The sequence below is a fragment of the Pseudomonas cremoris genome (genome assembly GCF_014230465.1).
Map to the genome: position 1 here is coordinate 228867 of NZ_JAAXCY010000011.1, position 94303 is coordinate 323169.

Annotated in this window: 86 protein-coding genes, 2 tRNA genes, 1 rRNA gene and 2 pseudogenes (1 of these 91 running past the window's edge); 51 read left to right on the forward strand and 40 right to left on the reverse strand. The window is 60.0% G+C overall.

Annotated features, from left to right (window positions below; genetic code table 11):
• From ispH to murJ, 6 genes are all read right to left on the reverse strand, one after another.
• Positions 1-864, reverse strand: partial view of a 4-hydroxy-3-methylbut-2-enyl diphosphate reductase gene (ispH, locus tag HF257_RS25720; protein ID WP_185708289.1) — the 5' portion only. Its footprint begins 84 nt before the window's first position; only the first 864 of its 948 coding nucleotides appear in the window; its start codon is at positions 862-864; the stop codon falls past the left edge of the window.
• Positions 865-1043: 179 nt separating this feature from the next.
• On the reverse strand, positions 1044-1481 hold the full coding sequence (locus HF257_RS25725) for an FKBP-type peptidyl-prolyl cis-trans isomerase (RefSeq protein ID WP_185708448.1): 438 nt from the start codon (positions 1479-1481) through the stop codon (positions 1044-1046).
• A 7-nt stretch (positions 1482-1488) separates the two neighbouring features.
• Positions 1489-1998, reverse strand: a complete 510-nt coding sequence (gene lspA / locus HF257_RS25730; RefSeq protein WP_185708288.1) for a signal peptidase II — start codon at positions 1996-1998, stop codon at positions 1489-1491.
• A complete protein-coding gene (gene ileS, locus HF257_RS25735; RefSeq protein WP_185708287.1) occupies positions 1991-4822 on the reverse strand; it encodes an isoleucine--tRNA ligase in 2832 nt (943 codons plus the stop codon). Before ileS ends, lspA begins: the two co-directional genes overlap by 8 nt.
• Before the next feature lie 14 nt (positions 4823-4836).
• Positions 4837-5775: a bifunctional riboflavin kinase/FAD synthetase gene (ribF, locus tag HF257_RS25740; protein WP_185708286.1), complete on the reverse strand. Its 939-nt coding sequence runs from the start codon at positions 5773-5775 to the stop codon at positions 4837-4839.
• A 119-nt stretch (positions 5776-5894) separates the two neighbouring features.
• Complete coding sequence (gene murJ / locus HF257_RS25745) at positions 5895-7433, reverse strand: murein biosynthesis integral membrane protein MurJ (RefSeq protein ID WP_185708285.1); 1539 nt, start codon at positions 7431-7433, stop codon at positions 5895-5897.
• Between the two features lie 254 nt (positions 7434-7687).
• On the opposite strand from murJ, the gene rpsT reads away from it, so the two are divergent.
• Positions 7688-7966, forward strand: a complete 279-nt coding sequence (gene rpsT, locus HF257_RS25750) for a 30S ribosomal protein S20 (protein WP_016976313.1) — start codon at positions 7688-7690, stop codon at positions 7964-7966.
• A gap of 255 nt (positions 7967-8221) precedes the next feature.
• On the opposite strand, the gene HF257_RS25755 is transcribed toward rpsT, so the two are convergent.
• The gene (locus HF257_RS25755) at positions 8222-8707 is read right to left on the reverse strand and encodes an FKBP-type peptidyl-prolyl cis-trans isomerase (protein WP_003188398.1); all 486 of its coding nucleotides are present in this window, start codon (positions 8705-8707) and stop codon (positions 8222-8224) included.
• On the opposite strand from HF257_RS25755, the gene HF257_RS25760 reads away from it, so the two are divergent.
• The 3 genes from HF257_RS25760 to HF257_RS25770 all read left to right on the forward strand — a co-directional run bounded on the left by HF257_RS25760 (position 8706) and on the right by HF257_RS25770 (position 12075).
• Positions 8706-8996, forward strand: a complete 291-nt coding sequence (locus HF257_RS25760) for a DUF3565 domain-containing protein (protein ID WP_185708447.1) — start codon at positions 8706-8708, stop codon at positions 8994-8996. The genes HF257_RS25755 and HF257_RS25760 overlap by 2 nt on opposite strands.
• Positions 8997-9075: 79 nt before the next feature.
• Positions 9076-11175 (forward strand): phosphate acetyltransferase, encoded by a 2100-nt coding sequence (pta, locus tag HF257_RS25765; protein WP_185708284.1) that lies wholly within the window; start codon positions 9076-9078, stop codon positions 11173-11175.
• The gene (locus HF257_RS25770) at positions 11176-12075 is read left to right on the forward strand and encodes an acyltransferase (protein ID WP_185708283.1); all 900 of its coding nucleotides are present in this window, start codon (positions 11176-11178) and stop codon (positions 12073-12075) included.
• Positions 12076-12253: 178 nt separating this feature from the next.
• Here the strand turns inward: HF257_RS25770 and cysN are convergent, their stop codons facing one another.
• The 3 genes from cysN to HF257_RS25785 all read right to left on the reverse strand — a co-directional run bounded on the left by cysN (position 12254) and on the right by HF257_RS25785 (position 16109).
• A complete protein-coding gene (gene cysN, locus HF257_RS25775) occupies positions 12254-14152 on the reverse strand; it encodes a sulfate adenylyltransferase subunit CysN (RefSeq protein WP_185708282.1) in 1899 nt (632 codons plus the stop codon).
• Positions 14153-14161: 9 nt separating this feature from the next.
• Complete coding sequence (gene cysD, locus HF257_RS25780) at positions 14162-15079, reverse strand: sulfate adenylyltransferase subunit CysD (RefSeq protein ID WP_124529841.1); 918 nt, start codon at positions 15077-15079, stop codon at positions 14162-14164.
• A gap of 271 nt (positions 15080-15350) precedes the next feature.
• Positions 15351-16109 (reverse strand): Nif3-like dinuclear metal center hexameric protein, encoded by a 759-nt coding sequence (locus tag HF257_RS25785; RefSeq protein WP_185708281.1) that lies wholly within the window; start codon positions 16107-16109, stop codon positions 15351-15353.
• Between the two features lie 102 nt (positions 16110-16211).
• Here HF257_RS25785 and algW point away from each other — a divergent pair, with 102 nt between their 5' ends.
• Both algW and HF257_RS25795 read left to right on the forward strand, forming a co-directional pair.
• Positions 16212-17366 carry a Do family serine endopeptidase AlgW gene (gene algW / locus HF257_RS25790; protein WP_185708280.1) on the forward strand — a complete coding sequence of 385 codons (1155 nt, stop codon included), beginning with the start codon at positions 16212-16214 and terminating at the stop codon, positions 17364-17366.
• 111 nt (positions 17367-17477) lie between these two features.
• Positions 17478-19571, forward strand: a complete 2094-nt coding sequence (locus HF257_RS25795) for a TonB-dependent siderophore receptor (protein WP_185708279.1) — start codon at positions 17478-17480, stop codon at positions 19569-19571.
• Between the two features lie 122 nt (positions 19572-19693).
• On the opposite strand, the gene hemH is transcribed toward HF257_RS25795, so the two are convergent.
• Together hemH and HF257_RS25805 are read right to left on the reverse strand one after the other, a co-directional pair.
• The gene (hemH, locus tag HF257_RS25800; protein ID WP_185708278.1) at positions 19694-20716 is read right to left on the reverse strand and encodes a ferrochelatase; all 1023 of its coding nucleotides are present in this window, start codon (positions 20714-20716) and stop codon (positions 19694-19696) included.
• 14 nt (positions 20717-20730) lie between these two features.
• Entirely contained in the window at positions 20731-21630 is a 900-nt protein-coding gene (locus HF257_RS25805; RefSeq protein ID WP_185708277.1) for a TIGR01777 family oxidoreductase, read from the reverse strand.
• Between the two features lie 224 nt (positions 21631-21854).
• Here HF257_RS25805 and HF257_RS25810 point away from each other — a divergent pair, with 224 nt between their 5' ends.
• The 12 genes from HF257_RS25810 (at position 21855) to HF257_RS25865 (ending at position 31837) form a co-directional block, all read left to right on the forward strand.
• Entirely contained in the window at positions 21855-22841 is a 987-nt protein-coding gene (locus HF257_RS25810) for an NAD(P)/FAD-dependent oxidoreductase (protein WP_185708276.1), read from the forward strand.
• The gene (locus HF257_RS25815) at positions 22838-23053 is read left to right on the forward strand and encodes a TIGR02450 family Trp-rich protein (RefSeq protein WP_185708275.1); all 216 of its coding nucleotides are present in this window, start codon (positions 22838-22840) and stop codon (positions 23051-23053) included. The genes HF257_RS25810 and HF257_RS25815 overlap by 4 nt, the downstream gene beginning before the upstream one ends.
• A 111-nt stretch (positions 23054-23164) precedes the next feature.
• Complete coding sequence (locus tag HF257_RS25820; protein WP_185708274.1) at positions 23165-24124, forward strand: YbgA family protein; 960 nt, start codon at positions 23165-23167, stop codon at positions 24122-24124.
• A gap of 3 nt (positions 24125-24127) precedes the next feature.
• Entirely contained in the window at positions 24128-25045 is a 918-nt protein-coding gene (locus tag HF257_RS25825) for a MerR family transcriptional regulator (protein WP_185708273.1), read from the forward strand.
• Complete coding sequence (gene phrB, locus HF257_RS25830; RefSeq protein ID WP_185708272.1) at positions 25046-26491, forward strand: deoxyribodipyrimidine photo-lyase; 1446 nt, start codon at positions 25046-25048, stop codon at positions 26489-26491.
• Positions 26484-26906: a nuclear transport factor 2 family protein gene (locus HF257_RS25835; RefSeq protein ID WP_185708271.1), complete on the forward strand. Its 423-nt coding sequence runs from the start codon at positions 26484-26486 to the stop codon at positions 26904-26906. Before phrB ends, HF257_RS25835 begins: the two co-directional genes overlap by 8 nt.
• The gene (locus HF257_RS25840) at positions 26903-27685 is read left to right on the forward strand and encodes an SDR family NAD(P)-dependent oxidoreductase (protein WP_185708270.1); all 783 of its coding nucleotides are present in this window, start codon (positions 26903-26905) and stop codon (positions 27683-27685) included. Before HF257_RS25835 ends, HF257_RS25840 begins: the two co-directional genes overlap by 4 nt.
• A complete protein-coding gene (locus tag HF257_RS25845; protein WP_185708269.1) occupies positions 27682-28929 on the forward strand; it encodes an NAD(P)/FAD-dependent oxidoreductase in 1248 nt (415 codons plus the stop codon). The genes HF257_RS25840 and HF257_RS25845 overlap by 4 nt, the downstream gene beginning before the upstream one ends.
• A complete protein-coding gene (locus HF257_RS25850) occupies positions 28926-29735 on the forward strand; it encodes a DUF1365 domain-containing protein (protein WP_185708268.1) in 810 nt (269 codons plus the stop codon). Before HF257_RS25845 ends, HF257_RS25850 begins: the two co-directional genes overlap by 4 nt.
• A complete protein-coding gene (locus HF257_RS25855) occupies positions 29722-30993 on the forward strand; it encodes an SAM-dependent methyltransferase (protein WP_185708267.1) in 1272 nt (423 codons plus the stop codon). The genes HF257_RS25850 and HF257_RS25855 overlap by 14 nt, the downstream gene beginning before the upstream one ends.
• Positions 30986-31477 (forward strand): DUF2878 domain-containing protein, encoded by a 492-nt coding sequence (locus tag HF257_RS25860; protein WP_185708266.1) that lies wholly within the window; start codon positions 30986-30988, stop codon positions 31475-31477. Before HF257_RS25855 ends, HF257_RS25860 begins: the two co-directional genes overlap by 8 nt.
• A 54-nt stretch (positions 31478-31531) precedes the next feature.
• Entirely contained in the window at positions 31532-31837 is a 306-nt protein-coding gene (locus HF257_RS25865) for a YkgJ family cysteine cluster protein (protein ID WP_056859129.1), read from the forward strand.
• A 153-nt stretch (positions 31838-31990) separates the two neighbouring features.
• Here HF257_RS25865 and HF257_RS25870 read toward each other — a convergent pair whose 3' ends face one another.
• From HF257_RS25870 to hemA, 6 genes are all read right to left on the reverse strand, one after another.
• Positions 31991-32509: an acyloxyacyl hydrolase gene (locus HF257_RS25870; protein WP_185712121.1), complete on the reverse strand. Its 519-nt coding sequence runs from the start codon at positions 32507-32509 to the stop codon at positions 31991-31993.
• Between the two features lie 112 nt (positions 32510-32621).
• Positions 32622-33416 (reverse strand): glutamate racemase, encoded by a 795-nt coding sequence (gene murI / locus HF257_RS25875; protein WP_185708264.1) that lies wholly within the window; start codon positions 33414-33416, stop codon positions 32622-32624.
• Complete coding sequence (locus HF257_RS25880; RefSeq protein ID WP_185708263.1) at positions 33409-34164, reverse strand: molybdopterin-synthase adenylyltransferase MoeB; 756 nt, start codon at positions 34162-34164, stop codon at positions 33409-33411. Before HF257_RS25880 ends, murI begins: the two co-directional genes overlap by 8 nt.
• Positions 34158-34988: a peptide chain release factor N(5)-glutamine methyltransferase gene (prmC, locus tag HF257_RS25885; protein ID WP_185708262.1), complete on the reverse strand. Its 831-nt coding sequence runs from the start codon at positions 34986-34988 to the stop codon at positions 34158-34160. Before prmC ends, HF257_RS25880 begins: the two co-directional genes overlap by 7 nt.
• Positions 34989-36071, reverse strand: coding sequence for a peptide chain release factor 1 (gene prfA, locus HF257_RS25890; RefSeq protein WP_185708261.1), 1083 nt, complete (start codon positions 36069-36071; stop codon positions 34989-34991).
• On the reverse strand, positions 36068-37357 hold the full coding sequence (gene hemA / locus HF257_RS25895) for a glutamyl-tRNA reductase (protein ID WP_185708260.1): 1290 nt from the start codon (positions 37355-37357) through the stop codon (positions 36068-36070). Before hemA ends, prfA begins: the two co-directional genes overlap by 4 nt.
• Before the next feature lie 182 nt (positions 37358-37539).
• Between hemA and HF257_RS25900 the strand changes: the two genes are divergently transcribed.
• The 12 genes and pseudogenes from HF257_RS25900 to HF257_RS25955 all read left to right on the forward strand — a co-directional run.
• Positions 37540-39264 carry a tetratricopeptide repeat protein gene (locus tag HF257_RS25900; RefSeq protein WP_185708259.1) on the forward strand — a complete coding sequence of 575 codons (1725 nt, stop codon included), beginning with the start codon at positions 37540-37542 and terminating at the stop codon, positions 39262-39264.
• Between the two features lie 4 nt (positions 39265-39268).
• The gene (lolB, locus tag HF257_RS25905) at positions 39269-39886 is read left to right on the forward strand and encodes a lipoprotein insertase outer membrane protein LolB (protein ID WP_185708258.1); all 618 of its coding nucleotides are present in this window, start codon (positions 39269-39271) and stop codon (positions 39884-39886) included.
• A 49-nt stretch (positions 39887-39935) separates the two neighbouring features.
• Positions 39936-40739 (forward strand): 4-(cytidine 5'-diphospho)-2-C-methyl-D-erythritol kinase, encoded by an 804-nt coding sequence (gene ispE / locus HF257_RS25910; protein WP_198913632.1) that lies wholly within the window; start codon positions 39936-39938, stop codon positions 40737-40739.
• A 37-nt stretch (positions 40740-40776) separates the two neighbouring features.
• Positions 40777-40851, forward strand: a tRNA-Gln gene (locus tag HF257_RS25915).
• Between the two features lie 46 nt (positions 40852-40897).
• A complete protein-coding gene (locus HF257_RS25920) occupies positions 40898-41839 on the forward strand; it encodes a ribose-phosphate pyrophosphokinase (protein WP_003208392.1) in 942 nt (313 codons plus the stop codon).
• 137 nt (positions 41840-41976) lie between these two features.
• A complete protein-coding gene (locus HF257_RS25925; RefSeq protein WP_185708256.1) occupies positions 41977-42573 on the forward strand; it encodes a 50S ribosomal protein L25/general stress protein Ctc in 597 nt (198 codons plus the stop codon).
• A 167-nt stretch (positions 42574-42740) separates the two neighbouring features.
• Positions 42741-43325 carry an aminoacyl-tRNA hydrolase gene (pth, locus tag HF257_RS25930; protein ID WP_010213318.1) on the forward strand — a complete coding sequence of 195 codons (585 nt, stop codon included), beginning with the start codon at positions 42741-42743 and terminating at the stop codon, positions 43323-43325.
• Between the two features lie 21 nt (positions 43326-43346).
• Positions 43347-44447 (forward strand): redox-regulated ATPase YchF, encoded by a 1101-nt coding sequence (gene ychF, locus HF257_RS25935; protein ID WP_185708255.1) that lies wholly within the window; start codon positions 43347-43349, stop codon positions 44445-44447.
• Positions 44448-44794: 347 nt separating this feature from the next.
• On the forward strand, positions 44795-45736 hold the full coding sequence (locus HF257_RS25940; RefSeq protein WP_185708254.1) for a sigma 54-interacting transcriptional regulator: 942 nt from the start codon (positions 44795-44797) through the stop codon (positions 45734-45736).
• A 189-nt stretch (positions 45737-45925) separates the two neighbouring features.
• On the forward strand, positions 45926-46099 hold the full coding sequence (locus tag HF257_RS25945) for a hypothetical protein (RefSeq protein WP_185708253.1): 174 nt from the start codon (positions 45926-45928) through the stop codon (positions 46097-46099).
• 86 nt (positions 46100-46185) lie between these two features.
• Positions 46186-46551: a hypothetical protein gene (locus HF257_RS25950; protein ID WP_185712122.1), complete on the forward strand. Its 366-nt coding sequence runs from the start codon at positions 46186-46188 to the stop codon at positions 46549-46551.
• A gap of 4 nt (positions 46552-46555) precedes the next feature.
• A pseudogene (locus HF257_RS25955) lies at positions 46556-46798 on the forward strand (type III secretion system inner membrane ring lipoprotein SctJ); the annotation flags it as partial.
• Here the strand turns inward: HF257_RS25955 and sctV are convergent.
• Both sctV and sctW read right to left on the reverse strand, forming a co-directional pair.
• Entirely contained in the window at positions 46716-48788 is a 2073-nt protein-coding gene (sctV, locus tag HF257_RS25960; RefSeq protein WP_185708251.1) for a type III secretion system export apparatus subunit SctV, read from the reverse strand. The pseudogene HF257_RS25955 and the gene sctV sit on opposite strands and share 83 nt — an antisense overlap.
• On the reverse strand, positions 48785-49858 hold the full coding sequence (gene sctW, locus HF257_RS25965; protein WP_185708250.1) for a type III secretion system gatekeeper subunit SctW: 1074 nt from the start codon (positions 49856-49858) through the stop codon (positions 48785-48787). Before sctW ends, sctV begins: the two co-directional genes overlap by 4 nt.
• A 261-nt stretch (positions 49859-50119) precedes the next feature.
• Between sctW and HF257_RS25970 the strand changes: the two genes are divergently transcribed.
• The 6 genes from HF257_RS25970 to HF257_RS25995 all read left to right on the forward strand — a co-directional run bounded on the left by HF257_RS25970 (position 50120) and on the right by HF257_RS25995 (position 55462).
• Complete coding sequence (locus tag HF257_RS25970) at positions 50120-50671, forward strand: RNA polymerase sigma factor (RefSeq protein WP_185708249.1); 552 nt, start codon at positions 50120-50122, stop codon at positions 50669-50671.
• A 190-nt stretch (positions 50672-50861) separates the two neighbouring features.
• Positions 50862-50938: transfer RNA gene (locus tag HF257_RS25975), tRNA-Met, on the forward strand.
• A 341-nt stretch (positions 50939-51279) separates the two neighbouring features.
• Positions 51280-52059: a PhzF family phenazine biosynthesis protein gene (locus HF257_RS25980; RefSeq protein ID WP_185708248.1), complete on the forward strand. Its 780-nt coding sequence runs from the start codon at positions 51280-51282 to the stop codon at positions 52057-52059.
• Positions 52060-52094: 35 nt separating this feature from the next.
• Positions 52095-53924 (forward strand): gamma-glutamyltransferase, encoded by a 1830-nt coding sequence (gene ggt / locus HF257_RS25985; protein WP_185708247.1) that lies wholly within the window; start codon positions 52095-52097, stop codon positions 53922-53924.
• Between the two features lie 25 nt (positions 53925-53949).
• On the forward strand, positions 53950-54675 hold the full coding sequence (pgeF, locus tag HF257_RS25990; protein WP_185708246.1) for a peptidoglycan editing factor PgeF: 726 nt from the start codon (positions 53950-53952) through the stop codon (positions 54673-54675).
• Between the two features lie 472 nt (positions 54676-55147).
• Positions 55148-55462: a helix-turn-helix domain-containing protein gene (locus HF257_RS25995; protein WP_185708245.1), complete on the forward strand. Its 315-nt coding sequence runs from the start codon at positions 55148-55150 to the stop codon at positions 55460-55462.
• A gap of 27 nt (positions 55463-55489) precedes the next feature.
• On the opposite strand, the gene ddlA is transcribed toward HF257_RS25995, so the two are convergent.
• Together ddlA and HF257_RS26005 are read right to left on the reverse strand one after the other, a co-directional pair.
• Positions 55490-56584: a D-alanine--D-alanine ligase gene (ddlA, locus tag HF257_RS26000; protein ID WP_185708244.1), complete on the reverse strand. Its 1095-nt coding sequence runs from the start codon at positions 56582-56584 to the stop codon at positions 55490-55492.
• A gap of 44 nt (positions 56585-56628) precedes the next feature.
• Positions 56629-57267 carry a LysE family transporter gene (locus HF257_RS26005; RefSeq protein WP_185708243.1) on the reverse strand — a complete coding sequence of 213 codons (639 nt, stop codon included), beginning with the start codon at positions 57265-57267 and terminating at the stop codon, positions 56629-56631.
• Between the two features lie 139 nt (positions 57268-57406).
• Here HF257_RS26005 and HF257_RS26010 point away from each other — a divergent pair, with 139 nt between their 5' ends.
• On the forward strand, positions 57407-58216 hold the full coding sequence (locus HF257_RS26010) for an AraC family transcriptional regulator (RefSeq protein ID WP_185708242.1): 810 nt from the start codon (positions 57407-57409) through the stop codon (positions 58214-58216).
• Positions 58217-58251: 35 nt separating this feature from the next.
• Here HF257_RS26010 and HF257_RS26015 read toward each other — a convergent pair whose 3' ends face one another.
• Positions 58252-59595 (reverse strand): MFS transporter, encoded by a 1344-nt coding sequence (locus HF257_RS26015; protein ID WP_185708446.1) that lies wholly within the window; start codon positions 59593-59595, stop codon positions 58252-58254.
• Between the two features lie 121 nt (positions 59596-59716).
• Between HF257_RS26015 and HF257_RS26020 the strand changes: the two genes are divergently transcribed.
• Entirely contained in the window at positions 59717-60601 is an 885-nt protein-coding gene (locus HF257_RS26020) for a LysR family transcriptional regulator (RefSeq protein ID WP_185708241.1), read from the forward strand.
• 3 nt (positions 60602-60604) lie between these two features.
• Here HF257_RS26020 and HF257_RS26025 read toward each other — a convergent pair whose 3' ends face one another.
• The 4 genes and pseudogenes from HF257_RS26025 to HF257_RS26035 form a co-directional block, all read right to left on the reverse strand.
• On the reverse strand, positions 60605-61180 hold the full coding sequence (locus tag HF257_RS26025) for a flavin reductase family protein (RefSeq protein WP_185708240.1): 576 nt from the start codon (positions 61178-61180) through the stop codon (positions 60605-60607).
• A gap of 52 nt (positions 61181-61232) precedes the next feature.
• The gene (locus HF257_RS33695; RefSeq protein WP_371920712.1) at positions 61233-61664 is read right to left on the reverse strand and encodes a methyl-accepting chemotaxis protein; all 432 of its coding nucleotides are present in this window, start codon (positions 61662-61664) and stop codon (positions 61233-61235) included.
• Positions 61665-61772: 108 nt separating this feature from the next.
• Positions 61773-62591 (reverse strand): annotated as a pseudogene (locus tag HF257_RS33700) (PAS domain-containing protein); the annotation flags it as partial.
• Positions 62592-62654: 63 nt separating this feature from the next.
• The gene (locus HF257_RS26035) at positions 62655-62987 is read right to left on the reverse strand and encodes a DUF2790 domain-containing protein (RefSeq protein WP_185708238.1); all 333 of its coding nucleotides are present in this window, start codon (positions 62985-62987) and stop codon (positions 62655-62657) included.
• 224 nt (positions 62988-63211) lie between these two features.
• Here HF257_RS26035 and HF257_RS26040 point away from each other — a divergent pair, with 224 nt between their 5' ends.
• The 3 genes from HF257_RS26040 (at position 63212) to HF257_RS26050 (ending at position 66987) form a co-directional block, all read left to right on the forward strand.
• Positions 63212-64531 (forward strand): OprD family porin, encoded by a 1320-nt coding sequence (locus HF257_RS26040; RefSeq protein WP_185708237.1) that lies wholly within the window; start codon positions 63212-63214, stop codon positions 64529-64531.
• 339 nt (positions 64532-64870) lie between these two features.
• Positions 64871-65545 (forward strand): heavy metal response regulator transcription factor, encoded by a 675-nt coding sequence (locus HF257_RS26045; RefSeq protein WP_185708236.1) that lies wholly within the window; start codon positions 64871-64873, stop codon positions 65543-65545.
• Positions 65542-66987 carry a heavy metal sensor histidine kinase gene (locus HF257_RS26050; protein ID WP_185708235.1) on the forward strand — a complete coding sequence of 482 codons (1446 nt, stop codon included), beginning with the start codon at positions 65542-65544 and terminating at the stop codon, positions 66985-66987. The genes HF257_RS26045 and HF257_RS26050 overlap by 4 nt, the downstream gene beginning before the upstream one ends.
• On the opposite strand, the gene HF257_RS26055 is transcribed toward HF257_RS26050, so the two are convergent.
• Genes HF257_RS26055 through HF257_RS26065 form a run of 3 tightly spaced genes read right to left on the reverse strand, consistent with a single transcriptional unit; the run spans position 66893 to position 72400 of the window.
• Entirely contained in the window at positions 66893-70039 is a 3147-nt protein-coding gene (locus HF257_RS26055; protein ID WP_185708234.1) for a CusA/CzcA family heavy metal efflux RND transporter, read from the reverse strand. The genes HF257_RS26050 and HF257_RS26055 overlap by 95 nt on opposite strands.
• Positions 70040-70057: 18 nt before the next feature.
• A complete protein-coding gene (locus HF257_RS26060; RefSeq protein ID WP_185708233.1) occupies positions 70058-71161 on the reverse strand; it encodes an efflux RND transporter periplasmic adaptor subunit in 1104 nt (367 codons plus the stop codon).
• Positions 71162-71179: 18 nt separating this feature from the next.
• A complete protein-coding gene (locus tag HF257_RS26065) occupies positions 71180-72400 on the reverse strand; it encodes a TolC family protein (protein ID WP_185708232.1) in 1221 nt (406 codons plus the stop codon).
• 242 nt (positions 72401-72642) lie between these two features.
• On the opposite strand from HF257_RS26065, the gene HF257_RS26070 reads away from it, so the two are divergent.
• Positions 72643-74013, forward strand: coding sequence for a GntT/GntP/DsdX family permease (locus HF257_RS26070; RefSeq protein ID WP_185708231.1), 1371 nt, complete (start codon positions 72643-72645; stop codon positions 74011-74013).
• Positions 74014-74053: 40 nt separating this feature from the next.
• Here the strand turns inward: HF257_RS26070 and HF257_RS26075 are convergent, their stop codons facing one another.
• The 3 genes from HF257_RS26075 to HF257_RS26085 form a co-directional block, all read right to left on the reverse strand.
• On the reverse strand, positions 74054-74551 hold the full coding sequence (locus HF257_RS26075; protein WP_185708230.1) for a DUF4411 family protein: 498 nt from the start codon (positions 74549-74551) through the stop codon (positions 74054-74056).
• Positions 74548-75684: an XRE family transcriptional regulator gene (locus HF257_RS26080; protein WP_185708229.1), complete on the reverse strand. Its 1137-nt coding sequence runs from the start codon at positions 75682-75684 to the stop codon at positions 74548-74550. The genes HF257_RS26075 and HF257_RS26080 overlap by 4 nt, the downstream gene beginning before the upstream one ends.
• A gap of 71 nt (positions 75685-75755) precedes the next feature.
• A complete protein-coding gene (locus HF257_RS26085) occupies positions 75756-77060 on the reverse strand; it encodes an MFS transporter (RefSeq protein ID WP_185708228.1) in 1305 nt (434 codons plus the stop codon).
• Between the two features lie 185 nt (positions 77061-77245).
• Between HF257_RS26085 and HF257_RS26090 the strand changes: the two genes are divergently transcribed.
• From HF257_RS26090 to HF257_RS26110, 5 genes are all read left to right on the forward strand, one after another.
• Positions 77246-78664: a short-chain fatty acid transporter gene (locus HF257_RS26090; protein ID WP_122514145.1), complete on the forward strand. Its 1419-nt coding sequence runs from the start codon at positions 77246-77248 to the stop codon at positions 78662-78664.
• A gap of 123 nt (positions 78665-78787) precedes the next feature.
• Positions 78788-79108, forward strand: a complete 321-nt coding sequence (locus tag HF257_RS26095; protein WP_185708227.1) for a hypothetical protein — start codon at positions 78788-78790, stop codon at positions 79106-79108.
• An 85-nt stretch (positions 79109-79193) separates the two neighbouring features.
• Entirely contained in the window at positions 79194-80894 is a 1701-nt protein-coding gene (gene acpA, locus HF257_RS26100; RefSeq protein ID WP_185708226.1) for an acid phosphatase, read from the forward strand.
• Positions 80895-81016: 122 nt separating this feature from the next.
• Positions 81017-82186, forward strand: coding sequence for a hypothetical protein (locus HF257_RS26105; protein ID WP_185708225.1), 1170 nt, complete (start codon positions 81017-81019; stop codon positions 82184-82186).
• A gap of 147 nt (positions 82187-82333) precedes the next feature.
• Positions 82334-82858, forward strand: coding sequence for an SET domain-containing protein (locus HF257_RS26110; protein WP_185708224.1), 525 nt, complete (start codon positions 82334-82336; stop codon positions 82856-82858).
• Here HF257_RS26110 and can read toward each other — a convergent pair.
• Positions 82855-83499 (reverse strand): carbonate dehydratase, encoded by a 645-nt coding sequence (gene can / locus HF257_RS26115; RefSeq protein WP_025856499.1) that lies wholly within the window; start codon positions 83497-83499, stop codon positions 82855-82857. The two genes, HF257_RS26110 and can, sit on opposite strands and share 4 nt — an antisense overlap.
• A 155-nt stretch (positions 83500-83654) precedes the next feature.
• Between can and HF257_RS26120 the strand changes: the two genes are divergently transcribed.
• Positions 83655-84059, forward strand: a complete 405-nt coding sequence (locus HF257_RS26120; RefSeq protein ID WP_185708223.1) for a serine kinase/phosphatase — start codon at positions 83655-83657, stop codon at positions 84057-84059.
• Between the two features lie 119 nt (positions 84060-84178).
• Here HF257_RS26120 and rimI read toward each other — a convergent pair whose 3' ends face one another.
• Both rimI and HF257_RS26130 read right to left on the reverse strand, forming a co-directional pair.
• The gene (gene rimI, locus HF257_RS26125; protein ID WP_005784514.1) at positions 84179-84631 is read right to left on the reverse strand and encodes a ribosomal protein S18-alanine N-acetyltransferase; all 453 of its coding nucleotides are present in this window, start codon (positions 84629-84631) and stop codon (positions 84179-84181) included.
• On the reverse strand, positions 84624-85370 hold the full coding sequence (locus HF257_RS26130; protein WP_185708445.1) for an energy transducer TonB: 747 nt from the start codon (positions 85368-85370) through the stop codon (positions 84624-84626). The genes rimI and HF257_RS26130 overlap by 8 nt, the downstream gene beginning before the upstream one ends.
• Positions 85371-85557: 187 nt before the next feature.
• On the opposite strand from HF257_RS26130, the gene mksB reads away from it, so the two are divergent.
• Genes mksB through mksF form a run of 3 tightly spaced genes read left to right on the forward strand, consistent with a single transcriptional unit; the run spans position 85558 to position 90360 of the window.
• Positions 85558-86826: an Mks condensin complex protein MksB gene (gene mksB, locus HF257_RS26135; protein ID WP_185708222.1), complete on the forward strand. Its 1269-nt coding sequence runs from the start codon at positions 85558-85560 to the stop codon at positions 86824-86826.
• Positions 86816-87523 carry an Mks condensin complex protein MksE gene (gene mksE / locus HF257_RS26140; protein ID WP_185708221.1) on the forward strand — a complete coding sequence of 236 codons (708 nt, stop codon included), beginning with the start codon at positions 86816-86818 and terminating at the stop codon, positions 87521-87523. Before mksB ends, mksE begins: the two co-directional genes overlap by 11 nt.
• On the forward strand, positions 87520-90360 hold the full coding sequence (gene mksF / locus HF257_RS26145; protein ID WP_185708220.1) for an Mks condensin complex protein MksF: 2841 nt from the start codon (positions 87520-87522) through the stop codon (positions 90358-90360). The genes mksE and mksF overlap by 4 nt, the downstream gene beginning before the upstream one ends.
• Before the next feature lie 145 nt (positions 90361-90505).
• On the opposite strand, the gene HF257_RS26150 is transcribed toward mksF, so the two are convergent.
• From HF257_RS26150 to rrf, 4 genes are all read right to left on the reverse strand, one after another.
• On the reverse strand, positions 90506-92809 hold the full coding sequence (locus HF257_RS26150) for a PqiB family protein (RefSeq protein WP_185708219.1): 2304 nt from the start codon (positions 92807-92809) through the stop codon (positions 90506-90508).
• Positions 92802-93425, reverse strand: a complete 624-nt coding sequence (locus HF257_RS26155) for a paraquat-inducible protein A (RefSeq protein ID WP_185708218.1) — start codon at positions 93423-93425, stop codon at positions 92802-92804. The genes HF257_RS26150 and HF257_RS26155 overlap by 8 nt, the downstream gene beginning before the upstream one ends.
• Positions 93412-94071, reverse strand: coding sequence for a paraquat-inducible protein A (locus tag HF257_RS26160; RefSeq protein WP_185708217.1), 660 nt, complete (start codon positions 94069-94071; stop codon positions 93412-93414). Before HF257_RS26160 ends, HF257_RS26155 begins: the two co-directional genes overlap by 14 nt.
• A gap of 152 nt (positions 94072-94223) precedes the next feature.
• Positions 94224-94303: ribosomal RNA gene (gene rrf, locus HF257_RS33805) — 5S ribosomal RNA — on the reverse strand; the annotation flags it as partial.

Below are 94303 nucleotides of genomic sequence, written 5' to 3' on the forward strand. Positions count from 1 at the left end.
TGCGCCCCAGGCGTGCAACTGCTGGATCACGCCGCGCACCAAGACTTCCGGGGCCGAAGCACCGGCCGTGATGCCGATACGTTCGACACCGTCGAACCAGCTGCGCTGCAGGTCCTCAGCGCCATCGATCAGGTACGCCGGTGTCGCCATGCGCTCGGCCAACTCACGCAGGCGGTTGGAGTTGGAGCTGTTGGGACTGCCGACCACCAGGACCACATCGCATTCATCAGCCAATTGCTTGACCGCATCCTGGCGGTTTTGCGTGGCATAGCAGATGTCATCCTTGCGCGGGCCGCCAATAGCAGGGAAGCGACTACGCAGCGCGTCGATAACGCGGCTGGTGTCGTCCATGGACAAGGTGGTCTGGGTCACGAATGCCAGGCGCTCAGGGTTGTGCACCTGTAGGTTGGCGACGTCTTTTTCGTCTTCCACCAAGTAGATGGCGCCGCCATTGCTGGCGTCGTACTGACCCATGGTGCCTTCGACTTCCGGGTGGCCGGCGTGCCCGATCAGGATGCACTCACGGCCATCGCGACTGTAGCGCGCGACTTCGATATGTACTTTGGTTACCAAGGGGCAGGTGGCATCGAAGACTTTCAGACCACGACCTGCCGCTTCCGTACGCACTGCCTGGGAAACACCGTGGGCACTGAAGATGACGATAACGTCGTCCGGCACCTGGTCCAGTTCTTCAACGAAGATGGCGCCGCGTGCGCGCAGGTCCTCGACCACGAATTTGTTGTGGACGACTTCATGGCGCACATAAATCGGCGGCCCGAAGACTTCCAGGGCGCGGTTGACGATTTCGATCGCCCGGTCCACGCCGGCGCAGAAGCCACGGGGGTTGGCGAGTTTGATTTGCATGCTGTGCCTCGTGTCTTGCAGCCACTTGGGTTCAAGCTAGACGCTAACCCACCTGACAATAGAGATCAAAGGTGGGAGCGGGCTTGCTCGCGAATGCGGTGAGTCAGTAAATAAATCTATCGACTGACACTCAGCATTCGCGAGCAAGCCCGCTCCCACATTTTTAACCGCGTTGTTAATCAGAGCGCTTTAACGTCGATGATTTCAACGTCAAAGGTCAAGGTTTTACCGGCCAACGGGTGATTGAAGTCGATGGTCACTTGCGCGTCATCGAAGGTTTTCACCACGCCAGGCAATTCGGTGTTCGCCGCATCATTGAAGATCACCAGCAAGCCTTCCGACAGGTCCATACCTTCGAACTGCGAACGCGGGATGATCTGCACGTTTTGCGGGTTAGGCTGGCCAAAAGCGTTTTCCGGCAGGATTTGCAGGGTGCGCTTGTCGCCGGCCTTGAAACCGAACAGGGCCGCTTCGAAACCCGGCAGCAAGTTACCGTCGCCGACCTTGAAGGTGGCCGGGGCTTTGTCGAACGTGCTGTCGACCGTGTCGCCGTTTTCCAGGCGCAGTGCGAAATGCAAAGTGACTTCCGTGTTCTGGCCGATGCGTTGCTCAGCCAATACCTGATCAGTCATTGACGGTCTCTCCAGTTTTCTTGCTTTTGAACATATCCAACGCCAGCATGATTGCACCGACGGTGATAGCGCTGTCGGCAAAGTTGAACGCCGGGAAGTACCAGCGGTTCTGCCAATGCACCAGAATAAAGTCGATCACATGGCCCAATGCAATGCGGTCGTAGAGGTTGCCCAGCGCGCCACCCAACACCAAGGCCAAGGCAATCGCCAGCCAGGTGTCATCGCGGTCCAGGCGTTTAAGCCACACCACCAATACCGCACTGACCACTACGGCGATCAGGGCGAACAACCAACGCTGCCAGCCGGAGCTGTCAGCCAGGAAGCTGAACGCAGCGCCGGTGTTGTAGGCCAGGGTCCAGCTGAAGTAGTCGGGAATGACCACAATCTGCTGGTACATCTGCAAGGCGCCCTCGAAATGAACCTTGCTGACCTGGTCGATGACCAGGACCAGCACGCTCAGTACGAGCCAGCCCAGACGTCCGAAACGACTGGCTTTAGGCATAGTGGCGAACCTCACCAGCACCGCTGATGTTGTCGACACAACGACCGCAGATTTCTGGATGCTCAGGGTTCACGCCGACATCTTCACGGCAGTGCCAGCAACGGGCGCACTTGGCAAAGGCCGACTTGACCACTTTGAGCTTGAGGCCCGGTACTTCGGTGGCCACGGCGTCTGCCGGTGCCTGGGCAAAAGGAGCCAGGCTGGCGGTTGACGTGATCAACACAAAGCGCAGTTCGTTGCTCAGCTTGGCCAGGTCGGCGGTCAGGCCTTCCTCGGCAAACAGGGTGACTTCGGCTTGCAGGTTGCCACCGACGGCCTTGGCCGCACGCTGAACTTCCAGCTCCTTGTTCACCGCAACCTTGACGGCCATCACGCCTTCCCAGTACTCGCGACCCAGTTCGAAGTCGGCCGGCAGTTCGGTCAAGCCTTCGTACCAGGTGTTGAGCATCACGGACTCGTTACGCTCGCCCGGCAGGTATTCCCACAGCTCGTCGGCAGTGAAGGCCAGGATCGGCGCGATCCAGCGCACCAGTGCTTCGGAGATGTGGAACAGCGCGGTCTGCGCCGAGCGGCGTGCCTTGCTGTTGGCGCCGGTGGTGTACTGGCGGTCCTTGATGATGTCGAGGTAGAAGCCGCCCAGCTCCTGCACGCAGAAGTTGTGGATCTTCGAGTAGACGTTCCAGAAGCGGTATTCGCCGTAGTTTTCCTGCAACTCGCGTTGCAGCAACAGGGTACGGTCCACGGCCCAACGGTCCAGGGCGAGCATGTCCTCGGCCGGCAGGATGTCGGTGGCCGGGTTGAAACCGGTCAGGTTCGACAGCAGGAAGCGTGCGGTATTGCGGATGCGACGGTAGGCATCGGCGCTGCGGGCCAGGATCTGGTCCGACACAGCGATCTCGCCCGAGTAGTCGGTCGACGCAACCCACAGACGCATGATGTCGGCGCCCAAGGTGTCGTTGATCTTTTTCGGCTCGATCACGTTTTTCAGCGACTTGGACATCTTGCGGCCCGTCTCGTCGACGGTGAAGCCGTGGGTCAGCAGTTCGCGGTACGGCGCGTGGTTGTCGATAGCGCAACCGGTCAGCAAGGACGAGTGGAACCAGCCACGGTGCTGGTCCGAACCTTCCAGGTACAGGTCGGCACGCGGGCCGGTCTCGTGGCCCATCGGGTGCGAGCCACGCAGGACGTGCCAGTGGGTGGTACCCGAGTCGAACCATACGTCAAGGGTGTCGCTGATCTTGTCGTACTGCGGTGCTTCATCGCCCAGCAGTTCGGCAGCGTCCAGCTTGAACCAGGCTTCGATGCCTTCCTGCTCGACGCGTTGGGCCACTTCTTCCATCAGTTCGACGGTACGTGGGTGCAGCTCGCCGCTTTCCTTGTTCAGGAAGAACGGGATCGGCACGCCCCAGTTACGCTGACGGGAGATGCACCAGTCTGGACGGTTGGCGATCATCGAGTGCAGGCGCGCCTGGCCCCAGGCCGGGACGAACTTGGTGTCTTCGATGGCTTTGAGCGAACGCACGCGCAGCGTGTCGCCGCTGGTTGGCTCTTTGTCCATGCCGATGAACCACTGCGCAGTGGCGCGGTAGATCAGCGGGGTCTTGTGGCGCCAGCAGTGCATGTAGCTGTGCTGGATGGTGGCGGTTTGCATCAGCGCACCGACTTCACGCAGCTTTTCGATGATCGGCTGGTCGGCCTTGAAGACGAACTGGCCGCCGAAAAACTCCAGCGAAGAGGCATAAACGCCGTTGCTTTGCACCGGGTTGATGATGTCGTCGTTGACCAGGCCGTACTTCTTGCAGATCACAAAGTCGTCTACGCCGTAGGCAGGCGAGCAGTGAACGATACCGGTACCTGAACCCAGCTCAACGTAGTCAGCCAGATACACCGGCGACAGGCGGTCATAGAACGGGTGACGGAAGTTGATCAGTTCCAGCGCGGTACCGGTGGTGGTAGCGATGACCGAACCTTGCAGCTCGTAACGCGCCAGGCAAGCCTCGACCATTTCCTCGGCCAGCACCAGCAGGCGATCACCGACGTCCACCAGGGCGTAGGTGAACTCCGGGTGCACGTTCAGCGCCTGGTTGGCGGGGATGGTCCACGGGGTGGTGGTCCAGATCACGATGGCAGCGGGTTTGGCCAGCGACGCCAGGCCAAAAGCCTCGGCCAGCTTGGCGTCGTCGGCAATCGGGAAAGCCACGTCGATGGTCGACGATTCTTTGTTTTCGTACTCGACTTCCGCTTCGGCCAGGGCCGAACCGCAGTTGAAGCACCAGTTCACGGGCTTGAGGCCCTTGAACACAAAACCGCCCTTGACGATTTCGGCCAAGGCACGGATTTCACCGGCCTCGTTCGTGAAGTTCATGGTCTTGTACGGGTTGTCCCATTCGCCCAACACGCCTAGGCGGATGAATTCGGACTTCTGGCCTTCGATCTGCTCGGTGGCGTAGGCACGGCACAGTTCGCGGGTTTTATCCGCGTCCAGGTTTTTGCCGTAAGTCACTTCGACTTTGTGTTCGATCGGCAGGCCGTGGCAGTCCCAACCCGGGACATACGGCGCGTCGAAACCCGACAGGGTTTTCGAGCGCAGAATCATGTCCTTGAGAATCTTGTTCAGCGCATGACCGATGTGAATCGTGCCGTTGGCATAAGGAGGGCCGTCGTGCAGGACGAATTTCGGACGATCCTTGCCAATTTCGCGCAACTTTCCGTACAGGCCAATACTGTCCCAGCGCTGCAGGATCTGCGGTTCGCGCTGTGGCAGGCCGGCCTTCATTGGGAAGGCGGTGTCCGGAAGGTTTAGCGTGGCTTTATAGTCGGTCATTTAAGGCTCTTCGGTTAGCGATGGGCGCTAGGTGCGGCTAGTGCACGGGCGGCGGCGACATCCGCATTGATCGCCGTTTTCAACGCCTCAAGGGAGGCGAAACGCTGCTCTTCACGCAGCTTTTGGTGGAAAACCACCGTCAAACGCCGGTCATACAGATCACCGGCAAAATCCAAAAGGTGAACTTCCAGGTGGGCCTTGCCATCACCTGCAACCGTGGGCCTGACGCCTATGTTGGCGACTCCCGGCCACGATTGGCCGTCGATATCGACGCTGACCAGGTAAACCCCGGTCAGCGGCACACGACGGCGCTTGAGTTGCACGTTGGCGGTTGGCGTGCCCAATTGGCGCGCCAGCTTCTGGCCGTGCAGTACCCGACCGGCGATGCGGAACGGGCGACCGAGCAAACGCTCGGCCAAGGCGAAGTCGGCAGCGGCCAGGGCGTTACGCACCTGGGTGCTGCTCACACGCAGGCCGTCCAGTTCGACGGTTTGCGCGGCTTCGACGGTAAAACCCTGGCTGACGCCGGCGTGTTGCAGGAAATCGAAATCCCCAACGCGGTCGCAACCAAAACGGAAGTCGTCGCCGACTTCCAAATGCTGCACGCCCAGGCCATCCACCAGGATACGGTCGACGAACTCGGCGGCACTGAGGCTTTGCAGGCGCTGGTTGAAGGCCAGGCAGAGGACGCGGTCCACACCTTCTTCGGCCAACAGTTGCAGTTTGTCCCGCAGGCGGGCCAGGCGCGCCGGCGCCGTCTCGGGAGTAAAGTATTCCCGCGGCTGTGGCTCAAAAATCACCACGCAGCTGGGCACGCCCAACTCGACCGCGCGCTCGCGCAGCCGGGCCAGGATAGCCTGGTGGCCACGGTGAACACCGTCAAAGTTGCCAATAGTGGCGACGCAGCCCCGATGCTGGGGGCGCAGGTTGTGGAGACCTCGAACCAGCTGCATAACGCGCTTCTTGCTCATAAAGTGGTCGATTATAACCACACCCGGCCCCGGACGACAGGCAACAGGACGGGCCAAATGGATCGAATCGATAAAACAACCGTTTTATCGCGGCAAACGCTCTAACTGATCGACTTGCGATTGAAATCCCGCAGGCGGAAACCCTGCAACAGCAACATCCCGAAGTACACCACCACGCCCGCCACGACCAATACCCCCAAACGCATGAAGCGCTCCAGCATATGGCCTTGGTCCCAGGCCGGCATAAAGTGCATCAGCCCCAGCAATACCGCCGACATTGCCGCCACCGCCACCAGCAACTTGAGCGCAAACATGCCCCAGCCCGGTTGCGGTTGGAACATCTGCTGCTTGCGTAGTTGATAAAACAGCAGGCCCGCGTTGATGCACGCCCCCGCACTGATCGCCAGCGCCAGGCCGGCATGGGCCAACGGGCCGATAAACACCAGGTTGAGCAGTTGCGTGACCACCAGCGTGAAGACCGCAATCTTCACCGGCGTACGAATGTTCTGCTGCGCATAGAAGCCCGGGGCCAGCACCTTGATCACGATGATACCGAGCAGGCCAACCGAGTAGGCGACCAACGCATGCTGGGTCATCAGCGCGTCATGCGCGTCAAACTGGCCGTATTGGAACAGTGAAACCGTTAGCGGCTCGGCCAGAATCCCCAGAGCCAGAGAGCACGGCAGCACCAGCACAAAGCACAGGCGCAGGCCCCAATCGAGAATTCGCGAGTATTCCTGGCGGTCCTTGCTGGCGTAGGTACGCGCCAGAGTAGGGAGCAAGATCGTCCCCAACGCCACGCCCAGCACGCCGGACGGCAACTCCATCAGGCGGTCGGCGTAGTACATCCACGACACGGAGCCCGAGACCAGGAGCGAAGCAAACGCCGTGTTGATGATCAGGGAGATCTGACTGACCGACACGCCGAGGATCGCCGGCAACATATTGCGCATCACGCGCCATACGCCGGTGTCCTTGAGGTTAAGACGCGGCAACACGAGCATGCCGATTTTTTTCAGGTGCGGCAGCTGGTAGAGCAATTGCGCCAAGCCACCGGCCAGCACGGCCCAGCCAAGCGCCATGACCGGCGGATCGAAATAAGGTGTCAGGAACAGCGCGAAAATAATCATGCTGACGTTAAGCAGGGTCGGCACGAAGGCAGGCACCGAGAAACGGTTCCACGTATTGAGGATCGCCCCGGCCAAGGATGACAGCGAGATCAGCAATATATAAGGAAAGGTCACGCGCAGCAGGTCGGTGGTCAGCGCGAACTTTTCCGGGGTGTTGGCAAAACCGGGGGCCGTGGCCCAGATCACCCAGGGGGCGGCGAGCATGCCAAGAATGGTCACCAGCATCAGCACCAGGGTCAGCAGGCCCGAGACATAGGCAATAAAGGTGCGCGTCGCCTCCTCGCCCTGCTGGGTCTTGTATTCGGCCAGAATCGGCACGAAGGCCTGGGAAAAGGCGCCCTCGGCGAAGATCCGCCGCAGCAGATTGGGCAATTTAAAGGCAATAAAGAACGCATCCGTGGCCATGCTAGCGCCAAAAATACGCGCCAGCAGGGTGTCACGCACAAACCCCAAAACCCGGGAGATCATCGTGATAGAGCTGACGGCGGCCAACGATTTGAGGAGGTTCATTGAAAGAGTTTGCGCCTATTAGATAAACAGCAGGCGAACAACGCGCCTACTTATGCGATACTGCGCGCCTGCAACAGCACAGAGCCAAAGCTCGCGAGTTTACAGGTCAAGCGCCGGAAATAAATCACCCGCCTCTTCAGATCGACCACTCAGCAGTTCGCATCAGCCGCTCTTGACAACCCGTCAAGTCATCGGCATGATTCGCGGCCTATTTTGTTTGCTATTTCCTAAAAAGTCTTTCGAGGAGCTCGACGGTGGCCAACACACCTTCCGCCAAAAAACGTGCAAAACAGGCTGAGAAGCGTCGCAGCCACAACGCCAGCCTGCGTTCCATGGTTCGTACCTACATCAAGAATGTAGTTAAAGCCATCGACACCAAAGACGCTGAAAAAGCTCAAGCTGCTTACGTTCTGGCTGTGCCTGTTATCGACCGTATGGCCGATAAAGGCATCATCCACAAGAACAAGGCTGCTCGTCATAAGAGCCGTCTGAATGGCCACATCAAGGCTCTGAGCGTCGCTGCTGCAGCCTAAGTGGTAACAACTGAATCGCAACCCAGGTTGCGTAACAGTTAAAAAATGCCCCGTACCGAAAGGTCCGGGGCATTTTTGTTTGTGTGGGAGCGGGCTTGCTCGCGAATGCGTTGGGTCAGTAAAAGATCTAGCGACTGACACTCCGCTTTCGCGAGCAAGCCCGCTCCCACATTTGCACCGCGTACATTCCTTGGGCACAAAAAAACGCCCCGAACCAGTCGGGGCGTTTTTGCTACCAGCTGATCAACGCATCAATCAGTGGTGGTGACCGCCTTCACCGTGGACGTGGCCGTGAGCCACTTCTTCCTGGGAAGCATCGCGGATCGCAACGATCTTCACTTGGAAGTTCAGGCGCTGGCCTGCCAGAGGGTGGTTGCCGTCGACGGTAACGTCGTCGCCGTCCAGATCACGGATGGTCACGATCTGCATTTGGCCGTCCGGTGCGGAAGCGTGGAACTGCATGCCCACTTCCAGCTCGTCAACGCCTTCGAACATGCTGCGGCTCAGGGTGCTGACCAGCTCAGCCGAGTATTCGCCGTAGGCATCTTCAGGTTCTACGGCAACAGTCAGTTCATCACCGACGTTCTTGCCTTCCAGAGCCTTCTCCAGGCCTGGGATGATGTTACCTGCGCCTTGCAGGTAGACCAGCGGCGCGCCGCCGGCGGAGCTGTCGATGACCTCACCAGCGTCGTTGGTCAGGGTATAGTCGATGGAGACAGCCTTGTTAGCGGCGATCGTCATGGGGCGAGACCTTTTGCATAAGAATGAAGAACGGACAAGTCTAAACAAGGATTTGCCCGAAAGCGAACAGAACCCGGACGGACGGGACCGATCAACGGCATCCTTCATCATTGGGTTCCACCAGGACGACGACCAGCACTGGGTTGCCGAGCTTTCCTGCGGCCACACCCAGCACCTGCGCCACCAGCCTCCATGGCAATCCCGCGCCTGGGTGCTCGACCCCGCGCAGCGCCTGGAAAAAATAGGCCAGCCCTTTGCCTGCGGCTGGTGTGCGCAAGCACTCGAATAACGATAACCTTGGCGCCTGATTCCCGGTAGACGCTCAGTCATAGAGCGCCACCGAAGCCATGCACCTCCAGAGAATTCGCATGCAGACTTTTTTTATCGCACCCACCGATTTTGGTGTGGGTCTGACCTCCATCAGCCTTGGGCTGGTGCGCACCCTTGAACGCGCCGGGCTGAAAGTCGGCTTCTTCAAACCGATTGCCCAACCGCACCCCGGCGACACCGGCCCCGAGCGCTCCACCGAACTGGTGGCGCGCACTCACGGACTCAAGCCGCCACAGCCGCTAGGCCTGGCCCACGTAGAGCGCATGCTCGGCGACGGCCAGCTCGATGAGTTGCTGGAAGAAATCATCACGCTGTATCAACAGGCAGCTGTAGGCAAGGACGTGCTGATCGTTGAAGGCATGGTGCCGACGCGCAATGCCAGCTATGCCGCACGGGTCAACCTGCACCTGGCCAAGAGCCTGGATGCGGAAGTGATCCTGGTCTCGGCCCCGGAAAACGAAGTGCTCACTGAGCTTTCCGGTCGCGTGGAATTGCAGGCCCAGCTGTTTGGCGGTCCGAAAGACCCAAAAGTGCTGGGCGTAATCCTCAACAAGGTGCGCACCGAAGAAAGCATGGAAGCCTTTTCCGCGCGCCTGAAAGAACATTCGCCATTGCTGCGCAGTGGCGACTTCCGCCTGCTCGGCTGCATTCCCTACCAGCCAGAACTCAACGCCCCGCGCACCCGTGACGTCGCCGACCTGATGGGCGCGCAGATCCTCAACGCCGGCGACTACGAAACCCGGCGCATGACCAAGATCATCATCTGCGCCCGTACCATGCGTAACACCGTGGAGCTGCTAAAGCCCGGCGTGCTGGTGGTAACCCCAGGCGATCGTGACGACATTATCCTCGCCGTCAGCCTGGCCGCGATCAACGGCGTGCCACTGGCCGGCCTGTTGCTGACCAGCGACACCCTGCCCGACCCACGCATCATGGATTTGTGCCGAGGCGCGTTCCAAGCGGGGCTGCCTGTGTTGTCGGTGAGCACTGGCTCCTACGACACGGCCAACCAACTCAACAGCCTGAACAAAGAAATCCCCATCGATGACCGCGAGCGCGCGGAGATCATCACCGATTTCGTCGCCAGCCACCTCGACGCACGCTGGCTGCACCAACGCTGCGGCACGCCACGGGAGATGCGCCTGTCGCCGGCGGTGTTCCGCTACCAGTTGATCCAGCGCGCCCAGGCCGCCAACAAACGCATCGTATTGCCAGAAGGCAGTGAGCCGCTGACCGTGCAAGCGGCCGCCATCTGCCAGGCCCGTGGGATTGCCCGCTGCGTATTACTGGCCAAGCCGGCGGATGTGGAAGCCGTCGCACGTGCTCAGGGCATCGAATTGCCCGACGGCCTGGAGATTCTCGACCCAGACCTGATTCGCCAGCGCTATGTCGAACCGATGGTCGCCCTGCGCAAGAGCAAGAGCCTCAACGCGCCAATGGCCGAACAACAACTGGAAGACACCGTGGTGATCGCCACCATGATGCTCGCCCTGGATGAAGTGGACGGGCTGGTGTCCGGTGTCATCCACTCCACTGCCAACACCATCCGCCCCGCCCTGCAGCTTATTAAAACGGCGCCGGGCTGCACCCTGGTGTCGTCGGTGTTCTTCATGTTGTTCCCCGAGCAGGTGCTGGTGTACGGCGACTGCGTGATGAACCCGCACCCAAGTGCGGCAGAACTGGCGGAGATTGCCCTGCAAAGCGCCGACTCGGCGGCAGCGTTCGGCATTACGCCGCGCGTGGCGATGATCAGCTATTCCAGCGGCGACTCGGCCAGCGGTGAGGAAGTGGAGAAAGTCCGCGAAGCCACCCTGCTTGCCCACGAACAGCAAAGCTCACTGCTGATTGACGGCCCGCTGCAATACGACGCCGCCGCCAACGAAACCGTGGCCCGGCAACTGGCGCCCAACAGTCAAGTCGCCGGCAAGGCTACCGTGTTCGTGTTCCCCGACCTGAATACTGGCAATACCACGCACAAGGCCGTGCAACGCAGCGCCGACTGCGTGAGCCTGGGACCAATGCTCCAGGGCCTACGCAAGCCGGTCAACGACCTGCCGCGCGGCGCCCAGGTAGACGACATCGTGTACACCATCGCGCTCACCGCGATCCAAGCCGCCAACCGACCTATGGATATCTAAATGCTGGATTTTCTACCTGCCGCCGTGCGCGGGGTGATCGCGTCGTTGCTGTTGGCGTTGAACACGATCCTGCTGTGCTCGTTCCTGTTTATCGTGGCGCTGTTCAAGGCGCTGCCGTTTGCCAAGCGCTTCAGCGAGTGGCTGATGAACCACACGCATGAGGCGTGGGTCACCAACAACAAGGGCTGGATGAACCTGGTGCGTCGCACGCGCTGGCACATCACCGGCCTGGAGGGGCTGGATTATCAGCACTCGTACCTAGTGACCAGTAACCACCAGAGTTGGGTCGACATCATGGTGCTGCAATACGTGCTCAACCGCCGGATTCGCCCGCTCAAGTTCTTCCTCAAGCAGGAGCTGATCTGGGTACCGGTGATCGGCCTGGCGTGGTGGGCTTTGGGTTTTCCGTTCATGAAGCGCTACACCAAGGCCTATCTGGAAAAACACCCGGAGAAGAAAGGCAAAGACCTGGAAACCACTCGCAAGACCTGTGCGAAGTTCCGCGACAACCCGGTGGGCATTTTCAACTTTGCCGAGGGCACGCGGTTTACCCCAGGCAAACATGCGCAGCAGAAGTCGCCATTTCGCTACCTGCTTAAACCTAAGGCGGGCGGGATTGCGTTTGTGCTGGATGCCATGGGTGAGCAGTTGAAGTCATTGGTCAATGTGACCATTCACTACCCTGCAGGACGCCCGGGTTACTGGGATTTGCTGTGCGGGAATGTGAAGGACGTTGTCGTGCAGTTTGAAGAGGTGCAAATCCCGGCCGAGTTCATTGGCAAGAATTATGAGCAGGATGGGGAGTATCGGACGGCGTTCCAGGGTTGGATCAATAAGCTGTGGGAAGATAAAGACCAGTTGCTGGATAGGCTGCACACCGAATTCCCAGGCAAACAGTGATCAAAATGTGGGAGCGGGCTTGCTCGCGAAAGCGGTGGTTCAGCCAACACATTCGGCGACTGACACGCCGCCTTCGCGAGCAAGCCCGCTCCCACATTTGACCGAGTTGTCTTCAACACACTGCACAAAAAAGCCCGCCACCGAGTGATCGATGGCGGGCTTTTTATGATCGCGAGGTTTAGATCGCGCCGCGCTGACGCAACAGCTCCAGCACGTGCTTGACGCTCTCTTCCAGTGACAATGCCTGGGTGTCGATCACCAGATCGGCATTCAACGGCACGTCGTACGGGAAGGACTCGCCAGGGATGTTATCCCCACCCGCCGCGTACAGGCCTTGCGGGTCACGCTCGGCGCACACCAACGGCGACGCTTGCACGTAGACGGTCAACAGGCGGTCGCCACCGATCAGCGCCTTGGCCTGTTCACGGCCTTCGGCATCTGGAGCAACAAACGCCGCCAGGGTCAGCAGGCCCGCTTCGTTGAATTGGCGCGCCACGTGAGCGGCACGGCGCCAGTTCTCGGTGCGGCCGGCCCGGTCCTGCGGCAACCCTTTGTTCAGGTCGTGACGCAGGTTCTGGCCATCCAGTACAAACACCGCACGGCCCATGTCGAACAGCTTGCGCTCAACCGCGTAGGCCAAGGTGCTCTTGCCCGCGCCCGACAGGCCGCTGAACAACACGGTGGCCGGCTGCTGGCCGAAGCGCTGGGCACGTTCTTCGGTGGCCACGTGGGCCAACTTGCCGTGCTGCGCCGAGCTGCCGTGGGTAACCGGCGGCGCAATGATCATGCCCGCTGCCACGGTGCCGTTGGTCAACCGGTCGATGACAATGAACGCGCCAGTGGTGCGGTTGCTGTCGTAACCATCCAAGGCGATAGCGGCATCAAGGCTGACCTTGACCCGGCCAATCTCGTTCAACTGCAAGGAGCTCGCCGGGCCTTCGGCCAGGGTGTTCACGTCCACACGGTGCACGATGCTGGTGATGGAACCCGGCACGTAGCTGGTGGCGCGCTTGATGTCGTATTTCTTGCCCGGCAGCATGGGTTCTTCAGCCATCCACACCAGCATGGCGTCGAAGGCGTCAGTCACTTGCGGCACGTTGTCGGCATGTACCAGCAGGTCGCCACGGGAGATGTCGATCTCGTCTTCCATGGTCAAGGTCACGGCCTGGCCTGGGCCTGCGTGCTCCAGTTCACCTTCGAAGGTGACGATGGATTTGACGCGGCTGCTCTTGCCCGACGGCAGCACCACGACTTCGTCGCCCTTGTGCACGATGCCGCTGGCCAGGGTGCCGGCGAAACCACGGAAGTTCAGGTTTGGACGGTTGACGTACTGCACCGGGAAACGCAGGTCGGTGTAGTTGCGGTCGTTGGCGATCTCGACGGTTTCGAGGATCTCCATCAGCGACTGGCCGGTGTACCAAGGCGAACGCTCGCTCTTGTTCACCACGTTGTCGCCCTTGAGCGCCGACATCGGCACAAAGGCCATGGTGCTCGGCTTGAACGCGATGCCTTCGGCAAACTTCAGGTAATCGGCCTTGATCGACTCGAAGACGCTTTGGTCAAAGCCATTGATGTCCATCTTGTTGACGGCAATCACGATGTGCTTGATGCCCAGCAACGAGGCGATGTAGCTGTGGCGACGGGTCTGGGTCTGCACGCCGTAGCGGGCGTCGATCAGGATGATCGCCAGGTCACAGGTGGACGCACCGGTGGCCATGTTGCGGGTGTACTGCTCATGGCCGGGGGTGTCGGCGATGATGAATTTGCGCTTGGCGGTGGAGAAGTAGCGGTAGGCAACATCGATGGTGATGCCCTGCTCACGCTCTGCCTGCAGGCCGTCGACCAGCAAGGCCAAGTCGATGTCGTCACCGGTGGTGCCGACTTTCTTCGAATCGCGGGTGATGGCTTCCAGGTGATCTTCGTAGATCATCTTGGAGTCGTGCAGCAGGCGCCCGATCAGGGTGCTCTTGCCGTCGTCGACGTTGCCGCAGGTCAGGAAGCGCAACATTTCTTTGCGCTCATGCTGGCCCAGGTAGGCGAGGATGTCCTCGCTGATCAAATCAGATACGTGCGACATGACAACCCCTTAGAAATAACCCTGACGTTTTTTGTCTTCCATCGAGCCTGCACCATCGTGGTCGATGACACGGCCCTGGCGCTCGGAAGTTCGCGTGAGGAGCATTTCTTGAATGATGTCCGTGAGCGTCTCGGCTTCGGACTCCACCGCGCCCGTCAACGGGTAGCAGCCAAGGGTACGGAAACGTACTTTCTTTTTGACGATTCGAGCTTTGTCTTCGTCGGACAAGTGCTCAAGAATGCGGTCGTCGTCGATCATGATCAACGTGCCGTTCTTCTCGATCACTTCACGTTCGGCGGCGAAGTACAGCGGAACGATCGGGATGCCTTCCAGGTAGATGTACTGCCAGATGTCCAGCTCGGTCCAGTTGGACAGCGGGAACACGCGGATCGACTCACCCTTGTTGACGTTGCCGTTGTAGACGTTCCACAGCTCCGGGCGCTGATTCTTTGGGTCCCAGCGGTGCTTGCTGTCGCGGAACGAGTACACGCGCTCTTTGGCGCGGGACTTCTCTTCATCGCGACGGGCACCGCCGAACGCTGCGTCGAAACCATGTTTGTCCAGGGCCTGCTTGAGGCCTTCGGTCTTCATGATGTCGGTGTGCTTGGCGCTACCGTGGGTGAACGGGTTGATACCCTGCGCCACGCCGTCCGGGTTGACGTGGGTAATCAGGTCCAGGCCAAGCTCTTCGACCATCTTGTCGCGGAACTTGTACATTTCCTGGAATTTCCACTGGGTGTCGACATGCATCACCGGGAACGGCAGCTTGCCCGGGAAGAAGGCCTTGCGTGCCAGGTGCAACATCACGGCGGAGTCTTTACCGATCGAGTAGAGCATCACCGGGTTGTCGAACTCGGCGGCGACCTCGCGGATGATGTGGATGCTTTCCGCCTCCAGCTGTTTCAGATGCGTCAGTTTGTCGACCATGGTTACTCACGGAAAAACGATCTTATGGACGGCCTGCGGGCCGTGTTCGAGCGGGGCATGCTAGCACAGCACCTTCTTCTATTCAGGGAGCGGGCTAGATCGAAACGGTATATGAATATGCCCTGATGTTTGGGCCGAACTCGGTCAACTGTGGGAGCGGGCTTGCTCGCGAATGCGGTGGTTCAGTCAAAACATCTGTGACTGATACTCCGCCTTCGCGAGCAAGCCCGCTCCCACACAAGCCCTTCCCACATGAGTTTTGTGGTGGGGCTTAGATCGGGTTCGGACAGTCGATGAACAGGTGTTCCAGGGCAAAGCGCCGCGCCAGGTAGTCCCCCAGCGCCTGCACGCCATAACGCTCGGTCGCGTGATGGCCGGCGGCAATAAAGCTGATGTCGTTTTCGCGGGCGCTGTGGAAGGTCTGCTCGGACGCTTCGCCGCTCAGGAATAGGTCGACGCCGGCCGCGATCCCGTGGTCGATGTAGCCTTGGCCACCCCCGGTGCACCAGCCGACGCGACGGATCATCTCGCTGCCTTCGATCAGCAGCGGCTCGCGGCCCATGACCTCCTGAACGCGGCGGGCAAAGTCACGCGGCGACAACGGTTCGGCGAGTGAGCCGATCAGGCCGACGATCTTGGGGTTGCTCGGATCCAACGGGCCTTCGACGGTAATGTCCAACTGACGTGCGAGCTGCACGTTGTTGCCAACCTCGGGGTGCAGGTCCAACGGCAGGTGGTAAGCCAGCAGACTGATGTCGTGCTTGAGCAGCGTCTTGAGGCGACGCTGCTTCATGCCGGTGATGCAAGGGTTTTCGCCTTTCCAGAAATAGCCGTGGTGCACCAGCACCAGATCGGCCTGGGCTTCGACCGCCGCATCCAACAGGGCTTGGCTGGCGGTCACGCCGCTGACGATGCGCATCACCTGCGGACGCCCCTCCACTTGCAGGCCATTGGGGCAGTAATCGGCTATTTTGGCACTGCCGAGGTAGCGGTCCGCTTCCTCGACGAGGGTGGTAAGGGCAACGGCCATAAAAGACTCCTAAATATCCCGTTCGAAGGCGCTCGCAGCCTCGTATAATGCGCGACATTATGGGCGCTCTCCCGCCCCCTGCAACCTGTCAGGACTTACTTGATGCTCAAGGCGCTGCGTTTTTTTGGATGGCCATTGTTGGCTGGCGTGCTGATCGCGATGTTGATCATTCAGCGATACCCTGAGCTGGTGGGTCTACCCAGCCTGGATGTGAACCTGCAACAGGCCCCGCAAACCAACTCGGTGGTGCAAGGTCCAGTCACCTATGCCGACGCGGTAGTCATCGCCGCCCCTGCCGTGGTCAACCTGTACACCACCAAGGTCATCAACAAACCGGCGCATCCGCTGTTTGAAGACCCGCAGTTCCGCCGCTATTTCGGAGACAATGGGCCCAAGCAGCGCCGCATGGAATCCAGCCTGGGTTCCGGGGTGATCATGAGCCCCGAGGGTTATATCCTCACCAACAACCACGTAACCACCGGTGCCGACCAGATTGTGGTGGCCCTGCGTGACGGTCGCGAAACCCTGGCGCGCGTAGTCGGCAGCGACCCGGAAACCGACCTCGCGGTGCTCAAGATCGATTTGAAAAGCCTGCCGTCGATCACCATCGGCCGCTCCGAAGGGCTGCGCGTGGGTGATGTGGCACTGGCCATCGGCAACCCGTTCGGCGTTGGCCAAACTGTCACCATGGGCATCATCAGTGCCACCGGGCGTAACCAGCTCGGCCTGAACAGCTACGAAGACTTCATCCAGACTGACGCAGCGATCAACCCGGGCAACTCCGGCGGGGCGTTGGTGGATGCCAATGGCAACCTGACCGGGATCAACACCGCCATTTTCTCCAAGTCCGGCGGCTCCCAGGGCATCGGCTTTGCGATCCCGGTGAAGCTGGCGATGGAAGTGATGAAGTCCATCATCGAGCACGGCCAGGTCATTCGTGGCTGGCTGGGGATTGAAGTGCAGCCGCTGACCAAGGATCTGGCGGAATCATTCGGCCTGACCGGACGCCCAGGCATCGTGGTGGCCGGGATCTTCCGTGATGGCCCGGCGCAGAAAGCCGGCCTGCAACTGGGCGACGTAATCCTGAGCATCGACGGTGAGCCGGCCGGCGATGGCCGCAAGTCGATGAACCAGGTGGCGCGGATCAAGCCCACCGACAAGGTGGCGATCCAGGTAATGCGCAATGGTAAAGAGATCAAGCTGATGGCGGAGATAGGCCTGCGTCCACCGCCTGCCCCGGTAAAAGAAGAGGAATAAGCGCCTCGTTCAGGTACCCGTTCGCGGGTACCTGTAAGGCCATGTTTCAAAGCAATTCATTCTCATTGGTCATGTTATATTGTTTCAATATCGCTATTGGAACGCTCTATCATGCCGTCTCGAAAAATCGCCCCCTTGGCTGGCCTGGCCTTGGGCTTGTTGCTCGACCCCGCCTTCGCCGAAGAAAACACCGTAGAGCTGGACGCTATCAGCGTCACCACCGACGCTTACGAATCCGCCACAGGACCGGTCAAGGGCTACCGCGCCACCCGTTCCGCCAGCGCGACCAAGACTGACACCGCCCTGCGCGACATCCCACAATCCATCAGCGTAATTCCCGCCACTGTCCTCACGGACCTGGGCAGCACCAACGTGGAACGCGCCCTGGAATTTGCCGGCGGCGTGTCCAAGCAAAACAATTTCGGCGGCCTCACCTTATACGAATACAGCGTGCGGGGCTTCACAACGTCGGAGTTCTATCAGGACGGCTTTAGCGCCAATCGCGGTTACCCGAGCACTCCGGACGCCGCCAATATCGAGCGCATCGAAGTGCTCAAGGGCCCCGCCGCGAGCCTGTATGGCCGTGGTGACCCTGGCGGCACCGTAAACATCGTCACCAAAAAGCCCCAGCCGGAGGCTTTCACCACCTTGCAAACCAGCGCCGGCAGTTGGGATCGTTACCGCACCGCGCTGGATATCAACACCCCGCTGGACAGTGAGGGTACCGTGCTCTCGCGGGTCAACCTGGCGGTGGAAGACAACCACAGCTTCCGCGACCACGTGCAGAGCAAGCGGGTGTTTGTCGCGCCTTCGTTCAGTTGGCAATTGGACCCGGACACCAGTCTGCTGGTGGAGAGCGAATTCGTGCGCCACCGCTCAACCTTTGACCGTGGCATCGTCGACGCCCCCGGCGTTTCGCGCTCAACCTTCCTCGGAGAGCCCAACGATGGCGACATCAGCAACCACAACAATCGCATCCAGGCCGCGCTTGAGCACCACCTTGATGACGCCTGGAAACTGCGCCTTGCCAGCCATTACAAACAAGGCAGCCTGTGGGGCGACGCCTCGGAAAACCGTGCGTTGAATGCCGATGGGCATACCCTCAACCGACGCTATCGCGAACGCTCCACCGGTTGGCATGACAGCATTACCCAGCTTGAGCTGCGGGGAATGTTCGACATCGGCAGCTGGCAGCATGAACTGCTGATCGGCACCGAATACGAGGACTACCGCAAGAAGGAACGTGTGACCGCTATCGCTGGCAGCCCCTACGCTATCGATATCTACAACCCGGTCTACGGTCAGCCCAAACCCAACGGCACGCGCTCCGGCACCGATTTCTTCGAACAGACCAAAAGCCACGCCCTGAACCTGCAAGACCAGATCATCTTCACCGACCGCCTGCGCGGCATGCTCGGCGCACGCTTTGAGCATTTCGACCAACGCATCGAAGACTTCAACGGCGCGCCCAAGAGCCATCAGACCCACGACGCCCTCACCCATCGCGCCGGCCTGCTGTATCAACTGACGCCGCAAGTGGGGGTATTCGCTAACGCGTCCACCTCGTTCAAGCCCAATAGCGGCCTGGATGCCAACAGCAAATCCTTCAAGCCGGAAGAAGGCGTGGGTTATGAAGTGGGGCTCAAGACCGAGCTGTTCGACGACCGCCTCAGCGCCACCGTCGCCGCGTTCCATATCGAAAAGGAAAATGTGCTCACCCTGGACCCGGCCACCAACCTCAACCGCGCCATGGGCAAGGCGCGTAGCCAGGGTGTTGACCTGCAACTGACCGGGCAAGTAACCGATGCCGTACGGGTGATCGGCGCCTTTGCCTACATCGACGCCGAGGTCACCAAAGGCGACAAAGCCATTCCCGCCGGCAGCCGGATTCTCGGCGTGGCCAAGCGCAGCGGCAGTCTGTTGGGGGTGTATGAGTTCCAGGATGGCGCGTTGCGAGGGTCAGACCTGGGGGCGGCGTTTACGTATGTGGGGGATCGCTCGGGGGAAGCGGGCACGCGCTTCGAGTTGCCGGCCTATCACACGGTGGATTTGCTGGCGCATTACAAGGCGACAGACAACGTTACCGTAGGACTGAACCTCAATAACCTGTTCGATGAAAAGTATTACGAGCGGTCCTACAGCAGCTATTGGGTCAACCCTGGTGAACCTCGCAATCTCACCGTCAGCCTGACCCTCAACCTGTAACACGGTAAAAAAATGTGGGAGCGGGCTTGCTCGCGAATGCGATGGATCAGTCAGACATTCAGTGACTGACACTGCGCATTCGCGAGCAAGCCCGCTTCCACATTGGTCCGCGCCAGACTTGGCTACAGCTTCGTGTCTGCCCGCTCACACAAAGTATTCAGCGCCGCTGCCCACTGCGGATCATCATTCAGGCACGGCACCAGCACCAACTCCTCGCCTCCCGCCTCGCGGAACTGTTCCAGCCCACGATCCCCGATCTCTTCCAGTGTCTCGATGCAATCGGCCACAAACGCCGGGCACATCACCAGCAGCTTTTTCACACCTTGCTGGGCCAGGGTTTCCAAGCGCGCTTCAGTATACGGTTCGATCCACTTTGCCCGGCCCAAGCGTGATTGGAACGCCACCGACCACTTGTCCTCCGGCAGGCCCATGCGCGCCGCAAAGTCCCGCGCCACGCTGAAGCATTGCCCGCGATAACAGGTGGCGCGCACCTCAGGCGATGCGTTCACGCAGCAATCAGTCGCACCGTCGAAGGTATGCCCCGGGTTGAGCTTTTGCAGGTGCCGTTCCGGCAACCCGTGGAAGCTGAACAGCAGGTGATCATAGTCCTGCTGCAGGTGCGGCTTGGCACTGGCTACCAGAGCGTCGAGGTATTCGGGCTGGTCGTAGAACGGTTGCAGAATGGCAAATTGCAGATCGAGTTTTTTGTCGCGCACCACACGTCGTGCTTCTTCGACCACGGTGGTCACGGTGCTGTCGGCAAACTGCGGATACAACGGCGCCAGGGTGACCTTGCGAATGCCTTGGGTGGCGAGACGGGTCAGCACGTTTTCAATGGACGGCTCGCCGTAGCGCATCGCCAATTCCACTGGGCCGTGGGTCCACTGCGCGGTCATCTGCTGTTGCAGGCGACGGCTGAGCACCACCAGCGGCGAACCTTCGTCCCACCAGATCGACGCGTAGGCGTGGGCCGACTGCTCGGGACGCTTGATCAGGATCAGCGACACCAACAAGCGTCGCACCGGCCAAGGCAGGTCGATCACATAAGGGTCCATCAGAAACTGATTGAGGTAGCTGCGCACATCCGCCACCGAAGTGGACTTGGGCGAGCCCAGGTTGACCAGTAACAACGCGTGATCCGTCATGCAACATCCTATCTCTAGAGGCGGCTGGACAAGTCGTCCAGAGCCGCACGCAACTCAGTGAACTGGAAAGTGAAACCCGCCGCCAACAACCGCTCGGGCAGCGCCTTCTGCCCGCCCAGCAACAAACCGGACAACTCACCCAGGCCCACCTTCAACGCAAAGGCCGGCATCGGCATGAACGCCGGGCGGTGCAGCACTTGGCCCAAGGTCTTGGCGAACTCGCGATTACGTACCGGGTGTGGCGCGCAGGCATTATAAGGACCGTTGGCATCAGGCTTGTGCAGAAGAAAATCAATCAGGGCGATTTGATCCTTGATATGCACCCAAGGCATCCATTGCCGACCATCGCCGATCGGCCCGCCCAGCGCCAGCTTGAACGGCAATAGCAGCCGCGACAAAAAGCCACCCTCGGCTGCCAGTACCAACCCCGTGCGCACCAGCACCACACGAATGCCCAAGGCTTCGGCGCGCTGGGCGGTTTCTTCCCAGGCAACACACAGTTGGCTCGGGAAGTCGTCCCGTACGGGGCCACTGGCTTCGGTCAACTCACGCTCGCCACCGTCGCCGTACCAGCCCACGGCCGAACCGGAAATCAATACCGCCGGTTTTTGCTCAAGCCCTTCAAGCCACGCCAACAGGGTTTCGGTGAGGCTGATGCGGCTGCTCCACAACAACGCCTTGCGCTTGTGGGTCCAAGGCCGATCCGCGATGGGCGCACCGGCGAGGTTAATGACCGCGTCTACCGGGCCGATAACCTGTTGTAAGCGGTCAACTCCCGACACCTGAGCGCCGCATACCTTGGCGACGTGTTCCGGGTGGCGGCTCCATACGGTCAGGCGATGGCCCTGCGCAAGCCAGTGTTGGCAAAGTTGGCGGCCGATCAGGCCAGTACCGCCGGTCAGCAAAATATGCATGGGACGCTCCTCATGTAACGTTCGCCGCCGATCACTGGTCTATTTTATATGCAGGGATCATTTGTAACCGGGCGTGGCATTTGTTTACGCATCTGGCTTAAGCCTCAGCTTTAACCATAGGTCACGCCGTAAGAACTGGTACGCCAAAACTTATACCAAAAAACAATATTGTACAGCTATTGGTGTCGGCGTAGTCTGTGCACAACGGTAAAACGAGGCCTCCCATGACTGTTCCCATCGCGATCATTGGCACCGGCATCGCCGGTCTCTCCGCCGCCCGAGCGTTACGAGACGCGGGGCACGTTGTACAACTCTTCGATAAAAGCCGTGGCAGTGGCGGCCGCATGTCCAGCAAGCGCAGCGATGCCGGCTCACTGGACATGGGCGCGCAATACTTCACCGCCCGCGACCGGCGCTTCGTCAACGAAGTGCAGCGCTGGCAAAGCAACGGCTGGGCCGAGCAGTGGAAACCCCAGCTGTACAACTTCAAGTCCGGCCAGCTCACGCCCTCCCCCGATGAACAGATCCGCTGGGTCGGCACGCCGCGCATGAGTGCAATCACCCGCGCACTGCTCGATGACCTTCCAGTGGAGTTCGGTTGCCGTATCACCGAAGTGTTCCAGGGCACCCAGCACTGGAACCTGCTGGACGCCGACGGCGGCAACCACGGCCCATTCAGCCACGTGATCATTGCCACCCCAGCGCCCCAAGCCACTGCCCTGCTGGCCGCCGCGCCGAAGCTGGCGAGTGCCGCCGCCGGCGTGAAGATGGATCCTACCTGGGCCATCGCCCTGGCCTTCGACACCCCGCTGGACACCCCCATGGAAGGCTGCTTCGTGCAGGACAGCCCCCTCGACTGGCTGGCGCGCAACCGCAGCAAACCGGGGCGCGACACGGCCCTCGACACCTGGGTGCTGCACGCCACCAGCGCCTGGAGCAGGGCCCACCTGGACCTGCCCAAGGAAGCGGTGATCGAACACCTGCACGGCGCATTTGCCGAACTGCTGCACAGCGCCATGCCTGCGCCGTCGTTCAGCCTGGCGCACCGCTGGCTCTACGCGCGCCCCTCCAGCAGCCATGAATTCGGCGTGCTGGCCGACGCCGACCTGGGCCTGTACGTGTGTGGCGACTGGTGCCTGTCAGGCCGAGTCGAGGGTGCGTGGCTCAGCGGCCAGGAAGCCGCGCGACGCTTGATTGAACACCTGCAATGAACCGCATCAATCCCGCCAAATTGCTGCTGTCGAAGTGGACAGCAGCACGCCCCCAGAACAAGGAAAAACACTTCCTGGTCACCGAACTGTTCCGCGACGAAGAAGGCACCGTGCTGGAAATCGAACTGCAGGCCGTCATGACCCGACGCGTCGAACGCCTCGCCTGGCAAACCCTGCAAAATGCCGAAGACTGGAAAATCGGTTGGCAGTAGCCCCGCCGCAAAACCTGTACAAATAATTTGACTTGTACAGCATCAAACCTATGATGAGATTTAGTTGTACAAGCTTTCGATCTTGTACAGGAATCTTGCAGAGGTTCGACCATGTCCAGCACCCACAAACCGAAGATCGCGATCAGCGCCTGCCTGCTGGGCGAGAACGTGCGCTTCAACGGCGGACATAAACAATCCCTGCTGTGCAGCCAGACCCTCGCCGACTACTTCGACTTTGTGCCGTTGTGCCCAGAGGTCGCCATTGGCCTGGGCATTCCCCGTGAGCCGATACGCCTGGTGGGCGACCCGGCGCATCCGCAAGCCGTGGGCACCGTGCACCGCGAACTGAATGTGACCCAGCCACTGGATGATTACGGCCAGCAGATGGCCACGGAACACACCGACCTGTGCGGCTACATCTTCATGCAGAAATCGCCGTCCTGTGGCCTGGAACGGGTCAAGGTCTACCGCGACAACGGCACCCCGGTGGACGGCGGCGGGCGCGGCATCTACGCCCAGGCCTTTTGCACACGCCACCCCAACCTACCCGTCGAAGAGGACGGCCGGCTGAATGACCCGGTGCTGCGCGAAAATTTCCTGACCCGCGTTTTTGTCTACGCCAGCTGGCAACAGCTGCTCGCCGAAGGCCTGACCCGCCACCGCCTGCTGGCCTTTCACTCGCGCTACAAATACTTGCTGATGGCCCACAGCCCGGCGCATTACAAAAGCCTCGGCCACTTGCTGGGCAGCATGGGCAAGGATGCCAACCTCGATGAGCTGGCCGCCTGTTATTTCAGCGAGCTGATGACCGGCCTCAGCAAGTGCGCCACCCGTGGCACCCACACCAACGTGCTGCAACACATCAGTGGCTACCTCAAGCAGGTCATCAGCGCCGACGACAAACAGGAAATGCAGACCGTCATCGGCCAGTACCGCCACGGCATCGTGCCGCTGGTGGTGCCGTTGACCTTGCTTAAACACCACTTTCGCCAACACCCGGACCGCTACATCGCGCAGCAGGCCTACCTGCAACCGCACCCGGAAAATCTCAGCCTGCGTAACGCGATCTAACCCATGAAAGCAGCCCTGCAAGAAGACCTCACCCAAGCCATCGAAGACGGCTGGCTGCCGATCCGCGAAGTGGCGCGCCAGACCGGCGTCAACGCCGTGACCCTGCGCGCGTGGGAGCGCCGCTATGGCCTGATCGTGCCCCAGCGCACGCCCAAGGGCCATCGACTGTTCAGCGATGAACATGTGCAACGCATCCACACCATCCTCACCTGGCTCAATCGCGGCGTGCCGGTCAGCCAGGTCAAAGGCTTGATCGATTCCGCCCAGCCGATTCCCGATGCGGTAGAGAACGAATGGCACACCTTGCGCCAAAACCTGGTGCAAGCCATCAGCGAACTGGCCGAACGCCGGGTCGACGATGCCTTCAACCAAGCCATGGCGCTCTATCCGCCACGCACCCTGTGCGAGCAACTACTGCTGCCGCTGCTGCATGAACTGGAACAACGCTGGCAGGGCCAGTTTGGCGCGCAGATGGAACGGGTATTTTTCCTGTCCTGGCTGCGCAGCAAGTTTGGGGCGCGCATCTATCACAACAACCGCCAATTGCAGGGGCCGGCGTTGCTGCTGGTCAACCAGTCCGACCTCCCTCTGGAACCGCATTTGTGGCTGAGCGCCTGGCTGGCCAGCAGCGACAACTGCCCGGTGGAAGTGTTCGACTGGCCGCTGCCCGCCGGCGAGCTGGGCCTGGCGGTGGAACACCTGCAACCGCGCGCCGTGCTGATGTATTCAAGCAAGGCGCTCCACCTGTCGGCATTCGCAAAACTTCTGGGCGGCGTCAGTTGCCCAAAGTTGATAGTCGGACCAACGGTATGCATCCACCAGGCCGAGTTGGCCGTATTAACCCGTGACACCCCTGAATTGTTCGTGGCCGAAGACCCACTGTCGGCCCACCAGATACTGATCCAGCGTGGACTTCTTTAAATGCATTTGATCTGGCTGCGCACCGACCTGCGCCTACACGACAACACCGCCCTGGCCGCCGCGAGCCAGCGGGGCCCGATCGCGGCCGTTTACCTGATCACGCCTGAGCAGTGGCGGGCCCACGACGATGCGCCGTGCAAAGTGGATTTCTGGCTGCGTAATGTGCAGCACCTGAGCCAAGCGCTGGCTGATCTGAATATCCCGCTGCTGATCCGCACCACACCGACTTGGGACCAGGCGCCAGCCGTGTTGAGCCAGTTGTGCCGCGAGCTGTCGGTGGAGTCGGTGCACGTCAACGAGGAGTACGGCATCCACGAGAGCCGTCGCGATGCGGCCGTGTCCAAGGCATTGGAAGCCGACGGTGTGAGCTTCCACAGCTACCTGGACCAACTGTTTTTCCAACCCGGCAGCGTGCTGACCAAGACCGGCACGTATTTCCAGGTGTTCAGCCAGTTCCGCAAGGTTTGCTACACCCGCCTGCACAGCAGCTTGCCGCGCCTGGTGGCTACGCCGAAGGCCCAGGCAAAACTCGCGATAAAGGGCGACACCGTGCCGCAAACCGTCGAGGGCTTCGAACCGCCCAGCGACACGCTGCGCGTCCTCTGGCCAGCCGGTGAAGATGAAGCCCGCCGCCGTCTCGAGGCCTTCGCCGACCAGCAGATCAGCTATTACAAGGACGAACGCGACTTCCCCGCCAAGCCCGGCACCAGCCAGCTCTCGGCGTACCTTGCCGCCGGCGTGGTTTCGCCGCGCCAGTGCCTGCATGCCGCCCTGCAAACCAATCAGGGTGAATTCGAAAGCGGTGACACGGGCGCCATCACCTGGATCAACGAGCTGCTGTGGCGCGAGTTCTACAAACATATCCTGGTGGGCTACCCACGGGTGTCTCGCCACCGCGCATTCCGCCCCGAAACCGAAGCGGTCGCCTGGCGCGATGCCCCTAAGGATCTCGCCGCCTGGCAGGAGGCCCGCACCGGCTTGCCGATCATTGACGCGGCCATGCGCCAATTGCTCGAAACCGGCTGGATGCACAACCGCCTGCGCATGGTGGTGGCGATGTTCCTCACCAAGAATTTGCTGATCGACTGGCGCGAAGGCGAGCGCTTCTTCATGCGCCACCTGATCGACGGCGACTTGGCCGCCAACAACGGCGGGTGGCAGTGGAGCTCATCCACCGGCACCGACTCAGCGCCGTATTTCCGGATTTTCAGCCCGCTGAGCCAATCGGAAAAATTCGACAGCGAAGGCGTCTTCATCAAGCACTGGCTGCCGGAGCTGGCCGCGCTGAATAAAAAAGACGTGCACAACCCCGAAGCAGTCGGCGGATTGTTTGGCGTGGCCGACTACCCGCGAGCCATCGTCGACCTGAAAAAATCCCGCGAACGCGCCTTGGCCGCCTTCCGCAGCCTGCCGTCGCGCGAAGCCGCCGGAGGCATTCATGAGTGACTTCCTGCGCCGGTTCGCCCAAGCCTTCGCCACGCTGGACAAGCACAACCTGCACCTGCTCGACAGCTTGTACAGTCAGGACATCGCCTTTGCCGACCCGTTGCATGAAGTGCATGGCCTGCCTGCCATGCACCGCTACTTCGCCGAGCTGTACAGCAATGTCAGCCAGCTACGCTTCGACTTTTACGGTTTCGACCAGGTGGCCGAAGGCGAAGGTTACCTACGTTGGAAGATGAGTTTTTGCCACCCGCGCCTGGCCAACGGCAAGGTGATCCGGGTTGAAGGTTGTTCTCACTTGATGTGGCGCGACAAGGTCTACCGCCACCGCGACTATTTCGATGCCGGCGCCATGTTGTATGAACACTTGCCCGTGCTGGGCAATGTCGTCGGCTGGCTGAAAAGGAGAATGGCATGAACGCACCGACGCCCCGTCGTTATTGGCTGACCGGCGCCAGCAGTGGTATCGGTGCCGCGCTGGCCATCGAGCTGCTCAACAGCGGCGCTCATGTTGCCGTGAGTTCCCGCTCCAAAGGCCCTTTGGACACGCTGGCCGCACACTATCCGGGCCAGGTGCTGGTGGTGGCCGGCGACCTGACCAACAGCCAGACCGTGCGTGAAATCGGCGAACAGATCCAGGCGGCCTGGGGCGCGCTGGACACCGTGATCCTGAACGCCGGCACCTGTGAATATGTCGACGCCAAGCAATTTGATTCATCGATCATCGAGCACGTGGTGCGCACCAACCTGCTGGCCAGCAGTTACTGCATCGAGGCCGCCTTGCCGTTGCTGCGCGCGGGTCGCACGCCTCATCTGGTAGGCGTCGCGAGTGCGGTGACCTACCTGCCGATGCCGCGCGCCGAAGCCTACGGCGCGTCGAAGGCAGGCCTGCGCTACCTATTCGAATCCCTGCGTATCAGCCTGTCACCGGAAAACATCGACGTGACGGTGGTCAGCCCGGGGTTTGTCGACACGCCATTGACCGAACGCAACGACTTCCCGATGCCCTTGAGCTGGCCGGCGGACAAGGCTGCGCGACATATCTTCGCCAAGCTGGAAAAGCGTCCGCTGGAAATCGCCTTTCCCGCGCTGTTCATCGCCACCCTGTGGCCGCTGTCGAAGTTGCCCAACCGCGCCCAGCTGATCATCGGCAAACGCATGCTGCGTAGCCCGCCACCGAAAAAGGACGACCTGTGAAGATCGCCATTATCGGCAGCGGCATCGCCGGACTGACCAGCGCCTACCTGCTCAGCCGCCAGCATGAGATCACGCTGTTCGAAGCGGGCGACCGTATCGGCGGGCACACCCACACGGTCAATGTCACCGTCGAGGGTAAACGCTATGCGGTGGACACCGGTTTTATCGTGTTCAACGACTGGACCTACCCCAACTTCATCCGTCTGCTGGGGCAGATCGGGGTCAAGTTCAAACCCACCGAGATGAGCTTTTCGGTGTGCGACGAACAGACCGGGCTCGAGTACAACGGCAACAACCTCAACAGCCTGTTTGCCCAGCGTCGCAATATCCTGTCGCCGGGGTTTTGGGGCATGTTGCGCGACATCCTGCGCTTCAACCGCCAGGCGCCGCTGGACCTGCAAGAGCAGCGCATCAGCGCCGAGATGACCCTGGGCGACTACCTCAACGCGGGCGGCTACGGCGAACGATTTGTCAGGCATTACATCGTGCCGATGGGCGCGGCGATCTGGTCGATGTCCCTGGCGGACATGCTCGGCTTTCCATTGCAATTTTTTGTGCGTTTCTTCAAGAACCACGGGTTGCTCTCGGTGAGCAATCGCCCGCAATGGTGCGTGATCGAGGGCGGCTCCAGCAGCTATATCGAGCCGCTGACCCGCCGCTTTCGCGAACAGATCCGCCTCAACTGCCCTGTGGATAAAGTCGAGCGTACCGGCGACGGCGTGGTTATCCACAGCCCAGCTGGCAGCGAGGCCTTTGACCGCGTGGTGTTTGCCTGTCACAGCGACCAGGCCCTGGCGTTGCTCGCCGACCCCAGCCAGGCCGAGCAAGAGATCCTTGGCGCCCTCCCCTATGCCGACAACGACGTGGTGCTGCACACCGACACCCGCCTGCTGCCCGACCGCAAACTGGCCTGGGCCAGCTGGAATTACCGGCTGAGCGGAAACGCCCAGACCCAGGCGGCGGTCACCTATGACATGAACATCCTGCAAGGTATCGACAGCGACACCACCTTTTGCGTCAGCCTCAACCAGACGTCGGCGATCAACCCGCTGAAAGTGCTGGCTCGCTACACCTACGCCCACCCGCAATACAGCCTCGCGGCGGTGGCGGCCCAAGCACGTTGGGAAGAATTGTTCGGCACCCGCAACACCTTTTACTGCGGCGCTTACTGGGCTAACGGCTTTCACGAAGACGGCGTGGTCAGCGCCCTGCGCGTGGCCCAAGCGTTCGGGGAAAGCCTGTGAACAGCGCCCTGTACAGCGGCTGGATTGCCCATCGCCGGTTTGCGCCCAAGGCTCATGCCTTTCGCTACCGCATCGGCTTGCTGTATTTGGATTTGAGCGAGGAACATGAGGTACTTGGGCTATCGCCCCTGGCCGGACCCAGTCGCTTTGCGCCGTTCGGGTTTCGCCAGCAGGACTACCTGCGTGAATTGACGCGTACCGGCATGAGCTTGAGCGATGCCGTGCGCCAAGAAGTCGGCAAGGCGCTGGGGCGTACGCCCCAGGGCGTTATCTGCCTACTGACCCAGGCCCGCAGTTGGGGCCTGGCCTTTAACCCCGTGAGTTTCTTCTACTGCTTCGAGGCCGACGGGCAACTGGCCGCGATCCTGTGTGAAGTGACCAACACCCCATGGCGCGAGCGCTATCACTACGTGCTGCCGGCCCTGGCACTGGGCGCCGATGAGCACCAGCATTTCGCCGTGGCCAAGGCCTTTCATGTGTCACCGTTCCTGCCGCGTGACCTGGAATACCGCATGAGCTTCAGCCCGCCCGCCGCCAGGCTTGGCGTGCATATGGCCGACTGGCAGGGTACGCAAAAAGTCTTCGATGCCACCTTGAGCCTGCAAAAGGAAGCCCTCAACCGCGCCAGCTTGCATCGCTACCTGTGGCGCTTTCCGTGGATGACCGCCAAGACCTGCCTCGCTATCTACTGGCAGGCCCTGCGCCTGTTGCTCAAACGCACACCGATTTTCCCCCACCGGGCCGCCGATGGCGACGCTCGTATTGCAGTCGGGTATCCCAAGGATCGCCGCCATGAAAACCCCTAGCTTATCGGTCAAGGCCAACCGCCTGAACGTCAACGGCATGACCAGCACACTGCTGCGCAAGGCCGTACTACGTCAACTCAGCCAACTGCGCCATGGCCAGTTGGTGGTGATTGAGGAGGGTGAACGCCAAGTGTTCGGCGCACGCGAGGCGCACCTGCTGGGGGAAATCCAGATCCTCGATCCGGCGGCGTGGGGCCTGGTGGCGGCCAACGGTTCCATCGGCGCCGGCGAGGCGTATATCCATGGTTACTGGAGCAGCCCGGACCTGACCGCGGTGGTGCGCGTGATGGTCAGCAACCTAGACGTGCTCGACGCGATGGAAGGCGGCCTGGCACGCCTGGCTCGGCCACTCACCCAGGGTTTGCACTGGCTCAACCGCAATACGCGCAAAGGCTCGCAAAAAAACATCGCCGCCCACTACGACCTGGGGAACGACCTGTTCGAGGAATTCCTCGACCCGACCATGATGTACTCGGCGGCGCAGTTCCTGACACCCGACGACACCCTGGAACAGGCGCAACTGAACAAACTGGAACGTATCTGCCAGAAGCTCGCGCTCAAGGCCGACGACCATCTGCTGGAAATCGGCACCGGCTGGGGCAGCATGGCGTTGTATGCCGCGCAGTACTACGGCTGCAAGGTCACCACCACGACCTTGTCCAAGGAACAGTTCGCCTACACCGAAAAACGTATCGAGGCCCTGGGGCTGCAAGGCCAGGTCACCCTGCTGTTGCAGGACTACCGCGACCTCACTGGCCAGTACGACAAATTGGTGTCCATCGAAATGATCGAAGCGGTGGGCCATCGCTTCCTGCCGACCTACTTCAAACAGTGCGCGCACCTGCTCAAGGACAATGGCCTGATGTTGCTGCAAGCCATCACCATCCGCGACCAACGCTACGAGCAAGCCAAGAGCAATGTCGACTTTATCCAGCGTTACATCTTCCCCGGCGGCGCCCTGCCCTGTGTGCAAAAGATGCTGGAGATCGTCAGCCGCGACACCGATATGAACCTGATGCACATGGAGGATTTCGGCCTGCACTACGCGCGAACCCTGCGCCTGTGGCATGAGAACTTTCGCCGCGCCCATGGCCGTCTTGCAGAGTTGGGCTACGATGAGTACTTCCTGCGCTTGTGGGAGTTCTACTTGTGCTACTGCGAGGGTGGGTTTATGGAACGCACGATTGGTACCGCACAATTACTGTTGGCCAAGCCGGCCGCGCTTAACCCGCCATTGCTCGGGCGTTTCAGTGCTTAAACCGCTGGCGAATGCCGTACTGTTCCAGTGTGGCTGGTTTGCCTGTGTACTTGGCGGGGATAGTCGATGGTTGCTGGTGGGGTTGGCGGTTCTGGCCATCCACCTGCTGTGGATCAGCGCCTGGTCCAAGGACGGCCAAGTGATCCTCGCCGTGACCTTGTTGGGAACAGTGATCGACACCTCGCTGCGCACCTTCGGCGTGTTTCATTTCAGCCTGCCGGGGCCGTTGATTCCGTTTTGGTTGATCCTGTTGTGGGCATTGTTGGCGACCACGTTGCGTCATTGCTTGGCCTGGAGTGCACAGCCCTGGTGGCGATCCAGCCTGTTGGGTGCGGTGGGTGGACCGCTGTCGTATTACGCGGGCAGCCAATTGGCCGGGGTCAGTTTCGGCTATGGCACCGCCACCACGCTGATGGGCCTGGCCCTGCTCTGGGCGCTGCTGTTTCCCGTACTGCACTGGGTTGCGGATCAACTCGGACACTGACGCCCGTCAGAGCATTCATACGCGCGACACCGGCTTGCCTTACACTGCGCGCCTATGACCAACATCCCCCACACCCAAATCACCGAACCCGCCGTCACCTGCTCGACTTGCGCAGCCTGCTGCTGCCAATTGGAAGTGATGCTGATCACCGACACGGGCGTGCCGGAGCGCTATATCGATACCGACGATTGGGGCGGCGAAGTGATGCTGCGCCTGGACGACGGCTGGTGCGCCGCGCTGGACCGGGACACCATGATGTGCACGATCTATGAACGACGGCCGTTGATTTGCCGGGAGTTCGAGATGGGTGCGCCGGAGTGCCTTGAAGAGCGGCAGGGGATTGCGACGGCGTATCGCTGACTTTCAGATAAGAGCAGATCCAAATGTGGGAGCGGGCTTGCTCGCGAAGGCGGGGTATCAGTCAACATTTTCAGCGACTGACACACAGCCTTCGCGAGCAAGCCCGCTCCCACACAAGCTCTTCCCACATTGGTCATGCGGTGTTTTGAAGGGTTACAGCGGCAAGGTGTAGTGCAGCGAGTAGCTTTCTACCCCATCGTTGTTGCTGCTGATGCCCGCGTTGGAATAGTGCGTGGCACGAATCCCCACTTCATGCCCACCGGCAAAGCGCAGGCCGAAACCCAAACGGTCTTCGAACTGAAAGGCCTGGCCGATATTGTTGTCCTCGACCCGCGTGCGCGAGAACACCGCTACACCGATTCCCGCCTCGATGTAGGGCTTGACCTTTTCCCCGGCAAATTCGTACACAAACACCGGCGAGAACGACAGGCTGCTCACGCTCGCGCGCTTGTCACCGTCCCAATAGGTGTAGGCGCCACTCCAATAGCCGGTCAGACGACCTGTTTCGCTCTGCCACCAGCTTTTATCCCAGTCCGACGTCAGCCCCAGCCGATAGGTCATGGTCGAATCACTGGTACTCCCCACCCCCAATTCCAGGCCCGCGGCCTGGGCTGAAACAGAGTGTCCTACAACAACGGCCGCAATCGCAGCCAAACAGAACAAGCGCTTCATAAGAAACATCCCTTCCGAACAAAGTTTATGGTTTTTGTACAGACTAACTGGCTATAGAAGCTGGCGCGTAGACAGAAGTTCCAGCTTATTCCCCCGGTATTTCACGAATTTTTCACGCACCGAAGCTTCGCACAACGCCCGGATATTTCCATAGTGTTGGTAGGATATTTCTTAGGTGATACACGTCGCCGCTGGTCCAGAACTGTGCCGGTTCAGGATTGCCGTCGGCCAACACGTCACGCTCGCCCAGCAAACGCTTGAGCTGGCGCGCCACGGCAGCGCCGGTGTCGATGAGGATGATGCTGGGTGGCAGCATCTGCGCCAAAAGCGGCTTGAGGAAAGGATAGTGGGTGCAGCCGAGGATGATGGTGTCGCAGCCGGCGCTGAGCAACGGCGCTAGATAGCCCAGCAGCATGTGGCGCAAAGCCGGGCTGTTCAGGTCGCCGGTTTCGATCAGTTCCACCAGGCCAGGGCAGGGTTGGGTGATGACCCGGACATCAGTGGCAAACCGGTCGAGCAAGGCGGCAAATTTTGCGCTTTGCAGCGTGCCGGTGGTAGCGAGTACGCCGACCACGCCACTGCGGGTGGCGGCAGCCGCCGGTTTGACGGCAGGCTCCATGCCCACCAGTGGCCAGTCCGGGTAGTCCTGCCTCAGGTCCGCAACCGCCGCGACCGTCGCGGTGTTACAGGCAATTACAAACGCCTTTACGCCTTTTTCACGAAAGAATTCAGCAACCCTTCGCGAGCGCTCAAGAATGAATGCAGGGCTTTTTTCGCCGTACGGGATATGCCCGCAATCGGCCATGTACAGCAGCGATTCGTGGGGCAGCAGTTGCTGAATTTCATCCAGCACCGACAACCCGCCGACGCCGGAATCGAACACACCGATGGGCGCGTCCTTAACCATGTTGCGTCCCGCACACGCTGCAACCGGGATCACGCTTGACGCGCAGCTCGCGAAAACGTGTGGTCAAGGCATCGATCAGCAGCAAGCGCCCCACCAACGGCTCGCCGAAACCGGCCAGCAACTTCAAGGCTTCCAAGGCTTGCAGGCTACCGACCAGGCCCACCAGCGGCCCCACCACGCCGGCTTCGCTGCAGGTGAGTTCGGTGTCGCTGCCGTGCCCGTAGATACAGTGGTAGCAGGGGCTTTCGGGGCGGCGCGGATCAAACACCGACAACTGCCCTTCCAGCCGAATCGCGGCGCCGCTGATCAAGGGCTTGGTGGCGGCCACACAGGCGGCGTTGACCGCTTCGCGGGTAGAAAAGTTGTCACTGCAATCAAGCACCACGTCTACCGCATCGACCGCCGCCGCCAACGAATCGGCATCCAGCGCGCTGCGATGGGTAATCAGCTTGATCTCGGGGTTGATCGCAGTCAGCCGGCGCAGGGCCGAATCGACTTTGGTCTGCCCGACGCTGTCGGTGTCGTGGATGATCTGGCGTTGCAGGTTGGTCAGGTCGACGGTATCGAAATCGGCCAGATGCAGTTCACCCACCCCCGCCGCTGCCAGATACAGCGCTACCGGTGCCCCCAGCCCGCCGAGGCCGATGATCAGGGCGCGGCCGTTTTTCAGGCGCAATTGCCCCTCGATGTCGACCTGCTGCAACAGGATCTGCCGGCTATAGCGCAACAGCTCCTGGTCGGTCAGCACGGGCGGCGTCCCAACGTGATGCGTTCGTGACCGCCGAGGTCGATACGGCTGTGCACGTCTTCAAAACCCTGGCTTTGCAACAGGTCGCGCACGGCGGGGGCTTGGTCGTAGCCATGTTCAAGCAACAGCCAGCCACCGGCATTCAAATGCGCGGGGGCTTCCTTGATGATCTGGCGCAGGTCGTCCAGGCCGTCTTGACCTGCGACCAACGCACTGGCCGGTTCAAAACGCACGTCACCGGCCACCAGGTGTGGGTCGTTGGCGGCGATGTACGGCGGGTTGCTGATGATCAGGTCGAAGCTGTGGCCTTGCAGGGCGCTGAACCAATGACTGTTCAACACCGTGGCGTTCTTGAGGTGCAGGCGCTGGCGGTTGCGTTCGGCCAGGGCAACGGCTTCCAGCACGCGGTCGACGGCAGTGACGTGCCAGGCCGGGCGTTCGCTGGCCAGGGCCAGGGCGATGGCGCCGCTGCCGGTGCCCAAGTCCAGGACCTGGGTAGGCGTAGCCGGCAATAATTCCAGGGCGGCTTCCACCAGCAATTCAGTGTCTGGGCGCGGGATCAGTGTGTGGGGCGCTACTTCCAGGTCGAGCTTCCAGAAGCCCTGCTGGCCGAGGATGTACGCGACCGGCTCACCGCCGCGACGGCGTTGCAGGTAGCCCGCAAAGGTCAATGCGTCTTCGCTGCTGACAATTTTTTCCGGCCAGGTGTGCAAATAACTGCGGGACTTGCCCAGGGACGCGGCCAGCAACAATTCGGCATCCAGGCGCGCGGTGGGCGAGTCGGGCAGGTCGGCGGCGCGTAGCAAGCTGGCAATGATGGTCATTTATTCACCTATCGCTGCCAGTTGGTCAGCCTGGTATTCGGCGAGCAACGGCTCGATCACCGCGTCAACACCACCGGCAAGAATCTCGTCGAGGGAATAGAGGGTGAGGTTGACCCGGTGGTCGGTGACCCGGCCCTGGGCAAAGTTGTAGGTACGGATGCGCTCGGAGCGGTCGCCCGAGCCCACCAGCAACTTACGCTCGCTGGCAATCGCGTTGGCAGCGGCACTGGTTTGCTGGTCGTTGAGCTTGGCCGACAGCCAGGACATGGCCCGCGCCCGGTTCTTGTGCTGGGAACGTTCTTCCTGGCACTCCACCACGATGCCCGACGGCAAGTGAGTAATGCGGATTGCAGAATCAGTCTTGTTGACGTGCTGGCCGCCGGCGCCCGACGAACGGTACGTGTCGACTCGCAGGTCTGCCGGGTTGATCTCGATGGCTTCCTGCTCGTCCGGCTCGGGCAACACGGCCACGGTGCAGGCGGAGGTGTGGATACGCCCCTGCGACTCAGTCGCCGGAACACGCTGCACGCGATGGGCACCGGACTCGAACTTGAGCTTGCCGTAGACGTTGTCGCCTTCAACCCGCGCGATGACTTCTTTATAGCCACCGTGCTCGCCCTCGTTCTCCGAGAGGATTTCCACGCGCCAGCCACGACGCTCGGCATACCGCGAATACATGCGGAACAGGTCGCCGGAGAAGATCGCCGCTTCGTCACCGCCGGTGCCCGCGCGGATTTCGAGAAACACGTTACGGCCGTCATTCGGGTCTTTAGGCAGCAGCATGCGTTGCAGGTCGCCTTCCAGCTCGGCGAGTTTTTCCTTGGCCTCGCGGACTTCTTCCACGGCCATTTCACGCATGTCCGGGTCGCTGTCCTTGAGCAGCGCCTGGGCGCCTTCAAGGTCGGCCTGCACTTTCAGCAGGTTTTTATAGGTGGCCACCACCGGCTCAACTTCGGCGTATTCCTTGGAATAGGCACGGAATTTAGTCTGATCGGCAATGACTTCGCCATCGCCGAGCAAGGCGGTCAGTTCTTCGAAACGGTCCTGGAGCACGTCCAGTTTATTGAGCAGTGACGCTTTCATTGCGGTTTTTTATCCGAAGAGCTATCTGACGCGCCCTCACCGAGGGCAAAAAGTTCTTGGGCCATGGCCAGCGCATCGAGGCGGCCTTCGGCAGTCAATTTTTTAAGCTGTACGCTAGGCGCGTGGAGCAATTTGTTGGTGAGGCCTCGGGCCAGTTGCATCAGCACTTCTTCAGCGCTGCTGCCATTGGCCAGCAAGCGCTGGGCCTTGCTCAACTCCTCGTCGCGCAGGCGTTCACCCTGCTGACGATAGGCCTTGAGCACATCCACCGCCGCCAGTTCGCGCAGGCGCACCATGAAATCTTCGGCGCCGGTGCTGACCATTTCCTCGGCGGCCTGGGCTGCGCCCTGGCGACTCTTGAGGTTTTCAGCGACGACTTCGTGCAGATCGTCGACGCTATAGAGGTAAACGTCGTCCAACTCGCCGACTTCGGGCTCGATATCACGGGGAACAGCGATATCCACCATAAAAATCGGCTTGTGCTTGCGCAGCTTTAGTGCGCTCTCGACCGCGCCTTTGCCCAGGATCGGCAATTGACTGGCGGTGGAGCTGATAACGATATCGCTGCGCACCAATTCAGCCGGAATGTCCGAGAGCAGCACGGCATGGGCGCCGAATTGTTCGGCGAGGATGCTGGCCCGTTCAAGCGTGCGATTGGCCACCACAATGCGCTTCACACCCAGGTCATGCAGATGGCGGGCGACCAGGGTGATGGTCTCGCCGGCGCCGATCAGCAGGGCCTGGCTGCGCTGCAAGTCACTGAAAATCTGTTTGGCCAGGCTGACGGCGGCAAATGCCACGGACACCGGGTTTTCACCGATGGCGGTGTCGGTGCGCACCTGCTTGGCGGAGTTGAACGTGGCCTGGAACAAACGGCCAAGCAGCGGACCGACGGTACCGGCTTCACGCGCCACGGCGTAGGCGGACTTCATCTGGCCCAGGATCTGCGGCTCGCCCAATACCAGCGAGTCGAGACCGGCGGCCACACGCATCATGTGACGAACTGCCGCATCCTCTTCGTGCACATAAGCGCTTGCGCGCAGGTCGTCGAGGCTCAAATGGTGGTAATCAGCCAGCCAGCGCAGCACCACATCCGCTGAAAGATGTTCCTGCTCTATATAAAGCTCGCTGCGATTGCAGGTCGAAAGGATCGCAGCTTCGCGGCTGTCGGTGAGCCGGCAGAGCTGCTGCAAGGCCTCAACCAACTGCTCCGGCGTAAACGCCACGCGCTCGCGCACGTCCACGGTGGCAGTTTTATGGTTAATACCGAGTGCGAGGAAGGCCATTCAATATCGCTGATGATGTCGGGAAGCCGACAATTGTCCTACTTCGAATGATTCAGAACAACCACCGTAGGCTATTGTCCTAATGCCTTGTGTCTATAAAGGCACCAACTGAGACTCGGTTATGTTTGGCCGAAGGCTTGTGTCATGATGATCCGACCGCAGGTTAGTCGTCCTCTTCCTATATGAATAGATCTTCCGCGTTGCTCCTTGCTTTTGTCTTCCTTAGCGGCTGCCAGGCCTTGGCCCCCGTGTCGCCGGACGGTACGCCGCCGGTGGAAGACAGCACCCCCGCCCCTGAAAAGCCCAAGGTTTATTCCTCGTTCAGTGAAGAAACGATCTACAGCCTGTTGTCGGCAGAACTCGCCGGCCAGCGTAATCGTTTCGATATTGCCCTGGATAACTACGTGACCCAGGCCATCAACACTCAGGATCCGGGGATCTCGGAGCGGGCATTCCGCATTGCCGAATACCTTGGGGCCGACCAGGCAGCATTGGACACGTCGCTGATCTGGGCGAAAAACGCGCCGGACGACCTGGAAGCGCAGCGGGCAGCGGCCATTCAATTGGCGCGGGCCGGGCGCTATGACGACTCTATGGTTTATATGGAGAAGGTCCTGCAGGGCAAGGGTGACACGCATTTCGACTTCCTCGCGTTGTCGGCCGCCGACACCGACCAGGACACCCGCAATGGCCTGATGAAAAGTTTTGACCGCCTGCTGCAAAAGCACCCCAAGAACAGCCAGCTGATTTTCGGCAAGGCCTTGCTGCTGCAACAGGACGATGAGACTGACGCAGCGCTCAAGTTGCTGGAGCAGAATCCGCCGGAAGAAGGCGAAATCGCCCCGATCCTGCTGCGTGCGCGCCTGCTGCAAAACCTCAATCGCGGCAAGGAAGCGATTCCGCTGCTGGAAAAAAGCATCAAGAAGTACCCGGACGACAAACGCCTGCGACTGACTTACGCGCGCATGCTGGTAGAGCAGGACCGCATGGAGGACGCCAAAGTGCAGTTCGCCAACCTGGTCCAGCAGTACCCGGATGACGACGAACTGCGTTACTCCCTGGCGCTGGTGTGCCTGGAAGCCAAGGCCTGGGACGAGGCCAAGGGCTACCTTGAAGAACTGATCCAGCGCGAAAGCCATGTAGATTCAGCGCACCTGAACCTCGGCCGCATTGCCGAAGAGCGCAATGATCCACAGGCCGCCTTGCTTGAATACGCTCAGGTCGGCCCCGGCAATGACTATCTGCCAGCCCAACTTCGCCAAGCCGATATCCTGATGAGCAACGGCCGCACCGACGAGGCAGAAAAACGCCTGGCGGCGGCACGGGATGCCGAACCGGACTACGCGATCCAGCTCTATTTGATCCAGGCCGAAACATTGTCGGCCAACAATCAAGGCGAGCGCGCCTGGAAACTGCTGCAACAAGCCTTGCTGCAGTACCCCGACGACCTCAACTTGCTGTACACCCGCGCCATGCAGGCGGAAAAACGCAATGACCTGGCGCAGATGGAAAAAGACCTGCGCCTGATCATCAAGCGCGACCCGGACAACGCCATGGCGCTCAACGCCCTGGGCTATACCCTGTCGGATCGCACTACGCGCTACGCCGAAGCCAAGGTGCTGATCGAACAAGCCCACAAGCTCAACCCGGAAGACCCGGCCGTGCTCGACAGCCTGGGCTGGGTGAATTACCGCCTGGGCAACCTGGACGAGGCCGAACGTTTGCTGCGCCAAGCGCTGGAGCGCTTTCCCGACCAGGAAGTCGCCGCCCACCTGGGCGAAGTGCTATGGGCCAATGGCAAGCAGCGCGAAGCGCGACAAGTCTGGGAAAAATTCCTCAAGGAACAACCCGAAAGCCCCATCCTGCGCGGCACCATCAAGCGCCTGACCGGATCCGAGACCCTTTAATCTTATGTTCTTGCGCCACGTTGTAGTGTTCAGTCTCATCGCCCTGCTCGCCGGTTGCGCGGGCATAGGCAGCCGTGAATCCGTCGAAGGCCAGGGCAACCCGGCGCAATGGAAACAGCACAAAGACCAGCTCAGCAGCATCGACGGCTGGCAGATCGAAGGCAAAGTCGGCGTTCGCGCGCCAAAGGATTCGGGCAGCGGTACGCTGTTCTGGCTGCAACGCCAGGACTACTACGACATTCGCTTGTCTGGGCCGCTGGGCCGTGGCGCAGCGCGCCTGACGGGCCGACCGGGGCAAGTCAGCCTCGAAGTCGCCAACCAGGGACGCTATGAAGCGACCTCGCCGGAAGCGCTACTGGAAGAACAGATTGGCTGGAAGCTACCGGTGTCTCACCTGGTCTGGTGGGTACGCGGGTTGCCTGCACCTGACAGCAAGAGCCGTCTGAGCCTCAACGGCGATAGCCGCCTGGCCACCCTGGAGCAGGATGGCTGGCAAGTCGAATACCTGAGCTACGTAGAACAAAGCGGTTACTGGTTGCCCGAGCGCATCAAGCTGCATGGCACCGACCTTGACGTCACGCTGGTGATCAAGGACTGGCAACCGCGCAAGCTGGGGCAATAACGTGACCGTAGAACACCTGACCCTGCCCTCCCCCGCAAAACTCAATCTGATGCTGCATATTTTGGGTCGCCGTGAAGACGGCTACCACGAGTTGCAGACGCTGTTTCAATTTCTCGACTACGGCGATGAGCTGACCTTCGCCGTTCGCGACGATGGCGTGATCAAGCTGCACACAGAATTCGAAGGCGTGCCCCACGACAGTAATTTGATCGTGAAGGCGGCGAAAAAACTTCAGGAGCAATCCGGCAGTTCGCTCGGCATCGACATCTGGATCGAAAAAATCTTGCCCATGGGCGGTGGCATCGGTGGCGGCAGCTCGAATGCGGCGACCACGTTGCTGGGCCTGAATCACTTGTGGAAGCTGGGCTGGGACCACGATCGCCTCGCGGCGCTGGGCCTTTCACTGGGGGCTGACGTCCCGGTTTTCGTGCGTGGACACGCCGCATTTGCTGAGGGCGTCGGCGAAAAACTGACCCCGGTAGAGCCCGAAGAGCCTTGGTATCTCGTGCTTGTGCCGCAAGTATCTGTAAGTACAGCAGAAATTTTTTCAGATCCGTTGTTGACACGTAACTCTTCTCCCATTAAAGTGCGCCCCGTTCCCAAGGGAAACAGTCGAAATGACTGCTTACCGGTTGTAGCAAGGCGTTATCCAGAGGTACGTAACGCTTTGAATTTGTTAGGTAAATTTACCGAAGCAAAATTAACCGGAACTGGAAGTTGTGTGTTTGGGGGCTTCCCAAGCAAAGCTGAAGCTGATAAAGTCTCGGCCCTTCTTACAGAGACCCTTACAGGGTTTGTAGCAAAGGGAAGCAACGTTTCGATGTTGCATCGCAAGCTGCAAAGTCTGCTCTAAAAGGAACCGAGTGTTAGGCACTCGTTGCAACAGATACAGGGGCGTCGCCAAGCGGTAAGGCAGCAGGTTTTGATCCTGCCATGCGTTGGTTCGAATCCAGCCGCCCCTGCCATTTTCTAATACTCATCCAGGTTACCCTCAGCCTCTAGGTACTGCGCGTGTCCAAGATGATGGTCTTTACGGGGAATGCTAACCCCGATCTGGCTCGACGTGTCGTACGTCAGCTGCATATCCCTCTCGGTGACATCTCTGTCGGTAAATTCTCCGACGGCGAAATTACAGCCGAGATCAATGAAAACGTCCGCGGTAAAGACGTCTTCATTATTCAGCCGACTTGCGCTCCGACCAACGATAACCTGATGGAACTCGTCGTGATGGCTGATGCCTTCCGCCGCTCCTCAGCGACTCGAATCACAGCTGTAATCCCTTACTTTGGTTATGCCCGTCAGGATCGCCGTCCGCGTTCCGCACGTGTAGCTATCAGCGCGAAAGTCGTTGCTGACATGCTGACCGTGGTAGGTATCGACCGTGTTCTCACGGTTGACCTGCACGCTGACCAAATCCAGGGGTTCTTCGATATTCCGGTAGATAACATCTACGGCTCCCCAGTATTGGTGGATGACATCGAAGACCAGCGCTTTGAAAACCTGATGATCGTGTCCCCGGACATTGGTGGCGTCGTGCGTGCACGGGCTGTTGCCAAATCCTTGGGCGTGGACCTCGGGATCATCGACAAACGCCGTGAAAAAGCTAATCACTCTGAAGTGATGCATATCATCGGTGATGTCGAAGGGCGTACCTGTATTCTGGTTGATGACATGGTCGACACCGCCGGCACCCTGTGCCACGCGGCGAAAGCCTTGAAAGAGCACGGTGCAGCAAAAGTCTTCGCCTACTGCACACACCCTGTGCTGTCGGGCCGAGCGATCGAGAACATCGAGAACTCCATGCTGGACGAACTGGTGGTGACCAACACCATCCCGTTGTCCGCTGCAGCTCAAGCCTGTTCGCGTATCCGTCAACTGGATATCGCACCGGTAGTTGCCGAGGCGGTTCGCCGCATCAGCAATGAAGAATCGATCAGCGCGATGTTCCGTTAAGGGTCAAACCTTCGGATTATCCCACTGACGAAAAGCGCCCCGCCCCGACATTTTGTTGGGGCGGGGCTTTTTTGCCCATATCGAGCCAGGCGCTGGTCGCAAACGCCACTCGATGATGGCTATTTTGGAGATACAAAATGACTGACTTTACTCTGAACGCTCAAGCGCGTACTGACCTGGGGAAAGGTGCGAGCCGCCGCCTGCGTCACGCCGCCAACATCCCTGCTGTTGTTTACGGTGGCAACAAGCCTGCTGAATCCGTAACCATCCTGGCCAAAGAAATCGCCAAACTGTTCGAAAACGAAGCTGCCTACAGCCACGTTATCGAGCTGAATGTCGACGGCGCCAAGCAGAACGTCATCGTTAAAGCGATGCAGCGTCACCCGTCCAAGCAGTTCATCATGCACGCTGACTTCATCCGCGTTGTAGCTGGCCAGAAGCTGACCGCTACCGTGCCTGTACACTTCATCGGTGAAGAAGCACCGATCAAGAAAGGCGGCGAGATTTCTCACGTTGTGAACGAAATCGAAGTGACCTGCCTGCCAAAAGACCTGCCTGAGTTCATCGAAGTCGACCTGTCGGCCGCTGAAGTTGGCGCCATCATCCACCTGTCCGACCTCAAAGCTCCTAAAGGCGTTGAGTTTGTCGCACTGGCTCACGGTGATGACAAAGCTGTTGCCAACGTTCACGCTCCACGCGTTGCTCCAGAAGCTGAAGAAGGCGCTGCAGAGTAATTCACTCTGTAATGTCGGAGCTTGAGGAAACATCGCGGACCGAAACGTAGCGAGAAAGCGGGCGATAACGCGGCGTTTACTCTTGAGTAAATGATGTAGTGTCGTCCACTTTCGCCGCACACCGGTTCGGCGATGTTATCCACAACTCCAAAGGAAGGGCCCCTGTCGTGACTGCCATTAAACTGATCGTTGGCCTGGGAAATCCAGGCGCCGAATACGAACAGACCCGGCATAACGCGGGGGCCCTTTTTGTTGAGCGCATCGCCCACGCGCAAGGTGTGAACCTTGTGGCCGATCGCAAATATTTCGGCCTGACCGGGCGCTTCTCGCACCAGGGTCAGGATGTTCGTCTATTGATTCCCACCACCTACATGAACCGCAGCGGCCAGGCTGTCGCGGCGCTTGCGGGTTTCTTTCGGATCAAACCCGAGGAAATCCTGGTGGCCCATGACGAACTGGATCTGCCACCCGGTGTTGCCAAGCTCAAGCTTGGTGGCGGGCATGGTGGGCACAACGGCCTGCGCGACATCATCGCGCAGCTGGGTAATCAGAATAATTTCTACCGTCTGCGGCTCGGCATTGGCCACCCAGGCGTTGCCAGTATGGTTTCAAATTTCGTCCTGGGTCGTGCGCCACGCGCCGAACAGGAAAAACTCGATGCCAGCATCGACTTTGCCCTCGGCGTGCTGCCGGATATCTTCGCCGGTGAATGGAACCGCGCGATGAAAAACCTGCACAGCCAGAAGGCCTGACTCTTACCGAGGGGAAACACCATGGGATTCAATTGCGGCATCGTCGGCCTGCCCAACGTCGGCAAATCCACCCTGTTCAACGCCCTGACCAAGTCCGGTATTGCGGCGGAGAACTTCCCCTTCTGCACCATCGAACCCAACAGCGGTATCGTGCCGATGCCGGATCCGCGCCTGGACGCCCTGGCGGCCATCGTCAATCCAAAGCGCATCCTGCCGACCACCATGGAATTCGTCGATATCGCGGGCCTGGTTGCCGGCGCGTCGAAAGGTGAAGGCCTGGGTAACAAGTTCCTGGCCAACATCCGTGAGACCGATGCTATCGCCCACGTAGTCCGCTGCTTTGAAGACGAGAACGTAATTCACGTCTCCAACAGCGTCGACCCGAAACGCGACATCGAGATCATCGACCTGGAACTGATCTTCGCTGACCTCGACAGCTGCGAGAAGCAACTGCAGAAAGTCGCGCGTAACGCCAAGGGCGGCGATAAGGATGCAGTGGTCCAGAAAGGCCTGCTGGAGCAGTTGATCGCACACTTCACCGAAGGCAAGCCTGCACGCAGCCTAATGAAGAACATGGGCGCTGACGAGAAGGCCGTGATCAAGGGCTTCCACCTGCTGACCACCAAGCCTGTGATGTACATCGCCAACGTGGCCGAAGACGGCTTTGAGAACAACCCGCTGCTGGACGTGGTCAAGGCCATCGCCGACGAAGAAGGCGCCATCGTCGTTCCTGTGTGCAACAAGATCGAAGCGGAAATCGCCGAGCTGGATGACGGCGAAGAAAAAGACATGTTCCTCGAGGCCCTGGGCCTGGAAGAGCCTGGCCTGAACCGTGTGATCCGCGCCGGTTACGAAATGCTCAACCTGCAAACCTACTTCACCGCTGGTGTTGAAGAAGTCCGTGCATGGACCGTCAAGGTCGGCGCCACCGCGCCACAGGCCGCCGGCGTGATCCACACCGACTTCGAAAAAGGTTTCATCCGGGCCGAAGTGATCGCCTACAACGACTTCATCCAATACAAGGGTGAAGCCGGTGCCAAGGAAGCCGGTAAGTGGCGCCTGGAAGGCAAGGAATACATCGTCAAAGATGGCGACGTGATGCACTTCCGTTTCAACGTGTAAGCCACACTGCTGCAAATAAAAAGCCGATGCTCCGCATCGGCTTTTTTGTGGGCGTTATTCCTGAAAATCGACATACACGCACACACTACCAACAAACCCATTAAATAGGTACGATCCAGCTTAATTCAGCCAACTTTCAGACTACCCACTAATACCTTAAGACTTACCTTACACATCACAAAGCATCTACACACAACTAATATTCACACTTCCTGCAAAGACTGATCTTTCAAAATCACCAGCGACCGAGCACGCACGCAAACACAGTGACAACTTTTACCGTTTCCGGTTTACTTTCGACGACTTTACGCCCATGGAAGTTGCAACAATGTAGGAGCAATAGCAATATGTCGGCCGTTAACCAAAACACATTTATTTCCGATATACCATTCATCGATTGCCCTATTATCGAATCTACTGTAAACAACACCGCCCCCCACAACATTGACGTCCTATTGCTCGGAGAAACCGGAACGGGCAAGGACACACTCGCGCAGCGCATCCATTGTTTATCCGGACGTAAAGGCAACTTCGTCGCGGTCAATTGTGCCGCTATACCGGAAACCCTCGCCGAGAGCCAATTGTTCGGCGTCAACAGCGGTGCCTACACCGGTGCGGTGCAATCGCGGGCAGGCTTTATAGAGGCCGCCCATCTGGGCACCCTCTACCTCGATGAAATCGACAGCATGCCGCTGTCGCTTCAAGCCAAGCTGCTGCGGGTGCTGGAATGCCGGGGGGTCGAGCGCCTGGGTTCGACTCGGTTCATACGGGTGGATATGCGTGTCATCGCTTCTGCCCAGCAGTCCTTGCATGAGATGGTGGAACGAGGAGCTTTTCGACGTGATCTGTATTTCCGCCTCAATGTCGTCCATATCCATCTACCCCCTCTGCGGGAGCGTAGAGAGTTCATCATTCCCATGTTCCTGAACATGATTAAACAGGAAGCAGAAGCCTTTAAGCACCCTCTGCATACGCCCGCTTGCACGCTCCTGCAAGAACTACTGTGCCAGCGATGGCTTGGCAATGTCCGTGAACTTCGCTCAGCCGCCAAGCGCTACGTATTGGGCTTGACTCTGTTCCCTGCAAGTGCTGCACCAAACACAAAAAACAACTTGAAAGCACGTCTGCAACAGGTCGAAAGAGTAATGATTGAAGAGTCGCTGCAGCGCCATGGATATAGTGTCGACAGTGCGGCGGCAGAGTTGGGGGTTGCCCGTCGTACGCTCTACCATCGAATGAAACAACTGGACATATCCAACCTTGATATCAAACTGAAACCTTCAAACTAATATTCAGCCAGCCCACGTCAATGACCCTAACTTCTGAAACATCTAAAAATATATACCCTATATGAACGAGGAACGATCTGTACTCCATAAACCACCCAACATCCGAGTCAGATAGCAACGACTCGTTACGCTGTCGGCGGCGAACAACGCCTTCAGCATTCAAATCAAACCGTATACAAAGGTGACTGTATGTCCTCTATTCCTTCTGGTGGTGGCACTGGCTCGGCGATCGGCGCTCAAGCAGCATTGGACCAAATCGAGGCAAAAAAGCTGGCTGACCTCGTTGATAAAACGAAAAAAGGAGCTGAAAACGATAAGGCCGTGGCAATGGCGGGTCTCGTCAAGGGTATTAGGTACCCATAAGCAACTGACCTCCTCAGCTGATCGGGCTGGGGAGGTCATCACTGTCAACACAGGTACTGCAATCGACAGGTTCCAGGGAGTTTCACATGAACATCACCAACGAGGGGCTCCCGACAAGCGAGTCCAGTTTTACTCAGGCGGAATCGTCGGTTGCCGTCAACGGAACTTCCGACATCAATTTCTTCAGCGCACAGCTCAACCCTACCGGGCAGCCCAACAAGGAAATCCGCCCCGCTGTGTCCGGCAACCTATTTAACATTGGCGCCCCTGAATCGGCTGCGGCAGACAAGCGCGTGAAAAGAGGAGTACGTGACATGATGCTGAACAAGCGCACCCAAGAAGCCCACGCACTGCCAGAATCACTGGCTGCCGCGAATCTGAATGTGGTGACACGGGTCAAGTTGCTTAGCCTGCTGGTCAAAGGCGTCGACAAAATCGCCACCATGGGATAGCCGCATGCACTGCTATCTATCCATCACACTCTTTTGTTTATCGGTATTAATGCTGACGGGTTGCAGTGAGAGCGTGGAGCTCCATCGCCAGCTATCGGAGCAAGAAGCCAACGAAGTGATTGCCGAGTTGGCCGACAAACAGATTCGTGCGCAAAAGATTCCGGCTAAGGATGGCGTGGTTGTTCAGGTTCGGGCCAGTGACATCGGCCGAGCTGTTCGCACTCTGGAAGCCGTTGGCCTGCCCAAACATGGTTGAACTCTTCCAGTAAAAGGGTCCGCAACGGGCTGCGCAGGTCCTGCGCCACTAGCAGCACGGTCTTGCTTTTGGCACGCAGGGGGAAAGCTTGTTTGAGCAGGTCGATGAGTACCGCACTGCTGTCGTTGTCGAGAGCAAAGAACACCCCGGTCTGGGTCTGGCGCAAGGCTTCGCGCAGGGTATTTTCGGCCTGGGGTGACAGCAACCAGGCATGCAAGCCATCGACTTCGCTGTGCTGGTGAAAGATATGTGCCTTGAGGGCAATACGGGCGTAGTCTGCCAGCGCTTCCGGCTCGCGCTCATGCTGGCCGTACTCGACCAGTGACTCGACAATCAAGCGCACTGCACGCAGTGGCACGCCCTCACTTGCAAGGCGTTGCAGCACAGATGAAAAGCGCGACAGCGGCATGATGCGTTGTAACTCCTGCACCAACTCAGGCTGGGTTGACTCCAACCAACTGAGGACCGACTTGCTTTCTTGCACGCCCAAAAATTGCGGGCCGCTGAGCATCATCGCCCGGCTCATGCGCTCAAGGATCAAGGCCTGTGCGGTGAACCGTTCTAGCTGTTCGTCATCAAGCAAGGGGTGGTCCGGTGCCAACCAGGTCCACTCGTCTTCCTCCCGTGATACCTGCCCCCGGGTGCCCTCTTCTATTTGCGCAGTCAGGGCAGCATGCGCCACCGCCACCCAAGGTCCGATCGTCGCCTTGAGGACCGGAATTTCATGCACACAAAAGCGCACTTCATCGTCCTCAAGCGTGGGCAAGAACTCGATTTCAAACGCAGGGAGGGTCAAGCCCAGGTTGGTCACCAGCCCGTTGCGGGTCTGGCGAATACGTTGCACCAACTCGGTTACGACGCGACTGCCGTGCAACCGTGTGGGGAACTGCAGCAGGTAAGGTCGCGAGGGGTCGAAGGCGCGCAGGTCTTCGTCGCCATTGTCCTGCGGCGCCACGGCGTTGCTGTCCGGCCCTTCAGGCATATCCTGTTTTTTACGCGCCTGCGCCAGGTAATACCCCAGCGAACCGGTGACCAGCGCAATGAAAATAAATACCAGCGTGGGCATCCCCGGCAGGGCGGCGAACGCCAGCATGCCCACCGAGGCAATCATCCAGCTCTTGGGTTCGCTGGTCATTTGCCGGGCGATTTCAGCGCCCATGTTGGTGACGCCACGACGCGCATCCGGTGCGACGCGGGTGATGATCATGCCAGCCGTCAGAGAAATCAGCAGCGCCGGAATCTGTGCGATCAGGCCATCACCGATGGTCAGTACCGAGTACAACGCCATGGAGTCAGCAGCGCTCATGTCGTGCTGGAACATACCGGTGGAAAAGCCGCCCAGCAGGTTGATCATTACGATGACCAGGCCGGCAATCGCATCGCCCTTGACGAATTTCATCGCCCCATCCATGGCGCCGAACAGCTGGCTCTCGCGGGATAACTGCTCTCGCTTGTCCCGTGCCTGCGCGCCATCGATCAGGCCGGCACGCAAATCGCTGTCGATGGACATCTGCTTGCCGGGCATCGCGTCCAGGCTGAAACGCGCGGCCACTTCGGCCACCCTTTCCGAACCCTTGGTGATTACCAGGAAGTTGACGATGGTGAGGATCATGAAGATCACCAGGCCCACCGCCAGGTTGCCGCCCACCACGAAATTTCCGAACGCCTCGACGATATCGCCGGCGTCCTGTTCCAGCAGGATCAAACGCGTGGTAGCAATCGACAACGCCAGGCGGAACATGGTGGTCAGCAACAAGATCGACGGGAACGACGAAAAGGCCAACGGCCCGGGCAGGTACAGCGCCAGCACGATCAAGAGGCAGGAAATGCAGATGTTGAGCGCGATCAGAATGTCCACCAACCAGGTGGGCAGCGGCACGATAAACATGAACACAATGGCCAGAACCACTACCGCGCCCAGCACTTCGGCGCGTTGCGCCATCTTGAGCAGTACGCGGTTGGCCGTCGCCAGCACTGTCACCCCTCGGCCCTCGAATCATCACCAGGGCGCGCGGGGAGTTTCTCTTGGCGCGTGAGCTCATCCATCACCAACAGAACGTTATGCAGCCCTTCCTGACGCCCGCGATTATCGCGCCACAGCGCCAACGGCAAACCTTTGAGCATTGGGTAAATCCCGTTGAGCGAGACCAACTGACCTGCGGACGACTCATGGCTCAAGTCACCGGCCAACCGCTGGACCTCGGCACACGCAATGCCTCCGCTGGCATACCCCAGCAAACGTTGCAACAGCACCACCGCGTCGTGCTCAACCTCGAGGCGCTGAATCAACGACTCACAACTGCTCAACACTCCGCTCAAATGCCCGCAGCTTTGCAGCCCCAGCAGCAACGTGCGCAACTTGGCGCCAGGAATCGATGAGGCCTGCGCCGCAATATCATCAGCCAAGGCCCGACGCATCACATTGAGCCCGGCTGCAAATTGTTCCCCGCCGTACCCCCCCAGCAGGGCCTGCATCATGGTCGCCAGGGATTGGCGCACCACCACGCTGGCGTAGTACAAGGCGCGCATTGCCTGACGCTCTTGAGGATCATCCGTAGCAGCCTGCAACGCCATGGCGATGTTCAGGCCAGCCTGGATCTCCCGCCTGTAGCGCACCTCCAGCTTGGCCAGGGCATCGCGCGCCAGCGCCGCTTCGGTCTTGCGCACTTCGGCTTCCGCCTGGGCTGTCACCTGCCGGAGTATCACGTAGGTCCGCGCGGGATCGTTGCCGGTGATTTCCAGGAGTTTGTCGACGCCCGGCTGCTGCAACAGTTGCAGGCGTACACGACGAGAAATAGCCGCCAGACTCGCCTGGGCCGGGTGCCCCAATTGATCATAGAGTTGCGATAGCTGCTCGACCGGGGTGATGCGCACGCCCATCGAACGCTGGCCCAGGGCCTTACTGTTAAACGCCACTTCCTGGCTGAAAAGATTGGCAAGGTCATCGACAACCGGCGCTGCAACCGGCACTTGGGCGCGGGTGGTACCGCTAACGACAGGCTGATCCAGGCTTTGCAGCGTTTGCACATCGGGAGTGGATTCAACTTTCATGGGCGGGCCAGGACAGGAAGTGTGAGCTTGTGTGGCAAGCCTTCCCGGTTCGGTTCCATGAATATCAACATTGCCTGAAATATTGAAAAGACCGGCACGGCTTCAGATAGCTGCGTGCAAGCCGTTGCACAAAAATCACCCTTTTCAAGATATTTATCCTTAGATATCAAAGAGTTATATGTTTTTTTCGCTTGGCACAACCAGTGCTAAAGGGCTTTGCGTCGACACCATTTCGATAGCGTCTACCCTGAGGAAAAAATCATGGATATCCCTATTGGTGCTTTAGCTCACCTTGTTGGCGGCTCGCCTCAATTCATGCTCCACCTGACGGACGACCATCAGAAAAAACTCCGACGTTTTATCCATAAACGCGTACTCAACCCCGAGGATGCCGACGACATCCTGCAACTGACCTACCTGGAAGCCTGGCGCAGCAGAGATCGCTTCAGCGGCCAGGCGACACTTAGCACGTGGATGTGCGGCATTGCACAGAACCTGATTCGCAACCACTTTCGGCGGCTGTATGCCAAACCGGTGCACTGCGAATTCGATGAGGCCCTGTGGCATGGCCAGGAGGAAAACAACAACTTGGATTGGGAATTCGAGATCAACCGCCGACTGGAAAAAACCCTGATTGCTATCAAGGGCCTGCCAGTGGAAATGCGCAAAACGTTGTACGCATCGCTTGAAACCGACGGCAGCTACCAGGACACTGCCGACGTGTTGGACATCCCCATTGGAACCGTGCGCTCACGCCTGTCGCGGGCACGCGAACAACTCAAACGCGCCACCCACAACCCGTTGCATCCGTAAGCCAGGCCAACCGGCCATTGTTGGGCGGCAGGGATATCTGCCCAACTTGATGAAGCCGTCGCAACCCCCTCGCTCACCCCGCCACTCGTCGCCCAATCGCCTGTATTTCCTTAAACAGTTGAAAGCGTAGAAAAATTTTCAATAAAACGCTTGACGCATTGCCGTTCCAAGCGAATAATGCGCGCCACTTGGCTACATAGCTCAGTTGGTTAGAGCATAGCATTCATAATGCTGGGGTCCGGGGTTCAAGTCCCTGTGTAGCCACCAAGTACTAAAAACGGCTTACCGAAAGGTAGGCCGTTTTTTTATGTCTGCAGAAAAGTGCTGCGGCATACTCCCTGCGGTTCAGCCCCTACAGGAACTCGCAATCATCATGCTCGGCGCTGGACTCCACGCCACCTGGAACGCGGTAGTCAAAGGCGGCGGCGAGCAGCGAGTTTCTACTGTCCGAGGGACAGAAAAAGGGCCTGATCTGGCGCTTTTCAACGCGGTGGCCAACGCCGCTAAGCCGAGCAGTGCATATGCGCTCAAAAAAAACTGCCATCTGTATCGCGACGCTCCCCTATCCCACTGTTAGTGTCCTGCATCCCCCACACGGAGTGCCCCTGATGAAACTGGACATCTATCAAGTCGACGCTTTCAGCCAACACGTATTCGGCGGCAACGCGGCTGCCGTCTGCCCACTCACCGAGTGGTTGCCCGCCGAACAATTGCAGCGCATCGCCGCCGAAAACAACTTGTCGGAAACCGCGTTTTTCGTGCGTCGTGACGACCTCTATGAGTTGCGTTGGTTTACTCCCGAAGTCGAAGTGGACCTGTGCGGCCATGCCACGTTGGCAGCCGCCTGGGTATTGATCCACAAGCTCACGGATGCGCCGCAGGTGCTGCGTTTTGCCACCCGCAGCGGTGAGCTTCGGGTGACGCGCAACGGCGACGAACTGGCGATGGACTTCCCGGCCAAGCAACCCGAGCGTTGCGAGCCGCCGGCGGGAATGTTGGCCGCCTTGGGCATCGAACGCGCCGACGTATATGGCACCGACGATTACATCGTGCTGGTAGACGATGAAGCGCAGATCGCTGCGTTAAAACCCGACTTCGCTCGCCTCAAGGGCCTGCCCAAGCGCGGGATCGCCGTCACCGCCAAAAGCACGCGCTTCGACTTTGTTTCCCGCTGGTTCGGCCCGAACGTGGGCGTCAATGAAGACCCGGTCACCGGCTCGGCGCACACATCGCTGGCACCGTTCTGGGCCGAACGCCTGGGCAAGTCGCAATTGACCGCCGAACAAGGCGGCCAGCGCCGTGGCCAGTTGCGCTGCGAGCTCAAGGGCGACCGCGTGATCATCTCAGGGCATGCCGTGCTCTATCTTCAAGGCACGATTTACCTGTAAAAAGTACGGCCCAAGGACAACAGATCATTTTCACAATGAACGGAGTTCAGCGCGTGCTTTTGATTTCCCGCCGACGGTTGTCGGTGATTGCGGCAGCCCTCACCCTGGCGGCGTGCCATACCCCGATCAACGAACAACCGCCGGCACCGGAGTTGGGCTCGGGCTATCGCACCGACCTCAGCACCCGCCACGCCGAGCGCCATATGGCCGCTGCCGCCAACCCGCTGGCGGCCGAGGCTGGGCGTGAGATGTTGCGCCAGGGCGGCTCGGCGATTGACGCAGCGATTGCGATGCAAGCCGTGCTGACCCTGGTGGAACCGCAATCGTCCGGTATTGGCGGCGGCGCGTTCATCATGCTGTGGGACGGAAAAAACGTGCACGCCTATGACGGCCGCGAAACGGCACCGGCCGGGGCGACTGAGCGGTTGTTCTTGCGGGCCGACGGCACACCGATGACGTTTCCCGAAGCGCAGATCGGCGGGCGCTCGGTCGGCACGCCGGGCGTATTGCGCGCGCTGGAGATGGCGCACAAGAAGACTGGGCACCTGCAATGGGCCAAGCTGTTTGAACCGGCTATTCGCTTATCGGAACAAGGCTTCGCGATTTCCCCACGCCTGCATGCGCTGATTGCCGCCGACCGTTATATCCCAAAGTCGCCAGAAATGGCGGCGTACTTCTTGAATGGCGATGGCACCGCCAAGGCCACCGGCACGCTGCTGAAAAACCCGGCGCTGGCCGCCGTGTTCAAACGTATCGCCATGGAGGGACCGGACGCGCTGTATCACGGGCCGATTGCCAATGAGATCGCGCGCAAGGTCCAGGGCAATCGCAATCCAGGCAGCCTGTCCCAGGCCGACCTCCAGGGCTACACCGCCAAGGAGCGCGCGCCGCTGTGCACCGACTATAAGCAATGGAAGGTGTGCGGCATGCCGCCACCGTCGTCGGGCGGGATTGCCATCGCGCAGATCCTGGGGACATTGCAGGCGCTTGAGGCCCGCAACCCGCGATTGGCCATAGGATCAATGCCGCCAGTGAAGAGCACATCACCCGCCGGCCTTGAACCCACTCCCGAAGCGGTACACCTGCTCGCCGAAGCCGGGCGCCTGGCCTTTGCCGATCGCGGGCTGTACGTCGCCGACGCCGACTTCGTGCCGGTGCCGGTGGCAGGTCTTGTCGCCCCCGACTACCTGGCCAAGCGTGCGGCCTTGATCGGCGAGCGCAGCATGGGCACCGCCAAGCCGGGCACGCCTGCGGGTATCCAGGTGGCGTACGCACCGGACCGTTCGCCACTGCGTATTTCCACCTCGCAAGTGGTGGCGGTGGATGACTGGGGCGGCGCGGTATCGATGACCACCACCGTGGAAGCGGCGTTCGGCGCCCATGTGATGGTCCAGGGCTTTTTGCTCAACAACCAGATGACCGACTTTTCGTTCATTCCAGAAGAACACGGGCAACCTGTGGCCAATCGTGTCGAGCCCGGCAAACGCCCACGCTCGGCCATGGCGCCGACACTGGTGTTCGACCGCCACAGCGGCGAGCTGCTGGCCACGGTGGGCTCGCCCGGCGGTTCGCAAATCATCGAGTACGTGAGCAAGTCCCTGGTAGCGATGCTCGACTGGAACCTCGACCCGCAGGCCGCCATCAGCCTGCCCAACTTCGGCAGTCGCAATGGTGCGACAGAGCTGGAACAAGGGCTGTTCAGCCCGGCCTTGAAACAAGCCCTGAAGGACAAAGGCCACGTGCTCAGCGAGATCGACATGACCAGCGGCATCCAAGCCATCGTCCGCACGCGTGATGCCAACGGCAAGGTATTGCTGAACGGCGGCGCAGACCCTCGGCGCGAAGGCGAAGCCGTCGGCGACTGACCTTTTGATCAATGGAGAAAGCCCTGTGCAGCAGGCAGACAATCTCGGCGCCATTCCTGGCATCGAACACGGTTTTTGCACGATCAATGATCCACTGTGCCCGGCTGATGTATTCATTGCCAAGCAGGTTCACAGCGCTTCAGTCATTGACTGGCAGGCTGGCCAGCAGACCAACACAATACCGGCCGACGGCGTTTTTACCGATGAGCATCAGCCGATCGCGGTGATCACGGCTGACTGCTTGCCCATTCTTATCGCCGCAAAAAACGGCGAGAAGGTGGCGGCGGTGCATGGCGGCTGGAAGGGTTTGCAAGGCGGCATCATCGCCAATGCCGTGCAGCGGTTTGCCGACGCGGGGATTGCCGTCGACCAACTGCGGGTGGCAATCGGGCCATCGGTCAAACCGTGCTGCTACGAAGTGAGCGATGAGTTCATCGCCCAGTTCCAGGCGAACCAGGGGCACTTGTGGCAGGACGAGAAGACGCCGTGGAGCGCTGTACAACCGGCGCCATTGCTGGCGCCGCAGATTGCACCGCCCCATGCGCGGCAAGCGGGAAGTGCGTGGTTTGACTTGAGTGGGTATGGGTTGATCTTGCTGCAGGCGGCTGGAGTATCGCGTGAGCAGATTGAGGTGAGCGAGGTATGTACCTACTGCACCTCGTCGGCGTTTGCCAGCTATCGCCGAAGGACGCATAACCCGCAGGAGCCGAAGACGTTGATCTATTCGTGGATTGCCCGTACACAGCACTGACCGATAGCCTACAAGCAATCCATTCAAGCCCTACCTGCGCCTTTAGCACGCACGTGGTCGTGTCACTTTTTGCGATAAAAAGCACCTTGAACAGCGTCTTCTCTCCTGCGATTTTCTGGCCCGCCCTTTCTTGCCAGAGGCTACGTCAAAGACGTAGAATTTCGCGTGCTAACGATCATAGAATCTCCACTGTTCACCAGACTTTGGCCTGACTATTGGACAGAAGAGGAAAGAGGTATCTTCATGGCTTTTCTAGCTAGCCACCCGGAATCCGGCACAGTTGTACCTGGCTCTGGCGGTTGCCGAAAAGTACGCTGGAGCCTGGAAGGTCGGGGAAAAAGCGGATCGGTAAGAGTCATCTACACCGCACAGTTAGCGTGCGGGGCGCTGGTAGCGCTACTTATTTATGGCAAGGGCGCAACCGAGAATATTCCAGCGCACACGCTGTACAAAATTGCGAAGGAAATGAACCATGCCACTCACTGAACAACAGCTGAAAAAACGTGACGCCCAACGCAATATCGGCGAGGAACTACTGGCTGCAATCGTGGACGTCAAAGCGGGGCGTCATGGCCAAGTACATCAAGTTGAATTGACTCAAGCAGCCGAAGCAAGAAGCCGGACAGGGTTGTCACAACCCAAGTTTGCCGAGCTTTTAGGGGTTTCGGTAAGAACCCTTCAGGAATGGGAGCAAGGGCGTCGCTCCCCTTCAGGTGCAGCGCGTTCACTGCTGCACATTGCAGCCATAAGACCGGATGTTTTTCGGGAGGTCCTCAGTAACGCCTGACGGCGTTACTGCTCTGTCGGTTTATTGCTACCGGCTGATCTTCAAGCCCTTGCGCGCGGCATGCCGCTCCAGCGCCAGTTCGATCAAGCGGCTGACCAGCTCGCTGTAACTCATCCCCGCCGCCTGCCACAGCTTGGGGTACATGCTGATACGGGTGAAGCCGGGCAGTGAGTTGATCTCGTTGATCAGCACTTCGCCGTCGTCGGTGAGGAACACGTCGACTCGCGCCAAGCCCGCGCAACCCAACACCTCAAACGCTTCGATGGCCAGGCGACGGATACGCTCGCTGGCCTCGCTGCCGATTTCCGCAGGCACCACTACCTGCGCGGCCTGACCGTCGATGTATTTGCTGTCGTAGGAATAAAAGCCACTGCTCACGACGATTTCACCGCAACCGCTGGCAATGGGATTGTCGTTGCCCAACACCGCGCATTCGATTTCACGGCCCCGAACGGCGGATTCCACCAGCACCTTTTCATCAAAGCCCAAGGCCAGTTCGACGGCGGCGTGGTACTCGGCTTCATCGGCCACTTTGCTCACGCCCACCGACGAACCCTGGTTGGCAGGTTTGACGAACATCGGCAAGCCGAGCGTGTTCACCGCCACCTCAAAGGTGGTGCGTGCAGCATTGCGGCGGGTCAGGGTGATAAACGGTGTGACGCCAATGCCCGCATCGCGCAGCAGGCGCTTGCTGATGTCCTTGTCCATGCACACCGCCGAGCCGAGGACATCGGAACCCACAAAGGGCAAGTCGGCCATGCGCAGCAAGCCTTGCAGGCAGCCGTCTTCGCCAAGGGTGCCGTGGACGATCGGGAAGATCACGTCGATGTGTTCCAGCAGGCCGCTGCCGGCGGTTTCGACCACTTGCTGGCTGGCCTTGCCGGGCACGACCGCCAGTTCGCGGTTGGATTGATTGAGCGCGATCAGGGCCGGGTTTTCCTGGTTGATCAGGAAGTTCGACGTGTCGTTGAGGTGCCAGTGGCCGGCCTTGTCGATGCCGATCAGCACGGGCTCGAAGCGTGTGCGGTCGAGGGCATCGACGATATTGCGCGCCGACTGCAACGAGACTTCGTGCTCAGCCGAACGGCCACCAAAAATAATCCCTACACGCACCTTGCTCATGACCCGGCCTCACTGTTGAAAGTAAGGCTTCTTACCACGGGCCGTCAGCGATTCGCTACCAGATGTGCGCCGAACAGCACGTAGCATCCACCCGCAAAGCGGTCGAGCCACTTGCGCGAACGGCTGTAGAGGTTGGCCATGCGCTCGCTGGAAAACACCAGGGCAACGCTGGAGTACCAACTGAAGGACAACGTGGCCATGGTGATCACCGCCAAGGTCAGCAGCATCGGCGACGGCGAAGGTGGCATGGTGGAGGCAAAGATAGTGGCCACGAACAGCGCGGCCTTGGGATTGGACAGGTTACCCAGCAACCCCAGGCGCCACGCAGAGAACAGAGAGCGGCGAGGTTCGTCCGGCAGCAAGTTCTGGCCCATGGCCGGCGCGGAGCGTTTGAACAATTTCAGCCCGAGGTAGATGAGGTAACAGCCACCGATGATCTTGAAGGCCAGGTACAGCATCGGCGCGGCAGTAAACAGCGACTTGATCCCCAGGCCCCCTGCCAGCCCCCACAGGACAGTACCGGTGGCTACGCCGGCCGATGCCACTACGCCATGGCGACGCGAACAACTGGCGGCCAATTGCGCCGTGTTGAAGAAGTTGGGGCCGGGTGTTACCACCGCCACAGTCCAGAGCAGGGCCAGTGAGACCAGGGGCGCCGCATAGGCGGGGTTGAAAAAATCCATGGGGGCAACTCCATCAGCGCAGGGCACGAATGGCGATCATAGGCCTCGCCCCTGAGCTGCACAATCGTACAAGACACCGGCAGACAGGGAATGCAAGACTGGGTTACCGTATTTCCACCTCAATTTGTGACAAGCCACCATGGGCCATCCCACCTCGCCCCTCGATTGGATGCACCGCGCCCCGCACGCCAGCGGCATGGACCGCATTGAGGCGTACTTTGCCGGCTTCGCGTTCGACCCGCATCGCCATGACACCTACGCCATTGGCCGTACGTTGTTCGGCGTGCAGAGTTTTCATTATCGCGGCTGCATGACTCACAGCCTGCCCGGCACGACCATGGTGATTCATCCTGACGAGACCCATGACGGTCGCGCCAGCAGTGTGGAAGGCTTCCGGTATCGCATGATCTACGTAGAACCGGCACTGATCCAGCAGATCCTCGGCGGCAAGCCTTTACCGTTCATTCCCAATGGCCATACCACCGACCCGCGCCTGTTTCGCGCCAGTGAAGTGCTGTTGCAGAACCTGGATTGCCCGATTGATCCGCTGCAAGAACAGGATGCGATGTACGACGTTGCCCAAGCGCTGAGCGAAGCCTCGGGCGTCATCGTCAGCCGCAAGACCTTCGACTACGTCGCCGCCGAACGTGCGCGGGAATTTATCCACAGCGCCCTGGGCCGCAGCATTACCCTGGATGAAATGGCCGACCACGCCGGGCGTGACCGCTGGGCGTTGTCGCGAGATTTTCGCTTGTTGTTCGGCACCAGCCCCTACCGCTACCTGACGATGCGCCGCCTGGACCTGGTACGCAGCCTGCTGGCCCAAGGCACATCGCTGGTGGACGCCGCGATGACCGCCGGTTTCACCGACCAGAGCCACATGACCCGGCAGTTTCGCAGCACCTACGGCATGCCGCCGTCGCGTTGGGTGAAGATGTTGGGTCGCTGAAAATGACCTGCGTTGAAATGCGGTCAATGTGGGACCTAGGTTGTTTCCAGGCTTGTGCTCGACTCGAGACTGTTTTCCTTCAGTCTCAATGCCAATAGCGCCCCCACCAACGCAACCCCCGCGCTCCACCACAACGCCCACTCAATCCCTCCGGCATTGGCCACCGACACCAGCACCGCCAGCCCCAGCGCGCCACCAATCTGCTGGCTGGTGGACGCCATCCCTGCCGCCACACCCTGCTCTCCCGGCCGAATGCCCAGGCCCGCCGCTACCCACATTGCCGTCCACGTCATGCCTTGGCCGATGCTCAAGATGAATATCCCCGGCAGCAACGACCAAAATCCAACCCCCGTCGGCAACGCCCAGCACACCAGCGCAATACCCACCGCGCCCGCCAGTTGCCCGCTGACCAGCGTATGACGCAGGCCAATCCTGGCCAACGAACGCTCGGCCAGCCAGATGCCGAAGGTGCACACCAGGGTCGCCGGCAAAAACGCCAGGCCTGCCTGCAACACGCTGTAGCCGTAGACCTGCTGGTAATACAACGCCAGGAAGTAGTACTGCACGCCAAAGCTGCTCATGAACACCGCCGTCAGCACCATGGCCATACGCAGTTCGCGGTAGGCGAACAACCGCAACGGCATCAGCGGGTCGCGCCCGCGATGTTCGATCCAGGCGAACAGCCCCAGCAATGCTACGGCAGAGGCGATGCACCCCAGGGTTCGCGGGGCCACCCAGCCCCACTCCGGGCCTTGCACCAAGGAGAACACCAGCAAGGTGCCGCCGACAGTCACAGTCAACGCACCACTGATATCAAAGTTGCGCCCCTTGGCCCGTTCGCCATCGGCCGGAATCCAATAACGCGCGGCCCACGCACAACCACCGGCCAGCGGCACGTTCACCAGGAACACCGCTTCCCATCCCCACACCTGCGTCAGCACACCGCCGAGCAGCGCACCCAATGCCAAGCCTGCCGCCGATGCAGCGCTCCACACCGCAAATGCACGGTTACGCTCAGGCCCTTCGGCGTAGTGGGTGTTGATCAATGCCAAGGTTGCCGGAAACAACAACGCCCCCCCCACGCCCTGCACCGCCCGCGCCAGCACCAACAACATCGCGCTGCCACCGAGCACCGCCGCCAGGGACGACAGCGCATACAGCGACTGGCCCACCCGGTACAGCCGACGCTTGCCGAGCAGGTCCGTGGCCCTGCCCCCCAATAACAGGAAACCGCCAAATGCCACGCTGTAGGCGCTCACTACCCACTGCAATTGCTGGGCGGAAAAATCCAGGTGGCTGCCGATCTGCGGCAAGGCGACAAACACGATGGTCGCATCAAGGGCGATGATCAGTTGCGCAGTGGCCAGCAGCAACAGCATCAGGCCAGAGGGTCGAGAGGGAGACATCACAGCGTCCTGTCCGAAAATGAAGGGCGCCAGTGTCTTTCATGCCCCACAGATGATAAATAGCTCTTTCACTCTTTCAGTAATGACTTTAATCATGGATCTGAATGCTGTCCGTTTGCTCGTCCGCGTAGCCGAAACCCGCAGCTTCACGCGCGCTGCAGGTGACCTAGGGCTGACCCAATCCGGCCTGTCCCGCGCTATTTCCCGCCTGGAAAGCGAACTGGGTGTGCGCCTGCTGCAACGCAATACCCGCAGCGTCAGCCTCACGCCCGACGGGCAGATGCTCTACGAGCGCAGCGCGCCATTGCTGGCGGAACTGGCCGAAACCGAAAAGCTCATGCTTGATCGACGCAGCACCCCGTCCGGCCTGTTGAAGATCAGCACGCCGTCGCTGTTCGGGCGCAAAGTGGTGATGCCCGTCATCGGCGAGCTGACATTGCGCTACCCCGAGTTGCGCATTGAAGCGGTGATGACCGACCGCCTGGTAGATATCGTCGACGAGGGCTTCGACGCCCTGCTGCGCACCGGCGAGATTCAGGACCAACGCCTGATCGCTCGCCCCCTGGCGCCGCTGCGCTGGGTCACCGTCGCCGCCCCCGCCTACCTCGCCCGCTTCGGCACCCCGCACAGCGTCGATGACCTTCAGGACCACAACTGCCTCACCGTGCGTAACTTGCGCAGCGGGCGCATGGTGGACTGGCAGTTCATGCTGGAAGGCAAGGTGCAAGACGTGAGCGTCGAAGGGCGGCTGATCTTTGATATCGGCGACGCGCTAGTGGACGGCGCCGTGGGCGGGTTTGGTATCGCCCAAGTGATGGACTTTGCGGTGCGCGACGACCTGGAGGCCGGACGGCTGGTGCCGGTGCTGGAGGCCTTCGCCGGGCGCAGCCGAACGATCTTGTTAGTGTATCCGCCGTCGCGGCAGTACTCGCCCAAGCTGATGGCGTTTGCCGACGCACTGGCAAACGCCCGCTGGTAAGGCTTACAGCTGGCGCCCGGTAATCGGTTGGCCGATGGTCAGGAAGTTGCCGCCCGCGATGTGATGCAAGGTGCGCAACTGGTCGTGGCCTTCGAAATGCCAGTGGCCCTCGCTGAACACGCGTTCGTCGGCATAGGCCGCGACCACTTCGCCGAGGAACAGGTCATAGGTCTGCTGGTTGTGGGGCTCGGGCAGTAGACGGCACTCCAGCCAAGCGACGCAACCTTCCAGTAGCGGTGCTTCGGTGTGCTCGCCGTTGAACGTCTGTAGGCCATAAGTGGCGAATTTGTCCGTCTCGGCGCCGCTGGTGTTGCCCACCGTTTGCACCAGGTCGGCCTGGGCCACGCACGGCACTTGAAGCACAAAGGTGCCAGCGCCTTCCAGCAGTTGGCGGGTCCAGGTGGCCTTGTCCAGCACCACCGCGACTTTCGGCGGTTCGAAATCCAGCGGCATAGCCCAGGCAGCGGCCATGATATTGCGCCGGCCATTGTGCGCGGCGCTCACCAGCACGGTCGGGCCGTGATTGAGCAAACGGTAGGCCTTGGACAGCGGAACGGGGCGACGGTGGGTAGGGCTCATGGACAGTCGGCTCTTCAAGCGAGAAAAAACCTACGATACCTGAGCCCTACGCTCAGCTCGACAGTTGATTGGCGAACTGACCGACAGCGCTGACGACTTTTTGCGCGCCGTCCTGGATCTCCACGATGACCGTGCCCGCCTCGGCCGCCAGGGCCAGGCCTTGCTCGGCTTGCAGACGCCCGTCGGTCATCAGGGTGACCGCATCGCGCGCCATGTCCTGGTTCTGACGCACCACGCCAACAATCTCCTCGGTCGCCTTGCTGGTCCGTGAGGCCAGTTGGCGAACCTCATCGGCCACCACCGCAAAACCACGGCCCTGCTCACCGGCACGCGCAGCCTCGATGGCGGCGTTGAGCGCCAGCAAGTTGGTCTGCTCGGCAATCCCGCTGATGGTCTTGACGATGGTGCCGATCACTTGGGATTGAGCATTCAGTGCCTCAATGCCTTCACCGGCCTGTTGCATGTGCTTGGCCAGGTCGCGCATCACATCCACCGCCTGCGTCACCACAGTGGTGCCGCGCTGGGCGCAGTTATCGGATTGCAGCGAGGTGCTGTAGGCAATGTTCGCCGCTTCGGCGACGGCTTGCTCCTGGTTGACCTGATCGGTGATCACCGTGGCGAACTTGACCACTTTGTACAGGCGATCCGTGGCGTCCAGTACCGGGTTATACGTCGCCTCCAACCACACCACGCGGCCGTGGCTATCAACACGCTTGAAGCGTGCGGCCACAAACTCACCGTTGTTCAGTCGTTTCCAGAACTCCTGGTACTCGGTGCTGTTGGACTCCTGCGGGTCACAGAACATGCGGTGATGTTTGCCTTGGATCTGCGCCAGGCTGTAACCCATGCCACTCAAAAAGCGGTCGTTGGCGGTAAGCACATGCCCCGCCAGGTCAAATTCGATCACCGCCGTGGAGCGCACCAGTGCCGTGATCAGGTTTTCATGCTCACGCGAGGCTTCAATCGTGCGAGTGAGGTCGCTGGAGAAAATCGAAAACTGCTTGATGCGCCCATCGGAACCGCGCACCGGCTGCACGATAGAACGCAGCCAGGCTTCCTGACCATTGCCGCGCATCAGGCGCACGGTCCCGGCAAAGTGTTCACCGCGCACCAAGGCGTTCTTGAAGCGCTGCTGGAACTCATCCTTACGCACATGAGCCGGCGCCAGGTCTTCGATAGGGCGCCCCAGCAGTTGAGTGCTCTGGTAGGCCAACTCCTGCAGGAAATTGCTGTTGGCCCATTCAACACGGCCTTCGGCATCCAGCGTCAGGCACAGCATTTCACTTTCCAGGCTCTCCTTCACCTGTTGCATGCTGGACAATTCTTCGCGAAGAGCCGACAGCTCCTGCTTCAAACGGGTGTTGAACATTGGGCACCGATGGTCAATTAGGCAGAGTGATCTGACCTGCATCGGCCCTGCGGGCGTTTTCTGAAGAGCACTTTAGCGCTGCGCCCAACTCTTTTTTTGGATCCATCAACCCCCGTTGTTTCGGCATACGCCCATCACTTGATACTCCAGGGTATTGAGCTTGCCGTTGGAGTCTTCATACGTCATGCGCGACGGCACCGGATTGCACGAGCGAATCGGCGGGGTGACGTTGACCACCTTGGCAATGTCCAGCTTCATGCCGTAGCGATAGGTCTGGACCACCGGCGCAGGCCGCCCGTTCTTTTCGGCATACGCCTCCATCGCTCGCTGATTGCGCTCCATCATCTGCGCAAACGTGCGATCGCCACCGCCCTCGGCCAATGCACCGAATGACAAGACGGCCGTTAATACACCCAGGCTAAGTTTATAAAAGTTCATCACAGGTTCCTCGACTGAAAGTTCAGTGCCGAGAGTAACCAGCGAACCCTGACGCGATGTTCACCAGAACATTACTTATTTGTTAGGTGGGCACAACGTTCCAGAATTGTAATGTTCGTGCAACGAACGCGTTACCTGCCATTTGCAACTATCGGCCCGGGCCATATCAATAAGAACGCCCACCTCATAAGAAGCTGATCACTGCCAATACCGAGGAGCGCAACATGCACACTGTTTATTACACCCTTCCCTTTTCATTGATTGCCGCACTGCCACTGGCCGCTGCCGCGCTGGAAGACAAGCCCGAAGGGTTTATCGAAGGCAGCAGCGTGAACGTGCTGGCTCGCAATTTCTATTTCAACCGCGATGACCGCAAAGGCCAGTCCAGCCCTACCGGCAACGGCTACTCCGAAGCCTGGGCGCAGGGGCTGATCGGCAGGTTCGAATCCGGCTTCACCCAGGGCACCGTCGGTTTTGGCCTGGATGCGTTTGCCATGTACGGCCTGAAACTCGACTCCGGCACCGGCCGCAGCGGCGGCAAGGGTTCGTTCGGCGTACTGCCGGTGGACAGCGACAACCACCCCAAGAGCAGCTACAGCAAAATCGGCGGCGCCGCGAAACTGCGCGTGCTCGACACCGTCGTCAAAGCGGGCGACGTGTTCCCACTGACGCCTGTGGTGGCCTACGGTGACTCGCGCCTGTTGCCGGAAAGCTTTCGTGGTGTGACCGCGCAAAACACCAGCCTGGAAGGGTTGAGCCTGCAAGGCGGGCGCCTGAGCGGCATGAGCCAGCCCACCGAAAGCGGCATGAACAAAGGGTTTGCGACGTTTTACGCCGGCAAGGTCGACTCGCCCTGGATCGGCTATTTCGGCGGCGACTACACAGTGAACAAACACCTCAGCGTGAGCCTTTACAGCAGCCGTTTGAAGGATGCGTGGGATCAGTATTACTTCGGCAGCGCCGCCAGCTACCCGCTGAACGACGACGTCTCGCTGTTCGGTGATTTCAACTATTACAAGGCCGTGGACGAAGGCAAAAAACTGCTCGGTGAGTTCGACAACAACATCTGGAGCGCCCGCTTCGGCGTGAAGGTCGGCGCCCACAGCGTGGCCGTGTCGCACCAGCGCAACAATGGCGACGACGATTTCGACTATCTGCGCCAGTCCGACTCGATCTTCCTCAACAACTCAATCCAGTACAGCGACTTCAACTCGCCCAAGGAGCGCTCCTGGATGGTGCGCTACGACCTGGACATGCAGCCGTTCGGCATTCCCGGCCTGTCGTTCATGACCCGCTACGGCAAGGGCACCGGCGCGGACTACAGCAACGCTAACGCGGTGTACATGCGCCGTGACGCTGCCGGCGACCCGCTCACCGATCAACGTCGCTGGGAACGCGATATCGAGGCCAAATATGTGGTGCAAAGTGGCCACTTGAAGGATTTGTCCCTGCGCTTGCGCCAGGCCACGGTGCGCTCCAGCGCGTTTGAGTCAGACCTGGAAGAAGTGCGCTTGATTGCCGAATACCCGCTGGCGGTTCTTTGAGTCATTACATTCGGTCGCGTTTAACTAACATCTGTTCACAAATAGCCTGTTATCAAAACTGTAATATTCGCCTCACCTTCTCGTTAAGTTGAACTTCGTACACTGGCTTCAACTTGCAACACCGAGCACATTCATCTCTGAAGCTTTTGTGTAGCTCCTTTGGAAAGAGATGAATTTTTAACGCCCCGTTGGGGCGTTTTTTTGTGCTCGTTTAGTTGCGACCGATGGTCGCAGTTGACCCTGAAGTCACTTCACGGTTCAGAATTTTCCTACTCCCCCGGCAAGACCTTCCATAAGGAAATGGATCCCCCCTTCTCTTTTCGAAAAAGGTAAATCTCCATGCGTATCCTTGTGGTCGAGGACGAGCAAAAAACTGCGGCCTACCTGCAACAAGGCCTCAGTGAAAGCGGCTATGTGGTCGACTGCGCTGCCAACGGTATCGACGGCCTGCACCTGGCAGGGCAGCACGCCTACGAACTGGTGATCCTTGACGTCAACCTGCCCGGCAAGGATGGCTGGGAAGTGCTGGACCACTTGCGCCGCACCGGCACCCAACGCGTGATGATGCTCACCGCGCGTGGCCGCCTGGACGACAAGATCAAGGGCCTGGACATGGGCGCCGATGATTACCTGGTCAAGCCCTTCGAGTTTCCTGAACTGCTGGCTCGGGTGCGCACCCTGTTGCGCCGCAGTGAACATATTCCGCAGCCGGATGTGTTCCGTGTCTCGGACCTGGAGCTGGACCCGCGCCGCCATCGCGCCTATCGCGGCAGCCGGCGGATCGACCTGACCACCAAGGAATTCGCCCTGCTCCAGGTGTTGATGCGCCAGACCGGCGAAGTGATGACCCGCACGCAGATCATCTCCCTGGTGTGGGACATGAATTTCGATTGCGACACCAATGTGGTGGAAGTCTCCATCAGCCGCCTGCGGGCCAAGGTGGATGACCAGAGCGAGGTCAAGTTGATCCACACCATTCGCGGCGTAGGCTATGTGCTGGAGGCACGCCCATGAAGACCAGCAGCTTGTCGATGCGCCTGGGGCTGACCGTCAGCCTGATGGGCGCCGGCCTGGTGGTGTTGCTGGCGACCCTGGCCTACCTGGCCCTGACCTTTGAGCTGGAGAAACTCGCGCGCAAGGGCCTGGAAAGCAAAATGGAGCAGATCCAGCACAGCTTGGCGCAAGGCCTCGACACCCGCGCCATTCGTGCGCGCCCGCATGCGCTGATGGACCTGGTGATGGGCCACGACAACTTCTACCTGACCATCGTCGCCACTGCGCCCGATGACAGGGTGTTGCTGAGCGTTGGCGCTAAACCGCAAGAGCCGTTGCTCACCACTTATGCACACCGGGAAACCCTGGGTTACCTCAATTGGGAAGACAGTTTCGGCAACCAGGTGCTCAGCGCCTCCAGCCTGATGCGCCTGGCCAGTGGCGAGCGGGTGCGCGTGTTGCTGTCCCTCGACCGCATGGACGACCAGGCTTTGCTCAGTGCCTACCTGCGCGCCACGGTGATCGCCTTGCCGATGCTGTTGATCCTGATCGGCATGGGCGCCTGGTGGCTGGTGCAACGCGGCTTGGCGCCGTTGAAGCAGTTCAGCCAAGTGGCGGCCAAAGTCACCACCCAGGACCTGACCCATCGCTTGGCGGTCGATAACTTGCCCTTTGAGCTGGGCGAACTGGCGCAGGGTTTCAACGTGATGCTCAAGCGCCTGGACGCGGGGGTGCAGCAGCTTTCACAGTTTTCCGACGACCTCGCCCACGAATTGCGCGCGCCCCTGACCAACCTGATGGGCAAGGCGCAGGTGACGCTTTCGCGCCAGCGACCGCCAGACGAGTACAAGGCTGTGCTGGAGTCCAACACCGAGGAGCTGGAGCGCCTGGCGCGCATCGTCTCCGACATGTTGTTCCTGGCCCAGGTCAGCCACCCGGCGGCACGGGCTTCGTTCACGCCTGTGTCGCTGGCAGATGAAGCGCAGCGGGTGATGGAACTGTTCGCCCTGAGCGCCGAGGACAAACAACTGAGCCTGACCCTCAGCGGCGATGCCCAGGTGCGCGGTGACCGCCTGATGATCCAGCGCGCCCTCTCCAACCTGCTGTCCAATGCCATCCGCCACAGCCCGCAGGGCGCGCATATTTCGCTGTTGGTGGAAGCTTATGGCAACAACGCCTCGATATCGGTCAGCAACCCCGGCGCCGGTATCGAAGCGCACCACCTGCCGCACCTGTTCGAGCGTTTCTACCGTGTCGACAGCAGCCGCGCCCGCACCGAAGGCGGCACCGGCCTGGGGCTGGCCATCGTGCGTTCGATCATGATCCTGCACCTGGGGCAGGCCGAAGTACGCAGCCTGCCCGGTGGGTTCACGTTGTTTCGGTTGGTGTTTCCTCTTCCTTGCGATGCGCCCATTGGTATAGCGCCGGCAGCACCAGCAAGGTCAGCAACGTCGAGGAAATAATCCCACCGATCACCACCGTCGCCAGCGGCCGTTGCACTTCGGCGCCGGTGCCGGTGGCGAGCGCCATGGGGATAAACCCGAGGGAGGCCACCAGCGCCGTCATCAACACCGGACGCAGCCGGGTCAGCGCGCCTTCGTTGATGGCCACCGTCAACGAGCGCCCCTCCTCACGCAGGTTGCGGATAAACGCAATCATCACCAGCCCGTTGAGAACCGCTACGCCGGACAACGCAATAAACCCCACCCCCGCCGAGATCGACAGCGGAATATCCCGCAGCCACAGCGCCATGATCCCACCGGTCAACGCGAACGGAATGCCGGTGAACACCAGCAGCCCATCCTTGAGGTTGTTGAACATCATGAACAACAGCCCAAACACCAGCAGCAACGCCACCGGCACCACGATGCGCAGGCGCTCGGAGGCTTCCTTCAACTGTTCGAACTGACCGCCCCAGGTGGTCCAGTAACCGGCCGGCACGTTCACTTGTGCGATGATGGCGGCCTCGGCCTCGTCCACGAACGAGCCGATATCACGCCCCCGCACGTTGGCGCTGACGATGACCAAGCGCTTGCCGTTTTCGCGGCTGATCTGGTTCGGGCCGAGCACCAGATCCAGGCTGGCCACTTGCGACAAGGCGATAAAGCCCAACTCGCCGGACGCATTACCGGGCACCGGGATCAACAGGCGTGACAGCCCGTCGATGTCGGTACGCAAAGCGTCGGACAACCGCACGACCATGTCGAAACGCCGGTCACCTTCGTACAACGTACCGGCCTGACGGCCACCGACCGCGACAGCAATGGTGTCCTGCACATCGCCCACATTCAGGCCAAACCGTGCGGCCTTGTCACGGTCGATATTGATCGTCAGTACCGGCAGGCCGGAGGTTTGCTCCACCTTCACTTCCGAAGCGCCGTTGAGCTTTTGCAAGGTTTCGGCGATCTCTCCCGCTGTCTTGTTCAGCACCGCCATGTCATCGCCAAACACCTTCACCGCCACATCGCTGCGTACACCGGAAATCAACTCGTTGAAGCGCAGCTGGATCGGTTGCGACAGTTCATACGCGCTGCCGGGCACAATCGCACTGGCGCGCTGGATATCGGCGATCAACGTCTCACGGGACTTTTTCGGATCGGGCCACTGGTCCTTCGGCTTGAGCATCACGTAGCTGTCGGAAATATTCGGCGGCATAGGGTCGGACGCAATTTCCGCCGTGCCGGTACGCGCGAACACCCGCTGGATTTCCGGCACCTCGGCCATCAAGGTTTTTTCCAGCTGCTGCTGCATCTGCACCGATTGCGTCAGGCTGGTGCCGGGCACGCGCAACGCCTGTTGGGCGAAGTCGCCTTCACTGAGGCTGGGGATAAACTCACTGCCCATGCGGCTGGCAACTACCCCCGAGCCGACGATGGTCAACACCGCCAAACCAAACACCAGCGGTCGGCGTGCCATCACCCAATCCAGCACCGGCGCATAAGCACGACGGGCGGTGCGCATCACCAGGTTTTCTTCTTCCTTGACCTTGCCAGTGACGAACAGCGCAATCGCCGCCGGCACGAAGGTCACCGACAGGATCATCGCCCCCAGCAAGGCGATCACCACGGTGAACGCCATCGGGTGGAACATCTTCCCGGCCACCCCGGTGAGGGCGAAGATCGGCAGGTACACCACCATGATGATCAGTTGCCCGAAGATCAGCGCGCGCCGCGCTTCCTTGGCCGCCGAAAACACTTCGTGCAGGCGCTCGCTGCGGGTCAATAATCGGCCGTGACGCTGTTGCGCATGGGCCAGCCGGCGAATGGCGTTCTCGACGATGACCACCGCGCCGTCGACGATAATGCCGAAGTCCAGCGCGCCGAGACTCATCAGGTTGGCGCTGACCTTGTTGGTGAACATGCCGGTAAAGGTGAACAGCATTGCCAGCGGAATCACCATTGCCGTGATCAACGCGGCGCGGATATTGCCGAGGAACAAGAACAGCACCGCGACCACCAGCAATGCGCCTTCGAAGAGGTTTTTCTTCACCGTGGCGATGGCTTTTTCCACCAGGTTGGTACGGTCGTAAACCGTGACCGCCACCACACCCTCTGGCAGCGAACGGTTGATCTCTTCAAGTTTTTTTGCCACCGCCTGGGACACGCTTCGGCTGTTTTCACCGATCAACATGAACACCGTTCCTAGCACCACCTCACGACCATTCTCGGTGGCCGCGCCGGTACGCAGTTCACGACCGATCTCGACCTGGGCCACATTGCGCACGCGAATCGGCGTGCCGTCCGAGGAGGTGATGACGATATTGGCGATGTCATCGATTGACGCCACCTGCCCTGGTGCACGGATCAACAACTGTTCACCACTACGCTCGATATACCCGGCACCGACGTTGGCGTTGTTGCGCTCAAGCGCCGTGACCAGATCATTCAAGGTCAGCTTGTAGGCCGCCAAACGCTTGGGGTCGGGGGCAATCTGGTATTCCTTGGCGAAGCCACCGATGGTGTTGATCTCAGCCACACCGGGCACGTTGCGCAGTTGCGGCTTGATGATCCAGTCCTGGATCACGCGCAGGTCGGTCGGCGTATAGGGCGTGCCATCCTCCTTGAGCGCGCCGTCCTCGGCTTCGACGGTCCACAGGAAGATTTCCCCGAGGCCGGTGGAAATCGGTCCCATCGCGGTTTCGATACCCGGCGGCAATTGTTCGCGGGCCACTTGCAGGCGCTCGTTGACCAATTGCCGGGCAAAGAACAAATCGGTGCCGTCCTTGAAGATCACCGTCACCTGGGACAAACCGGAGCGCGACAGGGAACGGGTTTGCTGCAACCCCGGTAACCCGGCCATCGCGGTCTCGATGGGAAAGGTGATGCGCTGCTCGGTTTCCAGCGGCGAAAACCCCGCCGCCGCCGAGTTGATCTGTACCTGCACATTGGTAATGTCGGGCACCGCGTCGATGGGCAACTTTTGATAGCTGGCAATGCCGACTCCGGCCATCAACAGCACCGCCAGCAGCACGATGATGCGCTGCTCGATGGCGAATTGGATAAGGCGCTCAAACATGAGGAATCACTCGCGGGATCAATGGGCGTGCTCGGCCGAGCCTTTACCCAGTTCGGACTTGAGGATGAAACTGCCAACCGTGGCCACCTGCGCGCCGGCGTCGAGGCCCTGGCGCACTTCGACGTAGCCGTCTTCGCTCACGCCTAACTCAAGGTGGCGCGTGACAAAACCGTGCTCGGTGCGCTCGAACACCGAGGGTTTGTCCTCGACGGTCTGGATCGCGGCCTGGGGCACGGTGACCTTGGCCTGGTAGGTGTCCGTGGCCAATTGCACGCTGACAAACAAGCCGGGGCGCCAGGCGTCGTCGGGGTTGGGCACCGTCACGCGCACCGTGGCGGTACGTGTCTGCTCACCCAGCAGGCTGCCGACGTAGGCCACGCTGCCACGCACGTCGGTGCCCATTTCGGTGGACGTGACTTTCACGGCTTTACCGACGCGCACTTTGTTCAAGTCCTTGGGGAATACGCCAAAGGTGACCCACACCTGGGACAGGTCGGAAAGGGTGAAGGCGTTGCTGATTTCGCTGACCACTTCGCCAACGCCGAGGTGTTTTTCCACCACGACACCGGCGAACGGTGCGCGCAGTTCATAGCGATTACCGCCGACCAATACGGCGCTACCGCTGAGGGCGCTCATCTTCTGGCGCGCGTTGTTCAAGGCGATTTCGGCTTCTTGCAGGGTTTGGCGCGCCAGCAGGTAATCCTGCTCGGCGGATATCTTGTCCTGCCACAGCTGACGCTCACGCTGGAAGGTGGTGCGCGCCAGTTCGACCCGGCGTTCGCTGGCGGCCAACTCGCTGCGCTGGTCGGAAATCTGCTGGCTGGCGATCACCGCCAACAGCTCGCCTTTCTTTACCGACTGACCGAGATTGACCTTCACTGACTCCACCACACCGGCCGCACGCGGCACGATGTGTGAGGTGCGGTCTTCGTCGAACCGCACCTCTCCCGGCAGCGTCAGCATCGTGCTGAGCGCGCGCGGTTGGGCCTGGGCCAGCTGAATGCCGGCGGCCTGGATCTGCTGTTCGGTGAGCTCAAGTTCGCCTTCTTCATCAGCCTTTGCAAAGCCAGACAGCATCAGGCTCAAGGCGATGGCAAGCGCCACGCCGTGTGGTTTATTCATGGGTCACTCCTGGAGAAATCAAAACCGGGCGAGGTCGCCGTAGATCCGTTCGATGCGCACCCAGGCGTCGGTGGCCTGGGCGGTCGCCGTGAGGTATTGGGTGCGGGCCGCGATCAGGGTGCGCTGGGCGTCGAGCACATCGAGGAAGTTGAACTTGCCCATTTCAAAGCCACGTGTGGCGCTGTCGACTGCGTTTTGTGCCGCGGGCAGGATCTGCTGGTTGAACGCACGCACCTCGGTATTGGCGGTTTGCCACAGGTCCAGTGCTTGTCGGGTTTCGGTGCGCAGACGCAGTTCGGCGGCGTTGCGCAGGTCGCGCGCCTGGTCGGCGCGACGGCTGGCGGCGAGCACGTTGCCCTGATTGCGGTTGAACAACGGGATGGGCATCGACACGCCCACCACGTTCACCCGTTCACGCACGCTGGCGTCGTATTGGCTGCCGATGGACACATCGAGATCGGGAATGCGCTGGGCTTTTTCCAAGCCTACGCTGGCATCGTTCTGCAAGACCTGCAGTTCAGCCAGGCGCAACTCGGCAGTTTGTTCGAGGCGCGCCAACAGTAGCGCCGCCGGTGGCAGGACTGGAGTGGACTCACGTTGTGAGGCGACAGCCTGGAAGTCCGGCGTGGCGCTGCCGGTGCTGGCGGCCAGGCGACGATAGGCATCGGTGAGGCCAATCTGCGCACGGTTCAGTTCCAGGCGTATTTCCGAGAGTTGCACCTGAGCGCGGGTGGCCTCCACAGGTGATGATTTACCTGCGCTGACACGACCGTTGGCAACGATCAGGCCGCGCTCGGCCAACGCCAGGGAGCGTTGTGCCAGATCAAGCCGTTCCTGGGCACGCAGGGCCGCGTAATAACTGTCGATTACGTCGGCGCGCAAGCCATTGCGGCGCTGCTCCAGGGTCAATGCGGCGGCATCCTGGGCGCGTGTGGCCACGTCGACACGAGCCCCCCGCTTGCCGCCCAGTTCGAGCGTTTGGCTGAGTTTGATCGTGGTAGTGCGGCTATCGCGGCGAGTGTCTTCGGCATCCCAGGAGACCACCGGGTTGGGGATCAAACCGGCCTGCTGGCGACCGCCCTCAGCGATATCGATTTCCCAGCGGGCTGCGGCCAGCTCGGGGTTGTTGGCAAATGCGTTTTGCAGGGCTGTATCGAGGGTCAGTGTTTGTGCCTGAACGGCACTGGCGGTCACCCAGAACAGCGTCGTCACAAGGAAGTTTCTAACGGAAATTGCCATAACGAGAGTTCCACGCCCATGAAGTCGAAGCGGGGGCAATGTAGCGTTCGCGACTTATCAGGGCGGTGGAGGGAAGATTACAAATACGACAGCAATGGCTCTGCGGCGGGCGTTGGCGACGACTACCGCTGATCGCACCAAAACGGTACACCGGCACTTGGCCAGTGCGGGATCAGGTATGCTTTTCGGGCAGGAAACAAAAAGAAACAATTTCCCCTACCTGTTCGATAAGGAGTCCCGCTTTGGAGTTATCGACTGCCGCGTGGATGGTTCACGACACCCGTCTTATGTTTTGCGTGCTGCTGGCCATCGCCAGCATCATCGTGCTGATCAGCGCGACCAAATTACCGCCATTTCTGTCGATCCTGATCGGCACCTTCATCGCCGGCGTCGGCGCCGGGCTGCCACCGGAAGAAGTGGCCAAGGCATTCAGCAAAGGCGCGGGGGCGATCCTCGGTGAGGCCGGGATCATCATTGCCCTGGGCTCTATGCTCGGTGCGCTGATGGCCGAGTCCGGTGCTGCCGACCGCATCGCCACCACGTTGCTCGGGCTGGGCAAAGGCAAGTCCTTGCCATGGGTGATGGCGCTGGTGGCGATGGTGATCGGCCTGCCGCTGTTCTTCGAAGTGGGCCTGGTGATGATGGTGCCGATCATCTTTGTGATGGCCAAGCGCTCGAACCAACCGCTGCTGAAAATCGCCATTCCCGCACTGGCCGGCATGACCACGCTGCACGCCCTGATGCCTCCGCACCCGGGGCCGTTGATTGCGGTGGGCGCGTTGCACGCCGACCTGGGCCTGACCATGTTGCTGGGCTTCTGCCTGGCGGTGCCGGCGGTGATTCTGGCGGGTCCGATCTACGGCAACTGGCTGTCCAAGCGCCTGCACGTAGATGAACCGGCCGACATCGGCGCGCTGTTCAGCGCACCGCCCAAGGCACCGCGCCAGCCGAGTTTTGCGGTGTCGTTGCTGATCATCTTGCTGCCGGTGATTTTGATGCTCGGCAGCACCTTGGCCAAAGTCGCCATGTCGCCGGAAAGCCCGGTGGCACTGACTTTGAAATTCCTTGGTGAACCGCTGATTGCCCTCGGCCTGGCCGTGATCGCTGCCGTGATCTGCCTGGGCTGGGCGGCCGGCATGCCGCGCAGCGACGTCGGCAACACCCTGCGCAAAGCCCTCGCCCCCATCGCCGTGTTGCTACTGACCATCGGCGCCGGCGGCGGGCTAAAACAAACCCTGCTGGACGCGGGCGTGAGTCAAACCATAAGCAAAGTCGCCGAAGGCGCGCACATGCCGTACTTGCTGCTGGCGTGGCTGATCGCCGTCGCCCTGCGCCAGGCCACCGGCTCGGCCACCGTCGCCACCACCACGACCGCTGGTATCCTCGCACCAATGATGATGGGTCTGGCCGCCACCCAAAGCTCATTGGTAGCGCTGGCCATTGGCGCAGGCTCGGTGTTCTTCTGCCACGTCAACGACGCCGGCTTCTGGATGGTGCGTGAGTACTTTGGCCTGCAGTTGAAACAGACGATTTGGGTGTGGTCGGTGCTGCAGACCATCGTTTCAGTCGTCGGTTTGGTGGGTACGCTGCTGCTCTGGCATTTTTTGACCTGAGGGTGAAGCTTTGAGGGGAGGTTCACTTCCCCTCGTTTGCTCAATGATGCAAAACGAAGCGTGCATCCAGCTTGCCGAGCAGCTCGAATGTGTTCATGTAAGGCACGCCAAACAGCGAGCACACGTTGGGGATCGTGAATTTGCGTTTAATGTCGAGGTTGTAGACCTCATGGGTAACCACTACAGCCCCCGTCGTCATAGCCTTGGCAATCAACCAAGGATCAGCGCCCTCAAGGAACTCTTCAAGCGCTCCCGCCTTCATCACAGGCACCTGCTCAGCAATCTTTGCAACGATATCTGCAAATGCCGCCTGAGTCGGCTGATCGTTAGCGTATTCGAAGAGGTGCGTATTGCCTTTCACCCACTGGGTCAGATCATCATTGCCGCGGGCCAACTCCTCCCGTACCTGCACGATACTGGCAATCTCTAGGGCCTGATGTTGTTGAAGAATCCACGCCCAATAGCCTGGGCAAATTGTCATCCCGTAATAACGGTTCTTGGCCTCAATCAGCGTGTTCGAATCCAGTAGATGCTTCATGCCGATAGTTTCATCCCGTAAGCCTTCAACTTCGCAGGCTGTACGCCGAGAAGTTTTCCAGCATCACGCAGCAAAATCCGGCCGCTCTGCGCTTCGGCCAAAACAGCCTTGCTCAAGCGTGTACTGTTTCTAACGGATGCCGTGCGGTAGTAGTCCCCTCCACTGCCTTCTTTATCTCGATAGGCCTGTAAGATCCCGCGATAGTAGGCGCCGTACTGATCACTGCTGATATAACCAAGGTCACGGGCACGACGAGCAATCACTAACGCGCTGACGTGAAAGCGCCCGGCCAAGGGCGCGAGGTTTTCTTCCCAGTAGATATCCGAATTCCAATGCGCTCGAAAAACGAGCTCCGGAGCCAGAAACTCTCCCGCCACAGCATTGCAAAAAGCTTCTTCCTGACGGACACCTTGACCGCCACCATCAGATACGCCCGTGCTGCCAATCCAGATATGTGCCAGTTCATGCATTAATGTGAAAAGCCGGGCTGCAGGTGCGTCTGCACTATTGATAAACACCACAGGGGCCATGGCGTTGCTGATGGCAAAGCCTCGAAACTCGCTGACATCGAGCTTGCGGTGGGTATTCCCCAATGCCACCCCGCTTCGCATCACGAGAATACCGGCGTCCTCAGCGCCACTCACCAATGCCCTAACGTAGTCCTCATACCCCATGCGAGCAAAAGCATCCGTCACGCCAAGTACACGGCGAATATCGTCCACAACGTCTTTGATGGGCGAGTGGCTACTGAAACTCCCCACGAACGGGAGCGGGGATCGTTCGTGATCCTGCAAGTATTCCAGATACCAATCTTGCTTGCGGAGTACGTCTCTGACTGTATCCATCAAGTTCAAGCTGGGTTTGTCAGGGACCGCGCCACCCACAGTGCGCAGGTCTGGAAGCGGAAGATGGTCCTGTGGTGGTGTCTTCAGAAAGAGAAAACCAAAAGGGACATGCACAATGGCAGCCCACTTTTGCGCTTGGTTGAACGTGGGTAGGCTCTGACCTCCTTCCCACTCAGCAACCCTTTCCCATTTGACCGTCATGCCTTTAGCAACTTGTACCTCAGACAACCCTGCCCGCTGGCGGGACCAGGACAGGATTTGAGGATTAATAAAGGCGGTCTGAGTCATTGAGTAAAAGTCGCTAATCAGAAGTGGACGTGACTATAGAAGTGAGAAACCTACCCGTCAATTGATGGCCCCTAGGCCCTATTTGTAACCGTATCCAGTGTATGGCGCTTACCAAACAGCGCCACACTCACCACTCCCACCGCCCCCATCACCAGGCAATAGCCCACACAAATCCACGGGCTGGTCGGCATCAGCGCAATCAACAGCAGTGGCGTGGTACTCGCCCACAGCGCGTACGCAATGTTGTAGGTAAAGGAAATCCCCGATACCCGCACCGACGCCGGAAACAACCCGACCATCACCGACGGCACCGCGCCGACCACCCCACAACTCAAGCCCGCCACGGCATACGCCGCACCCAGCCAGATACCACCGCTGATCAGGCTGGCGTACAACACCGCAATTCCCACTGGCAGCAACAGGCTGTAGACCAGTACCGCGCGCCAGGCGCCAATGCGGTCCACCAACAGGCCGGCGAGGACGCAGCCGATATTCAGGAACACAATGCCCAGCGCACTCAAAGCGAAGGTGTGGCTGGGGCTCATGCCGAAGGTTTTTTGCATCATGGTTGGGGTGATGACCACGAGCACCACCACGGCGGAGGTGAGCACGCAGGTGAGGATCATCGCCGGTAGCAGCACGGCGCGGTGGTCGCGCAATACGGTGCGCAGTGGCATTTCGGCGGCGGCTTGGCGGCGGGCCTGCATTTCGAGGAACACCGGGGTTTCGCTGAGCCAGCGCCGCAGCCATACGCCGATCACGCCGAACACGCCGCCCAGCAGGAAAGGCAAGCGCCAGGCGTAGTCGAGGATCTCGGCAGGCGTAAAGACTTGCGCCAGCAGCGTGGCGGTCAGTGCGCCGAGCAGGTAGCCAAAGGTCAGCCCCGCTTGTAGGAAACCCAGCGCGTAACCGCGATGGCTCCTTGGCGCGTGCTCAGCGACGAAGGTCCAGGCGCTGGGCACTTCGCCGCCCACGGCGGCACCTTGCAAGACGCGCAGCACCAACAGGATCAGCGGCGCGAAATAACCGATTTGTGCGTAGGTGGGCATGATCCCGATCAGCAGGCAGGGCAAGGCCATCATCAGGATGCTCAGGCTGAATACGCGCTTGCGCCCGAGGTGATCGGCGAAGTGCGCCATCAGGATGCCGCCCAATGGGCGTGCCAGATAACCGGTGACGAAGATGCCGAAGCTTTGCAGCAAGCGCAGCCACTCGGGCATTTCCGGAGGGAAAAACAGTTGGCTGAGGGTCAGCGCGAAGAATACGAAGATGATGAAGTCGTAGATTTCCAGGGCGCCGCCCAGGGCGGCCAGGCCCAGGGTTTTGTAGTCGGAGCGGGAAAAACGCTGCGCCTGTGGAGAAAAGGTGGCAGTCATGGTGAGGCTCGGCAGACAAACAAAATGGCGTGCAGGTTATGAGCTGAGCCGGATGATGGCAATCGCGACAGATATATTTGTTTTCCTCATGGATCGATGAAGATAACTGCATTCCCATATCAAGGGGCGTAGCGGAACATGCCGGAAAACTGCCTGCCCCCTAATAACTATAAGAGGAATGACTCGTGGCCGATGCTATCGAAGAAAGCCGCTATGCCCGCTTTGCCCTGCGCTGCTCCAACTTCGCCGAACGCTGGTTTCCTGACTCCTGGGTGTTTGCCGCCCTCGCCGTGATCATTGTCGCCGTGGCGACCCTGGGCATGGGCGCAGCACCGACCGAGGCCGCCAAGGCTTTTGGTGATGGGTTCTGGAGCTTGATCCCGTTCACCATGCAGATGGCCTTTGTGGTGATCGGCGGTTATGTGGTTGCCAGCTCGCCGCCTGCGGTGAAACTGATTGATCGCCTGGCGCGTATTCCAAAGAACGGCCGCTCGGCCGTGGCGTGGGTGGCGTTGATCTCCATGGTCGCCTCCTTGCTGAACTGGGGCTTGTCCCTGGTGTTCGGCGGTTTGCTGGTGCGCGCGTTGGCGCGTCGTACGGATTTGCGCATGGATTACCGCGCGGCCGGCGCCGCTGCCTATTTGGGCCTCGGTGCGGTGTGGGCCTTGGGGTTGTCATCGTCGGCGGCGCAGTTACAGGCCAACCCGGCCAGCCTGCCACCGTCGATCCTGTCGATCACCGGGGTGATCCCGTTCACCGACACGATCTTCCTGTGGCAATCGGGCGTGCTGTTGCTGGCGCTGATTGTGGTGTCGCTGATCATCGCCTACGCCACCGCGCCCGGCCCGAACAGCGCGCGTGATGCCAAGGCATGTGGCGTCGACCCGGCGTTCAACTTGCCCAAGATCCAAGCGCCGACCCGTCCAGGTGAATGGCTGGAGCACAGCCCGCTGCTGACGATTTTGCTGGCGTTGCTGGCGGCCGGTTGGTTGTTCCACGAGTTCTCGACCAAACCGGCGATCAGCGCCATCTCGGGGCTGAACACCTATAACTTCCTGTTCATCATGGTCGGCGCATTGTTGCACTGGCGCCCGCGCAGCTTCCTCGATGCGGTGGCCCGTGCGGTGCCAACCACCACCGGCGTGCTGATCCAGTTCCCGCTGTACGGCTCGATTGCCGCGCTGATGACCGTGGTCAAGGGCGGTGACGGCCAAACCCTGGCGCACCATATCTCAACCTTCTTTACCTCCATCGCCTCCCACGACACTTATGCGCTGTTGATGGGCGTGTACTCGGCGGTGCTGGGCTTCTTTATTCCATCGGGCGGCGGTAAGTGGATCATCGAAGCGCCGTACGTGATGCAAGTGGCCAATGACCTGCAATACCACCTGGGCTGGGCGGTGCAGATCTACAACGCCGCTGAAGCGTTGCCGAACCTGATCAACCCGTTCTATATGCTGCCGTTGCTGGGAGTACTGGGGTTGAAGGCGCGGGACTTGATCGGCTTTTCGTTTGTGCAGTTGCTGGTGCACACGCCGCTGGTGTTGTTCCTGCTGTGGGCGTTGGGGACGACGTTGAAGTATTTGCCGCCGGTGATGCCGTAGTTCCGTCCGATCAACTGCGTGGGGTTGTCCTACTTCAAACAACGACAACCCCTGACTCCCCCCACCAACACCTTTGATTAACCTGACTCGGATTGCCATCCACAGCACACCGAGGAAGATCCGATGACGCCCCTGTCCAAATCACTGGAAGACATGCTCACTGACATTTACAAGGACGACCGTGTTTCGTTCGTGGAGTACAGCGCGTTGCGAGACGATGCCGACCGCCGCATGGCTGCCGTTATCAAGGAGTTTGGCCTGCATAACAACGTGACGGCGTTTCAAAAAGCGATGGATGTTGCCATGCAGTTGTTGCAGACCAGCGTCATCGACGCGAAAAAAGCCAAGCTGACCGATACGGGCGAGGCAATCGTCAAAGATGCCCTCACGGCCCAAGTGGAGTACCTGCGTGCCGGCAGTCAGTTGGCACTGCGTCTGCTCTAGATCAAACAGCTGTCTTCGTTCCGTCACATTGCATTGCTACCGTCCTGCGAAATATCTTGCAACACCTCGCCAGGGACTCCCCGCAATGACCGATGAGCACGAAGACCGCCCTTCTCCCGATTCCGCATCCCAAGCGCCAGTAGATACCAGCCGCCGACGCTTTCTGGGAGGCGCGGCGGTGCTGGGAGTCGGCGCGACCTTGAGTGCCTGCGGCAATGCCAATGAGACACCGGGCAAACCGGTGACGCGGCCGCTCACGCCCCAAGAGCTGGACAAGGCCCTGCACGACCAGGTCAAAACCGTGGTGGTGATCTACGCCGAGAACCGCAGTTTCAACAACCTGTTCGCAGATTTCCCTGGGGTTGAGAAACCACTCTCGGCCCTTTCCGCAGCAGACGCTCAGCAACGTGACCGCGACGGCAGCCTGTTGACCACCCTGCCTCCGGCCTGGGGCGGTGTATTGCAAGTCGGCCCACAAAGCGTGGACGGGGTGACGTACCCCAGCGAAGTGCAATACCAGGAAAACCTGCCCAACGCGCCGTTCGCCCTCAAGGGCCCGAACGCCGAGGACCTGCCCTTGAGCCTGGTCACCCGCGACTTGTGGCACGTGTTTTATCAGAACCAGATGCAGATCAACGGCGGCAAGAACGACAACTTTGTCGCCTGGGCGGATTCGGGCGGCCTGGTGATGGGCTATTACGCCCAGAGCCGTTATTCCCTGCGCCTGTGGGATGTGGCCAAGGAATTTGTGCTCTGCGATAACTTCTTCCAGGGTGCCTTCGGTGGCTCGTTCCTCAACCACCAGTACCTGATCAGCGCCACCGCGCCGTTTTACCCGAATGCCGCGCAGTCGGTGGCCAAGGCGCAGATCGCCACGCTGCAAAGCGATGACCCCACCGATCCGCGTCTCAAGCCGCTGGATAAGTCCCCGGCAAGCGCCATGACTGGCGCGCCGCAGTTCGGCCCCAGCGCGCTGACCCCGGATGGCTACGGCGTGAACACCCTGGCCCCGCCCTACTGGCCGACCTGGATCCGCGACCCGGAAAACCCGGACTACTCAAAGCCCGATCTGCCAAACGTGCTGGTGCCGCAAACCCACGAGCATATCGGCGACAAGCTGTCGAAAAAGAACGTCGACTGGGCTTGGTACGCTGGCGCTTGGCAGGCCACCTTGGACCAGTTCAAGGATTCGGGCGGCATTCCGAAGATTCCGAACTTCCAGTATCACCACCAGCCGTTCAACTATTTCAAACAACAGGGCCCAGAGAACCGCGCTGAGCGTGACAAGCGCCTGCGTGATGGCGGCTTGGGTGATGAGGCGAGCACCAATAAATTCTTCGCCGACGCCCAGGCTGGCAAGTTGCCTGCAGTGAGCTTCTACAAACCGCAGGGCAACCTGAACATGCACGCTGGTTATGCCGACGTCGCCTCAGGTGACCGCCATATCGCTCGCGCCTTGAAGGTGCTGCAGGAAAGCCCGCAGTGGAAAAACATGGTAGTGGTCGTGACCGTCGATGAAAACGGCGGCTGGTGGGACCATGTGGCACCGCCAAAAGGCGACCGCTGGGGCCCTGGCACGCGGATTCCAGCGCTGGTGGTGTCGCCGTTTGCGCGCAAAGGCACAGTGGACCATACGGTCTACGACACCGCGTCGATCCTGCGCTTGATCACCCGCGTGTTCCAGCTTGAAAAACTCGAGGGTCTCAAGCAGCGTGACGACGCCATGACCGCCCGCGGCCAGAAACCCATGGGCGACTTGAGCAATGCCTTGCAGTTCGACGTGTAGGTTTTCTTATCCAATAGCGACACGCCGGGCGATTTAGCACGCGGGTTCGCTGGTCAGACGCTACTGTGAAGGGGTGGGCTTTCACCCCGCGCAGACGGGCTTTCGCTGACAAGGAACCAAGCATGTTTATACCGACCAGGTTGTCCTTCACCCTGGCCGCACTTTTGGCCAGTGCGGTCGTACAGGCCAATATCGAGGTCCCCCTGGGTAGCACGCAACGTGTCACCCAGTTGTTCGCTTTCCCCAATAATTGCAACGTGATCTGCTTTCGAGCATGGACGTTGGAGCAGACCGCCGAGCACTATCTGAACCAGAGCCTGCAACGTGACGGCTACAGTCGTGCCAAGGTCAGCGTGAAGAGCCACGATGGCGAGGTCACGGCAACCTTCACGGGCGTACCCGACAGCTATGGCCAGCCGCTGACCACGCTCCTGAACACCGCCGACCTGGCCTACCAAGGCGCGAGCAAACTCAACAGTGACGGCAAGTGGGCCTATAACTGGTACCTGTTCCTGCCGCTGGGCATGGCGCTGGAAAACCGCAAAAGCATCGAATTGCTGCACTTCCCGCCGGATTATTCGCTGACCCAGGCCCAGGATTACCTGGAATCGGCCACCACCGACCGCTGGGCCAGCCTGCTGACCGACAATGGCATTCCGGCCACCGAAACACCGGCCTTCCAGACCATCATCGATATCGCTCCCATCGCCGCGCCGTCCAACGCTGGCAAGGACCTGGAGAACGTCTACGGCTACTTCACCGACTACCAGACACGCATGGTCAAGGAACTGAGCCTGCACCCCAAAGGTTCATTGCCGATGGTTGCGTTCGGCGCGCCGGTGCGCAGTTGGATCAAACAACACTATGGGCAGACCGTTGGCATACTCGGCCTGGCACAAATCAGCCCGGAAGATGGCAAGACGGTCTCGGTGTTGGGCGCCAACCACCCGAGTTACATCTGGTACGCCGCTGACCCCGCAACCTATGACGGTAATGAGCAGAAAGCCGATGAGGCCGGTTTAAAAGTGATGAGCCAGGACTTGAGCGCCGCCTGCTGGCAGGCCGGGATGGGGCAGAAACCCGCTAGCGATCCGAATGTATTGCTCAAGGCGTGCATGAATACCTGGCAGGTCACACGCAAGGAACAGACCTGTGAGTTGTTCTACACCTCGGTGCGCAGCCTGACCCCGGAACAGGCAAACGCCAAATGCGCCATGCCGGCCATCAAAACGCAGCTCAAGCAACTGAAGAACCCCGCCCCAGAAGCTTCGGCCAGCGAACCCGCGCTTTGACGCGCACGAAAAAAAACCGATTGCTACTGTCATAGTTGACAGTAGCAATCGGTTTTGACATCAGCGAGTCTTTAGCCGGGCCCATCCGCTGCAAGACTGGCAGTAAGACACTATCGACAAGTCGATGCAGCCCAACCAGGACGAGTGATGAAAACTCAGGCCATGGATAAGGCTAACCACGACGCTGCGGTCTGTGTTTACCCTTTTGCCACGACGTCGACTGATCGCGGTTACCCATCAACCGTTGATTTCCAGGCGGTCTATGATCAAAGCGGGCGCGCGACAGGCATTCGCTCGCGCTTGCCGTTCGACAGCAGGACGCGCATCAGCAAGGTGTCTGGCTTTGCGACCAGAAGCCAGCGCCAGCACACCTTTCAGATCTCGTCACACATCCACTTATTCGACTGTTGGTTTTGCGGCCTGATCAGTCACTCCTGCGAGCCCAACACCCTGTTGGACGCCGATTACCTGGAATTGTGGTCGTTGTGTCGCATCCCGGCGGGCTCTTTATTGACGATCGATCACGCCGCCACAGCGGATGTGCTGCCCCGCCAGTTTGCCTGCGAATGTCGCACACGCAATTGCCGGGGCTGGATCAAAGGCCGACGGGAACAGATAAACGCAGAGGGCCTACGCTACCTGGACCAGTGGCACCTGTACCACGACCGTTAAGCTTCGCCCAGCGGACGCAGGCGGTATTGCGGCGGCAACTGCTCGAAGCCACTGATGGTGGTGTTCAAGCTTTTCCAGCGGCCGTCCTTGATGCCATAGATGCAACCATGGATCGACAGGCTCTGCCCGCGGTGCCAGGCGTTTTGCACAATGCTGGTGTGGCCGACGTTGGCCACTTGCTGAATCACGTTCAGCTCGCACAACCGGTCAACGCGCTCTTCTTCGGTTGGCAATTGGGCCAGTACATCGCGGTTTTCGTAATAAAGGTCACGGATGGTGCGCAGCCAGCCGTCAATCAGACCGAACTGGCGATCCTGCATCGAGGCGCGTACGCCGCCGCAGCCATAGTGGCCGGTGACCAGAATGTGTTTGACCTTGAGCACGTCCACCGCGTACTGGATCACCGACAGGCAATTGAGGTCGGTGTGCAGCACCACGTTGGCCACGTTGCGGTGCACGAACAGATCACCCGGCAGCATGCCGACGATCTCGTTGGCCGGTACGCGGGCATCGGAGCAGCCGATCCACAGGTACTCGGGGGTTTGCTGGCGGGCGAGCTTGGCGAAGAATTCGGGATCTTCCTGTTTGATCGCATCCGCCCAGCGTTCGTTGTTATCTAGCAGGTCTTGTAATTCGTTCATCAGGGAAAGCCTCAGGAATGATGCGCAGTTTTGTGACTGACAACCGCCCGTCCGGGTCACGCCCAGCCTGCGAATAGACAAGCATTAATTAGCTTGAATCTTTGGGGCACGCAGCCTGTCCACACACTATAAGCCCCACAGTATGAGGATTGGCCATGACTGAATCACGACGCCCCTATGGTGCGACAGAACCCGAGCCCATTGATGACAACGAAGACCGCATGGGTTCGATGCGCGAGCTGGATTTTGACGAGCAGGAGCCGACGGCCGAGATTGGCGATGAGATCCCGCGTCGCGAGCGAGAGCATCTGATGCCCGACGAGCGGGTGCGTGAAGCAGGGCTCACCGGCGCTTCGACGGATGATCACGAGTCGACTGATGATGATTTGAGTCCAGAAACGCTGATCCATGAGGACGGCGCGCGCGATGCGCGGGAAGAAGGCGAGGATAATCCGGCGGATTATGACCTCAGCATTGTTGATGAAGATGAGATTGGCGGCGGGAATGGGTTGGATGAGGCGGAATTGGCCGACTTGGACCCAGTAGACAAAAAACGCTGAAACACTGCGGTCTAAAATGTGGGAGCGGGCTTGCTCGCGAATGCGCAGGGTCAGTCAGCATAACTTGGACTGATCCACCGCATTCGCGAGCAAGCCCGCTCCCACATGGGGACCATCGCCTAATCGACTAGCGTGCAGGCCATGACGACCGCATCTTCGCGACCACCTACAGCGGGGTAATAGTCACGGCGACGGCCAATCTCATTGAAGCCATAACGCTCATACAGGCGAAACGCACCGGTATTGCTGTCACGCACCTCCAGGAAGCATTCCCGCGCACTGGCGGCGTAGGCGCGGGACATCAGGTGTTCCAGCAGCGCCAGCCCCAAGCCACGGCCCTGGTTTTCCGGCTTGACGGTGATGTTCAGCAAGTGCGCTTCATCCAGGATGATCTGCACCACGCCGTGCCCAACCTGTTGCTCACCTTCGAACATCAACCAGATCTGATACTTGCCCAGCCCATCGAGAAAAATCCCACGGGTCCAAGGGTGGCTGAACGCCGCGTATTCGATTTTCAGCACGGCGTCGAGGTCGGCCTCGGTCATCGGGCGAAAGGATAAAGCCTCACTCATCGGTTGTTTTCCAGCGCGCCATCAGCCGGCGCATGGCTTGCCAGACATCAGCCTTACGCTGTGGCTCTTCCATTAATAATTCCAGGCCCGGCAGGGCCCATACCGAGCCCAGGCCTTCGACCTGCAGCTCGCGGTACCAAGCTTCAGCGTTGGCTTCGCCGGCAAAACGCACAGCGGGCAAGCCGATCAGCCACAGGCACACACAGGGTTCGTCTTCCAGGCGCGCCGAGACAAAACCTTGCACAAAATCACGCGCTGCTTCCGGGCCCTGGTCCATGTTGCCACGCACCAGCAACGGCCAGCGCACTGGCTCGCCGATGATCTGCGGGCTGTCGGGCAGGCCGGCGGCGCGCAGCATGTCCTTGAGCAGCAGGTAGGCGGGGTCACGGGTCTGGAAACGCTCGCCGGTGGGCAATTCCACCAGCAGCAGGCAGCGCCCGGCACGCAGCAACTGCAGGGCAAAACGCGGCGGCGGGACGACCGGGGCCTTGACCTCCGGGGCCGCCTCTTTGGCAACCACGGCAGCCTTGGCCACCGGCGACGGGCGCGGCACTTCGATCTTGGCGCGCTCTACCACAGGGCGCACGGGCGCTTCGGCCTTGACCACTGCCACCGGCGCCGCCGCTTCCTCGCCCGAAGGCTCGAACGCATCATAGGGCTCAAGCGCTTCCAGCAGCTGAGGCCGCGACGGTGCGGCAAACGGCAGTTCGGTGCGGGGCAGCCAGTTGACCACCTGCATGGCGGTCAAGTAAGCGCGACGTCGGGACTCGATAAGCACAGCTCGGTCACTTGTGGATAACTAAAGAGCGGGGATTCTACCGCTGTTCGGTAACAATCGCCCACTGCGCACTGACCGGCTGTGGATAAATCCCGCGCCTGATGCAGTACAATCGCGACTTTTCATCGCCAACCAACCGGCCATTCCCATGATCGAACCCAAGCGCGTCCTACGCGCCCTCGCCGAACACTGGGCCTTACTTGAGCCACTGTGCGAACACTTCGACCAAGGCACCTTGAGCCTCGGCGAACTGCGCGCGCAACTGGCCGCCCAACAACTGGACAGCACGCCACAGGACATCACCAGCCTGTTGGACGTGTGGATTCGCCTGGATATCCTGGTGCCTGTCGCCAAGAGCCCGAACCGTTTCGAGCTCAACGCACAGATCCACGACTTCCTGGCCTATCTTCGCAAGGAGCACCGGCTTGGCCTGTGCCTGGAAATCGAAGCCTACCTGCGCCACCTTGAGCGCCTGGCCGGGTATATCCAGGACGCCTTCGACATCCGTGATGGCCACGACCTGGCCCGCCAACTGCGCCTGCTGGATATGCGCGTGCGGGACGTGCTGAAAAAACTCGCCAACGACGAACAAGCCCTCGCTGCCGTGGCCGACCGCGCCAAGACCAGCGACCGGCAGATCCCGTTGCGCCAGCGTTATGCCGAAGTACTGGCGACCTGGGACGAATACGTCGAACCGATGATCCAACTGGTGAACGCCGACGGTGCCTTCGAACAAGGCGTGCGCAAGGTGGAAAACGTGCTGCTGCGCCTGCTCACCGAGCAACAGCGCCTCGGCCACCTGGTGGACGACGACATGCTGCTGCGCACCCACGCGCGCATTCTCGAGATGCAGACCAGCGCCCAGCTGACCCTGCGCCATGCCCGCGAACTGCTGTTGCCGTTGCGTGAAGAAGCACGCCGGCACAACGCCGTGACCCGTGGTGCGGCGTTGGCTCTGTCGGCAATCCGCCGCAAAGGCCTGGACGCGGTGCCACAAGCCGCAATGCCGATGTTTACCCGTCCGCAAAGCACCTTCCTCGGCAGTGCCAGCCAAGTGGAAGCTTATGTGTATGCATTGGCGAATTTCGAGCCGAAACCGGCACGTTTCCCCAAGGCGCACAAATCCCACAAGGGCGAAGCGCAGCGCGCACCGCGCACGGTCAAGGAAATGCTCGAACGCTGCGAAGATGCGCTGCCGATGCCGGACCTCATGACTTGGCTGCTGGAGCAGGAGCCGGACGGCGCCACCGACGAATTGCTGTACTGGTTCTCGCGCTTGTCCCGCGAAAAACGCTTCAAGCGTGAACGCCTGGAACGTCGCGATTACCACACACACGAGCATCAGGTCAGCCTGCGCTCCTTCGCCTTGCTCCCGGCCAGCGCCGAGCACTCTGCGAGTACACCTAATGCATCTTGATCTATCCGAACTGTCCCAGCTGGCGCCGATCTTTCGCGAGCTGTTCAAGGGTTACCACGTCAGCCGTCGCGACCCAGAGCTTTACGCGCAATTGTCGAATTTCCAGGACCAGTACCGCACGTTGTTCAAAGCCCTGGGTTTTGAACTGGTGTGCGATACGCGGGGCTTCTACTACTTCGTACCGGACACTGCCGTGGCCGCAGCGCAAGTGAACAAGACGGCCCAGCGCCTGGCGTTGTTCACCTTCATCATCGTTGAGCACTTGGCCGATCAAGGCCGCGACCCGATTGCCGTGCTTGACGGCGGTAGCCTGGGCCGCGATGAACTGCCATCACTGCTGGAGAAGTACCGCGACCTGTTTATCCAGGCCGAAGTGCAGACCCAGGAGGAACTCGAAGAAAAGATCATGCGCCGCATGACCCAACTGGGTTTTGCCAGCGAGGACAACGGCGTGTATCGCTTCCTGCCGCCCATGCACCGCTTCCTCGATGTGTGCTTGTCGGTGCAGCAGGACCGCGACCTCGCGGCCAGCGTGCACAGCGTGTTGCCATTGCCGGCACCGGTGATCATCGACGAAGACAGCGATGAGAAATTGCTGAAGACCGATGACCCGCTGGACTTGAGCGACTTTGAAGACGAAAGCGAAGAAGACGCCCTGGCCCGTGCCATTGCCGAAGAACAGGAGACCGACGCATGAGTAAGGAACGCTACGGCATCCGCCGCTTCGCCCTTTTGAACACTGCTGGCTACAGCCTGGGATTGTTCCCGCTGGAAGAGCCGCTGTCGGTATATGGCGCGAACAACCTGGGCAAGTCCGCGTCGATCAACGCCTTGCAGTTCCCGATTCTGGCGCGCATGTCGGACATGAGTTTCGGCAAGTACACCCTGGAACAGTCGCGTCGCTTCTACTTTGCCACCGACACCAGCTACATCCTCGTGGAAGTGTCCCTGCCCCACGGCCCGCACGTGATCGGCGTGGTTGGTCGCGGCCCGGGCGGCGGCTTTGGCCACCAGTTCTTTGCCTACGCCGGCAAGCTCGACCTGGCCCACTACCAGAAGAACGACACCTGCCTGCGCCAGAAAGAGCTGTTCACCAACTTGGAGCGCGAAGGCCTGAAAGCCTACGAACTCAAGCCGGATGAACTGCGTCGTTTGCTGGTGGGCGGCCACACGTCGATACCGCTGGACCTGACGTTGATCCCGCTGCGCTCTACCAGCGAGCAGAGCCTGAAAACCTTCCGTGCGCTGTTTCTCAACCTGCTGCACATGCGCGAAATCACCGCGGCCAAACTCAAGCAGTTGTTCCTTGATGCGTTCGAACACAGCCTGCGTTCCGGTAGCGTGGATTACATCGCCGCGTGTGAAGAAGCTTTCCGTGATGTACGACGCATGGAACAGGACTACAACTCGCTGGTGGCCGCTGGCCCGCTGGTCGAAGCCCTGTCCAATGGCGTGCGTCAGCGCGACATATTGCGCGGCAAGTTGCATCGCCTGTCGCCGTTGCTCGATTCGTTGCTGGGCACTTGGTCGGACTACGCCAGTGCACGCAAGGAAGAGCTGACCATCCAGGCCGAGCACTACCGCAATGAGCAGGACGCACTGCAGAACGATCAGCGTGGCGGCACCCAGGAGCTGATGCGCCTGGAGCGGGAAATCAGCGGCATTCAACGTTGGTTGGGCGAGTTGTCGGTACTCAAGCATCGCTTTGCGTTGGTGGATGACGTGAAGGTTCTGGAGCAGCAACTGCTGGCCGCCAAGGACGCGCACGATGAACTGGCGGGCGCCCTGGCGCAGTCGCGACAGTTCAGCGCCGAAGATTTGGACGAGCGTTTGCGCGACCTGGAAAAACGTTTGAAGTCGGTCAAGCAGCAACTTGATCACGCGGATAACAACAGCTACGCCAAACTGCGGGAAGAATTCTCACAGCAGGATGTCGAGCGTCTGATGCGTCTGTTCAACAGTTCGTTGTTCAGCCTGCCATTGGGCGAGCATGGCATCACGCTGGACGAAGATGGCCAGTGGGTTAAATCCCTGGAGCAGATCCTCGATGGCTTCAAGGGCGAGCGTTTTGAAGTGCCGGGGCTGTCCATCGACATCTCCCACATCGAACCGCCGGCATTGCAGGCCTTGGCGGATCGCGCAGCATTGCGCGACCAAAAAGAGCGCCTGGAAAAAGAACTCAAGCAGCTCAAGACCCAGCAGGCCGTAGCCTCTGACCGTGCGGCGAGCAAGACCCAGACCGAAGCGCTGTACCAGCAAGTGCTGGACGCGCAAAAGGCGCTGGAAGACTTCCGTCGTGCGCAAACCCTGAGTGCGGAAGAAGGCGAGAAGCTGGAAAACCTGGCACAGATGGAAGCGGCCCAGGATGAGTTGAAACGCTCCAGCGATGCGTTTACTGAACGCGTCCAGCAGCTGTCAGCCAAGCTGCAACTGGTGGGCCGTCAGATCGGCGATATGGAAGCCAAGCAACGCACGCTGGATGACGCATTGCGCCGTCGTCAGTTGCTGCCAGCGGACTTGCCGTTCGGCACGCCGTTCATGGACCCGGTCGATGACTCCATGGATAACCTGCTACCGCTGCTCAATGACTATCAGGACAGTTGGCAAGGTTTGCTGCGCGCTGATGGCCAGATTGAAGCGCTGTATGCCCAGGTGCGCCTCAAAGGCGTGGCCAAGTTCGACAGCGAGGATGACGTTGAGCGTCGCCTGCAACTGCTGATCAACGCTTACGCACACCGCACCGACGAAGCGCTGACCTTGGGCAAGGCACGCCGTGCGGCGGTGACCGATATTGCGCGCACCCTGCGCAACATCCGCAGCGACTACGACAGCCTTGAGCATCAACTGGCGTTGTTCAACCGCGAGATCAACAAGCGCCAGGTGTCCAACCTGCAGAGCTTTCGCATCGTGCTCGCGCCGAACAAGGAAGCCCTCAAGCATATCGACCAGATCATCCACAGTGCCGGCCAGTATGAAGAAGGCGAAACCCTGTCGGTGTTCGACCTCAGCCAAAGCGCCGAGCAGGACAACAAGAACGAAGAGGCCAAGGAATACCTGGCCCGCCTCGTGGCTGCCAACCATAACCAGTTGGGCCTCAAGGATTTGTTCGAACTGGCGTTCGAGATCACCAAGGTGCACGGGCAACCGGTGATTCACACCGACATCGACGGCGCCGCGTCCAACGGCACCACCATGACCATCAAGGCGCTGACCAACATGTACTTGTTGCTGCACTTGATGGACCGCGACCAAGCCGGGCGTGTGCGTTTGCCGTACTACCTCGACGAGGCGGCGGACATCGACGAGAAGAACCAGGCAGCGTTGCTGGAAACCAGTTTGCAGCTGGGTTTTGTGCCGATCCTGGCCAGTGTGAAGCCACAGGTGTCTGCCCAAGTGGCGATCGACCTGGAAGGAGGCAGCGGGCCGAACGGGATCTACATCGATGAGGCGGATTGGAAGTACATTCGTCGTCATGATGTGGTGAAGGCGACGGTGAATGTGCAGGCGGATGAGCCGGAGTTGGATGAGGTCTGATTTTTTCGGCTGAAATGCAAAAGGCCCCTGGATGAGAATCCAGGGGCCTTTTTTGTTGCCTGTTCCGGCCGCTTCGCGAGCAAGCCCACAGGACTCACGCGGACTAATGTGGGAGCCGGCTTGCTCGCGAACGGCGCGACTCGGTTTATTTGCCCAGTGGAATCTTAGGCGCCCAGGTCAGCCACTCATCTTCAAACTTGTCGAACAACGGGAACGTCTGCTGCGGCCGTGCGGCATTACCCATGCGCTCACCGTCGGGGGTAGCGAAGGCAATACCACCGGCGACCAGCGTCTCCAGGGATTCAGTGCGCACCGTAGCGCCTTTGAACAGGCCGAAGTCGAGCCCAAAACCGCTGGTGTTCCAGAAGCGGCTGCCGCTTCGTACCAGCGGAGCATATTTAGGCTCGATCAGGATGTGGATAAGCACACGGTCAGCCGTCTGGCCCAGCTCGTAGCCGGTGACTTTACCGACGGTGACTTCACGATAAGTCACCGGCACACCTTCCTTCAACGAGCCACGGCGTGCAGCGCTGAGTGTCAGGCTCAGGCCTTCCTCCTGATGAACGGCCTTCGGCGGCTCATCCAGTGCCACGAAGCTCTTTTGCGGACCGGCGTTTTTCACCGCTGGCTGCACTTCGATGTACTGGCCGGTGACCAGGGTTTCCAGGTTCGAGGTTTTCATCAGGCCCAGCTCCGGCTTGACCACCCAGAACTGGCTGCCGACGCGTGCAATGCGGTCCGCCACTTGGGTGATGCGGGCGCTGAGCAGCACTGATTGCATATCGGCACTGAGGTCGACACTTTCAATCTTGCCCACGTCCAGCCCTTTGAAACGCACTGGCGTGCCGGCGCGCATGCCGTCGGCACGATCAACCTTGATGGTCACCAGGGTGCCATGTTGGTTGGCCGCTTCGCGGTCGGTGAACAAACGGAAGCGCGGGATGCGTTTTTTCAGCGGTACGTTTGGCTCAGGCGTTTCGAAGGCGATACCGCCGGCCATCAAGCTGGCCAGGGATTCACTCTTCACCTGAATGCCACCGGTGAGGCCACCCGTGAGGGTGACGCCACTGGCATTCCAGAAGCGCGTCGAGCCGTTGACCAGGTTTTCGTATTCCTTCTCGATGTGCACGCCGATCACCAGTTGCTTGTTCTTGCGCGAGAACTGGTAGCTCTGCACCGAGCCGACCTTGACCTGTTTGTAGAGGATCGGGCTGCCCACGTCCAGGGAGCCGAGGTTGTCGGTGAACAACACCATGTGCAGACCCGGGGAGCGCAGATCCAGCGGTGGCGCCTTGGCTCGGGCGACAAATTCGCGTTGGGGCGCACTGCCTTTGTCACCAGGGCGGATGGCGATGTAGTTACCTTTGACCAAGGCTTCCAGGCCGGTGATACCGGCGAGGGAGATGGACGGTTTGACCACCCAGAACTGGGTGTCTTGTACCAGGTAGTCTTCGGCCAGTGGGTCGAGCGTCAGTTCGGCGTTGGCGCTGGACAGGTCCGGATCGATCTTCAGGGTTTTCAAGCTGCCGACCTGGATGCCTTTGTACATCACAGGCGTGCGCCCGGCTTGCAGTCCTTCGAAATCAGTCAGCTTGACCTTGACCTTGATACCCGCCGCCGCGGCATCGAAGTCCTCATAGAGGCGGAAAGGCAGGCTCGGGTCAGTCGGCGGGCTGTCCTTGCGGTTCTCGGGCGTGGCGAAGGCGATACCACCAGCAACGATGCTGGATAGGGATTCGCTGCGCACCTTCACGCCGGACAGGTTGGCGTCGATGCTGATGCCGCTGGCGTTCCAAAAACGCGTGTGTTTGCGCACCAGGCTGGCATAGGTCGGTTCGATATAGACCTTGATCTCGACGGTGCTCTGGTCTTCGGAGAGCAGGTAGCTTTTAACTTGACCGACTTGAATTTGTTTGTAGAACACCGGACTGCCACGGTTGAGCGAGCCTAGGCGGTCGGCCTTGATGGTCAGGTGCAGGCCGGGCTTGGCGTCGGATAAAGGTGGTTCTTCAGAGAGCGCCTTGAATTTGCGCGTGGGCTCGCCATCGCCGGGGCTGGCGGCGATGTAGTTACCCGAGACCAGCGTCTCCAGACCGGTGATACCAGCCAGGCTTACGCTGGGCTTGACCAACCAGAAGCGTGTGTTTGTCTTGAGGTATTGATCGACGTCCTTGTTCATCTCGATGGTGGCGATCACCCCGCGATTACTGCCTTCGTCGTCCAAGGCCAGCGCCTTGACCTTGCCCACGGTCATGCCTTTGTAGACCACTTCGGTCTTGTTGACCTGGATACCCTCACCACTTTCAAAGCGCACCTGGATCTCGATACCTTGCTGGGTATAGGCGCGCCATCCCAACCAACCGCCGATAATCAGGGCTATCAGGGGCAATACCCAAATGGCCGACCAATTGGAGGCCGGGCGGGTTTTAGCTTTAGGCAAATCACTCATGGTCGTCGTCCGACTCCGTGTTATCCCAAATCAGTCGGGGATCGAAAGTTACTGCGGCAAGCATCGTCAAGATCACCACACTGGCGAACGCTGCAGCGCCGAGATTGGCCTCGACGCTGGCAAGCCGCCCAAAGTTTACAACCGCCACCAGGATGGCGATCACGAAGATATCCAGCATGGACCAGCGGCCAATGAATTCGATAAAGCGGTACATCACAATGCGTTGCTGCGCGGACAACGGCTGGTGGCGCTGCACCGAGAACAGTAGCAGACCAATGCCCACCAGCTTGAATGTCGGCACCAGGATACTGGCGATGAACACCACCGCGGCGATGGGGTACATCCCGTGCTGCACCAGTTGGATCACGCCGGCCATGATGGTGCTGGGATCACCCTGGCCAAGGCTGTTGATGGTCATGATGGGTAACAGGTTTGCTGGAATGTACAAAATGGCCGCCGTAATCAGCAACGCCCAAGTGCGTGTGAGGCTATTGGGGCGGCGGGCATGAATCAATGCGCCGCAACGCGTGCAGACTTGCTCATCGCTGTCGGGATCTTGTTTGTTCAACTCATGGCATTCGGTACAAATCAAAATGCCTGCATCAATCGCCCGCATGGTCATCCTCCCCTGACAACGCTTGCCAGATCTGGTGAGGTGACATCACTACCTCAAGTAACACTTGAACCATTAATAGGCTGATAAAACAGACCAGGCCCAGACCTATGGTGATGGAAGCCATGTCAGCGAGTTTCACAATCGCCACCAAGACGCCCATCAAGTAGACCTCCAACATCCCCCAATCCTTCATGTGATGGTAGATGCGGTACAGCAGCAGTCCGTAACTGCGCCCGATGTTCCAACGGATGCTGAGGAGCACTGCCAATTGGCAGATGAGCTTGAGCAAGGGGATGCCCATACTGCATAGGAAGACAACCGCTGCGACGCCTTGCATGCCTGTATCGAATAGGCCCACAACGCCGCTCCACACGGTGTCTTCAGAAGACTGCCCAAGTAGATTGAGCTGCATGATGGGCAAAAAGTTCGCAGGGATATACAACAGCAGCGCAGCCAGCACCAAGGCGAGGCTTCGCTCAACGACGTTGTGGCGGTGAGCGTATAGCTCGTAACCGCAACGCGGGCATTGGGCTTTTTCGCCTAGGGAGAGCACTGGTTTACGCATCAGCAAGTCGCACTCATGGCATGCCACCAGGTCGTCCAGTGGTAAATCCGACACCTCGATGGCATCAACCGGATCGGGCATAGATAGGGCTCAGACTCTAAAAATGATTAGGTGCCTATTCTAGTGGTCTGGTTCAGAAATAACTGTGCAAATTTGTCGGTCCCTGGCCCACTTTCCGATCGCCCAAAACAAAACCCCTGACTGCGTTAGCAATCAGGGGTTCTGGAATTTAATCTTGACGATGACCTACTCTCACATGGGGAAACCCCACACTACCATCGGCGATGCATCGTTTCACTGCTGAGTTCGGGAT

Excerpts from the sequence above, each read along its gene's own strand:
- lspA (WP_185708288.1), bottom strand. The coding sequence starts at position 1,998 with ATGCCTAAAGCCAGTCGTTTCGGACGTCTGGGCTGGCTCGTACTGAGC.
- ileS (WP_185708287.1), bottom strand. The coding sequence starts at position 4,822 with ATGACCGACTATAAAGCCACGCTAAACCTTCCGGACACCGCCTTCCCA.
- ribF (WP_185708286.1), bottom strand. The coding sequence starts at position 5,775 with ATGCAGCTGGTTCGAGGTCTCCACAACCTGCGCCCCCAGCATCGGGGC.
- murJ (WP_185708285.1), bottom strand. The coding sequence starts at position 7,433 with ATGAACCTCCTCAAATCGTTGGCCGCCGTCAGCTCTATCACGATGATC.
- HF257_RS25760 (WP_185708447.1), top strand. The coding sequence starts at position 8,706 with ATGGGGCGAGACCTTTTGCATAAGAATGAAGAACGGACAAGTCTAAAC.
- HF257_RS25755 (WP_003188398.1), bottom strand. The coding sequence starts at position 8,707 with ATGACGATCGCCGCTAACAAGGCTGTCTCCATCGACTATACCCTGACC.
- pta (WP_185708284.1), top strand. The coding sequence starts at position 9,076 with ATGCAGACTTTTTTTATCGCACCCACCGATTTTGGTGTGGGTCTGACC.
- HF257_RS25770 (WP_185708283.1), top strand. The coding sequence starts at position 11,176 with ATGCTGGATTTTCTACCTGCCGCCGTGCGCGGGGTGATCGCGTCGTTG.
- cysN (WP_185708282.1), bottom strand. The coding sequence starts at position 14,152 with ATGTCGCACGTATCTGATTTGATCAGCGAGGACATCCTCGCCTACCTG.
- cysD (WP_124529841.1), bottom strand. The coding sequence starts at position 15,079 with ATGGTCGACAAACTGACGCATCTGAAACAGCTGGAGGCGGAAAGCATC.
- HF257_RS25785 (WP_185708281.1), bottom strand. The coding sequence starts at position 16,109 with ATGGCCGTTGCCCTTACCACCCTCGTCGAGGAAGCGGACCGCTACCTC.
- algW (WP_185708280.1), top strand. The coding sequence starts at position 16,212 with ATGCTCAAGGCGCTGCGTTTTTTTGGATGGCCATTGTTGGCTGGCGTG.
- HF257_RS25795 (WP_185708279.1), top strand. The coding sequence starts at position 17,478 with ATGCCGTCTCGAAAAATCGCCCCCTTGGCTGGCCTGGCCTTGGGCTTG.
- hemH (WP_185708278.1), bottom strand. The coding sequence starts at position 20,716 with ATGACGGATCACGCGTTGTTACTGGTCAACCTGGGCTCGCCCAAGTCC.
- HF257_RS25805 (WP_185708277.1), bottom strand. The coding sequence starts at position 21,630 with ATGCATATTTTGCTGACCGGCGGTACTGGCCTGATCGGCCGCCAACTT.
- HF257_RS25810 (WP_185708276.1), top strand. The coding sequence starts at position 21,855 with ATGACTGTTCCCATCGCGATCATTGGCACCGGCATCGCCGGTCTCTCC.
- HF257_RS25815 (WP_185708275.1), top strand. The coding sequence starts at position 22,838 with ATGAACCGCATCAATCCCGCCAAATTGCTGCTGTCGAAGTGGACAGCA.
- HF257_RS25820 (WP_185708274.1), top strand. The coding sequence starts at position 23,165 with ATGTCCAGCACCCACAAACCGAAGATCGCGATCAGCGCCTGCCTGCTG.
- HF257_RS25825 (WP_185708273.1), top strand. The coding sequence starts at position 24,128 with ATGAAAGCAGCCCTGCAAGAAGACCTCACCCAAGCCATCGAAGACGGC.
- phrB (WP_185708272.1), top strand. The coding sequence starts at position 25,046 with ATGCATTTGATCTGGCTGCGCACCGACCTGCGCCTACACGACAACACC.
- HF257_RS25835 (WP_185708271.1), top strand. The coding sequence starts at position 26,484 with ATGAGTGACTTCCTGCGCCGGTTCGCCCAAGCCTTCGCCACGCTGGAC.
- HF257_RS25840 (WP_185708270.1), top strand. The coding sequence starts at position 26,903 with ATGAACGCACCGACGCCCCGTCGTTATTGGCTGACCGGCGCCAGCAGT.
- HF257_RS25855 (WP_185708267.1), top strand. The coding sequence starts at position 29,722 with ATGAAAACCCCTAGCTTATCGGTCAAGGCCAACCGCCTGAACGTCAAC.
- HF257_RS25865 (WP_056859129.1), top strand. The coding sequence starts at position 31,532 with ATGACCAACATCCCCCACACCCAAATCACCGAACCCGCCGTCACCTGC.
- HF257_RS25870 (WP_185712121.1), bottom strand. The coding sequence starts at position 32,509 with ATGAAGCGCTTGTTCTGTTTGGCTGCGATTGCGGCCGTTGTTGTAGGA.
- murI (WP_185708264.1), bottom strand. The coding sequence starts at position 33,416 with ATGGTTAAGGACGCGCCCATCGGTGTGTTCGATTCCGGCGTCGGCGGG.
- prmC (WP_185708262.1), bottom strand. The coding sequence starts at position 34,988 with ATGACCATCATTGCCAGCTTGCTACGCGCCGCCGACCTGCCCGACTCG.
- prfA (WP_185708261.1), bottom strand. The coding sequence starts at position 36,071 with ATGAAAGCGTCACTGCTCAATAAACTGGACGTGCTCCAGGACCGTTTC.
- hemA (WP_185708260.1), bottom strand. The coding sequence starts at position 37,357 with ATGGCCTTCCTCGCACTCGGTATTAACCATAAAACTGCCACCGTGGAC.
- HF257_RS25900 (WP_185708259.1), top strand. The coding sequence starts at position 37,540 with ATGAATAGATCTTCCGCGTTGCTCCTTGCTTTTGTCTTCCTTAGCGGC.
- lolB (WP_185708258.1), top strand. The coding sequence starts at position 39,269 with ATGTTCTTGCGCCACGTTGTAGTGTTCAGTCTCATCGCCCTGCTCGCC.
- ispE (WP_198913632.1), top strand. The coding sequence starts at position 39,936 with ATGCTGCATATTTTGGGTCGCCGTGAAGACGGCTACCACGAGTTGCAG.
- HF257_RS25925 (WP_185708256.1), top strand. The coding sequence starts at position 41,977 with ATGACTGACTTTACTCTGAACGCTCAAGCGCGTACTGACCTGGGGAAA.
- ychF (WP_185708255.1), top strand. The coding sequence starts at position 43,347 with ATGGGATTCAATTGCGGCATCGTCGGCCTGCCCAACGTCGGCAAATCC.
- HF257_RS25940 (WP_185708254.1), top strand. The coding sequence starts at position 44,795 with ATGTCGGCCGTTAACCAAAACACATTTATTTCCGATATACCATTCATC.
- HF257_RS25945 (WP_185708253.1), top strand. The coding sequence starts at position 45,926 with ATGTCCTCTATTCCTTCTGGTGGTGGCACTGGCTCGGCGATCGGCGCT.
- HF257_RS25950 (WP_185712122.1), top strand. The coding sequence starts at position 46,186 with ATGAACATCACCAACGAGGGGCTCCCGACAAGCGAGTCCAGTTTTACT.
- sctW (WP_185708250.1), bottom strand. The coding sequence starts at position 49,858 with ATGAAAGTTGAATCCACTCCCGATGTGCAAACGCTGCAAAGCCTGGAT.
- HF257_RS25970 (WP_185708249.1), top strand. The coding sequence starts at position 50,120 with ATGGATATCCCTATTGGTGCTTTAGCTCACCTTGTTGGCGGCTCGCCT.
- HF257_RS25980 (WP_185708248.1), top strand. The coding sequence starts at position 51,280 with ATGAAACTGGACATCTATCAAGTCGACGCTTTCAGCCAACACGTATTC.
- ggt (WP_185708247.1), top strand. The coding sequence starts at position 52,095 with ATGAACGGAGTTCAGCGCGTGCTTTTGATTTCCCGCCGACGGTTGTCG.
- HF257_RS25995 (WP_185708245.1), top strand. The coding sequence starts at position 55,148 with ATGCCACTCACTGAACAACAGCTGAAAAAACGTGACGCCCAACGCAAT.
- ddlA (WP_185708244.1), bottom strand. The coding sequence starts at position 56,584 with ATGAGCAAGGTGCGTGTAGGGATTATTTTTGGTGGCCGTTCGGCTGAG.
- HF257_RS26005 (WP_185708243.1), bottom strand. The coding sequence starts at position 57,267 with ATGGATTTTTTCAACCCCGCCTATGCGGCGCCCCTGGTCTCACTGGCC.
- HF257_RS26010 (WP_185708242.1), top strand. The coding sequence starts at position 57,407 with ATGGGCCATCCCACCTCGCCCCTCGATTGGATGCACCGCGCCCCGCAC.
- HF257_RS26015 (WP_185708446.1), bottom strand. The coding sequence starts at position 59,595 with ATGCTGTTGCTGCTGGCCACTGCGCAACTGATCATCGCCCTTGATGCG.
- HF257_RS26020 (WP_185708241.1), top strand. The coding sequence starts at position 59,717 with ATGGATCTGAATGCTGTCCGTTTGCTCGTCCGCGTAGCCGAAACCCGC.
- HF257_RS26025 (WP_185708240.1), bottom strand. The coding sequence starts at position 61,180 with ATGAGCCCTACCCACCGTCGCCCCGTTCCGCTGTCCAAGGCCTACCGT.
- HF257_RS33695 (WP_371920712.1), bottom strand. The coding sequence starts at position 61,664 with ATGCGCGACCTGGCCAAGCACATGCAACAGGCCGGTGAAGGCATTGAG.
- HF257_RS26035 (WP_185708238.1), bottom strand. The coding sequence starts at position 62,987 with ATGAACTTTTATAAACTTAGCCTGGGTGTATTAACGGCCGTCTTGTCA.
- HF257_RS26040 (WP_185708237.1), top strand. The coding sequence starts at position 63,212 with ATGCACACTGTTTATTACACCCTTCCCTTTTCATTGATTGCCGCACTG.
- HF257_RS26045 (WP_185708236.1), top strand. The coding sequence starts at position 64,871 with ATGCGTATCCTTGTGGTCGAGGACGAGCAAAAAACTGCGGCCTACCTG.
- HF257_RS26050 (WP_185708235.1), top strand. The coding sequence starts at position 65,542 with ATGAAGACCAGCAGCTTGTCGATGCGCCTGGGGCTGACCGTCAGCCTG.
- HF257_RS26055 (WP_185708234.1), bottom strand. The coding sequence starts at position 70,039 with ATGTTTGAGCGCCTTATCCAATTCGCCATCGAGCAGCGCATCATCGTG.
- HF257_RS26060 (WP_185708233.1), bottom strand. The coding sequence starts at position 71,161 with ATGAATAAACCACACGGCGTGGCGCTTGCCATCGCCTTGAGCCTGATG.
- HF257_RS26065 (WP_185708232.1), bottom strand. The coding sequence starts at position 72,400 with ATGGCAATTTCCGTTAGAAACTTCCTTGTGACGACGCTGTTCTGGGTG.
- HF257_RS26075 (WP_185708230.1), bottom strand. The coding sequence starts at position 74,551 with ATGAAGCATCTACTGGATTCGAACACGCTGATTGAGGCCAAGAACCGT.
- HF257_RS26080 (WP_185708229.1), bottom strand. The coding sequence starts at position 75,684 with ATGACTCAGACCGCCTTTATTAATCCTCAAATCCTGTCCTGGTCCCGC.
- HF257_RS26085 (WP_185708228.1), bottom strand. The coding sequence starts at position 77,060 with ATGACTGCCACCTTTTCTCCACAGGCGCAGCGTTTTTCCCGCTCCGAC.
- HF257_RS26095 (WP_185708227.1), top strand. The coding sequence starts at position 78,788 with ATGACGCCCCTGTCCAAATCACTGGAAGACATGCTCACTGACATTTAC.
- acpA (WP_185708226.1), top strand. The coding sequence starts at position 79,194 with ATGACCGATGAGCACGAAGACCGCCCTTCTCCCGATTCCGCATCCCAA.
- HF257_RS26105 (WP_185708225.1), top strand. The coding sequence starts at position 81,017 with ATGTTTATACCGACCAGGTTGTCCTTCACCCTGGCCGCACTTTTGGCC.
- HF257_RS26110 (WP_185708224.1), top strand. The coding sequence starts at position 82,334 with ATGAAAACTCAGGCCATGGATAAGGCTAACCACGACGCTGCGGTCTGT.
- can (WP_025856499.1), bottom strand. The coding sequence starts at position 83,499 with ATGAACGAATTACAAGACCTGCTAGATAACAACGAACGCTGGGCGGAT.
- HF257_RS26120 (WP_185708223.1), top strand. The coding sequence starts at position 83,655 with ATGACTGAATCACGACGCCCCTATGGTGCGACAGAACCCGAGCCCATT.
- rimI (WP_005784514.1), bottom strand. The coding sequence starts at position 84,631 with ATGAGTGAGGCTTTATCCTTTCGCCCGATGACCGAGGCCGACCTCGAC.
- HF257_RS26130 (WP_185708445.1), bottom strand. The coding sequence starts at position 85,370 with ATGCAGGTGGTCAACTGGCTGCCCCGCACCGAACTGCCGTTTGCCGCA.
- mksB (WP_185708222.1), top strand. The coding sequence starts at position 85,558 with ATGATCGAACCCAAGCGCGTCCTACGCGCCCTCGCCGAACACTGGGCC.
- mksE (WP_185708221.1), top strand. The coding sequence starts at position 86,816 with ATGCATCTTGATCTATCCGAACTGTCCCAGCTGGCGCCGATCTTTCGC.
- mksF (WP_185708220.1), top strand. The coding sequence starts at position 87,520 with ATGAGTAAGGAACGCTACGGCATCCGCCGCTTCGCCCTTTTGAACACT.
- HF257_RS26150 (WP_185708219.1), bottom strand. The coding sequence starts at position 92,809 with ATGAGTGATTTGCCTAAAGCTAAAACCCGCCCGGCCTCCAATTGGTCG.
- HF257_RS26155 (WP_185708218.1), bottom strand. The coding sequence starts at position 93,425 with ATGCGGGCGATTGATGCAGGCATTTTGATTTGTACCGAATGCCATGAG.
- HF257_RS26160 (WP_185708217.1), bottom strand. The coding sequence starts at position 94,071 with ATGCCCGATCCGGTTGATGCCATCGAGGTGTCGGATTTACCACTGGAC.